The organism is Cupriavidus sp., from assembly GCF_057315035.1.
The window spans coordinates 1-103,024 of record NZ_DBHKYV010000029.1 but is presented as its reverse complement, the minus strand read 5'-3'; the positions used below and the strand labels follow the sequence as shown (position 1 = coordinate 103,024).

The window sequence follows — 103,024 nt, the reverse complement described above, 5'->3', positions numbered from 1 at the left end:
CGAGGATGGTCAGGGTGCTCATGGCAGTCTCCTAGGGGGATATCGGTAGTCAGTGATGCGAGAAGGCGTGGTAGCGTAATAGCGTGGCTTAGTGAGCGCCGTACACGTTGTTTTCAGCGTGCTGGTTCGTCGTCACGTTATTTGTCATGTGGTCCTGGAACGCCGAGCCATTGCCGAAGTAGTTCTGCACTTGCTGCATTTGCTGGTTCGACTGGTTGATCGTCGTGACCTTGTCGAACGACAGCTTGAACGGCGCGTAGACCGAGGTGTGCGGGGCAAACACAGCCAGGCCGCCGCGTACGGCTTGCAGCGTCTTGGCGTCGAGGGTTTCGGTCGAGGACAGGTCCTTGATGGTCAGCGTGGTCATGATGTGCTCCTGGAGAGGAAGGTATGCTTGGTGGGTGACGAGCATCGGGTTGGTGTCGCGCTCGGTACTGATATCGCAGCAAGCGTGCCAGCGCGCGCCAGATCTTCGAATAAAAATCGCAAAGCCTTGCTGCATGGGGGTTTGCGGGTGATATGAGGGGCTGCGCCAACGCTGGGGAATGGGCCTGCAGGGGCCGGAGTGATGGGGCGCGGCCAACAGAAAGGTGTCGGGTGTCGGCGCAATGGCAACGGTGTGGGCGTGCCGGGCATCAGTGCGGCATTGCGGATGGCCGGAGTGCGCACTAGTATCCATCGAAGGCAATGTGCCGTGACGCAACGGTTCCGCCCCCGTCAACCCCGGTCGGCAACTGGTCGCCGGTAACCAATCGTCGGGATGCATCGGATGTCCAGCCTGGCCGAACTCATACGGAACTTTCAGCGCGGCAGCCTGACGCGCGACGAATTCCTTGCATCGGTGGATCTGGCCCTCAAGGACGACCACACCGATTCCACCCAGTTTGCACGCGTGCTCACCGAGGAACACACGCGCTTTCCGCTGCCCGCCACGGTGTATGCCGAGGTGATGCATCGCATCGATACGCTGGTGGCAACTCAGTTCGATCCTGTTGCGGATTCACGGCCGGATACAGCCGGCGAGGAGACGCGTATCGCCCCCGACTTGCCGGCGGGCCGTGGCACGCCTTCGGCCGGTGCTACCGGTGGTGTGATGGGTGGCTACACCGGTAGCCATACAGCAGGCACCACCGGAGGCAATATCGGAGGCAACACGGGGAGCCATACTGGCGGGAGCACCGGTAGCAACACGGGAAGCAATACGGGAAGCAATACCGGTGGCAGTACGGGGAGCCAGAGCGGGCTCTTCACCGGAGGCTTCGTGCCTTCGGGGCCTGCCAAGGGCGTAGGCGATACGCTGAACGGGCGGTTCGTGCTCGAAGAGTGCCTTGGCGTGGGTGGCATGGGCACTGTCTACAAGGCGCTCGACCTGCGCAAGCTCGAAGCATCGGACCGCAAGCCCTATATCGCCATCAAGGTGCTGAACATGCAGTTCAGCGGCCATCCGAAATCGCTGATCGCGCTCCAGCGCGAGGCGCGCAAGGCGCAGCAGCTGGCGCACCGCAATATCGTCACGGTGTACGACTTCGATCGCGATGGGCCCACGGTATTCCTGACCATGGAATACCTGCAGGGCAAATCGCTCAACCTGGTCCTGCGCGCACCTGATTTCAACGGCTTGCCTTACATAAAGGCGATGCCGATCATCGTCGGCATGGGCAGTGCTTTGTCGTACGCACATGAGCGCGGCTTCGTGCATTGCGATTTCAAGCCGGCCAATGTGTTCCTGACCGACCGTGGCGAGGTCAAGGTCATTGATTTCGGCATCGCGCGCGGCTTTCAGCAACCGACTGATGAAACGGACCAGACCGTGTTCGATCCGGGTTCATTGGGCGGCATGACGCCTGCCTACGCCAGCCCGGAAATGTTCGAGCACCGTGAACCCGATCCGCGCGACGACATCTACGCGCTGGCATGCGTCAGCTACGAATTGCTTACCGGCAAGCATCCGTTCAACCGCGTGTCCGCCACGGAAGCGCGTGCCAAGAACCTGAAGCCGGAACCACCAAAGGCATTGTCGCGCGGACAATGGAAGGCGCTACGCCAGGCGCTGTCGCTGGATCGCGCCACACGCACACCCACGGTCATGCGTTTCCTGGCCGGACTCGGCGCAGAACCCCAACGCGTGGGCGCGCATGTGCCGATGGTGGTTGGTGGCGTGATTGCCGGTGTGGCGATTGCCACCGGGGTCGGTTTCTATTTGTGGCGCGACAGTATCGGTTCCAATGAGAGCCAGGCACCGCCCACGCCAGTGACGCAGGCTCCCGCGCCGGAACCGCCCAAGCCGGTGGAAACGGCCGTACCACTCAAGCCGGAAGCGGTGGCCCAGGTACTGGCGGCAACGCCATGCTCGTTACTGCGCGCCAGTGTCGACGGGAATCTGTTGCAGGTCGATGGGTTTGTCTCGGAAGCGGCGCTCGGCACGCTACGCGACAAGCTTGGCAAGCTGCCGGGGGTCAAGTCGCTGAAGCTGGAAGCGCAGCCGCTGACCAGCGACAAGTGCGATGTGGTGCGCATGATCGCGCCTTACTGGTCGGGTAACCGCAAGGCCGAAGACAAGGGCGGGGCGGTGCTACGCACGCGTGGCGATACGCACCTGACCGAAGGCATGCCGCTGGTGCTCGATATCAATACGCCCGACCATGACTCATACGTCTATGTCGACTACTTCGTGGTCGATGGCAAGGTCGCGCATCTGGTGCCCAGCGCCCGCGTGCAGGGTCATCAGGCTCCACCCAGCTATAGCGCGACGATTGGCGACAGCGGCGACTGGGTAGTCTCGAAGCCGTTCGGCACCGAGCTCGTGGTGCTGCTGACGACCCCAGCGCCGTTGTTTGCGTCGCGTCGTGCCGAGTTCGAGACACGGCAGGAATATCTGCGCGCGCTGGAAAAGCCGCTTGCGCAGATGGCCAGCAAGTATGGGCGCGACAAGATCAGCGCCGATCTCGTGCAGATCTCGACGCGCGCCAAGTAAAAGTGATTACTTGGCTTCGCGCACTACGCGGAAACCGTTTTGCGATTGCCGCACGCTGGAGCTGTACTTGAAGCGCGTGGACGACACCATGTAGCTTGCACCCTCACGCCAGGAGCCACCGCGGATCACGCGCGCGGTGCAGGCGGATTCTTCCCATGCGCGGCTATCAACGGGTGCCCCCTTGTACGAGCTGTGCCAGCAATCCGCAACCCATTCCCAGACGCTGCCGTTCATGTCGTGCAGCCCATACGGGTTTGCCGCAAACGAGCCGACGTTGGCCGGTGCGGCATCGTTCCACGGATCGCCACAGTCCTTGCAGTTGGCATTGCCCTTGCTCATCCTGTCACCCCACCAGAATGCCGAGCTGGTGCCGCCGCGCGCCGCGTATTCCCATTCGGCCTCGGTCGGCAGGCGGTAGGTCTTGCCGGTGGTTTTCGACAGCCATGCCACATACTGCTGCGCGTCATCCCAGCTGATATCGCGCACCGGCGCGGTCTTGGCTTCGGGTGGATTGGTGGCGATACGCGGGCAGGCGTTGGCATCGACACACGCATTCCATTGCTCGACCGTAATCTCGTACTTGCCGATTGCAAAGCCATTGGCGATGGTCACGTGATGCGGTGGCCGCTCGGCCGGATCGCTGGTACTGCTGCCCATGGTGAAGCCGCCCGGGTTCAGGCTGACCATCACCGGACATTGCGGGCAATCGCGGATTTCGCCGCCCTTGGCCTCTGAAGGCCGGCTCGCACTCGCGGGTGCGCCCTCCTTGCCTTCCTTGCCTTCGGAGCCATACGTGACCGTACCCTGGGAAATCGCGCCGCCCGCGCGGGACCGTGGCGGACTGCTGCCACTGGTGGCAGGCGCGGTGGCGGTCGGCGGTGCGGGGCGCGCTGCCGGTGGTGGCGGTGCGGGCTTGGTCTCTGCCTTCGGTTCGGGTTTGGGCGCCTGCGTAGCGGCGGGAGCAGACGGGGGCGCAGAGGCGGCCGCGGCAGGACCCGCGGCGCGGATGCGTTCGAGCCGCGTCTTGGCCAGCGCCGCGAAGCGTCCGTTCGGATACTGCTTCAGGTAGGCCTCGTAGTCGGCCGCATAGTTGCTGTTCTTGATCGAATCCCAGAACGACAGCTCGTATTGTTCGTCGCTGTTCTTGGGCAGGATACCCGCGACTGCCGGCTTCACGAGCAAACTGCCAGCGGGCGTCAGCCTGATGGCGTCGACCTGCAGCACGCCGATTCCAAGCAGCGACACGACAAATGCTTTCCGCCACATATTCAGCCCCCTTTGGCTCGGCGCGGTGCGCGGTGTGGAGTTACCGTGACGTGGTACCGGCCGTTTCAAGATAGCACAGCGTTTGTGGCGTGAAAGTTCGCTTTTTTAAGCCGGCCGACCTACGCTTGAGGTCACATCGCCGAGCGCATCAAGAACATCCATCAAGAATCCGCTCCCGCGCGGGGTTACCGTGTGCAGCGGACAGTTCTCCGGGAGGAGCCGCAATGTCCAGACGATCCCTGCTCCGCGCGCTCGCGGCCGCATCCCTGGCCAGTTGGTCCACATTCGCAATTCCCTTGACAGCAGCCCCGAAGGGCGCCGAGGTCTATATCATCTGGCCCGGCGATGGCGCCGTCATCGAAGGCGGCAAGCTATGGGTGCGCATGGGCCTGAAAGGCATGGGCGTATGTCCCAAGGGAATCGAGCGGCCAAACTGCGGGCATCACCATCTGCTGATCGATGTCGACCTGCCGCCGCTGGACAAGGAAATCCCGAACGACCGCAATCACCTGCACTTTGGCGCGGGTGAAACCGATGCGCGCATCGAACTGCCACCGGGCAAGCACACGCTGCAACTGCTGCTGGGTGACAGCAAGCATGTACCGTTCGATCCGCCGATTTACTCGAAGAAGATCACGATCACCGTGCGCTAGCGCACACAGGCGTGAGCGGGGGGAGCCATGACCAAGTGCAATCCGAAGCTTCTTGTGGCGGTGATGCTGGTGTCTGCCGCAGGCCTGGCGTACGGGGCCGACGCCTCGGCGCCGGCAGCCCATGCCGACCATGCATCGGCGCCAGCCGCCAGCGCAGCCAGCGGACCCACGCCAGCGCCAAAGAACGCCTATCTGTATATCGGGTACCCCAACAACAACCAGACGCTGCCTGCCGGCAAACCGGTCAAGGTCTGGTTCGGGTTGCGCAACATGGGTGTGGCACCGAAGGACGTCAAGTATCCGAACACGGGTCACCACCATCTGCTGATCGATGTCGACCTGCCACCGATGGACAAGGAAATTCCGAACGATCGCAATCACCTGCATTTTGGCGCGGGCGAAACCGAGACCACGCTCGAACTCGCGCCGGGCAAGCATACGTTGCAGTTACTGATGGGCGACGAAAAGCATATCCCCACCAATCCACCGGTCTACTCGAAAAAGATCACCATCTATGTGAAATGACCCCGGAGCGAAGTCGGCGGGGCGGTCCGCCTGTCTCCGGTAAGGCGCACAGCAATGTGCGCCGCTTTTTTTTGCGCGAGACCATCTGCGTTTTCCCCTCTCCCGCCCGGCGGGAGAGGGGCCGGGGGAGAGGGCGGGGGCGTGAAACACCAACCCCGCATCAACTGTCACTACGCCCCCAACAACCAACACCCACCTGTGGCAAAACACCCAACACCAGCCCACCTGCCAGGCCTCGTCGCTGCATCCGACGATCTCCCGCAAAGCCTTACCCATCAACGTTTTCCAACTATTTTCGATTTTTTTCGAGGTGCTGGCACGCTTGCTGCGATATCAGTACCGAGCGCGACACCAACCCGATGCTCAACATCCAACCAAGCCTTACCTTCCTTTCCAGGAGAACACCATGACCACGCTGACCATCAAGGACCTGTCCTCGACCGAAACCCTCGACGCCAAGAAGCTGCAAGCCGTACGCGGCGGCCTGGCTGTGTTTGCCCCGCACACCTCGATCTACACGCCGGTGAGCCTGTCGTTCGACTCGCACAAGACAATCACGCAATCGAACCAGCAACTGCAGGGCGTGACCAGCTACTTCGCCAACGGCTCGGCCTTCCAGGAGCACATGTCCAATAACGTCCGGACCAACCAGGACGCTCACAACAACGTCTACTGATCCGTACGGTTCAGGGCGGCAACGGCGTCGCCAACGCATCACAACATCTATCGACGCCAACTGCCGCACGGGGAGCTTGCGCCGGGGACACCTCCGCCCCGGCGCTTTTTTTGCGCCTCGACACACGAAGGGGGTTGGCGCTGTGCCACGCGCCGCACCACAATACAAATCGAACGCCAGGACGCACTGCCACGGTCCGCTGGCGCTTCAAGCAGGATGCCATCGTGACTGATTTTGCCTTTGCTCCGCGTCGCATTTCTCCGCTGCTTGGGGTAGCCGTGTGCGTGGCACTGCTAGCCGGCTGCGCCGATTTCCGTCCGCCCGAATATCATCGCCCCGAAACGCCGGCCAAGGCCGCGTGGACCGGCAGTGACGCGGTCAACGTCAATCCCGCCGAAACCATCCTGCCGAACTGGTGGCAAGGCTTTGGCGATCCCTACCTCGATCAGCTGGTGGCCAAGGCGCTGTCGGGCAACTACGACATCAAGGTGCTGGCCGCGCGCATCCGGGTGGCCAATGCGCAGATTGCCGAAGCGCGCGCCGGCGCGCTGCCGGTATTCGACGTAGGCGCGGGACTCGACATCTCCAAGACCACCGGGCAGCCCGTCTCGCGCACCTACAACCTGGGTGGCACGGTGAACTGGGATATCGATATCTGGGGCAAGGTGGAAAAGGGCGTGCAGGCGCAAAGCGCCGAATTCCGCGCCACCGAGGCCGACTGGCGCGCCGGGTACCTGTCGCTGGTGTCCGATGTCTCGATCACCTACTTCACGATCCTGCAATTCGATGAGCAGATTGCGCAGCAGCGCCATACGCTGGGTCGCAACAACGACATCCTGACGACCTACAAGGCCATGCTGGCCAACGGCTTGTTGCCGCAGATCCGCGTGATGCAGCAGCAGGCGGAAATCAACCGGTTGACCAAGGACCTGATCGAACTGCGCCGCTCGCGCGCCGTGGCCGAGAATGCGCTGGGCACGCTCGTAGGCGTGCCGGCGGGTGACCTCAAGGTGCCGCCGGGCCGGCTTCAGGAGCGCGTCAAGCTGCCGGTGGTACCGGGAGGCTTGCCGTCGCAGTTGCTGGCGCGGCGTCCCGATATCGTCGCCGCCGAGTATCGCGTGCTGGCCGCATACAACCTCGTGGGCCAGGCGCGCCTGGCGCAACTGCCCAGCGTGAGCCTGACTGCACGCGGTGGCACGGCAAGCTTCGCGCTGTCCGACCTGATGAAGTCGTTCACGTTCGGCTTCATGCCCAGCATCAACCTGCCGATGCTTGACCCCAACGTGCGGGCGCGCGTCAAGACCACCGAGGCCAACGTCGGCGTGGTCGAGAACGAGTATGGCCGCACCGTGATGACGGCGTTCGAGGAGGTGGAGAGTGCGCTGGTCAATGTCGATGCACACAAGAAGCAGCGAATCGAGCTGCAGCAGCAGGTGAACCAGTTGCGCGTGGTCGGCGCGCAGATCGAGGCACAGGCGCGCGAAGGCATTGCGTCGCAACTCGATGTCTTTGAATCGGAGCGTTCGCTGCTGACGGCGGAACAGTCGTTGTTGGCCGTGCACCAACAAATCCTGGCCGATACCGTCACGCTGTACAAGGCACTGGGCGGTGGCTGGCCCGACGTCGATGTCCGCAACGCGCCCGTCGACGACCGCGCTAACGCCAACACCAACGTCGCGAAACCGACGGCCAACGGCGCGCCCAAGGCGGCGCGTTAGTCGCAACGGCGCACAAAGCGTTGCAACCGTGAAACCTGTGCCGCGCTTGCATTTGCGCAACGCTGCGGCGCAGCGCATTGACTCCCCTCAAGCGTGGCCTACTATGTTCTTACCCGTGACCTGCCGCCCCTGTGCCGACGCATGCCAATGCATGCTCCGTGCCGCTTCGCGGTTGCGTGCCACAGGCCCCACTGTTGGCTCTGGTGAAACATGACGCGCGACGATGCCCCCTTCATGGATGTGCCGGTGATGGCGCCGCGCGCGGGTCAGGCGTTCGACGTCCTGCTGATGCCGGTGTCGCGCCCCGACCTGGGCGAGATCCGCATCGACGAAGACCTGTTTGCGATCGGTCGCGGCGAGGCACCGTTTGCCGCCTATCCAACTGAAGCGGTATCGGTGCTGTCGCGGCGTCATGCGCGCATCTTTTCCGAGGATGGCGCGGTCTACGTGGCCGACCTCGGCAGCAAGAACGGCACGCATGTCAATGGCGATGCCGTAGCCCAGCAGCCGGCCTTGCTGCGCGATGGCGACGAGGTCAGCTTTGGCGCGGGGCTGGCGTATCGCGTCAGGCTCTATCCGCGCCCGGTGGAGCCAGAGCCGCCCAAGGTGGCGGTCACGCTGACGCCGATGCGCGAGGACCTGGGTCTGCAACCGGTGATCATCACGGGCTTCCCGTTCATGATCAACAAGACCGACGATACGTTCGCGCGCTACCGCAATGACTATCCGCATCAGGTCAACTACCTGTCGCGCCGCCATGCCCACGTGTACCTGAAGCAGGGCGTGCCATGGATCGAGGATCTGGGCAGCACCAATGGCACGTTCGTCAATGGCGTGCGCCTGCGCGAGCAGTCGATCCGTCTCGAACCCGATGATGTGATTGCTTTCGGTGGCAGCCACTTCGTCTATCGCGTGGGAATCGAACGCGAAGCGGACGCCGATGCCACGGCCACGCGCACCTCGTTCATGGAAGTCTCGGCCGAACCAAAGGCCAACGGCGCGGCCTCCGTGCCCTCCGCGCCCGTCGATGTCGATCCGGACAAGACCACCTTCGTGGGCGCGGCCGATTCATTCCTTGATATCTTCTGCGTGGACTACCGCGCGGCGCAGGAAGACGAAGTCAACCCCGAGGCGTTGCCCGATGCCGCCGGCGATGCCGCGCACGCAAGCGCGCCGCGCGGCAAGCTGACGATGATGCTGGTCGAGGCGATGCGCAGCTTCGGCATCCGCGACCGTCATCAACTGGAACGCGCCGCGCGCGTGGCGATCCTGGTCATCGCCGTACTGGTGATTGGCGGCGGCTACCTCTGGTGGCGCGGCGCACCGGATCGCTCACTGCAACTGCTGCTTGACGAGGGCAAGTATGTACGTGCGGCCGAGGTGGCCGACAAGGTACTGTCGCGTCATCCCGACGAATCGCGCTATCAGGTAATGGGCGCCGAGGCGCTGATGCGCGGCTATGTGCCGCAATGGTCCGCGCGCCTGCAAGCCAATGATTTCAACGGCGCCGACGCGGTACTCGGCGAAATGCGCGCGCGCAGCGAACACAATGCCGATGGCCGTGCATTGATTGACCAGCTGGCCTGGGTGGGCGACCTCGAACGCTTTGTGGTCGGGCGAGGCGGCATCGATGCGCCGATCCGCATGTACGCCGACGAAACAAAAACTCGTGACCTGGTGCGGCGCTGGGAGGACGACACGGCATCGCACCAGCGGCTGCTGGGCCGTATTGCCAACGACGTGCCGTCATTCCGCGACACCTACGCGCGTGCGCTGAGCGATCTGCGCCGGCTGCAGAACGACGATTCGGTATTCCTGGCCGCAATCGACCGGCTCAATGCCGCAATCGCCACGGAGCTCGGTCGTGACCAGCCCGAGGCGCTGCAATCGATGCTGGCTGAGTACAAGGACAAATATCCGCGCCTGGCCGGACTCGATCGCGTGGAGGGCGACCTCAAGCAATATACGGCGCTGGTGCAGTCGCTGCGTGACCGTGCGGTGGGACCGCTGGTGGCGCTGATGCAGCAGGCAAACCTTGCAACGCCGCCGTTCCAGGCGCAATACCAGAAGCTCAAGGCGGGCCGGCTGCCCGCCGACGATGTACAGAAGCAGGTCGCGTTGGCCAATGCGGCATGGGTGCAGGGCGACAGCGCCGCGGCAATTGGTGCATTGAAAGTCATCACCAGCGGGCCATGGGCCGCCGATGTGGCGAAGGACGCTACGCACAAGGAGCAGGTGGCCACCCAATACGCCGCGGTGAAGTCGGCGCGCGGCTCGCCGGGGTACGAGGATCAGTTGCTGGCGTTTTATGCCTCGCTCGATCCGCAGGCCGATGCGTTCTATGCCAAGGCCGTGGATGCGGACGTCAACAATATCCGCGATGTGGCGCTGCGCCGTGCCAATACGCTGCTGAACCGGGCTGCCACGGGCTGGCGCCAGTATCGCAACAATGGGCTGATTGCCGGAGAGCAGCGACTTGAAGCCGGGATCTCGGCGAAATTCCGCGCGCAGGCCAAATTGCTGGCCGATGCCCAGGACGATGCGCGACAAGGTCTGCGCATCTACGCCCAGCTGAAGATCGAGGATACGGACCAGTGGAACAAGATCCGCGACGATATCCAGGCCGAGATCGACGCGCAGCGGCGCTCGCTCAATGACCTGCGTATGGTGCTCGATCCGACCGTGCTCAAGACCAAGCTGGCACTGGTGGGTGAAGGCAGCAAGCAGGGTGCGGACGGCTCCACGGCGGCCACGGGAGGCACACCATGAAGGACGACAGTCGGGGTAACCATTTACGTCCGTTGACCGAAGCGCTGGAAGATCACAGCGCCGAAGGCATTTCCCTGCTCAGTGCCGAGCCACGCAAGCTGACCCTGCTGACCATCATCACCACGGCCGGCCTGGTGTTGTGCGCGCTGATCTGGTCGTTCTTCGGGCATGCCGATGTCATCGTCACCGCGCAAGGTACCCTGGCGCCGGAATCGGAGGTGCGACGCTTCTACGCGCCCGTCGATGGCGAACTCGTCGATCTCTATGTGGCCGAAGGCCAGCCGGTATCGAAGGACGACGTGGTGGCGCGGCTGAATGCGCGCGGCGCGATCGAGGCTGCGGCCAATGCGCTGCAGGCGCAGCTCAAGCTTGACGACGCCGAGCGGGAGTGGAAGCAGTTTCCGGAGCGCAAGGCCTTGCTGGAGCGCAAGGCGCTGGCCTTGAAGCAGCAGATCGAACTGGCGACGCGCCAGCACGAGAACCGCATGGCCGAAGGCACCACGCGGCTGGCAGAGCAACAGCGTGCGCAACTGGCGGAGGCGCGCAGCAATCTTGAGAATTCGCGGCGCGCGCGAGACTTTGCGCGGCAGGAGCAGGACCGCTATGCGCGCCTGTTCGCGCTACCGGCCGGTGGCGGTGTTTCGCAGTCACAGGTCGAAGGCAAGCGTGCGATAACGCAGGATGCCGAGAATACGCTGCGCGTGGCGCAGTCGCGCCTGGCCGAGCTCGATGCGCGGCTGGCGCGCGAATATACGCAGGCCAGCGCGCTGCTCGAGGGCAGCGGGCAGGAACTGGCAAGCCTGCGCGTCCAGTACGACGCTGCTACGCGCGAGATCACCAGCACCGAGGACAAACTCCGGCTGCAGGTGCAAACCGCACGCCTGGTGGCCGATGCGGCCGCGCGCATCAAGTTCGAGAATATCGACAAGGACAACTTCCTGTTGATCCTGGCGCCGGTGGCGGGCGTGATCACCGACGTCACGTCGACGCAGCGCGGGGACAAGGTGCAGGCCAATACGCCGCTTGGCGGGATTGCACCCAAGGATGCGCGGCCGATGCTGCGCATCGAGATTGCGGAGCGCGACCGCGCGTTCCTGCGCGAGGGGCTGCCCGTCAAGCTCAAGTTCAGCGCGTTTCCGTACCAGCGCTACGGCCTGGTCGCCGGCACGCTCGAATACATCTCGCCCGCCACCAAGCCATCGGGGCCGGACAAGCAACCGGTCTACGAGGGGCGTGTGCGGCTGGCGCAGGACTATTACAGCGTGGCCAGCAACAAGTATCCGCTGCGCTATGGCATGACCGCCACGGCCGAGATCGTGGTCAGGGAACGACGCCTGATCGACCTGGGACTCGATCCGTTCAGGCAGGTCGCCGGTTAGGCAGAAGAATCAGGCAGGGATCAGGAAACGTAGTCAACAGGAGAGGGCGATGACAGCCATCGTGCGCATCGACGAGGAAGTGATCGACGTCGACGAATTCGTCAGGGTGTTGAAGCTGACGGGCCAGTTCGAAGGGCTGGTGGAACAGTTGGTCCGCGACAAGCTGACCGCTCATGCGGCGCGTCGCCAGGGTCTCAAGCTGTCGCCGGACGAGGTGCAGGAGCGTGCCGACCAGTTCCGGCGCGTGCATGGACTGCATCGCGCGGCCGATATGAACCACTATCTCGACGGGCTCAATATTACGCTCGACGAGTTCGAGGCCTTTATCACCGACAGCCTGTACCAGGAAAAGATGATGGAGCGCGTGGGCACCGACGATGCGGTGGAAGCGTACTTCCAGCTTAACTCGCCAAAGTTCGACAGCATCGAGGTCAGCCATATCGTGGTGGATACCGAGGGCAAGGCCAAGGAACTGGTGTCATACCTGCAGGATGATCCCGACAGCTTTGCCGAGATGGCGCGCGAGCATTCCATCGCGGATACGCGCGAGCAGGGCGGCGATATCGGCAAGGTGTTGCGCGGCTCGCTCAAGGGCGATATCGAGGCCCGCGTCTTCAATGCGGAACCCGGCGACCTGCTTGGGCCGTTTCCGGCGCCCGACCGCTCGTTTTTCGAGGTCTTCCTGGTGCGCGCCAAGCATCCGGCGCGGCTCGATCCCGATGTGAGCGTGGAAATACGCCGGCTGTTGCGTGAGGAATGGTTGATGGCGAGGGCCCAGGAACATGTCATCGAAGCCCGCTAGCGAGCCCGTCGCCACTGCATCGGCGCCGCAGTCGCTGGCCGATTTTCTTGCGACCGTCGAGATCCTGTCGCCGTTGACGCGCGACGAGATCGAGCAGTTGGCTGCCAGTGCGCGAACCCTGAACTTTGGCTTTGGCGATACGGTATGCAACGCCGGTGAACCCGCCGATGGCATCTTCATCGTGCGCAGTGGGTCGGTGCGCGTGTTCAACGAGGAACACGGCAAGGAAATCAGTATGGGGGTGCGCAAGACCGGCGAGGTCTTTGCCGATATCGCGTTGCTGCGCGAATACCGGCATGAATCGTCGGTGCGTGCATCGGGCAAGACCGAGCTGATTACGATTCCGCGTACCGTGACCGAACCGGTGGTCGGTGGCAACCCGGCCGCGCTCGCGTTTATCACGAGCTATGTGGCGATCAGTTCGGCCGGGGGCTTCGTGGCGCGCCTTTTCGATCTGCGCGGCAAGCTCGACAAGCTGGAACTCGAGGACGCAGTGCGCAGCGTGGGGGTCAAGCGCGTGGCCGCCGGCAAGAGCATCCTGCAACAGGACGGCCGCGAGGACCGCCGCCTGTATGTGGTACGGCAGGGCACGGTACGCATTGTCCGCGAGGAAGAGGGCGATACCTTCCAGCTTGCCACGCTTGGACAGGGCGATATCTTCGGCGAACGTGCCTGCGTGATGCGCCAGGAGCAGATTGCATCGGCGATTGCGGAAACCGATACGCGGCTGCTGGTGATCCCCGAAAAGACCGTGCAGCTGATACTTGAACGCAATGCCAGGTTGCGCGAGGTGCTGGAGGAGCGGATTCGCGTGGTGGACCGCGAACTGCACCGGCAGAAGAAGCTCGCCGAGCGCCGCAAGCGGCCGGTGCTGCTGGACCTGCAATCGAAGCCGGAACTTGGGGAACGGCTGATCCGCCGCTTTGCGCTGGTGGAGCAAGCCGAGGAGATGGATTGCGGTGCGGCGTGCCTGGCCATGATCTGTCGCCACTATGGCATTCCGATGACGCTGGGTAAGCTGCGCGAACTGGCCAATGTCACCACGGCTGGCGCCACGCTCGACAGCCTCGCGCGCGCTGGGGAATCGCTCGGCTTTACCACACGCGGCGTGCAATGTACGCGCGATGCGCTGCTCGGCTTCGAGCTGCCGTTCATCATCCACTGGGAGGGCTATCACTACGTGGTGGTCTATGGTGTGTCGTCCCGCTACGTCTGGGTAGCGGATCCGGCCATCGGCTTCCGCAAGATGAGCACCGAGGAATTTGAGCGCGGCTGGAGCGGCACCTGCCTGCTGTTCTCGGCGGGTGCGCAGATGACCGAACTGGCCGTGTCGCGCTCGCCGTGGCTGCGCTTTATCAGTTATCTGGCACCGTACCGCAAGATCCTGGCGCACCTGTTCCTGGCTACCTTCGTGATCCAGATGCTGGGCGTGGTGCCGCCCCTGATCATTCAGAACATTCTTGATGGGGTGGTCGTACACCAGAACGTTGGGCTGTTGCACCTGCTGATCCTGGGGCTGGTGATCTCGAATGTGTTCACGCAACTGATGGTGACGATCCGGGCGTATCTGGCCAACTTCATGGTGCGCAATATGGATTTCGCGATGATGTCGCACTTCTTCAAGCACACCTTGTCACTGCCGCTGTCGTTCTTTGCCAAGCGCAAGACCGGGGACATCTTTGCGCGCTTCCAGGAAAACCAGACGATTCGCGCCTTCCTGACTGAATCCACGGTAACCACGGCACTGAACCTGCTGATGGTCTTCATCTATTTCAGCATCATGTTCCTGTACAACGTGAAGCTGACCCTGCTGCTGATTGCCTTTGTGATACCGATTGCGGCGCTGACGGTCATCGTGACGCCCAAGGTCAAGACCTACGCGCGCGAGGTCTTTACGGCATCGACCGACGCCAAGGCATACCTGATGGAAACGCTCGGCGGCGCCGAGACCGTCAAGGGCATGGGCATCGAGCGGCCGGTGCGGCTACGCTGGGAACGCAAGTACGCGAAGGCGCTGGACAAGCAGTATCAGGCGCAATCGTTCCATATCCTCGTCGGACTGGTCAGTCAGGTGCTGAACGCGGCGACGACGATCACGATCCTGTGGGTGGGCGCAACGCTGGTGCTCGAACGTGAGCTGACCATCGGGCAACTGATCGCGTTCAATGCCTTCATGGGCAGCGTGCTGGCGCCACTGATGGGGCTGGTGGCGTTGTGGGGGCAACTCAATGACGCAGGCGTGGCCATGGAGCGGCTTGGCGACGTACTGGACCTGGAGCCCGAGCAAACACCGCATGACGTGCTGTCACGCGTGATGCTGCCGGACCTGCAGGGCGAGATCGAGTTCAACGGGGTGTACTTCCGCTACGGTGGCGAAGATACCCCCTATGTACTGGAGAACATCAGCTTCAGCATGCGTCCGGGCGAGATGGTGGCCATTGTCGGCCGCAGCGGATCTGGCAAGACCACGCTGGCCAAGCTACTGGTGGGTTTCTACAAGCCCACCGACGGATCGATGAAGGTGGATGGCTACGACCTGAACGTGATCGACACCGAGTTCTTCCGCGCGCAGGTCGGCTATGTGATGCAGACCAATCTGTTGTTCTCGGGCACCGTGGCCGAGAACATTGCCTGCGGCGACGACAGCCCCGATCGGCGCCGTATCGAGGAAGTGGCCAAGATGGCCGACGCGCATGCGTTTATTTCAAAGCTGCCGCTTGGCTATGAGCAGGTGGTGGGCGAACGCGGCATCGGCCTGTCGGGTGGGCAGATCCAGCGGCTGTGTATTGCGCGTGCGCTTTACCATGATCCACGGCTGCTGGTGTTCGACGAGGCCACGTCGGCCCTCGACACGCAGTCAGAGAGCAATATCCTGGCCAATATGCAGGAGATCCTGCGGGGCCGCACGGCCGTGATCATCGCACATCGGCTCAGCACGATCATGCAGGCCGACAAGATCCTGGTGCTTTATGAAGGCGGAATCGTGGAACAGGGGCGGCATGAGGAATTGCTCGAACGCCGCGGCATGTATTACCAGTTGGTACACAAGCAGCTGAGCGCCGCATGAAGCTATATAACCCGAATCCCAACCCTGCACCCGCTACATCCGCGGTATCGTTTGCGGGCCTGATCGAGAAGATCGAGATCCTGCGTTCGACGCTGCGCTGGTCGTCGCGGCTGGAACGGCCCGATATCGAGAAGCTGCTCAAGCAGGCCACCACGCTGCGCGACGAGGTGATGGGCCTGTCGCACAAGGAGCGCTTTGTCGCGGCAGCGTCCGCCACGGGTGAGTCGGCCGAGGCGGTGGTCGAACCGGTCGAGATGTCGGCGCGTGAGCGTCGCCAGGCGCTGATGGAGCGGAGTTTTGTCTTCGAAGGTACGTTTGGCGACAATCCCAAGCTGCTCGAAGCACTGGAAATTGCGGAAAAGGCTGCACCGACCGACCTGCCGGTGCTGGTCGACGGCGAAAGCGGTACTGGCAAGGAGTTGATGGCCAAGGTGATTCACGCCAATGGCGCGCGCACCGACAAGCCGTTTATTTCCGTCAACTGTGGCGCGATTCCGGACAGCCTGCTGGAATCGGAACTGTTCGGGCACAAGAAGGGCGCGTTCACTGGCGCGGCCAATGATCGCCGTGGCAAGTTTGAAAGCGCACACACGGGCACCATCTTCCTGGACGAGATTGGCGAACTGCCGCTGACGGGGCAGGTCAAGCTGCTGCGTGTGCTGGAAGCGCATGAGATTCAACGCGTGGGGTCCGACGAGGTCATTGCCGTCGATACGCGCATCGTCGCCGCGACCAACAAGGATCTGCGCCGCATGAGCCAGGAGGGCACCTTTCGCGAAGACCTGTTCTACCGGCTCAGCGTCATTCACGTCACGCTGCCCGCGCTGCGCGAGCGGCGCGATGAGATTCCGTTGCTGGTAGCCTACTTTGGCGACGAAGCCGCAGGTCAGCTGAAACGGCGACCCGTCAAGCTGACCCCGCGCTTGCGCGATTTCCTGCTGCATTACGAATACCCGGGCAATATCCGCGAACTGCGCAACCTGATGTACCGCCTGTCGTGTCTGGCTGGCGATACAGCCGATTTCATGCATCTGCCACAGGATGTTCGCCCGAAGCCGGCAGGCCTTCAGGCCGTGGCCGCCAACGGTGGCAGGGCGACTGTGACCGACCTCAGTACCGCCACGTCACTGAGCGAAGCCAAGCGCGCTGCCAGCGACGAAGCCGAACGCGCATTCCTGGAGCGTGGGCTGCAGGAAGTGGGCGGCACCGTCGCCGAACTCGCGCGACGCTTCGACATGAACCGCTCCCATGTGCAGATGCTGCTCAAGAAGCATGGTATCCATTCAAAGGACTTCAGGAACAATCGGCAGGCCGAAGGCAAGTAGCGCTGCAACCTCCGCGAGGTGTGGCCTGGCCTGGTACAAGTCAGCAGATCTCGTCTCCTCGTTGACCGTCCTCGGTTCATCGAACTTTTACGAACGCGGGGCCTGACTTGATCTCGACGTCGATCCGCTCCTGGCTGTTTCTCCGGATATCGAACACGCCGCGGAACGACCTTCCGGGAGGGTAGGCGCCACCCTGTGCAGGTGAGTCCATGACGTACCTGCGCGCCTTCACGAGTGCGTCAGTACGATCGATGAGTTGCTGCTCGGTCATGCGGGCTTCCAGGGCATAGAGCATGGCCACACCGTTCGAGGCGGAGGGAGGCTCGTCTTGCGGTCCCCATCTTTCAGAGTCGCCAATCGCGGGATTCGGATATCCGGGGCCCAGGGCATGCATTTGACCGGCATGCACCTTCTGCTGCTTGCCCAGGCAGGCGTCGATCAGCCGCTGTGTCCAGATGGAAAACCATTGCCACGGTTTCCTGGCGGCGCTATGGGTGGAAACGTCATCCCACGTGAGTGGCGGCCTGATGCCTGGCATTGACGTTGGCGCCCCCAATGGGGCCGCAGACGACGCTGCCGGCGAGACATTCGCGTGTGCCGATCCGAACAGCCAGCCGAGAAACCTGATGAACCAGCCAAACCACCGCTTGAATGGATTGGCGGTGACGTTGTTCGGGGCGGGATCGACACTGCCACCGTTTGGTTTGGCACCGGCGTTGCTGTCGTTGCTACCGCCGCTGCCTGCGCTGCCTGCGCTGCCTGCGCTGCCGCCGCCGCTGGCGGCAGTAACGCTGCCGTCGGAAGTCCCTGCTTCGGGAGATGCCTGGGCGATGGTGGAAGTTTCGCTGCCGGCCGACGCGTTGGCATCTGCAGGTGTGTCGGGAGCGGGTTCGGCAGGGGTGGCGGCGCCGCCAGCGGAAGCGGCGATGCCCGTTGAAGCAGCGGCACTCTGCGAATCATCGGAAGCCGCCGCCGGAGCGTCGGACTGATCCACAACATCGGGCACCGGATCACGCAGGCTCTTGCCGTTCTCGATCACGTCGAGCAGCCGGTGCACCGAGTCATACTTGAACTCAACCACCTTGCCATGAGGGGTGACCAGGCCAATGCGCTGACCGACGGCATCATAGGTATAAGTGGTTACGTTGCGACCATAGTGGTATTCGATCGGGCGGCCGCGCCCGTCATAGATGTACTTGATCCGGACGCCGTCAGGATTGATGCCCTCCAGCAAACGGCCCGAGCCATCATATGCGATGCCACGAGACGTACGGCCGGTGGAATCGGTCGCACTGGCCAGATTCCCTTGCGCGTCGTAGGTAAAGGTCGCCTGGCTGGTGATCCGGTCGTCTTCGCGCTCGACCAGGCTGGCCATCTGCCAGTTGGCGTCATAAGTCCATGCAATGCTCGATACGGGCCCAGTGCGCTCGGCGTCGAAGCCACGCATGCCACTGCTATCGGTGGTGGCTTGCCACGAATGTTTGGAGGGACGGCCCAACTCGTCGAATTCAGCAGTATCGATACGATTCGGCATGGCGATCCTTGCTGGAACGTTCAGGGTCGGATGCCATTCGGTCGTGAAAATCTGCTGGGCAGGGCTGCCCGCCTGTTCAACGCGCCGCGTTACCCTGCCGCGCTCGTCGTAAGCGTATTGCGTCGCGACGTCCTTGAAATTGACGGTGCCAACCAGGTTGCCCGAGGGGTCGTAATAGGTTGATTTGGTTGCGCCACCTGGTGTCGAGTGGCCAGAGATGCCAGCCGGCCGCATGGTATTGCCAATCATTTCCTGGCGATAGTGCGAATCTCGGCGCTTTCTGCGGTACACCGTGGTGTTGTTGGCGTCGACGTATCGGTGGGCGGTGAAGTCCACCCCGTCTGCGAGCTCGGTGTTGGTGACGCGGCCGCGACCGTCATAACTGTAGGTGGAAAAGCGGACGCCGGCTTCGTCGGTGATGCCGGTCAGGTACCTTGCGAACCGACCGATACTGGGCATGGCGTCGTAGTGATACTTGCGGCGCGTGGCGTCGGCATGTGTCACTTCGCTCAACATCTGACGTTCGCCGTACTTGTACCAGCTAGTGCGCTGCGACGGATCGGTAATCGAGTTGATGCGGCCTTCCGAATCATAGGTAAAGACGTAGGCCTGGTCGAACCGGTTTGCCACGCGCAGCAGCATGCCGGGCTTGCCTGCCACGGCGGCGGGGGTGCTGGCGTCGCTGTATGTCAAGGTAGTCAGTTGGCCGTTGCGCTCGGCCACGCGAAGCAATCTGCCGCGTGCATCGTAGGTTTCCACCGCGTCGTCGACGGCACGGCGATATTGCCAGCCGTACTCGCCATTGCCGAGCGCGAACGGAGCCACGGTATCGCGGCTGCTGGCCGCTTGCCAGCCATCGCCTTGCTTGTTGAACGTGACATGGGTGGCGTCGCCACGCAAGGCGGTGAGCGTGGTGCCGGTTTCCCCGGGTAGTTCGAGCTGGCGGTTCCACTGATGCATCCAGTTGCGGCCGAATGTGTCGGCAGCGTCAAACGGTACATGGGAGCGATATGTCCTCTCCAGGGCAGGAACGTGCGTGGTCGCCGGGATATCGGGTTCCGTGATCGTCATGGTGCCGGTGCCGGCAGTCACGCCATTGCCAACGGGGCAGCTCTGATCCTCGATCCGGCTGACTTGCTGGTCGCGCGACCAGAAGAACGGCCCACCACATTGCTCTTTCCACGGTAAGTGATCATTCGGGGTGTTTCCATGCGGTGCACAGAGCCATGCACGGGTAAGCACGCTGGTGCGCGTGTACGAGCCGTCGGGACGGAGATCGAGACATAGCCCCGACTCCTCGTCGTATGACCACGAGCCACGGAACACGCTGTTCAGGCGCTCGCAGGCAAGTTCGCGAGTCGGGTAGGGCGGCTCGTTCGGGTCGGGGGTGTCTACAAAGTAATACTCGGTTGGTGGATAAGCGGACAACGATGGCGCCGCGGTGGCGACGACCAGAAGCAGGAGCAGTTGCCGCAGAAGGCGGCTCCGATTGGCTGGCATGCGCATTTCAGATCATCTCGTTGTAAGGCATGCCGGCCATTCTGGACAGGCCAGGAACCGATGCAAACGGGGATAAATCTGAAAATCGGCACGAAAATTCCGTGTTTTCAGCGGATTCTTCGCCTCGGAGAAATCGTCAGACCTCGGGATTCAGCAGTGTCATGTCGGAGCCCTCGCCTAGATCGTCGGCACGTACCACCACCACCGACACGTTGTCGCGTCCGCCATTGTCCAGCGCCTGGCGGAGCAGGGTGTCGGCCAGTCGCGCAGGATCGTTACCCGTGGCAAGCACGGCGGCGATCTGGTCGTCCTGAACCTCGTTGCTCAGGCCATCGCTGCAGAGCAGGAAGATGTCGCCATCGCCAATCTCGAGCGTCAACCGCTCCAGGTCGATTGAGGCGGCGGCACCGACCGCGCGCGTAATGGTGTTGTGGGCGGGGTGGTGCCTGGCTTCCTCGGCCGTAATCAGTCCGCGCGCCTTGAGCCGTTCCACCTGGCTGTGATCGCGCGAGAGCTGCTTCAGATGGCCGTCGCGGAACAGGTAGAGCCGGCTGTCACCGGCCCACAGGCAACTGCATTGGCGTTCGCATGCGAGCAGCATGACAACCGTGCTGCCGATCACGCGCACCTGCATGCGCACGGCTTCCTCGATCAGCAACTGGTTCACGGTCTGGATCGCGATCCGCGCGCTTTCCACGGCGTGTTCGAGACTGTCCGGCGCGGGTAGCCCCGACAGTGCCTGGACGATCGCGCGGCTGGCGAAGTCGCCCACCGCGTGACCGCCCATGCCATCGGCCACTGCCCAGATGCCGCGCTCGGAAAGGTCGAGGCAGGCGTCTTCATTGCGCTCGCGCACCCGGCCGACGTCTGTACAGGCGGCCGAGGCCCAGCGGAATTGCGATACGCAGGTCACGGTATGCTCCGGCGCGGACCGTTGCCGCTCCGCGCGAATGGCGCCCCCGGGGCAGCCGGATGTTTGGGGTAACCGCGAAAGCCCTGCCGCTGCGTGCCGCAGGACTTAGATCAACCGGCCCTTGTTGCGGGCATCCATGCTGGCGTCGACCGTAACGTTCGAATTCGGCGCGTTGTTATGGACGTCGATGTTCTGGAACTGGTTGTTCATCTGATCAGCATAGAAGCTGTAGTTGATCTCGTAAAAGTTCACGACGGGCAACGTGCTTGGGCGCGATGCAACATAGGGCTGGATCCAGCCGAAAACCCAGGGCGCACCGCCGCCCCGGATGGCGGACATGGCCCGGAAATCAAGTTCGTGGTGGGTGTTGAGGTCGCGGATGATAAGCGTTGCCATGATCGTCTCCTGAAGCTAGGCAGCTGATTGTTGCGTGCCTGTATTGAGCAAACGGTGTGCCATGGGCCAAGGGTGATGCCGACGGCGGTTCTCATCCGGATTGCGTCGTAACGGCCTCATTCGCGGTTGGGGCCAGACCAACACCGGCCACCAACACTGGTGGGCGGCCACCGTCAGTCAAGTCATCGTTCAGTAGTCGACCAGTAGTAGGGGAGTACTGGCTACTACCTTGCGCCGGTCCGGCTGCTGGTACGCCGATGACTGTCAATTTCCAACACATTGCGCAGGTTTTCGTTGGTTACTGACCAACGACCCCGGTACTCCAAATTCGGTTGATCTCCCGCAAACCATTGTCGCGCCGTGGATCAGTGCCGCTGGCACGCTTGATGCGGTTGGTTGGGCAACAACGCAACACTGGCTGCCCGCCACAGACACCAAACCGAGACCTGCCATGAACACCCAAGACCAACAACAAGCCGACTGCCTGGAAGACACCTATCTGCCCGGTGCCCATCTCGTGACGGAACGCAATGGCTACGTTCACCATGGTATCTACGCTGGCCACGGCCGCGTCATCCACTATGCCGGCTTTTGCCACACTCTGCATGCCGCGCCGGTCGAGGAAACCTCCATCGAACAGTTTGCCCACGGCCATGGCGTGGCCGTCAAGTACGAACCCTGCGCACGCTACCTCGGCGCCGAAGCCGTGGCCCGCGCCCGCAGCCGCCTGGGCGAAAGCCAGTATCACCTGCTGACCAACAACTGCGAGCACTTCTGCACGTGGTGCCTGCTGGGGCGGGGGCGCAGCGAACAGGTGGAAACCTGCCTGCGCAATCCCGGCGCCGCCGTGGCCACCGTGCTGCAACTGGTACGCGCGCTGCTGGTGTCAGGCCGTCACGCCGGCCGCCACAGCGGCCTGCGCGCAGCCTGATTGATCCATTCCCCAACCAAACTACCCAGGGAGCCTGCCATGTCCGGACTGATCGATTGGGAAAGCTGCACCAGCCGCAGCGTCCGCGCCTGCCACCGCCGTTGCGCGCAGGGCACCGCCAGCACCCGCATTCGCCACCGCGAGCGCCGCAGAAGCGAGCATCGTGCTCCGGCACTGGCCGAGTTTGCTATACTGCGCCCCGTCTTCCGACTCGCCCGCCCCAGCGCGGCGCGGGTGCCATGCAGACGGTCCGCTCGCCGTAGTTCAATGGATAGAACGAGCGCCTCCTAAGCGCTAGATACAGGTTCGATTCCTGTCGGCGGGACCATAACGAAGTCCGCAGCAGTTCTCCGAAGTTCTCTCTCCCGCTGTAAATTAAGGCCTCTTGGCCTTTCGACGTTCACCAAAGTTCGCGGGAAACCGTTGGCATCCGTCACTTTTTGGGGCATTCTTTGGGGCATTCTCTAATGCCCCGATTATCGGTGCCCCTACGCGATGCCCCGTACGGTCGAACCTCTCACCGACACCAAAATCCGCAACGCCAAGCCGCGCGAGCGTGCCTATAAGCTGTTCGACGGCGGTGGCCTCTATCTGGAGGTCATGACAGATGGGCGAAAGCTCTGGCGCTTCAAATACGTCCGCCCGTCCGGTGCCGAGAATCGGCTCGGCTTTGGTACCTACCCTGGCGTGACGCTGGCCCAGGCCCGCGCGCAGCGCGAGACGGCCAGGTCGCACGTTGCCGAGGGCAAGGATCCTGGCGCGGTCAAACAGGACCAGCGCCGCGCGGCCAAGATCGCCGCCGGCAATTCCTTCGAGGCGGTCGCCCGCGACTGGCATGCGACCCAGAAGGAAAGCTGGAACGAGGTCTATGCCGGCAAGGTTCTCGCCTCGCTCGAGAACGACGTCTTTCCCGTCCTGGGCAGCACTCCCATTTCCGACATCCGCGCGCCGGCCATCTTGGACCTGCTGAAGGCGATCGAGGCCCGCGGCGTCCGCGATACCACGAAGCGCGTACTGCAGCGCATGCGGGCAGTGTTCCAGTACGGCATCGTCTATGGCCTGTGCGATCGCAACCCGGCCACCGACATCGACAGCGAGGTCGTGCTGAAGCAGGCGCCCGTCCAGCACCAGGCCCGCGTGCCCCTGGCCGACCTGCCGCAGCTGCTGCGCGACATCGATGGCTATGAGGGCGACAAGGTAACGCGCCTGGCTCTGCAGCTCATGACGCTGACGTTCGTGCGTACCACGGAAATGATCAAGGCCCAGTGGGATGAGATCGACGAGGAAAAGGCCGAGTGGCTGGTGCCGGCCGAGCGGATGAAGATGCGCGACCCGCACGTGGTGCCGCTATCCACGCAGGCGCTGGCGGTGCTGAAGGAACTGCGCGAGATCACCGGTCACCGCACGTATGTGTTCTACAGCCCGCGCGGCAAGACTGGCCACATCAGCAACAACACGATGCTGTATGCCCTGTACCGCCTGGGATACCACTCACGGATGACTGGCCACGGCTTCCGAGGCCTGGCGTCGACTGCGCTGAACGAACTGGGCTTCCGATCGGACGTCATCGAGCGCCAGTTGGCCCACGTCGAGCGCAACAAGGTGCGCGCCGCCTATAATCACGCGCAATACCTCACGGAGCGCCGCCAGATGATGCAAGCATGGGCGGATCGTTTGGATTCTTTGGCCTTTAAATAATTGGTGGCATGAATGTCTAGTATTACTGCTGCTTTTAGTCTTCCGTTGGAGATGTTCGCAGGCGCTGCGGCACCTATTGCAGCTGCTTTTTTAGGAGTTGTCATTGCGACTATTAAGGGATGGATTGAATCGAAGGCGACGAGAGAGCGGATTGAACGTGTTGAAGAAAAAGCGATTGCCAATCCAGAAAAGCCACAGTTGGCATGGGATCTTGCGAGAACTAAGCTCGAAAGTTATCTGGACAGAAATCTAGCGCAGGTTAGATCAATATTTTGGCTAACATTAATCGTTATGTTGGCAGGATTTTTATTCATTCTATATGGCTTGAATTTGGCTATTGGACGACCTGAATCGCTACCCGTGGCGGTAGTGGGAGCGGCTTCCGGCGTGATCATCAGCTTTATCGGCGGTTCGTTCTTGTTGATCTATCGATCGATACTGTCACAATCCAAGGAATATGTGACTGTCCTTGAGCGAATTAATGCGGTGGGTATGGCAGTCCAAGTAATAGCGAATATTCCTGATGACAACGCGCAGTTGAAGCACGAGACGACCGCACTTTTGGCGAAGCAACTGCTTGGCCTCTATGGCGTCGGGGAAGCTACCGAGTCTCTGAAGAAAACTGCGAGACCGCGCAAGTCGCGCGTCATCCCTTAAAGGCGCATGCTTCCGAGAGGTTTTCAGTGGGGAGAAAGCGTGGCGGGAAAACCTACCGATCCTTAAGCGCGTAGTCTGTAGCCGCTCTGCCAGTTTCGTGTGCGAAGAGTATGCGGTGATTCCACGCCGCCGCTGCGCTCTCCTCGCTCTTGTGCGTCAGCGCAATCTGATGGCCACAGCACGCGACGTCCGTGCAGCTTACTGCCGACCAGCCTTGCGAGGTCTTCATCTGGCCAGGCAGCCCGCAGAACGGGCAGGGCAGTAGAATTATTGGCATTGAATAATTGCTCATAAACGTCGTGCTACGAGAGGTCGCGCAATAATTAAGCGCTAAAAAATGTCATTCAAGAACATAGAAGAGGTCCAGGCCCTTGTTGACAATTTAGGTTTCGGGAAAGTCGCGATGATGCGCACTGAAGGTCAGTTTGATGCCACAAACCAAGCAATGATTGCGGAATGGGAGCGTCGGGCGGCTTCAATGTTCGTGGCGGAGCGAAGCCAGCGAGTGGTGTTGCAGGCTTCAACTCGTTCTGATTCCGGACGTGGGGCATGCTGGGGGGCCATTTTGTCGATCTCAATTTCCGTAGTTGCCCTGGTAGTTGCCATCGTTGCGCTATTCAAATCCGGTTTTTAGAGCACGTCCGGCGAGGGCGGGTTCAACTGAATTATTGGTTTTGAATAATTCGGTCTAAACGCGCCCGAACTCGACCACCCAGACCCACGGATTGGCCGCCCAGGCGCCGGCGCCGTTGATGCTGTCCCAAAGCGTCCGGTACGAATCCACAGGATCGAGGCACATCTGGCAGCTGGGATTGCTGTAGTCCGTCCATCCCTCCAGTTCCGACGCGATGCCCTCCGCAATCGCATCTGCCTCGCTACAGTCGTTGAGCCGCTCGATGCGCACGCCGGCAATTTCCAACTCAATGCGGCAGGCCCAGCGCGGCATGTGGATGCTTGGCTTCCACGTGATGGAGTCTGCCGGCGGGATGTTCTCGAAGCCGGCCGGCACGCAGGCAGGATAGTCAGCGCGGTAGACGGTCGGGCCTGGATCGAGTGGCGCAGGCTGTGCCCATGTCTCGCGCACCCACAGGCGATCGCCAGTCTGGCCGTATGGGCAATGGATAGTGATGTCCTGTAGCCGAGGTAGTAGCAGCCCGTCGAGCGGTTTGCTCAGCCATTCGCCTGTGAGGTTCCCTTGCTTGTTGATTTCCGGCTGCGGCTTCACAATGCGCCGCGTCTGCGTCTTCCGGACGTCGAGGATGGCGCGCACCATGGCGCCGCTGAAGAGGATAGGGCGTTCTTTCATTGGTGAGCCTCAAGGTTTTCGCCCATCGTGCCGATACGACCGGGATGGACGAACTTCGAAAACAACTTACGGAAATCCTCGGCGAACACGCGGATCCCGAGACCATGGTCAAGCTCATGGGCATGACCCTTGAACTTCAGGGGAAAGTCGGGGCCATCAACGCGATCCGGAAAGCGAATGGCCAATTGTCCCTCCAGGAAGAGATCGAGCGGGAAATGTACGACCTCCGCCAAATGGTGGCTGAAGGCATCCTTCCTCCCGAAGAAATCGAGGGGTTGTTCGATGAGGATGGAAAGCTGCTTTAGGCGATGCACCATGTCGCAGCAGTCGCCCTGGTAGCAGTGGTTGGTCAGCATGCTAGGATGCCCTCCAAAAATATGGGGGACGTCTATGGACTCTTTTCACCGTGGCGACTGGCTTGCGCTCGCACAGTCCGTTGCCTCGTTGGTTGCGATCATTGGTGCCTTCGGCGTCGTCTTTGTGCAGCATCATCTGGACAAGACGCGGGAGAAGGCAGCAGAGAATGCTAGGCGCGAAAAGGCACTGACCTTGTCGGTGTGGACGGTGCAACAGCTTTATGACATCACAGCAGCGCTGCAAAAATCCTGCGAGCAGACTTTCGTGAACAGCTTCGGCGAATACGCGATGGAGCAATTCCGCGACCTTCGAGCAGCGATATCTATGTTGCCCATGTCGGAACTCGAAGAGCGACACGCTATAGCTTTGCTGGTCGCTCGGAACACCACCAACAAGGTGATCGCGGTCATTCATATCGCTCGTACTCAATTGCCGCCGAACGAGGCCGAAGACTATCTCTCCCAGCAGTTGTCGAACCTCGCACACCTTATTCGTAAAGAACTCAGAATCTTGAAGGACGTCGCAGCCGAAAGCGGGAAACCTGTGTAGCCCGCAGCAGAAGCCGAAGCTGTTGTACTCGCGGCGGATCATGCACGCACCTCGCCGGCGGCCGCACGGTCGAATCGCTCAATCTCCGCAAGGATGAGGGCGCCGACCTTGACCAGGTTATGCCGCGGAGCGCTGGGCTTCCATCCTTCCGGGGCCCACGGCCAGGTCAACGGGAGGCTGCCGCGCGTGGGCAGGAGGCCGTGGAGGGCATAGGTTGCGGCAGCCAAGGACAGCGCGCCGTCGGTGGCCTTGTCGTCATGTTTGGGTGTCCAGCCTTCCGCGCTGATCTGGCGGTGGCGCTCGGCGAGAACGTCGCGCGATGCTTCTGTCTCATGAATCGCGGTGTGGCGGGCGCAGTAAGCCAGTGCGGCATCCCATGCATCGCGCATTAGACGCTGCTCGAAGTCGTCAATGTCACCAGCTTGGCGCAGCACGCCTTGAAACACGCGTTCAGCTGCCGCCTTGTCGGTTTGGCTGTTCGTGGTGTCAGTCATCACAGCTCCCTGCTCTTAAATTTCTGTTCCATTTCGGCCATCCACTTCGCCTGGCGCCGCGCCGCATACACGCTCGCGGCGGTGTAGACGATCACGGCGACGACGCTGATGGCCAGTGCGAATTCGGATGACATCAGTGCTTCCCGCGCGTGGCTTCGATCTGATCGTCGACCCACTGTTGCACCTCTTCCTCGACCCAGCCGCTGGCGCGGCCGAGCTTGATAGGTGAGGGAAACGTTTGGTCCTTGATGCGGCCGTAGATGGCCGTCTTGCCCAGGCCGACGCGCTCGCAGACCTCGGGCAGCCGGATGATCCGGCGTTGAGGCTGGGTGTTCATTCCCGTTCTCCCTTGAGGGCTTTGACCAGGTACGGATCAACGTCCGGCTGGCGAAGCAGCCACGACTTGTAGTCCGGCGGCACCTCTGCAATGCGCATGCCCTTGTGCTTGCCGAAGGTCATGACGGTCGGGACGCGCGCGGCTTCGCTGGCTTCCCACACGTCTTCCCACGTCCAGGAATCAGTGAGGCCAAGCTTGTTCAGCACGTAGTCGAGGACAATGCGGCAGTTCAGCACATCGTTCTTGGCAGAATGGGCCCGCTGCAGCAGCTGGCGCGCACGATCGCGTTCGAACAGATAAAGCATCGCCGACTGGGTATGCGAGTCGATCTCGGGAAACAGGTGTCGGCACAGCGCCAGCGTGCAGATCCGCTTTACCGGCGGCTCGCCGATGACTTTCCAGTCATAGTCGACGTTGTGGCCGATCAGGTATTCCACATCGGCCGGAAGCTCGAATAGCGACGACGGCGGGCAGTCGACCAGTTCCTCGTCGAGGATGTGGTGGGTCGCCAGCGCGCCCAGCTCGATCCCCTTTCCGGGGTTGTACCGCTGCTCGAATTCCTCGGCGGTGGCCAAGGTGAACGGATCCCGCAGGCGCAGCCATGCGGCTTCGATGACGATGGGCTCGTTCGTGCCGGTGGTCTCGGTGTCGAAAATGATGGCATTCATGCGAAGTGCTTCCCGTGGAGTTCGTCGAGTTTTTCGACCTGGTCGCCGGTGAGCCTGGTTACCTCGCCGGCATGCATGCGCGAGGCCAGCGAACGGACGAATCCCTGTTCCCATTCGGTCAGGTCTTTCGTCCCCAGCAGGCCTTCCAGGCGCTGGATCATTTTGGTGGTGCTGACCATCACGCGGCCTCCCTTACGGTGCCGACCTCGTGGTCTTCGATCCAGAACGCCGTGATGCCGTCAGGTAGGCCAGCGGGCGGCGACTTGAGGCTCATGAACACCAGGGCAGTGTCGATCGCGCCATCAACGGCCAGATCGTCCAGCCACCAGAACAGGCGATCGCGCTCGGCGCCGATCAGCACGTCAGCGCGGTCCAGCACCAGCAGGCGAAGCCCAGTCAGATGGGTGATGGCTTCAGCGATCATTGCGTCGGCGCGCCACTTCTCGGACTCGGACAGCAGGGCATACGCACGGCCGGTTCCCGCTGTGATGGTCATGTCCGCCTCGATGCCTACGCGGAACCATTCGGTCATGTTGGCCGTGGCGGCGAGCCGGTCGTTGATTGGGTCCAGCGCTTCGGCCAGCAGCTCCGCGGGAATGCCACTCGGGCCAAGCGCGTCGGCCAGCGCGTCCCACGCCACCACGTCGGCGTGGTGCTGCGACGCCAGCTTCGTTTGCTCTGCCGCTTGTGCGACAGCCCTTTGGCCCGCGCGCACATCTTCCAGCTGCTTGCCAGTAGCAGCGATTGCTTCCTGCAGCTTGGTCAGCGCAGCCTCGATCGTCTTGCGCAGCTCGGCGTCATCGTCGCCGGCATCGGCGGCGGCATCCTTGCGTAGCAGGTCGAGCTGCGTCGCGGCGGCCTTCGCCGCGGCACGCTCGGCGGTGCGGCTCTTCAGCGCGTTCTCCAGCACCGTCAGGCTGCGTTCGTATTCGGGCAGGCGGCCAGCCGCCTCAGGGTCGGCTTGCGTCGGTTCGCGCAGGGCTAGCTGGCCAGCAAGGTACTGCAGCAGCACGCCGCACTCGGGGCAGGTGCAAGGCATGCCCGCTGCCTTGCCGCCGGCCGCCGCACGCAGGACTTCGACCTTGGGCAGGAATTCGTCGCGCTCGGCCTGCGCGCGGTCGACCGATTCCTGGGCCTTGGCGAGCCCGACTGCCTTGTCGGTCAGCTCGCGGATCTTCGTGTCGCGGGCGGCGCGCTGGCGCGCGGCGGCGTCCATCTCGCCGAGCTGGCGCTGCATGTCGCCGGCCTCGGTCGACGCCTCGGCGATGTCGGCCTGCAGCTCGGAGATCGTTGCATTGACGTCTTCCGGGGCTGGCGCGCCTGCAGGCACGTCGGCCTTCCAGTCGCCGGCCTTCACAGAACCGTACGTCAAGCCAGTGATGGCGCGCCACGCGCCCTTGGCAGCGGTGGCCTTGGTCTGGGCTTCCTTCGCCGCGGCGTCGAAACCGGCGCGCACCAGCGGCAGCACCGCCTCGATCTTCTTGGGGTTGCAGCCGCGTGCCACCAAGCGCTCGCGCACCAGGTCGGTACCGAGCTTGAGGCCCATCAGGTCAAACAGGAACGCGCGGCGCTCTTTCACCTCGAGGCGGGCGAAGCGCTGTGCGTCCAGCACGTACGGCAAGCGCGGATCGGTCTGCAGGCCGGCGGTCAGCTTGCCCGATGGCAGGGCGATACTGTTGGCCTGCGGGCCAGCGGATACGACGACCGTACCTGTTTCTGCGCCATCGTGCAGCAGCTGGCCGTATTCCTTCTTCAGGCTCACGCGCACGCTTTCGCCAGTCAGGGCCAGGCGGACGGCTTCCTGCAGGCTGGACTTTCCAGCGCCGTTCGGGCCGCAGATCAGCGACACCGGCGTGGCTGGGATGATGTCGGCCGCCCGAAGGCCGAGGAAGTTGCGGGCGTGGATGGCGGTGATCTGCATGGCTGCTTACCCTTCCTGTTCTTCAGTGCTCTTCAGGACCTTGCGCTGACCTGCTGCGTCAGCCGCGCTGATGACGCCCTTGGCTTCCAGGCGCTCAACCAGGCGGGCAGCGCGGTTGTAGCCGATACCGAACTGGCGCTGGATCTGGCTGATGGACACGCGCTGCTTCGCGATGACGAAGGTCTCGACGTCGGCGTACAGCGGATCCTCTTCCGGGTGCTCGTCGTGCCAATCCTTCCAGCCCTTCACCCACTCGATGCACAGCGGGCCGGCCACGACCGGGCAATCGCTTTCCGCCTTGCCTTCGGACGCGGCCTTGTAGCCTTCCTCGTAGGAGGCATCCAGCTCTTCCTTCAGTGGCTGGTGCTCGATCGCGGGGACTTCCTTGAATTCGGCATCGACTACGTTGTCGTCGGTAGGCGCACCGGCGTCAGGCATGCCGTCGCCATCGCCGTCGGTGTATTCGCGGCCCATCTCGAACGAGCGCTGGTCGGACTCTCCGCTCACCTCGTCCATGCCACTCGTGTACTGGCTGTCGCCACCGCTCAGCACGAGCAGCACGGCTTGACCCTGCGCCTCTGCCAATTCGTGCAGGGCAGACACCGACTTGCCGATCTTGATCAGCGCCTGGGCGCCGTCCTTGATGGTGATCTTGTCCAGATCGCCCTGGACCACAGTGCGGCCGTTGGCGGCGATCAGGTGCACGGCCATCTTCACCGACGCGTCGACGCGGTTGCGCAGGCGGTCGATGATGTCGTTTTGCTTCTTCTCGGACAGCTTCACCCACGTGTCCGGCATCATCTTCATTTCCAACACGAGGGCGGACAGCAGGTCCTTGCCGAGGGTGGTGGCGGTCATGTTCATCGTGGCTTTCATTTCGGGCGATTGGCTCATTTCGGTGTCCTGGTGTGCGTGTCTGCGTTCGGGCCGCGCCTCAGCATTCGGCGGCGCGGCACTGTTCTTCCTCCCGCGCTACAGCCGTCCGCGCGGGCAGTCCTCTCTCACAGGTGTTTCAGTCGGCGTTGATGGGTGCGCGCTGGCGGCGTGCGGTCTGCTGGGCAGGCGCGGCGTTCTCGGCTGGCTGCGTCAGATCGCGCATGCGTTGCGAGGCGAGCTGGTGCAACGTGGCCTGGTCCTTGTCGTCAGGCACTTGCTTGATCAGGCTTCTGGCGAAGTCGAGGTCTTCAGCGTTTTCCGCCTGCTGCAGCTCGTGCTTCACGTCCTTGAACGTGAGCGTCGGGCCATCGACAGTTGTCGGGGCACTTTGGTCGCCACCTGAAGGCGCTACGTTGTCTTGCTGAACTTCAACGGTAGCTTCGGCAGCCGCTGGGGTGGCTTTTGGTTCGACAACATCGGCAGCCGGTGCGCGGTCGCGCAGTTCGTCGATCGTGGTTCGACTAACCGTGTAGGAACCGTCGTCGTGAATGTCGATGACGTCGCGCTCTTCCTCAGAGGTGCGGCCCATGCCCATGACGATGTCCGGCGCATGGATGTTTCCGAAGAAGCTGCCGGCGCGGTACTGGAACATCAGCGCGCGCAGCTCGGTCTGCCATTTGGAGCCGGCCTTGCCATACCAGCCTTCTTCGACGGCCATCTTCATCGTGACCGGCGCGGACTCGATGACCGGCATGCCCAGGGACTTGTACAGATCCAGCAGACGATTCGGGTATTTGCGCAGCAGGTCTGGCGTCAGCTGCGGTTCTTGCACGCCCTTCGGCAGCGCCCATGCGATGCATTCGATGTCGTCGACTTCGACCGTACGCTCGGCGAAGATCGGCTTCCGGGCTTCCTTGTCCCAGCCGGTCTTTTCCTTGTACTTGGCCTCGATGCGGCCGCGGTTGACTGCCTGGAAGCGCAGGGGAGTGAACCGCCCCGACGCGTTGATCGCGGCGATCACGAACTTGCCGGACCAACGCAACTTGCCTTCGATCATGTCCGCGTTCTGCATCACCGCGGTGATCGACATGCGCACGGCGCGCGCGACCTCGATGGCCACCAGGCAATTGCCGATGGCGTTCGGATTCTCGATCCAGTTCTCCTCGTTGCCGGCCTTCTTCAGGTTGTACGAGCGGAACTGGGCCGGTACGGCGTCGCTGCTGGCGTACGCTTTCGCGATGCGGTTGGCGAGCGTGAAGCCGCGCTCTGTGAACATGTCGACGGCCTGGTCGGGCATCATAGACACGGCGGCGCCGGCGGTCTTGATGGCCTGCAGTTGTTGAGCGGGTGCGTTCATGGTGGGCTCTCAGTCGTGGAATTGGCAGCTGCCGTAGCGCGGGCAGTACTTGTCCGAGCACAGCAAGGACTTGGGGTTGGGGTAGAAGCGGCCGGACTTGAACATGTCGGCAGCGAACTCGATGAGGCCCGGCATGGACTCGGTGCCGAGCATCACGCGCTTTGCGTTCCTGACAGGCGCAGTGGCGATTTCGAGAGTGCCCTTTGTCTTCAGGCCGATGATCTCGGCGCTGTCCTCGACAGGCTGGCCCGTCGAGTGCTCGTACAGCAGTTCGTAGGTGCCGATCTGCGGGCCGTGGCCCTTGGTGACGGCCGCGCCCTTCTGAACTGCAGCGGAACCGCTCTTGAGGTCGGCAATACCGACGCCGATGGCCGTACGGCGAATCCGGGCGCGATCCATGGTTCCGGTGAGGCGCACCACGGTGCCGCCGCCGCAGTCGATATCGAGAGGCTTCGTTTCCATCTCGACGGCGACGAAGTCGTAGCGCGGCGACACTTCCAGGCAGTACTGCGTCAGCAGTGACAGGCCGATGCGCTCGGCATCCTTGACGGTGAGGTCGTCGCTGGCTGGGTTGTACTCGTTCTCCGGATCGTGGAGCTTGTCGACGAAGACGGCGCCGGCATCGTCAGCGCTCACGCCCGAGCCATCGAGGCGGCTCTGGTCGAATGCCGCAGTCCCGGCGTGAATGGCCGTGCCCAGCGCGGCGCGCAAGCCGACAACGTTACGCATGCCGAGTAGGTGAATGCCTTCCCAGCGGTATGCGCAGTCAAAAAGGGCGCCCCAGCTGGACGCGCGAACGGTGATGGTGCTCATTGCAATGACTCCAGGATGATGTCCAGCGCCACGCAGATGGCGTCGACGGGATTTGCGGCGATCACAGTGAGGGACAGGCCCGCGCCGTGGACGAAATACGACTTGCCCGGCACGATCGGTGCGGCGCTCATGTGGAACTCCGGGATGCGGTTGGTCGCTGGCTCGGCTCTGCGCTGGCCAACTGGTAGACGAAGAACACGGCGGCCATGGCGAGCGTGGTGCCGACCCAGAGGGCCAGTAGCTCGGCCACAGCGCGGCGGGCAGACGGGCGGCGCGTCATTGCCACACCCGGCTGATGAGGGTGGCGGTCAGCACCACCAGCGGCGGTGCAATGCAGATGAGCAGCGCGGTCAGGAAGAAATCGCGGTTCACGATTGCACTCCCGTGGTCTTGCCTATGACGGCCTCGCGCTCGTGGAAACGGGTCATGCCGTCACCGTCGACGCCATCGCGGGCATTAGCCGTGCCCCAGTCGAACTTTTGGTCGAGGGTCATCAGATTCAGCGCGTTCTTGATGATCTGGTGCGCGTGGCGCAGCTCGCGCAGCAGTTCGGCGTTCTTGTTCTCCGCTGCAGCTTGTCGAATGCACGCCTGTTGGGTGGTCATGGACATGGCGCGCCCCCTCAGTCCAGACCGAAGCAACGAACCATCACCACGTACTCGTCGCCTTCCCAATAGCGGTAGGCGATGGCCGGCGAGCGGTAGATGTCGAGCGAATTCTTCTTGTCGAGTGCGGCCTCGTAGACCGAATCCTCGTTGGCGCCGCGGAACTCGAAATGGTCGCGGTTGTGGATCCGGGTCACCGTCTCGCGCACCAGGGTGCGGACTGCGACCACCTGACCGCCGGAAGCGCGTTGGTGCGCTTCGTGGGCGTGTCGGTATGCAGCGGCGGTGGGAAGGGCGGTTGGCATCTCTGTCTCCAGCGAACCGCTGTGAACGTCAGCGGCGTGAAGACATATTACTTAATCGGTAATAGCAAGGCAAACCAAAAAGGTAACAGTTGCGATTGAATGTTTTTACCGAAGTGGTAATAGCAATAGATAAAATAAAAGCCCGCGAAGGAGCGGGCCTTTTATGAGGGGCAATCGCTGAACTATTCCGGTAGCGGATTTATAGCGCGGAAGATCAAAACTGGCGTCACGGCATAGGCCGTGGAGGAGCGACCCATTAGGTCGCGCATTTGCCCAATGATCTCGGCGGCGGCGGCCATCAATTGGGACTGCTGGGGCGGTGGCGTGGTCGCGTGCTCGACTTGTTCATCGGGCAGCGCATCCACGGCCGCCAGGACGTGCCAGGTTTCCCGAACGAAAGATCCGTGGGCAAGTGCTAGTGCAGAACTACTAATTAAAAGATGTTCCTGCTTGAGGCACGCCCAAACTTGGTTCCCGTCGATGTCCACCAGTGTCATCTGTGGGTACGGGGGCATCACACGAAGAAGGTCGCCTATGTTCTTCAGTTGGGACCGTACCTCGACGATCTGATGCTTATTCTTGTGGGTGACCTTTTCCTGGCTAGTGAGATGGGTGATTGCAGGATCCCAAATGTCCTGCATGAACTTGATGTCGATTAGTTGTGGTGCTCCAGATACCAGAACTAATGATCCAACTTGGGCCGCCCGGAGATCGCGTTGGATATAGCCTTGCTCCTGCAAAACATCCAGCACATCAACAGGAAGGGCCCAACTGTTGTCAAAGGTCTGCTCGTGAGACCGTGATGCGTTTTCATTGCTACTCATCTTGCCTTGGGCACCGCCTTTCACGCCACTTTTGGCGAAGACAGCGCTGACTTGACCAGTAACATCCGCACTACCTCCGATCTCTAAGCCGCTGTTCGCGCCCGATACGGAAGTTTTCTTACTGGAATGCGGAATGCCATCAGGAAAAGTCTGGGCAAGCCAAGATTTCAGACGCTCGTGGTCTGTATAGAGGAAGTCAAAGATGGAACCGTTTTTTTGTGGCTCTTCCACCATTTTTCATATCCCTTTCGATTTGCTCTTTCTGTTTTTGCAGGGATTGGTGCGACTGGACCACAGCTTCCTCAAGATTCCGGAAAGCACGACGCACACCCTCAAGAGACGCGTCGTCCTTGAGCAAGGTGTCCACGAAGGTATTCGGCTTTCGGTTCATGAAGGTCATTGTAGCAGCCGCTTCCAATGCGCATAAAAATCAATCTGGGTGCCAGGCAGATCGCTTCACAATGCCGGCCACGAAGTGCAGCCGCTCGATCTGATCCTGCGAAATTCGCACCATACCGTGCCGCTCATTCACGGACGAAAGATGCACGATGCCGTCGCGGACATAGGCCAGCTCCTTGACCATAACGCGGCCGTCCTGCGATTTGACCAGGACTTCGTCACCGTTTTGGATCTGGGCGTTGGGCTCGACCACCACGAACTCGTTGTGCTTCACGCGGGGCCGCATCGATTCGCCGTTGCACCGCAGCGCGTAGGCGTCCGGATCCTTGGTGGGGAAGAAAACGTAGCCGTCGCCGTGCCCCACGGGGTATTCGACGTCCACGAAGTGACCGTTGTCGCCCAACTGCGCCATGCCTCTCACTGGAATCTTGCGAAACGAATTCTGGGGAATAGGGAAGACGTCGAAAGCCAGGCTGGGCTCGTCCAGCTCAGGCTCAACCGAGCCAGCCAGCTTTGGCTCACCGTGGCCGTTGATCAACCACTTCGGACTGTAGCCATACGCTTCCTGCAGCTTGACTGCGTGGTGGAGGCCAATCTTTGGAGCTTCTGGCTCGAGCCAGGCCCGGACCACCGGCGGCTCTACTGCCAGCAGTTGCGCCAGCTCCCGCACATCCAGGTGTTGTTCCGCCATCACCATGGCAATGCGGTCGGACGGCCGGGCGCCGGATTCTGCGCCGCGAGGCAGAGCAGGAATGGCATCAGCGATGTGGCTTGCCGCAAGACGGATTTCGTCAGCGAGGCGTGGGCTGAACGAATCCACCGTGACGCCCAGCCCTTTGGCAAAGGCACTGGCTGCCTTGATGTTCAGCGCGCGGCGAGCGTTCAGGTATTGCCAGACCATGCCTTGAGTACCGACCTCAAACCGGCGGCCAAACTCTTCCTGGGAAAACTGGGCCTTCGAATCGAAGAGTTCTTTCAGGCGGCTTGCATCCTCGATCTGCCACTTTTCAAGTGTCCCTAGCGTGGCCGCAGTACTGGCCGGCGCCACTGATACCGGCATCGGCGGGGCCAAGGGGGCGGTGTCGGAATCCATCCAATAGGTTGGGTAACCAAAGGTTTCCTCGATCTTTCGAGCTGTCTTGTCTCCAATGTCCTTCCCGCCGCTCAGGTAGCGGTTCACAAGGGATGCCGTCGAATAGCCGAGCGCGTCCGCGGCGCGAGACTGATTTCCCTCGCACTTCTCCTGTATCGCAATTGCCAGCTTTTCGCGGCGGATTTCCTTGACTGACTTCATGCGCGTGATTGAACCCTGATTGACCAGAAAGGTAAATAAGCTGTTTTGGTAACAGCTTGCCTTGAGCTATGACCAAAAAGGTCATAGAATCGGCGCATGAACTCGACTCCTTGCGCCAAAGACTTCAAGTCGTTCTACCGATCCCTTCCGGTCGAGCGACGTGAAGCGTTCGCTGTGGCGGCGAACACGACCACCGTCTACATCGAGACGCATCTCGTCTACGCGAGAAAGATTCCGCGCCGGGCGAGCATGGACGCCTTATGGAATGCCTGCGTGGATTTCGGGGCGACGTTCACGCGAGAGGATCTGCTTGCGTTTTTCTTCGCCGGGCAGAGGGCCGACAAGGCCAAAGCCGAGTAATTGCTGCGCGGTGCGTCCGCGCTTTGTTGAACGGGCCCATGGCGGTCCGACCGGGGGTATGACCATGCTGCGTCGCGCGCAGTCGCTTTCTGTTGTTCCGCGCTGGGGCTTTGGCCCGCGTGGATCTCGACGCCGTGCCGCTCGGCACCAGGTAGTAGCACCCGTTTCCCATTTCATTCTGGCCGGCCGCCGTGGCGCCCGGCTTCGTTGTTTCGTTGGGGTCAATCCTATGGAATCGATCGAGCACATTGGAGCATCGCATGCCTAGCTTGGAATCGATGGTTTTGAATCGCGTTGCTCCGCTCACCCAGAAAAAGGTGGCCGAGCGCATCGGCGTCGATGCGACGAACTTCTCACGCTTTCTGAATAACAGCGGGCACCGCCTCAGCTTCGCCGAGTTCTGCACGTTGTTTGAAGTACTCGAGCTGGATGTGGTCGCGCCCGGCGACGACAGCATGGTCTGCCTACCACGCGACGAATACCAGGCGCTGCGCACGCTGGCCCGGAAGGGATTAGAGGTGGCGTGATGGCCAGAGTGAAGGAAAAGCGGGCCGACGTCTGGATGCCACTCTACATCTCAGACTACCTGGCCGACACGTCGCACCTGAGTGCGGCAGAACATGGGGCCTATCTGCTGATGCTAATGCACGCCTGGGTCAATCAGGGTCGTCTGCCGGTAGACGATGAACGTTTGCGACGCATTGCGCGGATGGATAGCAAAGACTGGCGCGACTCGGGTGCTGAGCTGCGCGGCTTTTTCTACGAGCAGGACAGCGCGCTGCGCCATCACCGCGTAGACGCAGAACTTGAGCGAGCCAACGCTAACATCAGCCAACGATCGAAGGCCGGGAAGGCATCGGCCGAGGCACGGCGCATCAAACGAGACTCCGAACAAAACGGCAACGGATGTTCAACGGACGTTGGAACGAATGTTGAACGGATGAACCAACGGGGCGCCGAACGAGACGGCAAACCTTCACCTCCACCTTCACCTAACACCATACCTACTTCAAGCGGCGTAGGTACTTCACACGGGGTAGGGGCTGTGGATAACCCCGCGCCGCCGCCGCTTTCCGCTGACGCGATCGGCGAACAGCTGGTGCTGCTCGAAGCCGAGCGGGGCAAGACGCTCAGCCTGTCCTCGCGTGCGCGCGAGGCGTTGCTCCGGATTGCCGAACGTTGCATCGACGTGCCGGTGTTGCTCCGGGCTCATGCCCTCGCGTGCGCGCGAAGGGTTGCCGACGGGGACACGTCGCCGGTTAACCCGGGCTTCCTCGGGATGTTCATCGACGATGCCTTGGCCGACCGGCAGGGCGGGGCACCCCCGGGGGCCGACTGGGATGCCACGCCGGAAGGCGTCCAGGCGAAGGCCGACGCGCTGGGCGTCGAGCGCGATCCCGACGAGCACGCGATCGTGTTCCGGATGCGTGTCATCGCCGCATCCGGCGACCATGGGCTGATCGAGCGTGAGGTGAGCAAAGCCGAGCGGATGAACCCGGGCGAGTTCGAGCGCGTGTACCGGATCATGTACGGCGTTTTGCCGGGGCAGGTGGTCGCATGACGACGAAATCGCTGTTCGACGAATCCCGCCCGCTGCGCCGGGTCATTTTCTCGGTTCCTGGCCAGCCAGTGCCCAAGGGCCGCCCGATCATCGGCATGGGCTTCCACGGTCGTCCGACTGCTCGCACACCGGCAAAGACGCTGGTCTTCGAGAATCTGGTCAAGCTCGCTGCGCAGCAGGCGATGGCAGGCCAGCCACCCATCGAGGGGCCCGTCGAGCTGTGGCTCGACATCAACCTGCAGATCCCGGTCAGCTGGTCCAAGAAGCGCCAGCGCGACGCCGCGGCAGGTCTCGTGGCCGCAACGAAGAAGCCCGACGCCGACAACGTGCTGAAGGCCGTCAAGGACGGCATGAACGGCATTGTCTGGCTCGACGACGCACAGGCAGTGGAATACCGCATCAGCAAGCGCTACAGCACGTCGCCATGCGTGCAGGTCAGCGTGGAACAGTTGCCGCTACAGGCGGCGTGAGGAATGAATGTGACCGGGGAAACGATGATGGAAGAACGCCTTTTCGACAGCTCGCACGCGGCGCTGGTGTTCGCGTTCAACTACTCGGGCCAGCAGTACCAGGCATCGGCCATGAACAAGGCCATGACGCCGGCCATCGGCTCGGGGAAGGGGCTCGTCGGTGTCGACGGCGCCGCGCAGGCCGGCATGATCCGCAGCGAGCTCGGCATGCTGCCCGAGCTGCACCAGGCGGTGCTAACAGCGCGCACCGCGCCGCGCGACATCCCGTGCGACTGCGGCCGCCCGTGCTGCGCCGCGCGCAAGCCGAACCCGGAATGGAATGCCGCCATCGTCTGGCTGACCGACCGGGCCATGCAGCAGCTGTCTGGCTCGTTCTCGCACTACCGCGTACGGCGGTCGATCCTGGAGAAGATCTTCGGCGTTCGTGTGGACCTGCAGCAGATCGCAGAGGACTGCGGCGCGCACCGCAACACGGTCAGCGCCCAGAACGCCAAGCTGAAGCTATGGATCGAAGGGGATCGGAAGAAGGGCCTGATGGCCGCGCCTGGGGTTGAGTCCGTGGCCTGGCTGGCTATCGACGGCCGGCTCATGGCGGCAGGCATGGTGGCCCTCGAAGAGCAGGCTGAAGCGTAGGCTGTTTTACGAGATTTTCTTGACATTGTGCATTTCGTGCACAAAAATGCCCCTCATTCGATACACCTACGAATTACGTCCAGAGCCCGCGCAAGCGGGCTTTTTGCGTTTTTGGCGAAAGATTTGTTAGGCAGTTTTCGAATCGGTAGCATGGGCGCTTCATCAATGACTGGAGCGCAAATTGAGCTCGTTCGAAACACTGCTGGCAAAGCATTCCGTAGGTTCGACTTTTGGCGTCAATCCCGAGGCGCTGCAGCTCTCTGCTGAAGCCTTTGATGCACAGGCTAAGGCCTGGGAAGCCGGAAAAGACCCGCGCGTCAAAGTGTTCCGGGTCCATCGTGAGTCATCCACTGGATCTCGGCACATCGACATCGTCATGCTCAAACGCGTCGAGTAAGACGCGGCAATCGTTGTCTCCTCCACCGCCTCCGTGGTGGTTTGCCCGGCCACCCGTTCCGGGCTTTTTCTTTCCCGTCCCGCCGAATTTTTACCGCGTATGAAAAAGGCCGAACAGCTCACAATCCGCTACCGCGCGGCTGCCGAGCTGGTCCGCTATGACCGCAATGCACGGACGCACAGCGCAGGCCAGATCGAGCAGATCAAGGCTTCGCTGCGCAAGTTCGGCTGGACTAACCCTGCGCTGGTCGCTGGCGACGAGCTGCTGGCAGGCCACGGCCGACTGGAGGCGGCCACGCAGATGTGGGCGTCCGGCGAGACCATTGCCAACTGCCCTGTGCCTGGCGAAGTGCCCACAGTCGATCTGTCGCACCTGTCGGCGGACGAACGGCGCGCATACATCCTTGCGGACAACAAGCTGGCCGAGAACGCCGGCTGGGATGTCGACCTGTTGACGGCCGAGCTGGTGGACTTGCGCGATGCTGAGTTTGACCTGACGGTAATCGGCTTCACGCCTGACGAACTTGGCGATCTGCTTGACGCGCCGGCACCGGCGCCGGGCACCGCGCGCAGGTCGCTGGCCGAACAGTTCATGGTGCCGCCCTTCAGCACGCTCAATGCGCGCGACGCGACGTGGCAGGAACGGAAGGCGGCATGGCTGGGCTTGGGCATCCAGTCCGAGCTGGGGCGCGAGGCGCCGGCCTACGCGTCTGCGTCGGACCACCAGAAGGCCGAGCACGGCGCAGCGCCGCAACACCGCACCAGCATCTTTGACCCGGTGCTGTGCGAGCTGGCCTATCGGTGGTTCTGCCCGGCCGACGGCCTGGTACTGGACCCGTTTGCCGGCGGCAGCGTGCGCGGTATTGTCGCGGCGCGCCTCGGGCGCCCGTACGTGGGCATGGAACTGCGTGCCGAGCAGGTCGAGGCGAACCGTGGTCAGCTGCACCTGGTGCAGACGGAAGACCCGGCGCCGGCATGGCATGTGGGCGACAGCCGGCAGATCGCGAGGCGCCTGGCCGATGTCGAGCCCGACTTCCTGTTCTCGTGCCCGCCATACGCGGACCTTGAACGGTATTCGGATGATCCGGCGGATCTATCCACGATGGACTATTCGGCCTTCATGGAGGCCTACCGCGAGGTGATTGTCGGCGCCGTCAGCCTGCTGAAGCGCGACCGGTTCGCCTGCTTCGTGGTTGGCGACGTACGCGAGAAGCGCGGCACCGGGCCGTATCGCAACTTCGTGTCAGATACGATCGATGCATTCATCGATGCCGGCATGCGGCTGTACAACGAGGCCATCCTGCTGACCGCGCTGGGCAGCGCCCCGATCCGCGCGGGCAAGCAGTTCGCGGCGAGCCGGAAGCTGGGCAAGGTGCATCAGAACGTGCTGGTGTTCGTGAAGGGCGATTGGAAGCGCGCCGTGGCGGCGTGCGGTGATGTGGTGCTGGCGGACGATCTGTTCCCCGAACCTGACGAGTGATACCCATGGCGGGACGCAAACCATTTACGCCCACCGAGGCAGACCGGAAGCTGGTCAGCTCGCTGGCAGGGTTCGGCGCCCCGCACGAGTACATCGCCAGTCAGGTGGTTAATCCGCAGACGGACAAGCCGCTGACGGCGAAGACCCTGCGCGTTCATTTCCGTGTCGAACTGGATACTGGCAAGGACAAGGCGAATGCGTTAGTAGCTCAGGCGCTGTTCAAGCACGCCATGGGCACGGGCAAGGGGGCCGTGCCTGCATGCATCTTCTGGCTGAAAACTCAGGCCGGATGGAAGGAGCCGGCCACAGGGATTGAGCTGACAGGCAAGGACGGCGGGCCGGTCGAGCAACGAACCACCGTCGTCGATGAAAAACAGGTCGCAGCCGCTGTCGCGAAACTCGAAGACGAGTATTGACCCGTCCGTCGAGCGCGCCGTCCTGAAGGCGAAGTGCGAGCGCGATCACCTGTTTTTCAGCCGGTACTTCTTCAAGCATCGGCAGGGCATCAAGTTCCGTGTCAACTGGCACCACGTGCTGATCGCCGACACGGTGCAGCGTGTCATCGATGGCGACCTGAAGAACGTCGTCATCAACGTGCCGCCGGGCTCGTCGAAAACCGAGCTGGTGGCGATCAACCTGATCGCACGGGGCCTCGCAGTGAACCCGCGTGCGCGGTTCCTGCACATCTCGTACTCGGATGACCTGGCGCTGCTGAACAGCGAGACGGCGCGCGAGATCGTCCAGTCGGACGAGTTCCAGGCGCTGTGGCCGCTGTCCATCGCGCCGGACGCCAAGTCGAAGAAGCGCTGGAACGTCATTGCCGACGGCAAGAAGGCCGGCGGTGTGTACGCGGTGTCGTTGGGTGGCCAGATCACCGGCTTCCGTGCAGGGCACATGGCCGAGGGGTGGCAGGGCGCCATCATCATCGATGACCCGCTGAAGGTCGAGGACGCTTACAGCAAGCCGAACCGCGACAAGGCGAACCGCAAGCTGCTGTCCACGGTGAAGAGCCGAAAGGCCAACCCGGACACGCCGATCATCGTGATCATGCAGCGGCTGGCCGAGGAAGACCCAACGGGCTTCATCAAGGCCGGCAAGGTGCCGGGCGACTGGGAGTTCATCGAGATCCCGGCGCTGATCACTGACGAGTATGTGGAGGCCCTGCCCGAGCGCATCCGCGCGATGGTGGAGCTGGGCGAGAAGGACGAAGACGGTCGGTTCAGTTACTGGCCGTACAAGGAACCTTTGGCGGAACAGCTGGCGCTGGAGAAGGCCGACCGCTACGTCCACAGTGGGCAGTACATGCAGCGCCCGAGCCCGCTGGGCGGCGGCATCATCCGCAGCGCCAACTTCGGCCGGTACACGGTGGCGCCCGAGCTGCACAAGCGGATCATCTATGCCGACACGGCACAGAAGACCGCCGAGCGGAACGATTACAGCGTGCTGCAATGTTGGGGTCATGGGAAGAACGGCCGCATCTACCTGCTGGACCAGATTCGAGGGAAGTGGCCGGCGCCTGAGCTGCGGCAGAAGGCCATCGACTTCTGGAACAAGCACCTGCCGTACGAATTTCACTTCGGCGCGCCACTCGTGAAGATGCGCGTCGAAGACAAAGCCAGCGGCACCGGCCTGATTCAGGACATCCAGGCATCCGGAAGCATCCCGGTCGAGGGGATTGAACGTGATCGCGACAAGCTGACGCGGGTGATGGACGTGGTCAGCTACATCGATAGCGGCCTTGTGAACATACCTGCGGAAGCGCCATGGGTGAGCGATTTCACGCAGGAATGCGACGCCTTCACGCCTGACGACACGCACGCACACGATGACCAGATCGACCCGATGGTGGATGCGATCAATGACATGCTGGCCGGCGGCCGGTCGATGGACATCTGGACCAAACTCGGACAGCAATGAACCGTAATCAACGCAAAGCGCAACATCGGGCGCACAAGGCCAATGTGGCCGCGTCCGCGAACGCCAAGCGCTGGATCAGCGGCGACAGCTTCCAGAACTTCGAGGCGCGCGTCGGCCTGGGCACGAACAACCAGGCATCGCAGTACAGCTACGGCTTCGACTTCATCAGCCGGAATCGCATCCAGATGGAAGCGATGTACCGGTCGTCGTGGGTGGTTGGCCAGGCTGTCGACGTGGTGGCCGAGGACATGACCCGCGCCGGCATTGAGATCGGTTCAGATCTTTCGCCTGACGACAAGGACAAGCTGAACGCAGCGATCGAGGACATGGCGCTGTGGGACCGCGTCTGCGACACGATCAAGTGGGCGCGGTTGTACGGCGGTGCGATGGCAGTCATGCTGATCGACGGCCAGAACCCGTCCACGCCGCTGCGCCCGGAGTCGGTGAGCCAGGATCAGTTCAAGGGCCTGCTGGTGCTGGACCGCTGGATGGTGCAGCCAACGCTGGAAGATCTGGTCACTGAGATGGGCCCAGATATGGGCATGCCGAAGTACTACGACGTGGTGGCAGACAGCATGGCGCTCTCGCGCCAGCGCATCCACTACAGCCGGGTGCTACGGATTGACGGCGTCGACCTGCCGTACTGGCAGAAGATCGCCGAAAACCTGTGGGGTCAGTCGGTCATCGAGCGGCTGATTGATCGGCTCGTCGCATTCGACAGCACGACCATCGGCGCCGCGCAGCTCGTCTACAAGGCGCATTTGCGCACGCTGAAGGTAGAAAAGCTGCGCGAGATCATCGCCATGGGCGGCCCGGCGCTTGAGGCGCTGATCAAGAACGTTGACATGATCCGGCGGTTTCAGTCGAACGAGGGGATGACGCTTGTCGATGCTGCCGACGATATGCAGACCGACACATACCAGTTCTCTGGGCTGGACAGCGTCCTGATGCAGTTCGGCCAGCAGTTGTCCGGTGCGCTGCAAATTCCCCTGGTGCGTCTGTTCGGGCAGTCGCCGGCGGGCCTGAACTCGTCGGGCGAGTCGGATCTGCGCACGTACTACGACAACGTCAATCAGCAGCAGGAGAGGCGTCTGCGCCGGCCTGTGACACGGCTGATGGACGTTCTTGGGCGATCCGTGCTCGGCAGAGCGCTTCCCGAGGGCTTCGCCTACAGCTTCAGATCGCTGTGGCAGCTCTCCGATACCGAGAAGGCGACCAACGCCAAGACGACAACGGACGCCGTGGTGGCGGCCTATGACGCCGACCTGATCGACAAGCCGACGGCGATGAAGGAACTGCGCCAGTCGAGCCACGTTACCGGGGTGTACACCAGCATCACGGACGAGGATATCGAGGCAGCTGAGAACGAGCCGCCGCCGGTGCCGGAAATGGAACTGCCTGATGTTGATGACCCGAACAACGGACCGGAAGCGCCGCCGCAATCCGGTAAGGACCAGCGGACCGGAAAGGGTGTATCGGACGCAGCTCCGACAGGTCGCGCACCAGGTGGGCGTGTTGGTAAATGGCTTTCCGCATGGCGATCCCGGCGTTCTGCCGACGATTGAACAGTTGCTGCAGCGGTACGCCGAGGCGCTGACGCCGTGGGCCGAGCGCGCCGCGGCCGAGATGCTGACCGAGGTGAACCGGCGGGATGAAGCTGCTTGGATGCAGCAGGCTGCCGATTTGTCCCGGGCGCTGCGTCAGGAGATTCGAACGGCACCGACTGGCGCCACCATCCAGGCCCTGATGGCCGAGCAGGTCACGCTGATCAAGTCGATCCCACTGGATGCCGCCAAGCGCGTACACAAGCTGACCATCGAGGGCATCGAGGACAGCACCAGGGCGTCAGAGATCTCGAAGGCCATTCAGGAATCGGGCGACGTGTCCAAGAGCCGCGCCGACCTGATTGCCCGAACAGAGGTTGCGCGCACGGCGTCGACGTTGACCGAGGCGCGCGCGCTGCACGTCGGCTCGCCCGGGTACTTCTGGCGGACGTCTGGCGACGGCGACGTGCGCGAGTCGCACCGTGAAATGGAAGGCAAGTTCGTGGCGTGGGATGACCCGCCCACGCTCGACGGGATGAAAGGCCATGCCGGCCAGTTTCCGAACTGCCGCTGCTACCCAGAGCCAGTCCTATCCGACGACTGATTCTCATGACTTCTCACGAATTTTGAGAACTTCCCATGTCCTCGAACCTCTTTATCTCCCTCGCGCTGATCGCTTTTCCAACCATTGCTGCCGGCCTTGTCATGGCCGCCTGCGAGATATTGCTGGACCGTTGACATGCGTTTCTACACCGTACAAAAGCTCGGCCCTAAGAGATCGCTGACGCCCGAGGGCTTCCTGCTGTGCGAAGAAGTGCCCGTCGCGCGGACCGGCGAGATGCTCTACGGCGCCGGCGAGGTGCCGGTCGAGCCTGGCCCGGACGGAATCATCCGGATCAGCCGGACGCCCGAAGAGGTGTTCCGCGACGCCACTATGGCCAGCTGCATGGGCAAAGACGTGACGCTGCACCACCCCGACGACTTCGTGCAGCCGTCCAACTACGCCACGCTCACCCAGGGCGTGATGCTGAACCCGCGCCGCGGCACCGGCCTGGCCGATGACCTGCTGGTCGCCGACCTACTGATCAAGCACCCGCTGGCCATCAAGGCGGTGCAGGAGGAGGCCATCGAGGAGGTCAGCCTCGGCTATGAGGCCGACTACGAACAGGTATCACCCGGCCGCGGGGTACAGCGGAACATCGTTGTCAACCACGTAGCCCTGGAGAAGCAAGGCCGTTGCGGCCCGCGCTGCGCCATCGGCGATAAGGAACCCGAAGAGATGAAGACCACCGACAGCAAGACGAAGGTCAAGCGCACCTGGCTCGATCGCGTGCGCACCGCCTTCAAGGCGCAGGATGCAGAGGCGCTCGAAGAGGCCCTCGAAGAGTCCACCACCACGGACGCCGACGAGGACGACGAAGACGAGGGCAAGAAGGGCGGCAAGACCGGTGATGCGCAGACCCTGCTGCTCACCAAGCTCCTGAAGCGCATGGAAGCCCAGGACGCTGCCATCGCCGCGCTCGGCAAGCGGCGCGTCAAGGACTCGGACGGCAAAAAGGAGACCGAGGACGAAGACGACGAAGCCGAAGACGACGCCAAGGGCAAGAAGACCGGTGACGAAGGCGACCTCACCGAGCCTGTCACCGCCGGCAAGCTGAACCAGGCCGAGATCGACATGTACACCGGCGACGCTGCGGTCAGCATCCCGTCGCGCGCTGAGATCCTCGCGCCTGGTACCAAGTTGCCGACGTTCGACGCCAAGACCACCACCAAGGACCGTGCTGCAGCTCTCTGCAAGTGCCAGCGCAAGGCCCTCGACACTGCCTACCAGACCGAGGCCGGCAAGACTGCGATCGCCCCGTTCATCGGCGGCATGGCGGCGGACTTCGAGAAGATGCCGGTGGGCCTGGTGCACGCCGCCTTCATGGGCGCAAGCGAGCTGATGAAGCTCCAGAATAACGGCCGCGCGCACGACGCCGCGGCGAAGACCAAAGATTTCGGCAAGCCGCGCACGGTCGCCGACATCAATGCCGCCAACCGCAAGTACTGGGCCGATCGGTCCGCCTCGTAAGGAGTCCCTCACATGGGCAACGCAATCCTGTATCGCATGGCCTCGGGTATTCCTGGGGACATCTCGCGCCAGTCGCAGGCGACCGTCGAATCGATCGCGCTGAACTCGGCATCGCCTTTTGCAGGCTACGGCCTGTTCGGCAAGATCGTGAGCGGTAAGTTCGTACCGCTCGGTGCTGGTGATGCCGCGACGGCGGCATATGGCCTGCTGGTCCGTCCGTATCCCACCACCGGCGGCGCCGCTTCGGACCCGCTCGGCACGTCGACTCCGCCTACCAGCGGCATCGGCGACGTCATGCGCCGCGGCTACATGACCGTCAAGAACAATGCCGGTACGCCGGCGCTGAACGGCCAGGTGTATGTCCGCGTGGCTGCTGCCGCTGCCGGCAAGCCCATCGGCGGCATCGAGGCTGCGGCAGACAGCACCAATACGATCGCCATCGCTGGCGCCATCTTCACGAACGCCGGCGATGCCAATGGCAACGTCGAGATCGCCTACAACATCTAAGGGGTCACCCAGAATGAGCAAAATCATCCTTCCGCGCATGGCTGCGGCGGCTGCGATCGCCATGGTCAATGCCCCGGCCGTCATCCGCGCCCGCACGCGCGACAACATGCTGACGTTCGACAGCCGCACGATCGACAGCACTGGGGCATTCCTGATCGGTGAGCTGGAACGCCTGGACCAGACGTTGCACGGTCCGCTCGCGTCGGTCACTTGGTCCCGTGACATCGACCTGCGTGAAGACGTGTCGATCGCCGACGAGACCTCGTCGTTCACCAACTCCAGCTTCGCTGCGGCTGGCGGCGCTTCGCCCAACGGCAAGTCGTGGATTGGCAAGGACGCATCGGCCATCCAGGGCATCGCGCTGGACATCGGCAAAACGGCCAGCCCGCTGACGCTCTGGGGTATGCAGATCGGCTGGACCATCCCCGAGCTGGAGAGCGCCCAGAAACTTGGGCGCCCGGTGGACCAGCAGAAGTACACTGGCATGCAGTTGAAGCACAACATGGACGTCGACGAACAGGTCTACGTTGGCGACACTGTGCTGGGCGTCACCGGCCTCGTGAACAGCTCAGTGGTCACCAACTTGTCGAACGCCGTGACGGGCAACTGGGCCACGGCCACGGCGGACCAGATTCTGGACGACGTGAACGAACTGTTGACGAGCGTGTGGACGGCTTCTGCCTTCGCATATTGCCCGTCTGAGCTGCGCCTGCCGCCTGCAAAGTTCAGCAAGATCGTGCAGATGAAGGTCAGCTCGGCGGGCAACATCAGCGTGCTGGAGTATCTGAAGCAAAACTCGATCTCCAACTCGATCAACGGCCGGCCGCTGAACATCCAGCCGCTGAAGTGGCTGTACCAGCGCGGCACGGCCAACGCGGATCGCATGATGGCGTACACCAAGGAACAGGACAAAGTCCGCTTCCCCCTGGTGCCGCTTCAGCGCACGCCGCTCGAGTATCGCGACATCCGCCAGCTCACCACGTACTTCGGCCGCCTCGGTGTGGTCGAAGTGGTGTACCCCGAGCTGATCGGCTACCGCGACGGGATCTAAGGGAGGAAAGCATGCCAAAGATCTACGTCAAGAAGGCCTTCACGCTGCACCACAAGGACGAGAAGCACGAGTTCCCGGTAGGCAACCACACGGTGCCGACCGATGTGGCCGAGCACTGGTACACGAAGGCCCATACCGGCGAAGAGCCGGCGGCCAGCCCCGAAACGGACGCTGAGCTGGAAAAGGAGCGCGCGGCCTTGAAGTCTGCGGGCGAGTTCCTGGAAGTGAAGGCCAAAGAGCTGAAGGAGCTTCAGGACGCAATGGACGTGCGCGCAGGCACGCTCGCCGACCGCGAGAAGGCGGCCGACCAACGTGAAGCCGAGCTGAATACTCGCGCCGAAGCGCTGGACGAGCGTGAAGCTGCGCTGGCCCAGCGCGAGCAGGCGTTGGCCATTGCCGAAAAGGCTGTGGCTGACGCTGCTGCGAAGACCGGCAAGAAGTAACGGGGTATGATGCCTCGCGAGGGGCATCAGCCAACCACTTATGACGCCAGAACAGTTCAGATCCGACTTTCCGGAGTTCGCTGACGAGACGAAGTACTCGGACGCGTCCATTGCATTTCAGCTGACCATTGCGACGTCATTGGTGAACCCCTGCCGATGGGGAGTACTGACCGATCAGGGTATTGAGCTCTGCGCGGCGCACTTCCTCGTTCTTGCTCGACGGGACGAGGCAACTGCCGATGTCGGTGGCACACCGGGCCAGGTCACTGGCCCGCTTTCTTCCAAGGCAGTCGACAAGGTCAGCGCTAGCTACGACACGGGCGCGGCGACCATTGACGACGCCGGTATGTGGAACCTGACAACCTACGGTGTTCGGTTCCTCACTCTCGCCAGAATGATGGGCGCAGGCGGCATGCAACTGTAGCCGCGCTAGCCCATCGGGAGCATCCCCATGGGTTTCATCAAGACGGACCGCCTGAAGGACGTCCTGCAGTCGATCAATGGCCTGGTCGACAAGCAGGTGCTAGTCGGCATTCCCGACAGCACCGCCGGGCGCAAGGACGAGGGCGCCCCACTCAGTAACGCGGAAATCGGGTACATCCAGGAGAACGGGGCGCCGGAGATCAATCTCCCGGCGCGGCCGTTCCTTGCCCCTGGCGTGGCCGCCGCCCAGCCGAAGACCTTGCCTCAGTTGCAGAAGGGCGTGGAAGCCGCTCTTGACGGCGACATCGATGGCGCGCAGCGGCGTATGGCCATGGCCGGTCAGGTTGCGCAGTCATCTGTCCGCGCTCGCATCAACAGCGGCATTGGCCCCGCACTGAGTGAGGCGACGCTACGCAAGCGCGCGCGGCGCGGCCGGAAAGGTGCGAAGGAAGAACTGGCGGCACGTGCCGCTGGCCAGCAGCCCAGCACCGAACTGGCCAAGCCGCTGATCGACACCGGCCAGCTACGCAACGCGGTCACCTACGTGATTCGCAAACGGAAATAACCCATGGCACAACTCGACGTCGTCGACGTGCTGCTCGATCCGGATTTCATGGACACCGGCCTGGTGTGCAAGCGGATGGCGCAGACGGTCGACGCGCACGGCCGCGCGCAGAACACGGCTACAGCCACGCAGTTCGCCGCGATGGTCACCAGCGACAAGGGCGACATCCTGCAGCGCGGATCCGACGGCAGCCTGATCACCGGCTCGATCACGCTGCACACGCCGTTCCGGCTTGCGGATGGCAGTCCCGGCCAGGATGCCGACGAAGTGATCTGGCAGGGCCGGATCTATACCGTGGTCAGCGTCAACGACTACAGCCATTTCGGGCGCGGTTTTGTGGCCGCCACCTGCGATCTGAAACCGCTTTCGGGGTAATCCATGGCAAACACCAGCGCCACAGGCGGCTACCTTGCGCCGACGGCGCCGGTACCGCCCGATGACGATGAACTGGACAACCTGCTGCAGGAGCTGGTGGCCGGCGTAACGGGTCTGCCTGGCGCCATGGTGCGGCCGCGCTGGCAGCCGACCGTGCCGAAACAGCCGGAGCCGTCAGAGAACTGGTGTGCGATGGGCATCACGGTGCAGGCGAATGACGCCAGCCCGGCGATCCAGCATGATGGGGATGGCGACGGCAGCGATGAATACATCCGGCATCAGCAGATCGACATGCTGTGCTCGTTCTACGGTCCGGCGGCGAAGGGGTACGCCCAGCGCCTGGCCGACAGCATGTCCATCCCCCAGAACAGCGAGCAGCTGGCCGCGAATGGCATGAAGTTCGCGCGCGCGAGCGACATCCAGCCCGCGCCGGCGCTCATCAACCAGCAGTGGAATCGGCGGTATGACCTGACGCTGACCCTGCGCCGCAAGATCACCCGGACCTATCCGGTCCTCAACCTGTTGTCCGCCGAAGTGCAAAGCACCACCGACTCGGTGCCGCTGGTGGCCGCGACGACCAACATTCACCAGTAGAGGGATGACCATGTCCAACGGACTGCCGGTATCGCGGCTGATCAATGTCACCATCAACATGTCGCCGCTGGCGGCCCAGGGCGCCAACCTGAACACGGCTCTGATCCTGGGCGCATCGGCGGTGATCGACACCAACGAGCGCATGCGCTCGTACGGCACCATTGATGCCGTGGGCAGTGACTACGGTAACGCCGCGCCGGAATACCTGGCCGCGCTGCTGTACTTCCAGCAGACGCCGCAGCCTTCGGAGCTGAAGATCGGCCGCTGGGCAAAGACGGCCACCGCCGGGTCGCTGCGCGGCGCAGCTCTGTCGACCGCCCAGAAAGACATCGCAGTGTGGAAGGCGGTCGTAGCCGGTTCGTTCAAGATCACGGTCGACGCAACGGTGAAGACCCTGTCCGCCCTGGATTTCTCGGGCGTGACAAACCTGAACGGCGTTGCCACGATCATCCAGACCGCGCTGGCCGGTGCCGGCTTCGTGTGGAACGGCACCCAATTCGTGGCCACATCGCCGACCACTGGTACCAGTTCGAAGATCAGCTTCGCCACGCCGACCGGGTCGGGCACCGACATCTCGGCCATGCTCGGCATGACCAGCGGACTGGCATCGGTGCCAGTCGACGGCATTGTTGCCGAAGCCCCGGACGCGTGCGTGAACATCTTCCTGGACCGCTTCGCGAACAAGTTCCTTGGTATCCAGTTCGCCGACACGGGGCTGACCAATGACCAGCACGTGGCCGTGGCCGACCTGATCGAGGCAGATCAGCGTCACCTCTACGGCGCCACCACGCAGGAGCCGCAGGCACTGGATGGCACGGCCACGACCGATCTGCTATCGCGCTTCAAGGCGAAGAGCTACAAGTACTCGTTTGCGCAGTACTCGAGCAACAGCCCGTATGCCGCGGCGTCGTTGTTTGGCCGTCTGCTGACGACCAATTTCAACGCCAACAACACGACGATCACGCTGATGTACAAGCAGGAGCCGGGCATCGTGCCCGAAACCCTGTCGAGCACTCAGGCCAACGTGCTGCAAGACAAGCGCGGCAACGTGTTCGTCGAATACGACAACGACACCGCCATCGTGCAGTACGGCGTGACGCCAAGCGGCATCTTCATCGACTCGGTCTACAACTCGATCTGGTTCCGAAATCGCATCCAGACAGATGTGTACAACCTGCTGTACCAGAGCCCGACCAAAATCCCGCAGACCGATGGCGGCAATGCACTGATTGCCACTGCCATCGAGGGTGCCTGTGCGGCCGCTGTGAACAACGGCTATCTGGCACCGGGTGTCTGGAACTCAGGCGGCTTCGGTGCGCTGAAGCAGGGCGACACGTTGGCAAAGGGCTACTACGTCTACGCGCCGCCGATCGCTCTGCAGTCACAGGCCGACCGCGAGGCGCGGAAGTCGGTGTCGTTCCAAGTCGCGGCGAAGGAAGCCGGTGCAATCCACAGCGTTGACATCCTGGTCAACGTGAACCGCTGATAGGGGAAACCATGTCCGGAACGTATTCGTTCATCGATGTACAGGCCTCCATCGTCGGGCCCGGCGGGGCTTTCCAGCTGGGTTACGGCGAGGCTACGGCCGAAGAAGGCATCACGGTCGCCATGGCCAACGACAAGAACGCCATGACCATTGGCTCGGATGGCAACGGCCAGCACAGCCTGCGCGCCGACAATTCGGGCCAGATCACCGTCCGCTACCTGAAGACGGCGCCCGTAAATGCCACGCTCATGGCGTTGTACAACGCCCAACGTATCGATAGCCGACTGTGGGGCAAGAACATCATCACGGTGTCCCAATCGGTAGCCGGCGACCTCGTCGCGGCGACACAGTGCGCCTTCAAGAAGGTGCCTGACCTGACCTATGCCACCGAAGGCGGCACGGTCGAGTGGGTGTTCGATTGCGTGCGCATCGACGAAATGCTGGGGACTTACTGACCATGGGCCGTGAAATCCAACTCTTCGGCAATGCCTACTCGATCGGGCGCCTGACTGCAAAGCAGCAGTTCCACGTGTCGCGCCGCATCGCGCCGATCATTCCGCCGCTGATCCCGGTGTTTGTGAAGCTGGCGAAGACGAGCGGCGGAGCTGCCGGCGCGATGGGGGCGCTGACGCAAGATCTTGATGGCTTTGGCCAGGTGCTGCAACCGTTTGCCGACGCACTGGCGGCCATGAACGATGCCGATGCCGACTATGTCATGGACAACTGTCTGACCGCCGTTCAGCGGCAGCAGCCCACCGGCTGGGCGCGCGTGGTATCGACAGAGCAGAAGACGCTCATGTTCCAGGATATGGACATGGCCGTGATCCTGCCGCTGGTGCTTCAGGTCATCGTGGCCAACCTCGGCCCTTTTATTCAAGGGCTGCTTACAAGCCAAGCGAGCAGCCCGGAACCGGCGGCACAGGCTGGCTGAGGCACCTTCCGAATGGCGAGGAATTCCTGCTCGCGCCGGTAAAGGCTCAGATGTGCAAGTACGAATCTCTGCTCGACGGCACGCTTGGCCTCGAAGACATCGCGCTGATGAATGACTTCCTCATGATGGAAGCCGACAACCAGGCGGAAGCGCGCCGCATTGCGGAACGAAACAATGGCCCAAAGCACCGTCATCCGTGAATTCCTCGTCGCCCTGGGCTTCAAGGTCGATGAGAAGGGCCTGAAGAAGTTCACCGACGGGGTCGAGCAGGCCACCAAGGGCGTCAAGCAGCTGGTGACGACTATCTCGGCATCGGCGCTGGCCGTGAGCGTTGGCGTGTCCGCGCTGGCGTCGAAGCTGGAGAACCTGTATTTCGTCTCGAAGCGTACAGGTGCGTCGGCCACTAGCCTGAAGGCGTTCGACTTCGCGGCGCGGAATCTGGGCGTTTCGACTGAGACCGCTTTCGGCGCCGTCGAGAGCTTGGCGAAGTTCTTGCGCAACAACCCGGCCGGTGAGGGATACCTTGCTTCGATCGGCGTAGAGACGCGCAATGCCAATGGCGAGCTGCGCGACACAGTCGACATTCTTGCCGACATCGGAACCGAGCTCGGCAAGCGCCCGACGTGGTTGGCCAGCCAGTATGGGAATGTTCTCGGCATTGACGAGAACCTGCTGCTGGCCATGCGCGACGGCGATTTCGCCAAGTTCATGCAGCAGTACCGGGAGATGTCCCGGACCAACGGGCTGGACAAGGCCGCCGAGGACGCGCACGCGTTCATGATCGCCCTGCGCGGGCTGGGCACGACCTTTGAGAACTTTGCCATCAAGGTGGAAGGCGCTTTACTGCGCAAGGTCGGTCCGCAGCTCGAGCGGTTCCAGAAATGGTTTGAGGATCATTCAGACGAGATTGCCCGCCGAGTGGCAGAAATCGCCAGCGCTATCCTGGCGGCAGTGGCCGCGCTTGGGCCACCCCTGTCTTGGCTTTCCGACAAGTTCATCGAACTGGATAAGGCCACCGATGGTTGGTCAACGAAGATTCTGCTGCTAGTTGGCGCGTTCGGCGCGCTGGGCGGCTTCAAGATCGTCGGCGGGATCTGGAAGATGGCGGCGGCGGTGCGCGCGCTTGGCGCTGCCAATGCCGCAGCCGCAGCGGCGGGTGGCGCCTCTGCGGCTGGTGGGGCTGCAGGCGCCGGGGCTGCTGCCGGGGCGGGCGCTGGTTGGCTGGCCCGCTTTCTGCCGTGGGCAGCCCGGATTGGCGGCGCGGCTGCGCTCATGTTCCACAGCGGAGGCCTGAACAATGGCGAGGACGCCGAACTGGCGCGCCGGCGTGCGGCGGCCGGGCAGCCTAGTGGCTCGGGCAACGCCGGCGGCGATGCCGTGTCGTTCTTCCAGCGCATGGGCTGGACGCATGACCAGGCTGTGGGGATCGTGGCCAACCTGCAGCGCGAAAGCGGCACCGGGCTGAACCACCAAGCCGTCGGCGACGGCGGCCGCGCCTATGGAGTAGCTCAGTGGCATCCAGACCGCCAGGCGAACTTCAAGGCATGGTCTGGAAAGGACATCCGGGATTCGTCGCTGATGGAGCAGCTGCAGTTTGTGAACCACGAACTGACGCAGGGTGCAGAGCAGCGCGCCGGCCAGTTGCTGCGCGCTGCGCAGAACGCTCAGCAGGCAGGCGAGATCGTGTCACGCTACTACGAGCGGCCAGCACAGGCGGATATCGAGGCTGCCCGCCGTGGCGCCGCTGCCGTTGATCTTCAGCAGCAGACCAACATCAACCTCTACGGTGTATCTGACCCGACTGCAGCTGGCCGCGCGATCGCAGACGAGCAACGCCAGGTGAACGATGACATGGTGCGCAACATGCAGGGGGCGTTCTCGTGAGTTTCCTTGACTTCATCACTCTGGTGCCGAAGACCATCGGCCCGGTGAGCGTCGGCTGCTCAATCGAGGAAGACCATCAGGACGAGATTCAGATCACCGAGCACCCCGTAGAGAAGGGCGCCCAGATCAACGATCACGCGTTCAAGCTGCAACCGGAAGTGACGCTTCAATGCGGCTGGTCGAATTCCGACCTGGCTGCGCTGGTGGGCACGCTGGAATCGATCTTTGTGGGTGGCAGCCTGCCGTCGGCTGATTACATCAGCACGGTGTATTCACGACTATTGGCGCTGCAGGAGACGCGCCAACCGTTCGATGTGGTGACTTCGCTGCGCATCTACCGCGACATGCTGTTCAAATCGCTGCGGGTGCACAAGGATCAGAAGACCGGCCAAGCCCTGAGCGTCACGGCCACCCTGAAGCAGATTCGGATCGTCCAGACGCAGGCGACGACACTGCCGCCGAAGGAAAGCCAGGCCGATCCGAAATCAACAGCGGAAACACTGATCTCTGGCGTCAAGGCCGCGCTTCCGGCCGTGCCGGTACCAGGCGGTGCTGTGCCACCCGTCGTATGGGACTTCTAAGTGAACATCTACGAGATTCCGCTCACGCCTGACCCGCAGCGCTTCACGGTCACGCTCAGTGGCGTGGACTACCGGCTGACGGTTCAATATCGGAATGCTGGTGGCGCCGGTTGGGTGCTCGACATTGCCGACACCAACGGGCAGCCGTTCGTGTCAGGCATCCCGCTGGTAACTGGTGTCAATCTGCTGGGGCAGTACCGGTACCTGGGCTTCGGGGGCGGGATCTGGGTGCAAGGTGCCGAAGACCCAGACGACGGCCCAACGTTCGAGGATCTGGGAATCGGTTCGCATGTTTTCTGGGTGACGGAATAATGGGCGTCCAGCAATTTGGCCGGAAGGTTTCGGTGCTCGTTGGCCAGGACAGCGGTCCCGCTTTGGAGCTGTCAGAGCTCCGGGTGGTATTCCGGGTGCAGCGTGGTGATCTGCAAACGCCGAACTCGGCCCGGATCCGGGTCTACAACGTATCGGAGTCCACGAGGCAACGCATCGAGAAGGAATTCAGCCGGGTAGTGCTGCAGGGCGGCTATCAAGGTAACTTCGGCATCATCTTCGATGGCACCATCAAGCAAGTCAGGCGCGGGCGCGAAAGCCAGACAGATACCTATCTGGACATCACCGCTGCGGACGGCGATTCGGCATACAACTTCGCTGTCGTGAACACCACGCTTGCCGCCGGCTCGACCGCGCTGGACCATGTGCAGGCGTGCACACGTGCGATGTCGCAGTACGGCGTGACGCTGGGTTATACGCCGTTTGGCAATCCGGCATCCTCAAAGCCCACGGCCGACGATATTGCCGCCCAGCAGGCCAAGGTGGACGCCGCGCGTAAGGCGCTCGACGCGAAACAGAATCAGCAGTTGGCCTTGCTGGCGCAGGTCAAAGATCTCCGGGTTCAGTCTGAACAGCTCAGCCAAGCCGGCGACGAGGCAGGCGCTATTGCTTTGCTGAGACAGGCGCAAGGTCTGCTGGGACAAGTGGACGATCTAGATAAGGAAGTCAATGCGCTGTATCTACCAGCATGGCAGCGCGAGACCGCGAAACTGAAGGCCATGCAGGCAGCCGCGGCGGCGCCCGATCCCCCCGTTGCGTCTCAACAAGGCCTGCCGCGCGGCAAAGTCATGTTCGGCATGGCGCGTGACTTCATGCGTTGGACGGCTCGCACGCAGCAGGTGGTGTGGAGCATCCAGGACGGCAAGGCCATCATGGTGCCTGAGACGTCCTACATGCCTGGCGAGATTCCGGTGATCACTGCCGAAACGGGCATGGTGGGGTTGCCCGAGCAGACCCAGAACGGCATCACGATCAAGATGCTGCTGAACCCCAGCGTGAAGATCGGTCGGCTGATCAAGATCGACAACGCGAGCGTGCAGCGCTACGAGTACAGCCTGAACGTCGGGCAGCAGGCCCAGAACGAGCGGATCCAGCAGCAGGCGAAGCTGCAGGACGACGGGTACTACTACGTGACGATCGCGGAACACTCCGGCGACACGCGGGGGAATGAGTACTACACGGAAGTGATATGCCTGGCGGCCGACGCCACGGTACTGCCGGACAATTTTAAGGACAAGGGTGCCGTGCCGCCTGATAACGTCATCAAGCGGTTCGGCTAGCGCCCGTATGTAGGTAGCGCCTTGATGGTCATCGTGCTGCGGTCTGCCTCGACATCGGCCAGCGGCATGACGTTCAGCGACATGGACTTCGTCGGCATCTTGGGCACCACGATGATGGCATTGCCATCGATGTCCTTACCCCAGCACCCGATGTCCCAGACGCCGCGGAAGGATGCATAGGCACGCATGTCCTTGGCGTGGGCAAGTGGCAGTTCGCACTTCTTCTGCAGGTAGAGGATGGTGGGGAAGGGGTTGTTGACCGTCTGGCCCACCTGCATCCCGGCGAACGGATACACAAAGGCTTCGTCGGCAACAGCGCCCGTCGAAACGGCTAGCGCAGCAATTAGAACCAGCTTCTTCATAGCGACACCCATGGACAGACGAGAGAGGGTAGGCGATCCCGAGACTGCGCTCCGGGAGGCATTGGATGGGATGCGCGCGGGCCTTTGGACGGCTCTTCCTGGAATCATCGATTCCTTCGATCCGGACGCCATGACCTGTCAGGTCCAGCCTGGAATCAAGATGCTGGTCCGGCAGTTGGACGGGACCACAGTATCGATTCCGTTGCCGCTACTGGTGGACTGCCCCGTGCAATTCCCATCAGGTGGCAATTGTAGTTTGACCTTCCCGGTTGCTCCAGGAGACGAATGCCTGGTCGTATTTGCCTCGCGGTGTATCGATGGTTGGTGGCAGTCAGGAGGTGTCCAAGAACAGGCCGAGCTGCGGATGCACGACTTGTCGGATGGGTTCGTGCTGCTGGGCTTCCGGTCACAGCCGCGCGTGCTGGCGAACGTGAGCACCAGCGCGGCGCAGCTGCGTACGGACGATGGACAGGCCTTCGTCGAGGTGAATGCCGCCACGCACGCGATCAACATCCAAACCTCGGCGCCGGTCAACGTCACCTCTTCCTCGTCGGCGCGCGTTACAGCCCCGAGCATCCTGCTCGGTGCGACCGGCCAGTCGTTGCTGTCGTTTGTGACCTCTGCATTCCAGGCGCTGTTCAACGGGCATACGCACCCGGAAACAGGCAGCACGACTGGCGTACCAAACCAGCAGATGGGCGCCGGCCACCTGACCAACACTGTAAAAGGCGGATGACATGCGGTACCGAAAGCTATCTGCCACTGGTGACTTCGTCTTCGGTGGGCAGCAGGCCGATTTTTACAAGGACCTGCCCGAGGCAGTTGGTCAGGCCGTGCTCACGCGCCTGCGCTTGCTGCGCGGGGAATGGTTCCTCGACAAGACAGCCGGCACGCCATGGAGCACCGAAGTGCTGGGCAAGTACACGAACGGCACCTACGACGCGGCGATTCGCCAGCGGATCCTGGGCACGCAGGGCGTGAAGGAGATCGTCGCTTACTCGAGCGCGGTAGACACCGAGAAGCGACACCTAAGCGTGTCCGTCACGATCAACACCATCTACGGCACCACCACAGTTGAGGCGACTCTGTAATGGCCATCACCACGACCGCACCGACGATCGATGCCAGCGGTATCACGGCGCCGACCTATGCCGACGTGCTCGACTACTTAAAGGGGAAGTTTCGGGCGATCTATGGCCCGGACACATATCTGGAAGAAGACAGTCAGGACGGGCAACTGCTGGCGGTATATGCCGATTCCATCAACGACGCCAACGCGGTGGCCGTGGCGGTATATCGATCCTTCAGTCCTGCCACGGCACAGGAGGATGCCCTTTCCAGCAACGTCAAGATCAATGGGATTTCGCGTAAGGCAGCATCCTTTTCGACGGCGGACTTGCTGATCATCGGCCAGGCCGGCACCACCATCACCAACGGCGTCGCCACAGACACGAACAAGAACAAGTGGACATTGCCGGCGAGCGTGACTATTCCGCCATCTGGGCAGATCACGGTTACTGCCGCGTGCGCTTCGATTGGGGCCATTGCGGCGGGAGCCGGGACCATCGCCCAGATTGGCACGCCGACGCGCGGCTGGCAGTCCGTGATGAACCCGGCTGACGCGGCCGAAGGTGCGCCTATCGAGAAGGACGCGGCGCTGCGACAGCGGCAGACCGTTTCAACGGCCCTCCCGTCGTTGACAGTGCTGGACGGCATTATTGGGGCTGTGTCCAACATTGCTGACGTGACGCGCTTGCGCGCCTACGAGAACGACACGAACGCAACCGATGCGAACGGGATCCCAGCGCATTCGATCTCACTGGTGGTCGAGGGAGGCGACGCCACTGCGATTGCCCAGGCCATCGCCGCCAAGAAGACGCCCGGATCTGGCACGTACGGCACGACAGCAATTGTGGTGCTCGACGTCTATGGGCGACCGATCACGATCCGGTTCTACCGGCCGACGACGGCGACCATTACAGTTGCCGTGACTGTAAAGGCGTTGACCAGTTACACCACAGCGGTGGGCGATGCTATCAAACAGGCCGTCTCTGACTATATCAACGCCGTGTCCATCGGTGGTGGCGAGTCGGGAAGCGTCGAGTGGGCTGACGCGATCACGGCGGCCAACAGCGTAGGTGGCGGTACCGCGTTCAAACTGACGGCGCTAGCGCTGACAGGCCCGGGCGGCGCGGGCGTGCCTGATGTGGTTCTGGCATTCAATCAGGTTGCCGCATGCACGCCGGCGGCCGTGACCCTGACGGTGACGTGACATGGTGGACATCACCAAGTACACCGGCCGAATCACCAGTGAGCACAACCAGCAGCCGGACTTCATGGCCGTTGTCGAGACGCTGGCCCAGCCAATGGTCGACCTGCAGAACCTGATGCTGGGCATGCCGGGGCAGTTCGACCTGGACACGGCCGTGGATGCGCAGCTCGACGATGTTGGTCTGTGGGTGGGCATCTCGCGCAACGTGCCGGTACCGTTGACGGGCGTCTATTTCTCGTTCGATACCGCGGGGCTCGGCTTCGACCAGGGCAGCTGGAAGGGCCCATTCGATCCGGACACAGGTCTGACCCGCCTCGATAACGAGACCTACCGCCTGGTGCTGCGCGCCAAGATCGGCGCGAACCACTGGGATGGAACGCTGGGATCGTCCAAGGCGATCTTGGATTCGATCTTTGGCGGTGGCACGTTCGTCTTCATCCAGGACAACCAGGACATGACCATGACGATCGGCATTGCCGGCGTCATACCGTCCGCCGTCTTTCTTTCGCTGCTCAGCAATGGACTGATCCCGCTGAAGCCGGAAGGGGTCGGCATCAACCTCGTCATCGTTACCTCAGGTGATGGGACGCCGATCTTCGGATTTGACATGGAAAACGATCTCGTGGCCGGCTTCGACGCCGGTGCGTGGGGCACACCTTTGTAAGGACTATCAATGGCAACGAACGATTTTCTGGTATTTGGCGGTGGCGCTGGCGCCAACGTCATTGCGCAGGTCACGTATTCCGGCCTGGCCGCACGTATGGCAGGATTTTCTGCCGGTGTCGCGCAGTCAGCGCAGCTCAATAAGGTGTGGCGGCAGTCGAGCATCATGTCTGCCGTGCTGGCACAGTTTGTGTCCGATTTGACAGGCCAGGACGTGCTGGACGATGGCACTACCGCCACGATTCTTGCGAATCTGAAGGCTGGGGTGCGGGCGCAGTCTATCGGCGTAGTCGGTACCATGCGCAACGGAAAGATGAGCGTTGCTGCCGCTTCTGCCTCGGCGACGTTCAGCGCGGATGAAGTGGTGGTGGAGTCTGCTTTGGGCGGGCTAGCCTACCGGGTTCCAAGCTTCAGCAAGACTATCAACCTGGCGACCACTGGTGCAGGCGGCATGGACACCGGGGCTGCGCCGACCAATGGTTTTGTGGCGCTGTACGCGATCTATAACCCGACGACAAGCGCAAGTGCGCTGCTGGCAACGAATGCAACAAGTGCTGTACAGCCGGAAGTGTATGGTGGCGCGAACATGCCTGCCGGATACACGGCTTCCGCTCTTGTTTCGGTATGGCCCACGAACGCGAGCGGGCAGCTTAAGGTAGGGCAGCAGTATGACCGAAGGATTGACGTCTCGACCTCGTCGGTGATTACGACGACCACAGCAGGTACTACGGATGTGTCTATCGCCGCCATAGCGCCTCGTAACGCAAAGTTCGTCAAGGGCTACATGGCCATCACTGCGACGGGGTCGGGGAACGCATTCATTGTTTTGATACCAACATCAACGCTTTCCGTTGGCCAGGTGCAGCAGAACGTGTCGCCCGGAACGGGAGGGGGGATCTTCTACCAAAGCTTCTCCGGATTGATGGTAGTGACCCCTCAGCAGATTCGCTACACTTTCTCCGGTTCGGCCGGCACTGTCACCTTCGACGTCGGTATTGGCGGTTTCGAATTCTGAGGCAACAAATGGTCAAAGTGCATGTTCAATTCGCTGACGCTGACGAGTCGCAGGTAGTAGCGTACTTTGCGGGCCCACAAGATCAGGACGATTTCCCACATCAAGGCGTCATTGAGGTAACGGATGCACGGTGGCGTGCATTCTACGAGGCAGCGGTTCCTGACGGGGTTCACGGGGTGTCATCACTGCCGTTTCCAACTGGGTCATAGCGCGGTGACTAGTCGAGTGCTGGGACATTTGGCCAAGTCCGTAGTGCTTTGGGATATTATTGATGCCCTTGGCAATTTTGCCTTCTGAATTGGTGCCGTCGTGTCGACAACGCTTCAATGTCCGTCGTGTAGTGCTCAGTCGCTATCTTCTCTGGAAACCGAGGGCGCGATGTCATGCAAAGCGTGCGGGACACAGTTCCCATGCGCCGATGGCATTCTTTGCTTCGTCCCAGAGGGCGTTTTTACCAAGCTGGATGATCTGGACTACGACGAACACTATTCAGTGTCTGATGAGACGTCGCTACAAGTTTTCGCGGATGTAAAGGAGACGTTGGGGCGGCGCCTGAAGGGGAGCTACGACGTCCTTGTGGAAATTGGAGCCGGTACAGGTGGATTCACCAAGGGTCTGCTCAAGAATATCAGTATCAACGAGGCGATCGTTACCGACATATCGCCCAAGATGCTCTCCATTTGCAAAGCGCGGGTAGAGAACGGTGAGCATTTGGCCAAGAAGGTCACGTATGCCACATACAGTTCTGCCGAGAGGATTTTCCCTCCTGAGAGCGTGGACTGCATCATCGGAAATTTCGTACTTCATCACATTCTCGACTATGAGGGATTCTTTAAGGACTGCTTTGCTACCTTGAAGCACCGCGGAACTCTCATCTTTGCAGAGCCAGGGTTCAAGTATCATCAGGCGCTTGTTCTTTCGATGTCTGATGTGCTTGAGACGTTGGTGCGTGGTGGTGATAACAACGCTGACGAGGATTTGATCCGTCTAGGAAACTGGATTCACGAACTGCACTTCAACTTAAAGTATGTTGGTGATGCAGAAGTGTTGGCAGACCGCGAGGACAAACATCTGTTCTTGCGTGAAGATGTCGAGCGTGCAGCGAAGACGGCAAATTTCCAGTTGGTTGAGGTCGTGCCATATGGCGATCGTCGCGTCACACGTTGCCTGGAGAGCTATTTGCCTCAGTTGGGACTTTCCAGTCCTTTCCTGGAGAAGGTGACCAGTCTTTTCGAAGATTGCTACCCAAAGCACTTTGGAGCGCTTGATAGGGACGATGCTGTCCCGGCGTATATTTTCTTCTTTCGGAAGCAAAGCGGCCTGCTTTCAACGATTTTCAAATATGCCTGAACATTCGATTGATACATCGCCTCGCTTCCATGTCGACCTGTCCATCGATACGGTCGATGGTCGTGCACGCTTTAATGTGTCGGGATGGGTGTGTTGCCGCGTGGATGTCCACAAGCTTTACCTTCGATCCGAAGATATCGAAGTCGGTGCCCCGATAGGATTTCCTCGCCCAGATGTGCACAAAGCCATCAATGCTGACGGCAGCTTCCCATTCTTCAATTCCTACTTCTGTGGTGTGAACTCTGAATTTCATCTAACTGATGAGCAACTGGCGCGCCTTCGCGATGGAGGGATGAAGGCAGTATTTGCAGACAGAGAAGGATTGAGCTTGAGGACGATCGAGTTCCGGTTCGATGATGGAGCTTCCGTGGCGCTTTCTGGGTAAGCCTCAGCACCGCTTCAACTACATTTTCTGCAGCCCGCCTTGAGCGGGCTTTTTCATTTCTGGAGGTTTCATGGACAAGCAGCTCTTCCGCGTTGCCACGGGACTGACGCAGACGATGGCCGATCGCTGGTGGCCGCACGTCGGCGCGGCCTGGAGCGAGTTCAACATCGTGACCGCAGCGCGGCAAGCCGCATGGATTGGGCAGGTCGGCCACGAGTCCGGCGGCTTCATCTACACCCGCGAGCTTTGGGGCCCAACGCCGGCACAGCTGCGCTACGAGCGCGACTTCAATGCTTCTTGGCCACCGCCGGATAAGAACGCCAGAAACCAGAAGGCTTTCGAACTGGGAAACAACCAGGCCGGCGACGGCAAACGTTTCGCGGGTCATGGCTTGATTCAGATCACGGGCCGGGCGAACCACCGCGCATGCGGGCTGGCACTGGGCGTGGATCTCGAAGCGATGCCGGCGATGCTGGAGACGGATGCCCTAGCGGCGCGCTCGGCTGCGTGGTTCTGGGACAGCCGCAACCTGAATGCGCTGGCTGACTCTGGCGACTTCGTGACGCTGACCCGGCGTATCAACGGCGGCATCAATGGTCTCGATGACCGGAAAGAACGATGGGACCGTGCCCGCCGGGCGCTGGGCCTCCAATGACAGCCGCATACACGGCGACCGGGGAAACGATGGACCTGAATGATTTGAACGTGCCGGGGGGCACTGGCGGCGCACTGGGTTTCATCGTCGCCGCGGTGAGCGGGGCAATCTGGTTCATCCGGAAAGCGTGGCGCAATGACAAGGTCGACGGCGCTGAGACACAGGCCCAGATCGACATCATTGCCAGGCTGTCCGAGCAGGTTGACAAGGCCAATGCACGCGCAGACCTGGCCGAGCAGCGTGCCGACACCGCTTACAAGGAACGCAATGACGCCTACCGCGAGATTGGCGAGCTAAAGGGCACGATCGCGGCTTTGACGGCGGAAGTGCGGCTGCTGAAGGAGAGGCTTGATGGCAAGGATTCGTGAATGGATGGCGCGCCACCGTGCAACGTTTGTCCGCACGGCGCACATGCTGGAGGCGGTCACGCTGATGGCATTGATGGTCGGTGGTGGAATGGGTGCAGGCTATGCGCTTTGCCAGTGGCAGTCGCGCGAGATGCTGGCGCAGCAGCGAGACGACCACCAGGCCGAGATTGCCCGATTGCAGGGGGCATATAGCCAAACGCTCGAAGCGCTGACGCCGAAGGTCGCGGCAGCGGCCAATGCATCAGCACAGGCGGCGGAGGCTTCCGTGGAGGCGGCCAAGTCCGTGAAGCGCGCAGCTCGCGCGCCGGCCGTGCCAGCTCCAGTCGCCCGCACGATGTCCGAAGCGGATCGAGAGCAGGTGAACCGTGATATCGAGGCAGCGAACCGGAAGGTGAGGGAGGCCCGAAAGTGAGATCTATCCTGCTTTGCCTGGCGCTGGCCGGCTGCACCGTGGCAGCGCCACCGCCCGCCCAGCCGCGCCGCGACTGTCCAATCCTGCCAACCTTGAAACCCGGCGACGATGCGAGGCAGCACATCCGCATCATTGCCGACATCTACGCGCGCTGCGCCGCTACCCCATGAGCCTATTCGATCCACGTGTCTGGTTGGCCGTGATCCTCGGCCTGGCGCTAGCCTACGGTGGCGGCCGGTGGCAGCAGTCCACCCACGACAATGCGGCCTACGCTGCCGAGCGCACGAAGGCTGCGCTGTCCGCCGCCGTCGACCAGGTAAAGGTTGTCGACCGTGCGCGCGCCGAGGAACAACGCCGCACCGCGGCACAAACGGAGATTGCAAATGTTGCGAAACAGGATGCGGATACGGCACGCGCTGATGCCCGCGCTGCTGGTAACGCTGCTGACCGGCTGCGGCAGCGTGTCGACCAGCTACTTGCCGCCGCCCGAACCACCAAAGATACCGGCGTTGCCGGCGGTGGCCAGGGCAAGCCAAGTGGTGACCCCCTCGATGTGCTCGTCGACGTGCTCGGCCGGTCTGACAGAACTTCGGGCATCTTGGCTGACTACGCCGACCAGCTCAAAGTAGTCGGGCTGGCCTGCGAGCGATCCTACGATGCGCTGATACCCCGTGTGCGGTAACTGGAAGGAATTCTTGGGGTTTTCTTGTGGCTACAATGCTGCGTTCAAGATGGAGGAAAGGCCATGAGAGTGTCGGAGATTGTCGCGGCTGCGTTCGCCCTAGCGGATGAGCGTGATCGTGGACTGCAAAGAAGGTGGATCGATATTTCTTTCAAGATTGGCCCCCGCGTGCCGGGATCTCTTCTGACCTTATCAGTTCAGCGAGTGGGTCGGTTGGACTCGCTGCTGCGAACCATGGAGGCGGAATTTTGTGGCCTAAAGGAAATCGATGATGACGCTGCCAGCGAAGAGCGCTCGCTGTTGTCCGAGGCATGGGTTGGATCTCTCTACGAGATTGTCCGGGCGATGGAGGAGCGGAAAGTGCATCCAGCCGGGGAAGAGTTCTCGCAGATCCACCACGACCTACGGTTGATCCGCATTCCTATAGAGAAATATCAACTGGCACAGGACTCGAAACTTCGGGGGCCGATCGAATTCGTGCGAGAGATGCCCCGCCCGGGGGATGTCCCTCACATCTACGATCGTAAAGACATCAATCGTGCTCACATAATGCCTATGCAGATTTCGTCGAGAGGCGCCATGGCTTGGCTTGCCACTGACCTGAAGGCGGCCGAATCGCGGTGGATTGAGCGCCAAGATCTCAGTGATCGTTTTATGAACCTGTGGGACGTGCCTTCAGCGTAGGTGAGCATCCTCGTCGACGTCCTCAACGCCTATCGACACAGGCAGGCTTGCCTCCTGTAAAGCAACGGCCCAAACTGCCTCGGCCAGCCGCCGCCATCCATAGCTGCTCGCAGCTCGCTGGACAGCTTCTGACTTCCAGACACGCTCGAACGCCTCGGGATCGAAGTCCGCATCCTTGAACAGCCTGGTCTGGCTGGGCATGCTGGCCAGCAAAATCTCCAGCTCGTAGCGCACGTCCTCCAGGTAATCGCCAGCCGGCTCACCCAGACCATTCTCCCAGCCGTGGAACCCGTTGGACTCGGTGCCAGCGTGCAGCCGACCCATCGCTTCGAGAAGGCGCACCGCAACCTGTCGGACGGTCGGGGCGTTGGCTGTGGGTGAGGGCGCCTGGCATCCGGCGGCAGATTTGGTGTTGCCCATGGCGTGTGATTTTATGCTGTACATATATACAGTATTGCGACGTCGCAACATGCGCGAGAATGGGCCCGCGTCACCGCCCTGTGCCCGCCCTCTTCAGCTAAGTTAATGAAGTGCCAGCGATTCTCTTTAGGGGCACGGGAAGGGGCATCAAGAATCTTCACAATATTGTCTTCGGCGAAAATAAAGGTATTCGACCGATTTTAGGATTCCTGTCGGCGGGACCAAAATCAAGTCTTCGGTAGCAGCTTCCGCCACCACGGCCCATACCCAGGGTCATATGGGGCCTTCCAGCCATCGTGAATACGGTCAATGGCGTCCTGCTGGCAAACGCCTGCGTCGATCAGGCGGTGCATCTCGGTGTTGGCCGCTTTGCTCTGAAATACTCGGGAAGTAATGGGATCTACATCCGGGCACGGTGGCGGGCCCGTGTTGACCGGGATGAGGTCGCAGAACCACGCCCTACCGTCGCATACGCGACTCTGGTCTCCTCTGGTCGAGAAGGATAAAAATCCGACGGCCAGGAAGCCAATCACAATCAAAGCCGCGCGTCTGCTCGCGAATTTCCAGAAACAGATAACTGCTGCCAGCATGGCGATAGCGCCCATTCCGTAGTTCTCCTTACCTAGGCCTCGGGCGCCAGTTACCGCAGCAACGACTTCCGAAGATCAATGTGTTGCGTCAATGCTGCTGCGGCACTTCTGTCTTGCGGCCGCCCGGGACTGGCAAGACGTGGTATCCGTTGCACTTGAGTTCCTGGACCGAGTGGGGCACGAACGGGATGGGCTTTCGCTCGACCAAGAGCATGGGAGAGAGTTGGTCGAGGGTGGACGCAATGGAAGCGCACAACATGGAACAGTCTGCGCGCGGCGGCAGTGGTCCGCTATCGGAAGGCGTCCGACATATCTGGCGCCAAAGGCAAAAAAAAGCCGCAGCGCATGGAGCGGCGCGGCGGCGAACGATTTAGGCTTGGGTGCTGTTTCCAGCGGAGGCAATACTCTTTGATTCTTGCTAGGACTGAAAGCACCCTTGCGAGGTAAGTGCCCGTCCTACAGGGTGAACCCCTGGCGAGGCCTTCCGCTGAGATTTCGGTTTGTCAAAGGCTTGTGTTTGTCGGCAGGACCAAAATCAAGTCCACGAGATCAGTTCAGGAAGAGCTTGGCGAAGGCGATGGATGCCGCGATCAATCCGGCCGTATAGACCGCCGGCAGCCAGCGATGTTCTCGATGCAGCTTTGAGGCTTCAACGTTCAGCTTTAAGGCTTCAGCATTCCGCCTTGAGGCTGCAAGATTCAGCTTGATGGACTCGGCTATCAGTTCGCTGATTTCAACTTTGGTCTCTAAGGTGTTCAAAGCCTTCTCCTTTGATGATCAATGGAGGTTAGCGCTGTCGGGCCGACGCAAGCAATGCGTCCAGTCAAGCACCTGCCCATCCCCACCCCGATTTCCCTCAGCCACACCCCACAACCCGCTATCATGTCGGCTGCACGCCGCAACCGCCGTGCGAACGTCTGTTTTCCCTGCCGATACATGCCCCTAGTCCGGACGCTTTCCCGCTGCCTGCCAGCGCTGGCCATGCTTGTCTCCGCTCCGCTTCTGGCGGTGCAGCCGGCGTCCGATCCGGCTTTGGCTGATACGTCGGGTTGCGCGGCACTGGTCGATATCGTGCAGGAAAGCCTGCGTGGCGAGATTGATGTGGCGTGTCCGAAGGATGGCAAGGAAGCCTGCGAGAGCAAGAACGACCAGATTCGCTCGTTGCTGGACATCATCGACCAGCGCCGCAAGCGCAAGGACGACGAGTGCGAGACGCTGGTGCAGGTCAACCGGCTGCTGCGCACGCTGCCGCCCAAGACCTGAAGCGGGACGGCGCAGGCCTGGGTGGCCTGCTCAGTGGTTTGTCACTCAGTGGCTCATCTTCGAGAACAACTGGATTACGGCGACGCCCGCGATGATTAGCGCAATGCCGATCCATGCCGCCACGTCCGGCACCTGCCGGTAGAGCACCGACGCGATCAGCGTCACCAGCACGATCCCCGCACCGCACCAGATTGCATAGGCCACGCCCACCGGCACGGTCTTCATGACCTGCATCAGCAGCCAGAACGCGGCCACATAGCCGGTGACTACCAGGACGCTGGGCCACAGGCGCGTGAAATTCTCGGCGGCCTTGAGGCTGCTGGTGGCGATGACTTCGGCAACGATGGCCAGGGCAAGGAGCAGGTATCCGTTCATCAGGCTGCTGAATTTGGCTGTCAAAAGAGATGGTTAAGGCGCTTCTGCCCAATATTATGCAAGACCTCCCCCAAATGGGGCTGCAGAATGCGGCCTGGAATGCCGAAAACCGAGATGCCACGCGGGTTTCCGGCGGTTTGCTTACCCTCCCTTGCGGTGGTTGTGCCAAAGCCAATACCGGTCTTGAATGCAGGTAAGAACATAAAGACATAGCCGTCCCGGGATTGTGAACGAGGTGGCCATAAAAAAGTCGCGGTGAAGTGAATCCATCGGTCTGACCATGCCGGCATCAAAAATTGCGCCGGTGGCGGGCGGCTGGGTGACGGGCTTAGGGGAGCTGTATGAAAAACGATCTGGGCGTGGCTACCGTGTGGCCCGTCGTGCGGATGCCTGATGTCGAAGAGCCATCGGAGCACCGCGACGAATCCGGGGAAGGTGTGTGGCAGAACACGATTGCCGCCGCCGATCACGCGCTGGAAGAAGCGTCGCGCATTCAGCGCGGTGTCCAGCAGAATCTGAAGCTGATGCAGGAAGTGCGGGGGCTGCGTGAGGAGTTACGCCGCGCCCATACCGAAATCGACCGTTACCGCGGCATGCATGCGCGCGTAGTGGTGAGCATGCGCCAGCTTGAGGAAGATCACAGCGCAGAGATGGCGCGGTTGCAGGCAGACAATGAAATGCTGCTGGTGCGGCATCGGGTCTACAAGCTGCTGGCCGAGCATTACGCCACGGCGGCGCTCCGGTTCGATCCGGCGGTATTTGCCGAGCACCGTGACCGTGTGCTCGAGCACGTGCTGTTCCAGCGCCGCAAGGGCGTGCCGGTGACGCAGATTGCTGCAGCGGAGATCGCCTTCCTGCTGTTCTGAGCCGCAAGCCTAGTTGGACCTGGGCTCGCGCGGCTTGAGGATCAGCAGCGCGAGCATCCCGCCCACTACGCCCCAGAACGCCGAGCCCACGCCGGCCAGCGTCATGCCCGACGCGGTAATCATGAACGTCAGCAAGGCCGACTCGCGTTCCGCTGGCGTGTGCATGGCGACGGTCAGGCCATTGGCAATCGAACCCAGCAGCGCGAACGCGGCCACGGCCACCACCAGTGCCTTTGGAAACGCGGCGAACAACGCGGCGATGCTGGCCGCCATGACTCCCATGACCAGATAGCCGATGCCGCAGACCACGGCGGCCATGTAGCGGCGGCGCGGATCGGCGTCGGCCTGCGGGCCGGTACAGATTGCCGCGGTAATTGCCGCGAGGTTGATGCCGTGCGAACCGAACGGCGCCAGGATTGCCGAGGCCACGCCCGTTACCGCGATCAGCGGACTGGCTTGCACGTGGTAGCCGTCGGCGCGCAGTACCGCCAGGCCGGGAATGTTCTGCGATGCCAGCGCCACGATAAACAGCGGTACGGCAATGCTGACGAACGCCGATAGCGAGAATGCCGGGGTGGTCCATACCGGCATTGCCACCGCGAAGTGGAATTGTTCGAAATGCAGTTGGCCGAGCGCGCCGGCCAGCGCCACGCCAAGTGCCAGCACGCCGGGCACCGCATAGCGCGGCCACCAGCGGCGACCCAGCAGGTAAGCGGCGAACATCACCAGCAGCAACAGGGTCTGGTGCTGGGCCTGCACGAAGACATCGACGCTGATGCGGAACAGGATGCCGGCCAGCAGTGCCGACGCGATACTGGCTGGCAGCGTTTTCATGAGCTTGTCGAACCAGCCAGTCAGGCCCGCCGCGGTCATCAGCAGGGCGGCCATCAGGAATGCGCCGATGGCTTCGGGGTAGGGCACGCCGGGCAGGCTCGCAATCAGCAGCGCCGCACCGGGCGTAGACCAGGCCACGACGATCGGCACGCGCAGGAATAGCGACAACCCCAGCGTGGTGACGCCCATGCCAATCGACAATGCCCAGATCCATGACGAAATCTGGGCATCGGTCAGGTGCGCGGCTTGTCCGGCCTGGATCATTAGCACCAGCGAACTGGTGTAGCCGGTCAGCATGGCGATCAGCCCGGCCACCGTGGTCGATACGGACAGGTCGGACAGTTTGGGAGAAGCGGCGGCAGTCATGATGGTCGTGCGAAGAGAGGCCGGTATCTTCGCACGGGAACGGCCGCGGAGCAGGAATTCAGTCCGCGACCTTGTCGCTCGGGAACTTGAACGAATCGCGCAGCAGATAGCTCATCGGGATGTCGAGCGTGATGCCGTTGGGCGGAATCGGCTGCAGGAACCACTTGCGGTACAGCTTCTGGGTTTCCTGGTCGTAGATCGACGTGATCATGGCCTTGTCGACGAGTTTCTTGAACTCGGCGTCGTGCTTCGACAGCATGATCGCGTACGGTTCGATGGTCAGCAAATCGCCGGTGACGGTCAGTGCCGCCGGGTTTTTCGCATTGGCGCGCAGGCCGAACAGCAGCACGTCGTCCATCACGAATGCATCGGCGCGGCCCGATTCCACCATCGCGAATGCCTCGGCATGATCCTTGGCTTCCACGACCTTCCAGCCCATTGCCCCGGATTCATCCATCTTGCGGATCATTTCGAGCGGCGTGGTCTTGGTAGTCGAAACCACGGTCTTGCCCTTCAGGTCGCCCCATTTGCGGATGCCAGAGTCAGACTTCACCAGCATGCGGCTGCCGGCGATGTAGTGCGGAATCGTGAAGGCAACCTGGTCACGGCGTTCGCGGTTGTTGGTCGTGGAACCGCATTCCAGGTCGGCCTTGCCCTCGACGATGGCGGGAATGCGCGAGGCGGGCGTCACCGGTACCCAGTCCACCCGCAATTGCGGCAGCTTGAGCTGCGTGCGCAGGGCCTCGGCCACGCGCAGGCACAGGTCGACGGCGTAACCCATCGGCTTGCCGTCGGCCACGAACGAGAACGGCACCGAGCTTTCGCGATGGGCAATACGGATCGCGCCAGTCTGCTGGATGCGCAGCACCACCGAGTTTGGCGTGGCGGCCTGCGCTACCGGGATAGCCGGCGCACAGAGCAGGGTGGCAAGGGATAAAACGACAAGCGCCAGGCCTCGGAGCGAGGCACGGCGCGGCAGGCCCGAATTGGTCATGAATGACACCCGTCAAAAATAGTCAGGAAATAACCCTGGCGGCGCGTTGGCCGCCGCTGGCCGGATAGGTCCGGCTCTGTCACTGCTGGTTGCTGCGGTACCGCTGTCGTTGTGCGTTCGGAGAAATCCAATGGCGCGCTGATTGTTCCACGGCCGGCGGGCGGGGCACAACTGCAACTACTAGTGGCGGCGTTCAACGTTCCCGGCGCGCAACGCTTCGAAGCGCGGCGGGTTGACGGGGACTTTCCCTTACGGATTTGTCCGACTTCAGGTGTAGGTCGCCGATGGCTATGCTTCAGTCGTGCCTTGCGAGCAGGGCACCGAGGAGAGACTCTTGGGGCCCGTTCCAACCGAACGGGCCTTTTCTTTTTCTCGCTGCCCGCCGCTGGCGCGGGTGCTCGTCCCGGGTGTTCGTCCTGGACGTCCGTCCCAGTCGTCTACAATTCGGGCCTGCCTGCGCGCCGGCTCCCGGCGCCGCTTACCTGTCTTCGCACCATGGCCCTGTTCTCCATTTCCAATGCCCAACTGGCCTTTGGCCACGTGGCATTGCTCGACCACACCGATTTTTCGCTCGAAGCTGGCGAGCGCGTTGGCCTGATTGGCCGTAATGGCTCGGGCAAATCGTCGCTGCTGCGCATCGTGGCCGGCATGTCCGCGCCCGACGACGGCCTGATTGCGCGCCAGAGCGGCGTGACGTCGGCCTATGTGGCGCAAGAGCCACAGTTCGCGCCCGGCCTGACGGTTTTCGATGCCGTGAGCCAGGGCATGGGCGAAGCGCACGACCTGCTGCTGCGCTACGACGCCGCGCTGGCCCGGCTCGACACCCACCACGACGAAGCCACGCTGGCGGAACTACACCGCGTGCAGGCCGAGCTCGATGCTGCCGATGCGTGGCAACTGCGTACCCGCGTGGAAACCACGCTGGCCCGGCTGGGCCTGGACCCGCACGGGCGTGTGGACGCACTGTCGGGTGGGCTGCAGAAGCGCGTGGCGCTGGCGCAGGGGTTGGTGGCCGAGCCCGACATCCTGTTGCTCGACGAACCGACCAACCACCTCGATGTGGAAGCGATCCGCTGGCTCGAAGACCTGTTGCTCGGTTTTCGCGGCAGCGTATTGCTGATTACCCACGACCGGGCTTTCCTGGACCGCGTGGCAACGCGCATCGTGGAACTCGACCGCGGCCGGCTGGTGTCCTTCCCGGGCAACTTCGCCGCATACCAGACCCGCAAGGCCGAGCTGCTGGCCAATGAAGCGGTGGAGCAGGCCAAATTCGACAAGCTGCTGGCCCAGGAGGAAGTCTGGATCCGCAAGGGCGTGGAAGCGCGCCGTACACGCAGCGTGGCACGTGTGCAGCGATTGGTGACGATGCGCACCGAACGTGCCGCGCGGCGCGAGGTACAGGGCAACGTGAGGCTCGAAGTGTCGCAGGCCGACCGTTCGGGCAAGATCGTGGCCGAGTTGATCGATGTGTCGAAGGCCTATGGCGACAAGGTTGTGGTGCGCGATTTCACCGCGACCATCATGCGCGGCGACAAAGTGGGCCTGATCGGTCCGAACGGCGTGGGCAAGACCACGCTGTTGCGACTGATCCTGGGCGAACTGCCGCCCGATAGCGGCACGGTCCGCAATGGCAGCAACCTGCAGGTCGCCTATTTCGACCAGATGCGCACCGCGCTCGATCTGGAAAAATCGCTGGCCGATACCATCAGCCCGGGTAGTGACTGGGTGGAGGTCAACGGGCAGCGCAAGCACGTGATGAGTTACCTGGGCGATTTCCTGTTTGCCCCGGAACGGGCACGCTCGCCGGTCAAGTCGCTGTCAGGGGGCGAGCGCAACCGCCTGCTGCTGGCACGCCTGTTCGCGCGGCCGGCCAATGTGCTGGTGCTCGACGAACCGACCAACGACCTTGATATCGACACGCTCGAACTGCTGGAAGAATTGCTGCAGGACTATGGCGGCACCGTGTTCCTGGTCTCGCACGACCGGGCATTCCTGGACAACGTGGTGACGTCGACGATTGCCTCCGAAGGCGCTGGCCAATGGCGTGAGTCCGTGGGCGGCTATTCCGACTGGGAGGAACAGTCGGCGCGTGCGCTGACGCTGCAGGCCGCCAAAGCGGAACAGAAAGCAGCCGAGGCACCGAAGCAGAACACGCGCGATGCACGCGGCGCCAACCGGACGGTCAAGCTTTCGTACAAGGAGCAGCGCGAGCTAGACGGCCTGCCCGAACGCATGTCCGCGCTGGAATCGGAGCAGAAGACCATCAGCGCGCAACTGGAAGACGGTCAGCTCTACGCCACCGATCCCGCCCGGGCTGCTGAACTGGCCGCGCGTCACGACGAGATCGAGATGGAACTGCTGGAAGCGCTGGAGCGCTGGGAAGTACTGGAGAAGAAAACCAAGGGCGAAGGCGTTTGATATTCCCACTCGGTTTTTTCTCCCCTCGCCCGCATGGCGGGAGAGGGGCCGGGGGAGAGGGTCAGCGGTTCAAACTGGGACAAGTCGCAATTTGAACCTCGATGCCCTCTCCCCCAACCCCTCTCCCGCGCGCGGGAGAGGGGAGCTGGTTTGGCGGTGGTGCAAATTCATCCGCACCATGCCAGCACCATATTGGTCAGGTCGACCATGAACGCCGGGCGCAGGTAGGCCAGGAAGCCCAGCGTCAGTACCACCGCCAGGGCCAGGTAGCCGCATCCCTTTGCCCAGTTCATGTCACACCGGCACTGGCTGCGGACGCACCAGCGCCTGCTCGCGGATCGGCAGGTTGACCAGTGCGGCCAGCACACCCAGCACGATCGCGATCATCCACACCGTGTTGTAGCTGCCGGTCTTGTCAAACAGGTAGCCGCCCAGCCATGCGCCAAGGAAGCTGCCGATCTGGTGCGAGAAAAACACCACGCCTGACAGCATCGACAGGTACTTCACGCCAAATACCTGCGCGATGATGCCGTTGGTCAGCGGTACCGTAGAGAGCCACAGGAAGCCCATCAGTGCGGCAAATATCCACGTGCTCCACGCGGTCAGCGGCAGCAGCAGATAGCCGGCGATCACGATCGAGCGCGTGATGTAGATCGACGACAGCAGATAGCGCTTTGGCATGCGCTGGCCCATCGCGCCCGCCGTATAGGTGCCGAAGACATTGAACAGGCCGATCAGTGCCAGGGCCACCGTGGCGATCTTGACGTCGACCAGGCCGCGATCCTTGAGGTATGGCGCCAGATGCACGCCGATGAATACCACCTGGAAGCCGCACACAAAATAGCCGAGCGTCAGCAACTGGAAATTGCGGTTGCCGAACGCTTCGCGCGTGGCCTCGCCAATGGTCTGGTGGTGGCCGCCGGTGCTGGCCGCCATCTTCGGTTCGCGCAGCGTCAAAGCCATCGGCAGCATGAAGCACGCAAGGAAGGCCAGCACGAACAGCGCGTTCTGCCAGCCCACCGTGGAAATCAGCGTCTGTTCCACCGGAATCATCAGGAACTGGCCGAACGAACCGGCTGCCGCCGCGATGCCCATGGCCCAGACACGTTTCTCGGCGCTGGCCACGCGGCCGATCACGCCATAGACCACGCTGTAGGTAGTGCCCGACTGCGCGATGCCGATCAGCACCCCCGCACCCGTGGCGAAGGCCGTGCCGCTGGTGGCCAGTGCCATCACGATCAGGCCGGCCACATAGAGCGCAATACCCACCAGCATGATGCGCAGGGCGCCGAACTTGTCGGCCAGCGCGCCGGTAATCGGCTGGCTGGCGCCCCACATCAGGTTCTGCAGCGCCAGCGCGAACGCAAAGGTCTCGCGGTTCCAGCCGTGGGTTTGCGTGATGGGCATGTTGAACAGGCCGAAGCCATGCCGGATGCCCATGGAGAGGGTGACGAGCAGGCCGCCACATACCAGTACGGTGGTGAGGGAAAGTTTGCGATCGGTCATGTCGGGTTTTGCATTGTCTGTATTGTTCTTGTTGTGCGCGATGGTGCTGGCCGCCGAGTTTACTCCGGGCATGGTTTTCGTGCCGAACTCTGCATTGCGGGGGCCTTCCAAAAAGGATTGCGGTCTCGCCCATCCATTACAATGCAGCGCAACCCGGCCGTGGACGGCCGGGATACCTACTATCCGTATCGACTCCATGGCGAGCAAAACCAGTCAGTACAGCGAATCTTCCATCCGGGTCCTGAAGGGCCTGGAGCCGGTCAAGCAACGGCCCGGCATGTACACCCGTACCGACAACCCCCTGCATATCGTGCAGGAGGTGATCGATAACGCGTCAGACGAAGCGCTGGGTGGCCACGGCACAGAGATCCTGGTCACGCTGCATCGTGACGGCAGCATCAGCGTGGAAGACGACGGCCGCGGCATTCCGGTGGGTATCCACCCCGAGGAAGGCGTGCCCGTGGTGGAAATCGTCTTCACGCGTCTGCATGCGGGCGGCAAGTTCGACAAGGGCAAGGGCGGCGCCTATGCATTCTCGGGCGGCCTGCACGGTGTGGGCGTGTCCGTGACCAATGCACTGTCCACCCGCCTTGACGTCACCGTCTGGCGCGATGGCGCCATGTCGACGCTGACGTTCGAGCATGGCGGCGAGGTGACCCGTCCGCTCGAAAGCCGCAAGCTCGAACGCGGCGAAAAGAAGGGCGGCACGCGCGTGCAGGTCTGGCCCGACGCCAAGTATTTCGATTCGGGTGCCATCCCGATGGCGGAACTGCAGCGCCTGCTGCGCTCCAAGGCTGTGCTGCTGCCTGGCGTGAAGGTCACGCTGGTGATCGAGAAGAGCGGCGAACAGACCGTCTGGCAATACGAACAGGGCCTGAAGGGCTACCTGGTCGAGGCGCTGGCGCAGGGTAGCGGTGCCGAACTGGTGATCCCGATGTTCGAGGGCGAGCACTTTGCCGATCCGGACAAGAATGCCGGTGAAGAAGGTTTTGCCGACGGCGAAGGCGCGTCATGGGTGGTGGCGTGGACCGAAGATGGTGCCCCGGTGCGCGAGTCCTATGTGAACCTGATTCCCACGCCGGCCGGCGGCACGCACGAGTCCGGCCTGCGCGAAGGCCTGTTCCTGGCGGTCAAGAGCTTTATCGAGATGCACTCGCTGCAGCCCAAGGGCGTGAAGCTGATGAGCGAAGACGTCTTTGCGCGTGCTTCGTTCGTGCTGTCCGCCAAGGTGCTGGACCCGCAATTCCAGGGCCAGATCAAGGAACGCCTGAACAGCCGCGACGCCGTGCGCCTGGTGTCCACATTCAGCCGCCCGGCACTGGAGCTCTGGCTCAACCACCATGTCGATTACGGCAAGAAGCTGGCCGAACTGGTGATCCGCCAAGCCCAGGCCCGCACGCGCGCCGCGCAGAAGGTGGAAAAGAAGAAGGGCTCCGGCGTGGCCGTGCTGCCCGGCAAGCTCACCGACTGCGAATCGACCGACGTCACGCGCAACGAGATCTTCCTGGTCGAAGGCGACTCGGCCGGCGGTTCGGCCAAGATGGGCCGCGACAAGGAATTCCAGGCCATCCTGCCGCTGCGCGGCAAGGTGCTCAACACCTGGGAGACCGAGCGCGACCGCCTGTTCGCCAACAATGAAGTGCACGATATCGCGGTGGCGATCGGCGTGGACCCGCATGGCCCCGACGACGAGCCCGACCTGTCGAACCTGCGTTACGGCAAGATCTGTATCCTGTCCGATGCCGACGTCGACGGCGCGCATATCCAGGTACTGCTGCTGACGTTGTTCTTCCGCCATTTTCCGAAGCTGATCGAGAACGGCAACGTCTGCGTGGCGCGCCCGCCGTTGTTCCGTGTGGATGCGCCTGCACGCGGCAAGAAGCCAGCGCAGAAGCTCTATGCGCTGGACGAAGGCGAACTCGAAGCCATCCAGGACAAGTTGCTCAAGGATGGCGTCAAGGACGGCGCATGGCAGATCTCGCGCTTCAAGGGCCTGGGTGAAATGAACGCCGAGCAGCTCTGGGAGACGACCATGAATCCCGATACGCGCCGGCTGCTGCCGGTGGCGCTGGGCGAATTCGACCAGTTGCAGACCGTCACCATGATGAACATGCTGATGGGCAAGGGCGAAGCGTCGCAACGCCGCAGCTGGCTTGAAGAGAAGGGCAACGAGGTGGTCGCCGACATCTGACGGCCGATACAAGGAGTAACGATGCAGGAACGGACAGGGCAAACGCGATGGGCAGCACGGGCGACGCGCCTGGCATGCGCGCTCGCCGTGCTCGGTTCGTGCTGCATCGCGGCTCCCGCGCATGCCGAATTGTGGGGTTACGTCGATAGCGACGGTGTGGCGCATTTTGCCGATGCGAAGCTCGATGGCCGCTACCAGCTGTTCATGAAGGACGGCGGGCAGTTCGATTCGGGCGACCTGGGGCATCGCGGTGTGATCACGCTGTCGGACAAGGCCAATCCGGATCGCGCCAAACTGTTCCGCTACATGCTCAACCACCCGAATATCCGGCTGGTCGAACCGATCATCGAAAAAGCTGCGGAGGCCCAGAACGTGGACCCCGCGCTGGTGAAAGCGGTCATGGCAGTGGAAAGCGGCTTCAATGCCTCGGCGGTCTCGCCCAAGGGGGCCATTGGCCTGATGCAGGTGATACCGGACACGGGCGCGCGCTTCGGCATCGCGGCCGACAAGCGTCGCACGGTCGAGCAGAAGCTGGCTGACCCGAAACTGAACATCTCGGCTGGCGTACGTTACCTGCGCTTCCTGATGGAGCTGTTCCCGAACAACCTGGAACTGGTGCTGGCCGCGTACAACGCCGGAGAAGGGGCGGTGCAGCGCTACAACAACCAGATTCCGCCGTTCCCCGAGACCCGCCAGTATGTCAGCACCGTGCTTGAGTTCTACCGCCTGTACCAGCCTGCCGGTCCCTCCGGGGCCCGCGTGTTGCGCACGGGCGTGGCGGCCGAGCGGGTGCGGATGGTGATCGGTGGCCGCCGCCCGATGCCGTAAAGGTGTTGCTGGCCGGCACTTACGGCAGCATCGTCATCCACTTCCTTTAGAATCCCACGCTGACTGCAACAGCCAGCGGGCGGAACGTCCTGGGTTTTCCCGGTTCCGGTCGCTGAAACCTTGCCAACCATGGATCAAGCAGATACTACGTTTCAGCCCGAAGAGCCGGCCGATTCGCTGACCCTCGCACGGTACGCCGAGCGCGCCTACCTCGACTACGCGGTCAGCGTGGTCAAGGGCCGCGCCCTGCCCGAAGTGGCCGATGGCCAGAAGCCCGTGCAGCGCCGCATTCTCTTTGCAATGCAGGCGATGGGGCTGCGCGCCGATGCCAAGCCAGTGAAGTCGGCCCGCGTGGTCGGCGAGGTGCTCGGTAAATTCCACCCGCACGGCGACCAGTCGGCCTACGACGCGCTGGTGCGTCTGGCGCAGGACTTCTCGCTGCGCTACCCGCTGATCGACGGCCAGGGCAACTTCGGCTCGCGCGATGGCGACGGCGCGGCGGCAATGCGCTACACCGAAGCGCGCCTGACGCCGATCTCACGGCTGTTGCTCGATGAGATCGACATGGGCACGGTCGACTTCCTGCCCAACTACGACGGGTCGGAAGAAGAACCAAAGCTGCTGCCCGCGCGACTGCCGTTCGTGCTGCTCAATGGCGCGTCCGGCATTGCCGTGGGCATGGCCACGGAAATCCCGCCGCACAACCTGCGCGAGGTGGCCGGCGCCGCGGTGGCGATGATCCGCAACCCGAACATCTCGCTGGCCGAGTTGCTGGCGATCATGCCCGGTCCCGACTATCCGGGCGGTGGCCAGATCATCTCGCCGGCCTCGGAAATCGCCCAGATCTACGAAGGCGGCCGCGGCAGCCTGAAGGTGCGCGCGCGCTGGACCATCGAGGAAATGGCGCGTGGCCAGTGGCAACTGGTGGTGACCGAACTGCCGCCGAACACCTCGGCGCAGAAGGTGCTCGAGGAAATCGAGGAAATCACCAATCCGAAGATCCGCACTGGCAAGAAGGCGCTGACGCCGGAGCAGACCCAACTCAAGACGACCGTGCTGGCCGTGCTGGACGCAGTGCGCGACGAGTCGGGCAAGGATGCGCCGGTGCGGCTGGTATTCGAGCCCAAGAGCAAGAACACCGAGCAGCAGGAATTCATCCAGACGTTGCTGGCCCATACCAGCCTGGAATCGGGCGCGCCGATCAACCTGGTGATGATCGGCACCGATGGCCGGCCGCGGCAGAAGGGCCTGCAGGAAATCCTGCGCGAATGGATCGAATTCCGCTTTGCCACGGTGACCCGGCGCACGCGCTTCCAGCTGAACAAGGTGGAAGACCGCATCCATATCCTCGAAGGACGGATGCTGGTACTGCTGAACATCGACCAGGTGATCCGCATCATCCGCGAAAGCGACGAGCCCAAGCCCGCGCTGATCGAGGCGTTCCGCCTGTCCGACCGTCAGGCCGAGGACATCCTGGAAATCCGGCTGCGCCAGCTGGCGCGTCTGGAAGCCATCAAGATCGAGCAGGAACTGGCCAAGCTGCGCGACGAGCAGGCCGAACTCGATGTACTGCTGAAATCCGAGACCATGATGCGTCGCAAGATCATCAAGGAGATTGAACAGGATGCCAAGCAGTACAGCCCCGAGGACAAGGATCCGCGCCGCACGCTGATCCAGGAAGCCAGCCGTGCCGCTGCCGAGGTAAAGGTGATCGACGAACCGGTCACGGTGATCGTTTCGGGCAAGGGCTGGGTGCGCACGCGCCAGGGCCACGGCCACGATCCGTCGCAGTTCACGTTCAAGGCTGGCGACAACCTCTACGGCACGTTTGAATGCCGGACCGTCGATACGCTGCTGGCATTCGGCAGCAATGGCCGGGCCTATTCGGTGGCCGTTGCCGGCTTGCCGGGCGGCCGCGGCGACGGGGTCCCGGTGACCACGCTGATCGACCTTGCCGCGGGTTCGCAGATTGCCCACACGTTCGCGGGTGGTGCGGAACAACGGATGCTGGTCGCCACGGCCGGCGGCAATGGCTTTGTTACCAAGGTCGGCGACATGATCAGCCGCCAGAAGGCTGGCAAGGCCTTCATCACGCTCGACGAAGGCGACAGTATCCTGCCGCCCACGCCGATCGGCGACGAGGCCACCCACGTGGCGTGCTTCTCGGCCAATGGACGCCTGTTGCTGGTGGGCCTGGACGAGGTCAAGGTGCTGTCGGCCGGTGGCCGTGGCGTGATCCTGATGGAACTGGAGCCGAAGGAAACGCTGGAGCAGGCAGTGGCCGTTGGGGCGCCGGGGCTGATGATTTCCGGTACCGGCATGCGCGGTGGCAAGGTGCCGCCGCAGAAACTGGCTGGCAAGACGCTGCTGCCTTACGTGGGCAAGCGCGCCCGCAAGGGCAAGGCAATCGAGCCGCGGCTGAAGGAAGTGAAGCTGGAACCGGTGAAGGCGCCCGAGTAATTGCTCTCGGTTTTCTCCCCTCTCCCGCGAGCGGGAGAGGGGCGGGGGAGAGGGCCAGCGCATCAAGACGCGACAGTCGCAATTTGAAGCGCCATGCCCTCACCCCCAACCCCTCTCCCGCACTGCGGGAGAGGGGAGCCTGAAAGCCAACGCAACATCGCGTTATCGCCAAACGCGACCCCCTCTTGCCAATTCGTGATGGCCCCGCATGCACGTGGGCGTCGGATTCTGCCGTACCATGTCGGCAGCCCGCACCATCACGATCATGTCCTCCACGCCCCTGCTCGTCGAGCCAGAACTCGCACCGCCTCCCACGCCTCGTACGCTGTTTTTCGAGTTTGCCCGCATGGGCCTGTCGGGCTTTGGCGGCGTGTTGCCATTTGTCCGGCGCTCGGTGGTCGAACGTAACCGCTGGCTCAATGACCGCGATTTCGTTGAGATCCTGAGCATGGGCCAGGTGTTGCCCGGCCCCAACGTGATCAACCTGGCGCTGATGCTGGGCCTGCGTTTTGCCGGGTTGCGCGGTGCGCTGGCCGCGTTCAGCGGCCTCGTATTCGTGCCGATGGTGGCGGTGCTGTGTGCGATGGGCGTGTATCTACGTTTCCAGGATGTACCGCAGGTGCGGCAGATGCTGGCCGGCATGACAGCCGTGGCGGCAGGGCTGGTGCTTTCCACCGGCGTGAAGCTTGCGCAGAGCCAGCCGCGTTCGGTGCGCGCGGTCATGGTGGGGGTGGCGGCCTTCGTCGCGATCGGGTGGTTGCGCTGGCCATTGTTGCCGGTGATGGCGGTGCTGGTGCCGGTTGCGCTGGTGCTCGAATATCGCGCCATGCGCAAGGGGGCATGATGGCGCCTCCGGAAATCCTGCGCGATCTGCTCGGTCATTTCAGCATGCTGTCGCTGCTGGCCGTGGGGGGCGGCGGTACGGTCATTCCCGATATGCACCGCTACCTGGTGGAGTCGAGGAGCTGGATGACCGATGAACAGTTCGCCGCGCTGTACGCGATCTCGCAAGCATCGCCGGGCCCCAACATCCTGTTTGTCGCGCTGTTTGGCTGGCAGGTGGCTGGCGCCGCAGGGGCATTCGCGTCGATGGTTGGCATCTGCGGGCCCTCGAGCGTGATTGCGCTCGGATTCGAATACTTTGCGGGAAGATCACCGCATGCGGTGTGGCCGGGCCTGATCCGGCGCGGCTTGTCGGCGTTGACGATCGGCTTGCTGATGTCGACCGGCTGGGTGCTGGCCAGCAGTGTCGACCACAAATGGACTGCGGTGGTGGTGACGCTGGTGACAGTGGGTTTGATGCTGAAAACCCGTGTGCACCCGCTGGTGCTGGTGGGTCTGGGGGCCGGAGCAGGGTTGCTGGGGCTGGTTTAGCTTTTGGATCTGGCTCCCGGAGGGAGCCAGATCAACAAACTACTTCAACGGCAACACAAGGATCCCGGTCGCTGCGGGCCTGGCGCGCATGGCTGCCAGCCAGCGTTCGAGGTTCGGCCGCGGCGTATGGGTCATCGGCATGCCCATCCAGCGGTGCGCGGCGCAGGCCAGCGAGATATCGGCCATGGTGAACCGGTCACCGCCAATGAACTCGCGGTTGGTCAGTGCATCGTCCAGCATCTTGGCCAGCGGCTCGGTGCGTTCGCATGATTTGGCGATCACCGCCTCGTCACGCTGTTCGGCCGCTACGCGTACCAGTTGCAGGAAGGCCTGCACCATGGCCGGACTGAAGGTGGTGGTCTGCCAGTCCATCCAGCGGTCCGCCGAGGCGCGTGCCTTGACGTCCGACGGCCATAGCGTGTCCTCACCGTAGCGCGCGCACAGGTAGCGCACGATCGCATTCGATTCCCACAGTACGAACGGTTCACCAGCTACGTCGGTGTCGCGGAAATCCTCGATCACCGGGATCATGCGGTTCGGGTTCAGCCGTATATAGGCTTCCGAATCGAGTTCACCCTTCTGGTTGCCGATATCGATACGCTCGTGGTCCAGGTGCAGCTCGCGCGCGCACCAGACCACCTTCTGCACGTTGATCGACGACAACCTGCCCCAGATGCGCAGCATGGAATGCGGTTCCCCTGGTGTTGTCATGGCGTGCCTTGGTTTCAGGCCGCGCGAACTTGCGGCGCTGCCTTGGCGATGGCCTCGCGGAACACTTCGCCCAGGATCGTCACGCCCTGTTCGATACGCTCCTGCGGCACGGTCACGAATGCCAGGCGCAGCGTGTTCATGCGCGGGTTGCCGGCGAAGAACGGCGCGCCCGGCACGTAGGCCACATTGCGGCGCACGGCTTCTTCCAGGATCGTCATGCTGTTCAGGCCTTCGGGCAGTTCCACCCAGATGAACATGCCGCCTTCCGGGGTGTTCCACGTCACGCCCTCGGGCATATGACGCTTCAGTGCATCGAGCATGTAGTTGCACTGCTTGCCGTACAGGTCGCGAATGGTCGGGATGTGCGTTTCGAGGAAGCCATCCTTGACCGTTTCATAGGCGATGCGCTGCGTGAATGTAGGCGTGTGCAGGTCAGATGCCTGCTTGGCCTGGCACAGCTTGAAATGCAGGTCGGGCGGAGCGATCACGAAGCCCAGGCGCATGCCCGGAGCCAGGATCTTCGAGAACGAGCCCATGTAGATCACGCCGTCCGGGTTCATCGACAGCAGCGTCGGCAACTGGCTGCCGGCGTAGCTCAGTTCGCCATACGGATCGTCTTCCACCAGCAGGATGCCCAGTTCCTGCGCGCGCTTGACCAGAGCCTGGCGGCGCTCCAGCGGCAGGCGGCGGCCGGTGGGGTTCTGGAAATTCGGCAGGGCGTACAGGAAGCGCGCACCGGCGGTCAGTTCGGGGGTGAGCGACTCGGGAATCAGGCCCTTGTCGTCGGTCGGGATCGACACGAACTCGGGTTCGAACAGCGAGAACGCCTGCAGCGCACCGAGGTAGCTCGGCGTTTCCACCAGCACCGGGCTGCCCGGATCGATCATGACCTTGGCAATCAGGTCCAGCGCCTGTTGCGAGCCGGTGGTGATCATCACGCGTTCCACGCCGACGTTGTAGCGCTTCGCCACGAACTCGCGCAGCGGCAGATAGCCTTCGGTGGCCGCATATTGCAGTGCACCTTGCGGGTTATCGGCGAATACGCGGGCCACCGCCGCTTCCATGGCCGCTACCGGGAACGATGCCGGCGAGGGCAGTCCGCCGGCGAACGAAATGACTTCCGGGCGCTCGGTGACTTTCAGGATTTCGCGGATGGCCGAGCTGGTCAGTTGCTGTGCCCGGCGGGAGATGGCCCATTTCATGATGTGTCTCGTGGTGGGGTAAGTCGTTGCCGGACCATTCGTATTGGCCCGGCGTTGTTGTACAGGCAGTGATCAGGCGATCTCGACGATCATTTCAATTTCCACGCAGGCACCCAGCGGGATTTGCGCCACGCCGAACGCGCTGCGGGCGTGCTTGCCTTTTTCGCCAAACACTTCGGCGAGGAATTCTGAGCAGCCGTTGGTCACCAGGTGCTGCTCGGTAAATTCCAGCGTGGAGTTCACCAGGCTCATCACCTTGACGATGCGCGTGACGCGGTTCAGGTCACCGATATGGCCGTGCAGCGTGGCCAGCAGGTCGATGGCGATGCTGCGCGCGGCCTGCTGGCCGGTTGCGGTGTCGATATCCTTGCCGAGCTTGCCAGCCCATGGCTTGCCATCCTTGCGGGCGATATGGCCCGACAGGAATACGGTGTTACCGGTGGTCGCGGCCATCACATAGGCAGCGGCCGGGGCGCCGGCGGTGGGCAGTTCCACGCCCAGGCGGGCAAGGGTGTCGTAGACGGACATGCGTGACTCCTGTCAGTGAATGCGTCCTGGAAGAATTGGGGGCGTTTCCCCAGCCGTACTGGCTGGTGTCGTGGCGGGTGCGGTGTTGCGCACGGCGGCGCGCCGGCCGAGTGCCACCACGGCAATCACCGCGGCCGCAAAGGCGACGGTGGCGGCATCGAGTGGCTCGGCCAGGATCAGGGCGCCGCCCGCCAGCGTGAGGAACGGCTGCAGCAATTGTATCTGGCCTACGCGGGCTACGCCTCCTTTTGCAAGACCGGCGTACCAGAACAGGAAACCGATGAACATCGAGAACACCGACACATAGGCCATGCCCAGCCACGCGCGCGGCGATGCGGCGACGATGCCGGCGGCATCGGTGACTCCCAGCCACGCCACGATGGGCAGCAGCACCGGCAGCGATACGACCAGCGCCCAGCTGATGGTTTCCAGCCCGCCCAGCTCGCGCGACAGCTTGCCGCCTTCGGCATAGCCAAGTGCGCCAAGTACCACGGCCAGGAACAGGTACCAGTCGGCGTGTTGCAGCCCGCCCGCGCCTTGCCACAATGCAAAGCCCACCACCAGCATGCTGCCAGCCATGGCCGAGAGCCAGAAGCCGGCCGAGGGCCGCTCGTTGCCGAACCAAGCCGCGAATACGGCGGTGGCCAACGGCAGCAGCCCGATTACGATCGCGCCGTGACCGGCCGGCACCTCACACATGGCCAGCGACGAAAACAGCGGAAAGCCGACCACCACGCCCAACGCCGTGACGGCCAGCCGTAGCCATTGGCGCCCGTGGGGCCGCTTCGCCTCGGCCATTGCGCCGCGCGCGAACAACAGGATCAGTGCCAACGCTGCTGCGATCACGGCGCGCGCCAGCGCCACGAACGTGGCATCGAGCTCGGCCACGGCCATGCGAGTGAACGGCAGCGTCTGGCTGAAAATCGCCACGCCGACAAAGCCCAGCAGCATGCCGCCGGATTGGGGATGGGGAAGATGTGCAGTGCGGGTCATGGCGTCAATGCGATTGTGCGACGTGTCCGGCTTGTCCGGCGAAGGCGATCCACACGGCCGTCAGCGCCAGTGCCAGCCCCATTGCGCCGTTGAACCAGCGCACGCGGTTGCCGTGCATCAGCCATTGGCGCAGCGAGGCGCCGAGAATCCCGTAGGCCCCGTTGCTGAAGAAGCCGAACGTGGCGAACAGTATGCTGACCAGCGCCACGCGTTGCGCGGGAGAGGGTGCGCCGGCCATATAGGACGCCGCCACCGCCAGGGCCAGCATCCATGCCTTGATGTTGGCGTATTGCATGGCGATCGATTGCCATACGTTCATGGGCCTGAGTACGGTCTTTTCCGCCAGTGAGGTGCTGCGCGTGATGCGCCACGCAAGCCAGAGCAGGTACAGCACGCCGATCACGCGGATGCCCACCGCCAGCACCGGGCTGGCCAGGATCAGCGCGCCCACGCCCGAGGCGCATAGCGCGATGATGCTGGCAAAGCCGAACGACACCCCGATGCAATGCGGCAGCGTCGCACGCAGGCCGAAGTTGGCGCCGGTGACGGCGGCAATCGTGGTATTCGGGCCCGGCGTGAAGGCGCCCACCGCGAGCAGCGTGATCAATGCCAGAAACTGGGCCATCGAGAGGCCCGTGAGCCAGGGTTCCATGGCCATCATGCGAAGTTGACGACCACGCGACGATTGGTGCGGCTCTTTTTCTCGATCTTGGTCACCACCATCGCGCCGATTTCGCCGGTATTGGCCACGTGCGTGCCACCGCAAGGCTGCCGGTCGACACCGGGGATCTCGATAATCCGGATCGTCGACGTGCCGGCCGGCGGCGCCGCGCCGATCGTGCGCACCAGGTCGGGCTGCGCGGCCAGTTCCTCGGGCGAGATGCGATCGATATTGACCGGGGTCCGGGCGTTGATCAGCGCGTTGAGCTGTTCGGTCAGCTCGGCCTTGTCGAGCGTGGATTCGGGCAGGTCGAAGTCGATGCGTGCGGAATCGGGCGAGATACTGCAGCCTGTCACCGGCACCGGGATCAGCGAGCCGAGCAGATGCAGGCAGGTATGCAGCCGCATAAGGCGGTGACGACGCGACCAGTCGATCTTCACTTCCACGCGGTCGCCGGGCTGTAGCGCGGGAGTGTCGGGAGTGTCTGGGCTATCGGGCGCCGGCACATGCAGGATGCGCGTGCGATCTTCGGCATAGACCGTATCGGCCAGCATCACGGCGCGGCCGTCCGCGGTAGTGAGCGTACCGGTATCACCGGCCTGGCCACCACTGCGCGCATAGCAGACGGTCTGGTCGAGTTCGATGCCCGCTTCGCTTACTGCCACCACGGTGGCGTGGCAGTGATCGAGATAAGCGTCGTCGTCGAAGCGCTTGTAGGTGGTGGCGGGCATCGTGGGGGCTCCTTGGGGTCTTGGATGTCGTTCAGCGCAGGGTCTTGATGCCCGTTGGCGTTTCGATCTCGGCCGTCAGTTGTGGCGGCCCGTCGGTTTGCGTGATCTCGATCAGGTGTGCGGCACCAATCCACGCCAGGCCCTGCCGTAGCAGTTCCGCATGCGGGTGTTGGCCTTGCAGGCGACGCAGCGCCAGATCCTGGCGGGGCAGGCTGAGGCCAGGATGGTTGGCCACATCCCACTGGATCAGCGTGGGAAACAGGCCATCGCCGGCGCTGGCCGCTTCGCCTTGCCATGCCGGCAGGCTGCCGTCGTCCGGTACGGTTAGCCGCCAGTGAAGTGTGCCGCGCGTCATCGGAATGGCTGGGGCGATCCGGTCCGGATACTGGGTCTGCCAGCGCGTCAGGTCGGCGGGCCGCTCCACGCGTGCGGCCCAGTGGGCCAGGAATGGACCGTCGCGCAGGCGCTGCCGCATCAGGTTGCTGTCGAGCCCGAACCAGCGCGGGCGTTCCGGCGCCGCAGCGGCGGGATCGATCGCGATCACTTCCAGATACATCCCGCCGAACAGGCCCAGCACACGGTTGTGGGTGCCCATGCGCGGATGTGCACCACCGTCCTGCGGGGTAATACCGAGGGCATTGGCTACGTATTGGACGCCCGAGTCGAGGTCGGGCGCGGCAATCACGAGATGGTCGACAGCAAGTTTCATGGTTGGTTGATGGTAGTCAAGCTTGACGGTACAGTACCGATACAGTTGCACAGATCGTCTTCAGTACAGTTGCGGGAGCACCACATGGAAGGCAAGCAGAAGGATAGCCGAGGCGGTAACGATAGTGCTTTGGGCGGCACACGTCCGCTGCGTCTGGTAATGCCTTCAGCGGGGCACGAGCAGTTGCCGGACCCGATACCGTCGGCCCAGATGACGCTGGTCGAGCAGTTGACCGAATGGGCGCGGCTTCGCATCGATGACCGGGTCTTCCGTGCCGGCATGCGCATGCCGTCGATCCGCCAGCTGGCCTCGGAGAAAGGCATCTCGCGCTTTACGGTGGTGGAAGCCTACGAGCGGCTGGTGGCACTCGGTTACCTGGAATCGCGCCGCGGGTCGGGCTTTTATGTGCGCGACCGTGTGCCGCATCCATCGGTCGTGGCGCCGTCGGTATCGCCCTCGATCCGCAATGTCGATGTCACGTGGCTGCTGCGCAGCATGTTTCATTCAGCCGAGAGCCACAAGGCGCCTGGCTGGGGTTTCCTGCCCAATGAATGGCTCGATGGCGAGCTGGTGTCCGGCGCGATGCGCAGCCTGGGGCGCCAGCCCGGCGGCCACTTCCTGTCCAGCGGCACGCCGCTCGGGTTTCTGCCATTGCGGCAGCAGTTGCGGACGCGCCTCGAAGAACTGGAAATCGGCGTGACGCCGGACCAGATCGTGATGACATCGGGCATTACCCAGGCATTCGACCTGATCGCGCGGCAGTTCCTGCATCCGGGCGATACCGTGGTGGTGGGCGACCCGGCGTGGTTCGTGATGTTCGCGCGCTTTGCCACCCAGGGCGCCAATGTGGTGGGCGTGCCCTATACCGCCGACGGCCCGGACCTGGAAGCGCTGGAGCGCATTGCGCAGGCGCACCGTCCCAAGCTGCTGGTGGTCAACTCGGTGCTGCACAACCCTACGGGTACGTCGCTGTCTGCGGCGCGGGCGTTCCGGCTGCTGCAACTGGCCGAACAGTATGGTTTTACGATCGTCGAGGACGATATCTACTGCGATCTTTGCCCGCCCGGCCACACGGCGACGCGCCTGGCCAGCCTGGATCAGCTCAAGCGGGTGATCTACCTTGGCAGTTTCTCCAAGACGCTGGCTGCCAACCTGCGCGTGGGCTTTATCGCCGCCAGCCCGGACCTGGCCGTCACATTGACAGACAGCAAGCTGGTGACCGGCATGGCCACGCCGGAAATCAACGAGCGCGTGGTGTACAAGGTGCTGACCGAAGGCCACTATCGCAAGCACACGGAGCGCATGCGGGTGCGGCTGGACCGCGCCCGCGACGACACCCGCGAACTGCTGGAACGGCTCGGCATCCGCATCTTCCCGGGGCAGTTGGCTGGCATGTACCTGTGGGCCGATACCGGCGTGGATACCAATGTCATCGCTACGGCTGGCCATGAGGAGGGCTACCTGTTTGCCCCCGGGAGCCTGTTCTCGCCGTCGCAGATGCCCTCGACGTGGACCCGCTTCAACGTGGCCAGCAGCAGCGATCCGGGCATGCTGCGCTTCCTGGCTGGCCAGATGGACCGCCTCTCGGGTTTGCCTACGGCCGCGGGGACTTGAAAAGTCCGCGATCCATCCCTATTTCCTGCGCCATCGATCCCGCTTCGGACAGACGGAGCAGGGCACCTTTGCGCATAGTTTCGATTCAAGAGGAGAACCATGACCGCACCGCACGAGACGATGAGCTTCCAGGCGGAAGTGAAGCAACTGCTGCATCTGATGATTCACTCGCTGTACAGCAACAAGGAAATCTTCCTGCGCGAGCTGGTATCGAATGCATCGGATGCTACGGACAAGCTGCGTTTCGAGGCCATTGCCAATCCGGCCCTGCTCGAGAACGACGCCGACCTGGCGATCAGGATCGAAGCAGATCCGGCTGCCCGCACGCTGAAGATCACCGACAACGGTATCGGCATGAGCCGTGACGAGGCGATCCGCAACCTGGGCACCATTGCCCGTTCGGGTACCAAGGAATTCTTCCAGCAACTGTCCGGCGACCAGCAGAAGGATGCGGCGCTGATTGGCCAGTTTGGCGTGGGTTTCTACTCGGCATTTATCGTCGCCGACAAGGTCACCGTGGAAACGCGCCGCGCTGGCCTGCCCGCAAGCGAAGCCGTGCGCTGGGAAAGCGCTGGCGACGGCGAATTCACGGTCGACGCCATCGACCGCGCCGAGCGCGGCAGCACGATTACGTTGCACCTGCGCGAAGGCGAAGACGACTTCCTGTCGTCGTACCGTCTGCAGAACATCATCCGCAAATATTCGGACCATATCTCGCTGCCGATCCGCATGCCCAAGGAAGAATGGGATGCCGAGGCGCAAACGCAGAAGCAGACTGGCGAGTGGGAAAGCGTGAATCAGGCCAGCGCCCTGTGGACGCGCAACAAGTCGGATATCACGGACGACCAGTACCAGGCGTTCTACCAACACATCGCACACGACCACGAAGCGCCGCTGGCCTGGACCCACAACCGCGTGGAAGGCCGTAGCGAATATACGCAACTGCTGTATATCCCGGCACGCGCGCCGTTCGACCTGTGGGACCGCAACCACAAGGGTGGCCTGAAGCTGTACGTCAAGCGCGTCTTCATCATGGACGAAGCGGATCAGTTGCTTCCGTCGTACCTGCGCTGGGTCAAGGGTGTGGTCGATTCGGCCGATCTGCCGCTGAACGTGTCGCGCGAGTTGCTGCAGGAAAGTCGCGATGTGAAGGCGATCCGCGAAGGCTGCAGCAAGCGGGTGCTGTCGATGCTGGAAACGCTGGCCGATAGCGAAGACGAAGCAGAGCGCGCCAAGTACAAGACGTTCTGGGAACAGTTCGGTCAGGTGCTCAAGGAAGGCATGGGCGAAGACCATGCCAACGGCGAACGCATCGCCAAGCTGCTGCGCTTTGCCACCACGCAGAACGACACGGCCGAGCAGTCGGTGTCGCTGGCTGACTACGTGGGCCGCATGAAGGAAGGGCAGGACAAGATCTACTACGTCACGGCCGATGCGTGGGCCCCGGCCAAGTCGAGCCCGCATCTCGAAGTCTTCCGCAAGAAGGGCATCGAGGTGGTGCTGCTGACCGATCGCGTGGACGAATGGATGTTGTCGTACCTGCGCGAATTCGACGGCAAGGAACTGGTATCCGTTTCGCGCGGCGACCTCGACCTCGGTGCGCTGGCCGACGAAGCCGAGAAGGCCGAGCAGGAAAAGGCGTCCACCGAATGGAAGGACGTGGTGGAACGTGCCAAGGCAGTGCTCGAAGGCAAGGCCAAGGATGTGCGCGTGACGCTGCGCCTGACCGACTCGGCATCGTGCCTGGTGTCCGACGATGGCGACATGAGCGGCTACCTGCAACGCCTGCTGAAGCAGGCCGGCCAGAAGGCACCGGACGCGCAACCGATCCTGGAACTGAACCCCGAGCATGCGCTGGTGAAGAAGCTGCGCGACCTCCCCGAAGGCGACGCATTCGGCGACCGCGTGCGCGTGCTTTTCGACCAGGCCCTGCTGGCGGAAGGTGGCATGCTCGACGATCCGGCCGCCTATGTGCAGCGAGTGAACCGACTGCTGGCCTGATCAGCATCTGCCGGTTTGCTCCCCTCTCCCGCACGCGGGAGAGGGGCTGGGGGAGAGGGCCAGCCTCTCCATCACCCACCCCACCAAACATGTTCCCCGATGACCACCAAACGCTGTTTCCCTCCGGTCGTCGACAACCACACCCGCGTCCTCCTACTCGGCAGCCTGCCGGGCGAAGTGTCATTGGCGCAATCGCAGTATTACGCGCACAAGCAGAATCGGTTCTGGCATTTGATAAGCGATGTGCTTGGCGAGAACCTGGTGCCGCTTGATTACGACGCGCGCCTGGCAACACTTCGCAAACATCGCATAGGCCTATGGGACGTGGTAGCCGAAGCGCGCCGCGATGGCAGCCTCGACAGCAATATCCGCGATCATCAGGGCAATGACCTGGTTGCGCTGATCGGCACCTTGCCCAATCTCGCGGCGATTGCATTCAATGGCGGCACTGCGGCAAAGATCGGTACGAAGGTACTTGGCGATCATGGCGACCAGCATGCAATCCTGCGGCTGCCGTCGAGCAGCCCGGCGTACACGCTGGCCTATGCGGACAAGCTGGTTGCGTGGCAGGCCTTGCGGGAATGGCTTGCCAAGGCTGGCTGACTGGTGGCGCTTGGCTGAAGGTAGCCCGCGCTACCTGACTGCCGCCGCCTCTCGAGACTTCATGTTCAGCACAGTCGCGCCTGCTGCGGCTAGCACGCATACGACTGCCAACGAGGTCGCCGAGCCGTCATACGTCAAGCTGGCGATCAATGCGGCGCCTCCCCCTGCCAGTGCCTGCAGTCCGATGATCGTGCCTGCGATGGCGACCCTGCTTTCCTCCGGCACATTCATCGCCCAGGCGTTGGCAGCAGGCACGACCAGACAGTAGCCAAGTTGGGCCGCAATCAATGCCGTCGTGAACATGGCGAACGACGGTGGCGCCAGCCATGTCAGCAGCGTCAACGTACATGCGGACACACCCTGGAGAAATACGCCGGCCTGTACGCAGCGATGTTCTCCAATACGCGCCACGAGGGAACCCGCGCCAAGATACCCAAGGACTCCAATGGAGGCGAAGCCGGACAGCATGGCGCCAACGGCGACGACAGACATGTCGAATCGGTCCACCAGCAGGAAGGGGGTTGCCACAAGTAGTGCGCTATAGCTCGATTGTGTGGCGCACAGGAGCAATACTGGAGCGAGGCAGCGCTTGTGCAGCAAGATGTGGAAAACTCGGACGACCGGTTCGTTGTGGCGACTCGGTTTGAGAGCATTGTGCGCGGCTACGGGTGCCGGTACGGCCCACGCAACCATCAATGGTATGAGGAGCAGCGCGAGGCAGAAAGCCGCGAAGGTTGGCCGCCAACCCCACGCCATCGCCGTCACGCCTCCCACGAGCGGGGCGATGATGCATGCAGCTTCGAGTCCGGCCTGACCGTACGCGAAAACTTTGCTGTAGTTTCGTTCACCGGAGAGATCGCGCAGTAGTGCACGGCTTGCGACGGAACCCCAGGCATTCACCGCGAATATGGCTGGCAGGATGGCGGCGTAAGTGAGTCCTGATGTCACGACGGTGGTCAGCAAGCCCAGCGCGCAGACCAAAATGGCGCTCAGTGCCACCATCTCCCGCCGGCCCACGCGATCGACGACCCAGTGCCCGCACAGGGAGAACAGGGCTCCCAAGATCATTGAAACCGAGAAGACGGCCTGGAGCGACGGCTGACTGAGCTCGAGATCGTGGCTGATCAGCGGCAACAGCGGTGTCAGTACCTCGAACAACACCGTCACCAGCATGATGCGCAGGCTTAGGCAGAGGCACGCCAGGATCAGGTCTGCATTGCGGCGTGACGTGACGTCAGTCACGCGGCAACGGCCATCACGACTGGCGCACCATTGCAATGACGTTCCTGCGCGCGGCGGCACGCGCTACCGGCACACCAGGCTTCGATCAGTTGCCGATGCTGGGGATACCGTTTGCAAAAGTAATCGGAGAACTCCTCCCATCGATCATCCTTCAACATGCCGTGAAGCTTGTTGAGATCCTCGACGGGAAATGTCAGATCCATATGCATGCGAAAGGCGGACGTGAGGTCGGGTGTTGCGTGATCGCACAGCACTTCGGCATTAAGGCGATGTAGGCCCATAGCGGTTGGCTCCTGTGGTGTTGGCGTGAAGAGGCAAAGGGGATTGCGGCTGTCCGACCGGGAAAGGAAGTCGGTCGGCCGGCGCGGCGGTCGCGCCGTAGTGCAGCACGCGGACTGCCTGATCAGGCTAGGAGACCTGGCAAAGATCGCAATCGCGCTTCAATGAAAGTGGTTGCTGTCCAAGTCTCCAGGCTCTCAACCAATTGCGAGAATGGTTGCCTAAGGCGGCGCCGCGTTTATAGTGAATGGTACCGACGGTTACTCAACATGACGCGATGGATATCAATACTGACGCGATCGACGATATGGTGCTGGCCCTGCTATATCTGACGCTGCATGACCACGACAGGGCATGGAAGAGCCACGATTGGGATGTGTTGGATAGACTTCATGCGAAAGGTCTGATCGACAATCCCGCGAACAAGGCAAAATCCGTTTCGTTCACTGACAAAGGCTTGCGCGAATCGGAGCGACTCTTCACGCGCCACTTCGCTGCCTCCGGTGGCGACAGCCCATCAGATGTTTAGCGAGTGAGAGTTTTCGGCGCCGGCAGAGCCGGCACCTCCATGGCATCAATCAAACTTCGGCTGCGTCGCGGCGTAGCTTGGCCTGGCACGCATGACGGCATGACCGCGCCGGATGTTGGGCCGCGTTTCCAGTAGCGCCTGGCTTTCCGGGAACATCCCCAGGTACTCGACGATTGGCGCGAAGAACAGGTCTGCCATCGACAGGCTATTGCCCACCAGGAAATCCCTGCCGTCGTATGCCTGCTCCAGTGCATCGAGTTGCCGTGCGATCTCGGGCAGGGCGGTATCGATGGTTTTGCGGTCGGGTTGCCCGTCCGCTCCCTTCGGAAAGACATACTGCAGCACGTAGCGTCGCACCATGGCATCGTAGCCGTGGCAGTTGATCAGGCTGATCCACTGCTCGCAGCGCGCGCGGGCGATCGGGCCGGTTTGCGGCAGCAGGTTCGGGCCACCAAATACTTCATTGACGTAGCTCAGGATGGCGCGTGTTTCGTAGAACTCGATGGGCCCGTCCGAGAATGCCGGAATGCGGCCAAACGGGTTGTGCGCCAGCAACTCATCATCGCGCGGTGTCAGCGGCTTGAGCGTGTAGCGGATGCCCTTTTCCTCCAGTGCCATGCGCACTGTGCGTACGTAGGTACTACGCGCATCGCCATAGACCGTAAGCGTGCCGGCGCTGCCTTCGGGGTCGACATAGTCGCTGAGATTGTTGAACACCGATTGCCAGCCGCCGACATGCGAATCGCGCGTGGCGATATCGGGAAAGCCGCTGTGGCGCATATGCAGGTGCGTGCCGCCATCCTTGTCGGTCAGCGTGACTTCGATCAGCGTGCGCATGCCGGGCGGCAGTTCGGCGCCGCCTTCCCATTGCCACGTGTAGGCCAGGAAGTCAGCACGGTCGACCTTCTGGTACTCGCCACCGACAATATGCTGTTCGCCATCGCGGGCACCAACCACGATGCGGTACGTGCCGCCAACCCGTGCATCGGCGCGGACTTCGAGCACCCGCATGCCACGCGGGCAGTGCCAGACCGCCAGCGCGGCCTGATCCGTGAAGGCATCGAAGACCCGCTCGCGCGGCGCGCGGATCTGGCGGGTCATTTCAAGATGAAAGGTTGCGGCTTCACTCATGGCTTGATCCCCTTGTCTCCAATGCCATCGGTATCGGATTGCGTCTGCTCGACGAAGGCCACGAGCCTGTCGAGGTTGTCGTCCCAGTGCCGCCGGTAGGCCTCGAGCCAGCCGTGTGCATCGCGCAGGGCGCCGGGCCGCAAATGGCAGATGCGCCAGCGCGCATTGACTTCGCGTTCGATCAGCCCGGCATCGGCCAGCACGCGCAGGTGCCTGGAAATGGCGGGTGCCGAAATGTCGAACGGCTTGGCCAGTTCGCTGACAGGCGCTTCTCCTTCAGACAATCGCGCAAGGATCGCGCGGCGCGTAGGGTCGGCAAGTGCGGCGAAAACGGATGAGAGCGGGTCGGTAACATCGGGCATGTGATCATTTAACTCATCGGTTAAATGAAGATCAAGGCGTGTTACAAGTCCGTTGGGGATGGCCGGAACGCGTTCGGGAAGTCCGGCGTCGGCGTTTGACGCCCGGCCGGATGAGCCAATCGGCTCATTCGGCCGGGAGAGGGCGTCTCAGAAGAAAAATTACGTGCTCAGGCCGTCGTGTTGACGATGTTGCCGGTGCTGGTGCCGTTGGCTTCCTGATACGCTTCGGACAGCTTGGCCATGGCTTGGGCCAGGGCAGCCTGCGTGGAGGTCACGCCCGCTTGCAGTGCGCCGACGGTGCTGGCCTTGGTCTGGTCGTCGGTCTTGGCGTTCTGCGCGGCTTGCAGTTGCGCCATCTGCACGGCCAACTGCTTCTGCAGCGCCTCGATCTGCTGCTTCAGGGTCTTGATGACCGCCGATTCGCTGTCGTCGCTGCTTTCGGAGGCGCCGGCTCCACCGGCCCCGCCTGCCTTGCCGGCACCGCCAGGGCCGGCGGTACGACCGCTGGCGCTGGCCGATGCCGTGGAGGACGCGTCGGTGGTGCCGGAGGCGGCCGTCTGGCCGTCTGTGGATTGCGTCGTTGTGTCGTCCGTGGCTTGCGTGAAGCGGCGGGTACTGCTGACCGTCGCGTCACTGGCCACGCTGACCTGTGGGGAAACACTGCTGATGGATGTCATTGTCGGAGTCCGATCGAAGAGAGAGCCCACATCGTTCTTCGGCTGAAAGGGCGGAAAACTTTAGCGCTGCAACAGTGGTCTTACCGGCTTCTGTCACAATCGCGGCTGGCCGGCTTTTGGCCGCATTCTCACTGGATCGATCTCTTATGTTGTCCTCCCTCGGTATCGGCGGTATCGGCGGCATTGGCCTGCACGTCATCGTGGCGATCTTCTTTGCCGTACACGCGGTGCGCACGCACCAGAACATGTACTGGCTGTTGCTGTTGTTCATCTTCCCGGGGCTGGGCAGCATCGTCTATTTCTTTGCGATCTACCTGCCTGGATTGCGTCAGTCGCGCGGTGCCCGGGCGGCCACGCGGGCCATCAAGCAGATCGTGGATCCGCATCGTGCCGTGCGCGAAGCGCGCGAGGCCTTTGACCGTGCTCCCACGGTGGACCATCGCATGCGTCTGGGTGCCGCGTTGCTTGACGTGGGCAACGCAGCCGAGGCATTGGAGCACTATCAGGCCGCGGCCAATGGTCCGTTTGCATCGGATCCGGCCTTGCTCGAGGGGTTGGCCCGCGCACAGCTTGCCACGGAGCGGCATGCCGACGCGCAGGCTACGCTGGAGCGGCTGTTTGCCGCGCATCCGCAGGCCCGCGACCAGTCGGAACCGTCGCTGTTATATGCTCGCACCCTGTCTGCGCTTGGCGCGCCCGGCACGCGCGATGCCTTTGAGCGCGCGCTGACCAATGCCAGCGATGTCGCGGCGCGCTGCCTGTTCGCAGAATGGCTGGCCCGGCAGTCCGATGCGGCCGACCGCGAACGGGCAAAATCGCTGTACTCGGAAATCGTTCACGACGCGCGCCATTGGCCGCGTCATGCCCGCGAACACAATCGTGAATGGCTGCAGCGCGCACAAGCGGCGCTGGGTCAATGATCCGCGCCCTGGGCGCACTTTTATTTTCTATGACGCTTCTGAAACGCAAATCGATCGAGGCAGTGGCCTCGCGCCGTCCGGCACGTGGCGATCGCAAATCCTCGCGCAAGAATTTTTCGAATGATGCGGACCATGCCGATGAAAAGCGCATGACGCCGCGTTTTGCACCGGTGACGTTCTCCGAAATGGATGGCGTGCGCTATCTGCATTTCGGTACCGAATGGGTGCAGGGCGCGATGCGCCTGCGCAAGCCCGACGCCATCGAACTCGAATATGCGCAGCAGATGATGGCGTGGCTGCTGTTCCTGTCGCCTTCGGCGGATGATTTCCACGTGACGCAACTTGGCCTGGGCGCCGCGGCCTTGACCAAGTTCTCGTATCGGCATTTTGCAAAGGCGAAGGTCACGGCCGTGGAACTGAATCCGGCGGTGATCGTGGCGGGCCGCAGCATGTTTGGCTTGCGCGAGGACGATGCGCGACTGACCGTGCACGAGCAGGATGCGTGGGACTTCGTGATGGATGGTGCCAACACCGCGTCGATCGATGCATTGCAGGTGGACCTGTACGACGCCACCGCGCGTGGTCCGGTGCTGGATACCACGGCCTTCTATCGCGCATGCCGCCGTGTACTGAAAGCGCCGGGCGTGATGACGATCAATCTGTTTGGCGATCACGACAGCTTTCCGAAGAATATCGAGCGCATCTGCGACGCGTTCGACAACCGTGTGCTGGTGTTTCCGGAAGTGCACGACGGCAACGTGATCGCACTGGCGTTCAACGGCCCGGCAATCGATGTGTCGTGGGAAACGCTGGAGGCGCGGGCCGAGGTGGTGGAATCGGCCACGAAACTGCCGGCGCGCGATTGGGTGAAGAAACTGCGCGCGGCGAATGCACGTCAGGAAGAGCGGCTGGCGATTTGATTGCTTGGGTTGGTTTTCTCCCCTCTCCCGCACGCGGGAGAGGGGCGGGGGAGAGGGCCAGCGCATCAAGACGCGACATCGGCAACTTGAGCCTCACTACTCCTTGTGGAAGAACTGCGCCAGCGACCACTCGTCGGTGCGTGCCTCGTACTTCAGGCCCTTGCGCATGGCCCACATTGCCAGCTGGCTATGCGAAGGAATGATCGCGTGGTCATCGAGGGCGAATTTCGCGGCTGCGCGGGCGTTCTCTTCTCGCGCTTTCTCGCTCGAGACCGTGGTCAGTGATTTCTCGATCAACTGGTCCAGTTTCGGATTGCCGTATTTGCCCCAGTTCCAGGTGCCATAGCCGGTCTTCGGATTGGGTGTGCCCGTGATCGAGCGAAGCGCCACGTCGGCGGCAGCCGAGCCCCAGCCGAGCATCTCGAACGAAAAATCGCCTTGCCGCGCGCGCGTGAAGTACGCGGCCACCGGTAGTGTTTCCACCTTGGTCTGGATGCCGATGCGCGTCAGCATGCCGGCCGTGGCCTGGGCCACCTGCGCATCGTTCAGGTAGCGGTTGTTGGTGGCATGCAGCGTGAGCGCGAAGCCGTCGGGGTAGCCGGCCGCAGCCAGCAGCTTCTTGGCACCTTCCACATCGTAGGCCTCGGGCTTGGTGCCCGGATGGCCAAAGATCTGCGGCGAGACGATCGACGATGCCGGCACGGCCAGCCCTTCCATGATGCGGCTGACAATGGCGTCGCGATTGAGTGCCTTGCTGATCGCGGCGCGTACGCGGGCATCCTTGAACGGGTTCTTGCCCAATGGCTTGCCGGCCTTGTCGGTGACAAACGGCGGCGTGTCGCGCGACTGGTCCATCTGCCAGAAGATCGTGCGCCATGACACGGTCTGCTCGATCTTGAACTTGGGGTTCTGCTTGAGCTTGGCCACATCGGCGGCCGGAATGCTCTCGATCACGTCGACATCGCCGGCCAGCAGCGCGGCCGTGCGCGCGCCGTTGTCGGTCAGGATGCGGAAGATCGCGCGATCGAACTCGGGCTTCGGGCCCCAGTAGTCGGGGTTCTTCGCCATCACGATTTCCTGGCCCCGCGCGAACCGCACGAATTTGTACGGGCCGGTGCCGATCATGGCCTTGCCTGAATCGAAGTCGGCCTGGCTCAGGTCGGCGGCGATCTTCTTTGGCATGATCGGCACGCTGTTCAGGTCGTTGGCCAGGTTGGCGTAGTTCGGCACGCTCATGGTCAGGCGCACGGTCAGTGGGTCGGGCGTGTCGATGCGCGCGATCGGCTTGGTATAGCTCGTGAAGGAACCGGGTGCGTTGGTCAGCTTCTCGGGGCGCTCCAGCGATGCCTTGACGTCCTCGCTCGTGAACGGCGAGCCGTCATGCCATTTCACGTTCGGGCGCAGCTTGATTTCCCAGGTAATCGCGTTGACCGGCTTCCACGACAGTGCCAGGCCGGGGATGTAGCGGGCGTTCTTGTCCATGAACACCAGCGATTCAAAGACATGAAGCGCGATGGCGTTGTTCGGACCGGCGTTGTTCCAGTGCGGGTCCATCGACGTGACATCGGCGGCCAGGCCGATACGCAGGTCTTCGGCGTGTGCGGCATGGACGGGCAGCAGCACAAGGGCGCTGGTGCCCAGGGCGATCGACAGGGAAGCTTGCAGCAGTGTGCGGCGAATCATCGGTAGGCTCCTCGTACGGTCCGGTTCATGATCATGGGCGCTATTGTGCCTACAAATGAACACCGTTGCTGCTTCGGTACAATCGCGACCATGTTTGCCAATTCCCGCACCATTTCGTCGGCGCAGACCGATATTCACGAACATCTGGCCGAGCGCGTGCAGCGCCATCTGGCGGAGCCGTTTCGCAAGCCTATCGGTACGCCAAGCCAACGCTCGTTCGACGACGCCATCGATGCATGGCAACGTGCCGGCGGACGGCCATTGATCATCGACGCAGGGTGCGGCGTGGGTGAGAGCACGCTGCGGCTGGCCATGGCATACCCCGATCATTTCGTGATCGGCGTGGATCAGTCTGAAAAACGATTAACCGCTGGCAAGGACTGGTGGGAAGGCGAGATGCCCGGCAATTTTCATTGGGCGCGCGCCGATCTGGTAGATGTGTGGCGGCTGTTGCAGCAAGACAAGGTGCCTGTGGCGCGCCACTACGTGCTGTACCCGAATCCATGGCCCAAGATTGGCCATCTGGGGCGGCGTTGGCAAGGCCATGCGGTATTTCCCGCGCTGGCTGCATGTGGTGACTATCTTGAGTGCCGCAGTAACTGGAAGATCTATATCGACGAGTTTGCCGCGGCATTGTCGATGGTGGGGCGGTCGGCCCGCGTGGAAGCGTGGCAACCTGAAACGGCACTGACGCCGTTCGAGCGCAAGTATGGCGCCTCAGGGCATGGATTGTGGCGGTGTGTGTCTTGCTCCCCTCTCCCGCATGGCGGGAGAGGGGCCGGGGGAGAGGGCTAGCGGTTCAAGCTGGGACTGATCGCAATTTGAACCGCGATTCCCTCACCCCCAACCCCTCTCCCGCGTGCGGGAGAGGGGAGCCTGCCAGGATTTTTAGTGGAACAACGGCTGCTGCGTTGGGGCATCTTCGGGCAGTTCGGCGTGGACGATTTCGCCGGAACGGTCCGCGTAGAGCGGCGTGCCGCAATCCTCGCAGTACTCGGGATCGAACAGTGCGGCATGGCGGAAGATGTCCTCGACGCCGGCATTGCGCAGTTCCTCGCAGATCTGCTCGACCGGGTTGCCTTTCTCCTCGGCGTCGATCTCGCCCGATTCGCGGCCATAGACTGGCCAGACGATGCCGTAGATCACTTCTTTCTCGCCGCGCATCGTAAAGCCGACGCGGTATTCCTCCACCACTTCCTCGCCAAAGCCCGCTACCACGGCAGCCAGTTGGCCGGCGGGGATGTCGAGCGTGCCGCACAGGTAGTTCACGGCTGCGCGCACGGTCAGCGGACGGATGCTCTTGTCCGATTCGCGGCATGACAGGAAGAATGCGTCGGGCAGCAGCAGTTCGAACTCGCAGCCCGGCAGCAGTACGGCGATGGTCGGCTGCACCTGGTTGCGCCATTGTTCCAGGCACACCGAGCGTTCGGCGTGGTGTTCCTTGGCATCTTCCTGCCAGCGGAACAGGGCGCCTTCATGCGGCGCCACCACCACGGCCAGCAGGTAGCGCGGATCGGCCAGGATCGGAGCGGTCTCGGGCAGGTCGCGCAGGTCGACCTTGGGCACCGTACCCGCCATCGCGGCCGCTGCCAGCTTGTGCGTCAGCGCAAAGGTGTCGCTGTGGCTGCGCGGCAGCTGGTCGATGCTGTAGAGGTATGGCGACAGCGCAACCTTGGTGCCGGTAGCCAGCACATGCGCCTGCATGTGCACGGCCAGCGTCTGGGCCAGTTCGGGTTTCAGCGCGCCCGACGGGATCGCGTAGCGGGTGTGGGCCAGGATCGGGGCGGCAATCAGCAGCACGTCATGGTTGACGCCGTCGATCTCGATCGCGGCCGATTCTGCCAGGGTTTCGGCCTGCTCGGCCAGCACGTCGGAGGCGTCGGCATTGTGCTTGAACAGGTGTTCGAGCGCAGCGTCGAGGGCGGTCTGGCTGCCGTTTTTCAGCAGGCGATGGAGCCGCTGCGACAGCCGCCGCTCCCAGTAGCCGTCCTCAATGCGGCTGCCCGAGGCATCCAGGGCCAGCGCATCGGCCACCAACCGCTCGGCATCAGGCGAGAGTCGGGAAGAAGACTTGGGGCGAAAACCTGCCATATATTGAAGACGTCCGTTTTTTCGTAAAACGGTATTCTACTCGTTGCGTTGACAGGTGCAGTTCTCGCGAACCCTTGATGCGAAATATCCGGTATCCGGCTACTTCTGCGCCGCCGGTGCGTGGCTTTCCGTGCTGTGCGATTCACCGGCCATCGATACGTCGCCGCCGCCCTTGGTCAGCAGGTACAGGCAGGCGCCCGCGATCACGACGAATGCGATCAGGATCTTGATCATGTGATGTCTCCAATATTATGTAGCGCTGGTTGCGTGCAGACGAGTCTGGCAGCGCAGGCTTGCGCAAAACTTACGTGGAGGGGTGGGGATTACCCGGAAC

General features: G+C 62.5%; 115 protein-coding genes, 1 tRNA gene and 1 pseudogene. 72 read left to right on the top strand and 45 right to left on the bottom strand.

What is annotated here, in order from left to right; translation table 11 throughout:
• Positions 1-88: 88 nt before the first annotated feature.
• On the bottom strand, positions 89-367 hold the full coding sequence (locus tag ACO550_RS27755; protein WP_315596143.1) for a hypothetical protein: 279 nt from the start codon (positions 365-367) through the stop codon (positions 89-91).
• 402 nt (positions 368-769) lie between these two features.
• Here ACO550_RS27755 and ACO550_RS27750 point away from each other — a divergent pair, with 402 nt between their 5' ends.
• On the top strand, positions 770-2,974 hold the full coding sequence (locus tag ACO550_RS27750; protein WP_315596142.1) for a serine/threonine protein kinase: 2,205 nt from the start codon (positions 770-772) through the stop codon (positions 2,972-2,974).
• A gap of 6 nt (positions 2,975-2,980) precedes the next feature.
• Here the strand turns inward: ACO550_RS27750 and ACO550_RS27745 are convergent, their stop codons facing one another.
• Complete coding sequence (locus tag ACO550_RS27745) at positions 2,981-4,240, bottom strand: formylglycine-generating enzyme family protein (protein WP_485995032.1); 1,260 nt, start codon at positions 4,238-4,240, stop codon at positions 2,981-2,983.
• Between the two features lie 224 nt (positions 4,241-4,464).
• Between ACO550_RS27745 and ACO550_RS27740 the strand changes: the two genes are divergently transcribed.
• The 9 genes from ACO550_RS27740 to ACO550_RS27700 all read left to right on the top strand — a co-directional run bounded on the left by ACO550_RS27740 (position 4,465) and on the right by ACO550_RS27700 (position 17,154).
• Positions 4,465-4,893 carry a DUF4399 domain-containing protein gene (locus ACO550_RS27740; RefSeq protein WP_315596141.1) on the top strand — a complete coding sequence of 143 codons (429 nt, stop codon included), beginning with the start codon at positions 4,465-4,467 and terminating at the stop codon, positions 4,891-4,893.
• Between the two features lie 63 nt (positions 4,894-4,956).
• On the top strand, positions 4,957-5,418 hold the full coding sequence (locus tag ACO550_RS27735) for a DUF4399 domain-containing protein (protein ID WP_485995033.1): 462 nt from the start codon (positions 4,957-4,959) through the stop codon (positions 5,416-5,418).
• 406 nt (positions 5,419-5,824) lie between these two features.
• Positions 5,825-6,094: a hypothetical protein gene (locus ACO550_RS27730; protein ID WP_315596139.1), complete on the top strand. Its 270-nt coding sequence runs from the start codon at positions 5,825-5,827 to the stop codon at positions 6,092-6,094.
• Between the two features lie 224 nt (positions 6,095-6,318).
• Entirely contained in the window at positions 6,319-7,812 is a 1,494-nt protein-coding gene (locus tag ACO550_RS27725; protein ID WP_315596138.1) for an efflux transporter outer membrane subunit, read from the top strand.
• A gap of 210 nt (positions 7,813-8,022) precedes the next feature.
• Entirely contained in the window at positions 8,023-10,581 is a 2,559-nt protein-coding gene (locus ACO550_RS27720; RefSeq protein WP_315596137.1) for an FHA domain-containing protein, read from the top strand.
• Positions 10,578-11,960: a beta-barrel domain-containing protein gene (locus ACO550_RS27715; protein WP_315596136.1), complete on the top strand. Its 1,383-nt coding sequence runs from the start codon at positions 10,578-10,580 to the stop codon at positions 11,958-11,960. The genes ACO550_RS27720 and ACO550_RS27715 overlap by 4 nt, the downstream gene beginning before the upstream one ends.
• Positions 11,961-12,009: 49 nt before the next feature.
• Complete coding sequence (locus ACO550_RS27710; protein ID WP_315596135.1) at positions 12,010-12,762, top strand: peptidylprolyl isomerase; 753 nt, start codon at positions 12,010-12,012, stop codon at positions 12,760-12,762.
• Entirely contained in the window at positions 12,743-15,829 is a 3,087-nt protein-coding gene (locus ACO550_RS27705) for an ABC transporter transmembrane domain-containing protein (protein WP_315596134.1), read from the top strand. The genes ACO550_RS27710 and ACO550_RS27705 overlap by 20 nt, the downstream gene beginning before the upstream one ends.
• Entirely contained in the window at positions 15,826-17,154 is a 1,329-nt protein-coding gene (locus ACO550_RS27700) for a sigma-54 interaction domain-containing protein (RefSeq protein WP_315596133.1), read from the top strand. Before ACO550_RS27705 ends, ACO550_RS27700 begins: the two co-directional genes overlap by 4 nt.
• 76 nt (positions 17,155-17,230) lie before the next feature.
• Here ACO550_RS27700 and ACO550_RS27695 read toward each other — a convergent pair whose 3' ends face one another.
• From ACO550_RS27695 to ACO550_RS27685, 3 genes are all read right to left on the bottom strand, one after another.
• Positions 17,231-20,188, bottom strand: a complete 2,958-nt coding sequence (locus ACO550_RS27695) for a DUF6531 domain-containing protein (protein ID WP_315596132.1) — start codon at positions 20,186-20,188, stop codon at positions 17,231-17,233.
• A gap of 136 nt (positions 20,189-20,324) precedes the next feature.
• The gene (locus ACO550_RS27690; protein WP_315596131.1) at positions 20,325-21,101 is read right to left on the bottom strand and encodes a PP2C family protein-serine/threonine phosphatase; all 777 of its coding nucleotides are present in this window, start codon (positions 21,099-21,101) and stop codon (positions 20,325-20,327) included.
• A gap of 105 nt (positions 21,102-21,206) precedes the next feature.
• On the bottom strand, positions 21,207-21,497 hold the full coding sequence (locus ACO550_RS27685; protein WP_315596130.1) for a hypothetical protein: 291 nt from the start codon (positions 21,495-21,497) through the stop codon (positions 21,207-21,209).
• Between the two features lie 451 nt (positions 21,498-21,948).
• Here ACO550_RS27685 and ACO550_RS27680 point away from each other — a divergent pair, with 451 nt between their 5' ends.
• The 4 genes from ACO550_RS27680 (at position 21,949) to ACO550_RS27665 (ending at position 24,783) form a co-directional block, all read left to right on the top strand.
• The gene (locus ACO550_RS27680; protein WP_315596129.1) at positions 21,949-22,428 is read left to right on the top strand and encodes a lecithin retinol acyltransferase family protein; all 480 of its coding nucleotides are present in this window, start codon (positions 21,949-21,951) and stop codon (positions 22,426-22,428) included.
• 253 nt (positions 22,429-22,681) lie between these two features.
• Positions 22,682-22,756: transfer RNA gene (locus tag ACO550_RS27675), tRNA-Arg, on the top strand.
• Positions 22,757-22,923: 167 nt separating this feature from the next.
• A complete protein-coding gene (locus ACO550_RS27670; protein ID WP_315596128.1) occupies positions 22,924-24,126 on the top strand; it encodes a tyrosine-type recombinase/integrase in 1,203 nt (400 codons plus the stop codon).
• A 12-nt stretch (positions 24,127-24,138) separates the two neighbouring features.
• Positions 24,139-24,783 (top strand): TRADD-N-associated membrane domain-containing protein, encoded by a 645-nt coding sequence (locus ACO550_RS27665; protein WP_315596127.1) that lies wholly within the window; start codon positions 24,139-24,141, stop codon positions 24,781-24,783.
• A gap of 52 nt (positions 24,784-24,835) precedes the next feature.
• On the opposite strand, the gene ACO550_RS27660 is transcribed toward ACO550_RS27665, so the two are convergent.
• Positions 24,836-25,060 carry a Lar family restriction alleviation protein gene (locus tag ACO550_RS27660; protein WP_485995031.1) on the bottom strand — a complete coding sequence of 75 codons (225 nt, stop codon included), beginning with the start codon at positions 25,058-25,060 and terminating at the stop codon, positions 24,836-24,838.
• A gap of 60 nt (positions 25,061-25,120) precedes the next feature.
• Between ACO550_RS27660 and ACO550_RS27655 the strand changes: the two genes are divergently transcribed.
• On the top strand, positions 25,121-25,417 hold the full coding sequence (locus ACO550_RS27655; protein ID WP_315596126.1) for a hypothetical protein: 297 nt from the start codon (positions 25,121-25,123) through the stop codon (positions 25,415-25,417).
• Positions 25,418-25,471: 54 nt separating this feature from the next.
• Here ACO550_RS27655 and ACO550_RS27650 read toward each other — a convergent pair whose 3' ends face one another.
• Together ACO550_RS27650 and ACO550_RS27645 are read right to left on the bottom strand one after the other, a co-directional pair.
• Positions 25,472-26,089 carry a hypothetical protein gene (locus tag ACO550_RS27650; RefSeq protein ID WP_315596125.1) on the bottom strand — a complete coding sequence of 206 codons (618 nt, stop codon included), beginning with the start codon at positions 26,087-26,089 and terminating at the stop codon, positions 25,472-25,474.
• A complete protein-coding gene (locus tag ACO550_RS27645) occupies positions 26,086-26,445 on the bottom strand; it encodes a hypothetical protein (RefSeq protein ID WP_315596124.1) in 360 nt (119 codons plus the stop codon). Before ACO550_RS27645 ends, ACO550_RS27650 begins: the two co-directional genes overlap by 4 nt.
• Positions 26,446-26,479: 34 nt before the next feature.
• Between ACO550_RS27645 and ACO550_RS27640 the strand changes: the two genes are divergently transcribed.
• Entirely contained in the window at positions 26,480-26,995 is a 516-nt protein-coding gene (locus ACO550_RS27640; RefSeq protein ID WP_315596123.1) for a hypothetical protein, read from the top strand.
• Between the two features lie 38 nt (positions 26,996-27,033).
• Here ACO550_RS27640 and ACO550_RS27635 read toward each other — a convergent pair whose 3' ends face one another.
• The 14 genes from ACO550_RS27635 to ACO550_RS27570 form a co-directional block, all read right to left on the bottom strand.
• On the bottom strand, positions 27,034-27,489 hold the full coding sequence (locus ACO550_RS27635; RefSeq protein ID WP_315596122.1) for a hypothetical protein: 456 nt from the start codon (positions 27,487-27,489) through the stop codon (positions 27,034-27,036).
• Positions 27,489-27,623 (bottom strand): hypothetical protein, encoded by a 135-nt coding sequence (locus ACO550_RS27630; RefSeq protein ID WP_315596121.1) that lies wholly within the window; start codon positions 27,621-27,623, stop codon positions 27,489-27,491. The genes ACO550_RS27635 and ACO550_RS27630 overlap by 1 nt, the downstream gene beginning before the upstream one ends.
• Positions 27,623-27,826 carry a helix-turn-helix transcriptional regulator gene (locus ACO550_RS27625; protein ID WP_222156874.1) on the bottom strand — a complete coding sequence of 68 codons (204 nt, stop codon included), beginning with the start codon at positions 27,824-27,826 and terminating at the stop codon, positions 27,623-27,625. The genes ACO550_RS27630 and ACO550_RS27625 overlap by 1 nt, the downstream gene beginning before the upstream one ends.
• On the bottom strand, positions 27,823-28,494 hold the full coding sequence (locus ACO550_RS27620) for a 3'-5' exonuclease (protein WP_315596120.1): 672 nt from the start codon (positions 28,492-28,494) through the stop codon (positions 27,823-27,825). Before ACO550_RS27620 ends, ACO550_RS27625 begins: the two co-directional genes overlap by 4 nt.
• Positions 28,491-28,673 carry a hypothetical protein gene (locus ACO550_RS27615; protein WP_315596151.1) on the bottom strand — a complete coding sequence of 61 codons (183 nt, stop codon included), beginning with the start codon at positions 28,671-28,673 and terminating at the stop codon, positions 28,491-28,493. Before ACO550_RS27615 ends, ACO550_RS27620 begins: the two co-directional genes overlap by 4 nt.
• Positions 28,673-30,415, bottom strand: a complete 1,743-nt coding sequence (locus tag ACO550_RS27610; RefSeq protein WP_315596119.1) for an AAA family ATPase — start codon at positions 30,413-30,415, stop codon at positions 28,673-28,675. Before ACO550_RS27610 ends, ACO550_RS27615 begins: the two co-directional genes overlap by 1 nt.
• 6 nt (positions 30,416-30,421) lie before the next feature.
• Positions 30,422-31,279, bottom strand: coding sequence for a DNA translocase FtsK (locus tag ACO550_RS27605; protein ID WP_315596118.1), 858 nt, complete (start codon positions 31,277-31,279; stop codon positions 30,422-30,424).
• A gap of 148 nt (positions 31,280-31,427) precedes the next feature.
• A complete protein-coding gene (locus tag ACO550_RS27600) occupies positions 31,428-32,648 on the bottom strand; it encodes a hypothetical protein (protein WP_315596117.1) in 1,221 nt (406 codons plus the stop codon).
• 9 nt (positions 32,649-32,657) lie between these two features.
• Positions 32,658-33,461, bottom strand: coding sequence for a RecB family exonuclease (locus ACO550_RS27595; RefSeq protein WP_315596116.1), 804 nt, complete (start codon positions 33,459-33,461; stop codon positions 32,658-32,660).
• Positions 33,458-33,592 (bottom strand): hypothetical protein, encoded by a 135-nt coding sequence (locus ACO550_RS27590; RefSeq protein ID WP_315596115.1) that lies wholly within the window; start codon positions 33,590-33,592, stop codon positions 33,458-33,460. Before ACO550_RS27590 ends, ACO550_RS27595 begins: the two co-directional genes overlap by 4 nt.
• Before the next feature lie 237 nt (positions 33,593-33,829).
• A complete protein-coding gene (locus ACO550_RS27585; protein WP_315596114.1) occupies positions 33,830-34,072 on the bottom strand; it encodes a hypothetical protein in 243 nt (80 codons plus the stop codon).
• Positions 34,073-34,083: 11 nt separating this feature from the next.
• Positions 34,084-34,371, bottom strand: coding sequence for a hypothetical protein (locus tag ACO550_RS27580; RefSeq protein WP_315596113.1), 288 nt, complete (start codon positions 34,369-34,371; stop codon positions 34,084-34,086).
• 182 nt (positions 34,372-34,553) lie between these two features.
• On the bottom strand, positions 34,554-35,429 hold the full coding sequence (locus ACO550_RS27575) for a DUF6414 family protein (protein ID WP_315596112.1): 876 nt from the start codon (positions 35,427-35,429) through the stop codon (positions 34,554-34,556).
• Between the two features lie 196 nt (positions 35,430-35,625).
• Positions 35,626-36,888 carry a S24 family peptidase gene (locus ACO550_RS27570; protein ID WP_315596111.1) on the bottom strand — a complete coding sequence of 421 codons (1,263 nt, stop codon included), beginning with the start codon at positions 36,886-36,888 and terminating at the stop codon, positions 35,626-35,628.
• Between the two features lie 96 nt (positions 36,889-36,984).
• Between ACO550_RS27570 and ACO550_RS27565 the strand changes: the two genes are divergently transcribed.
• The 27 genes and pseudogenes from ACO550_RS27565 to ACO550_RS27435 all read left to right on the top strand — a co-directional run.
• Complete coding sequence (locus tag ACO550_RS27565; protein ID WP_315596110.1) at positions 36,985-37,248, top strand: hypothetical protein; 264 nt, start codon at positions 36,985-36,987, stop codon at positions 37,246-37,248.
• 260 nt (positions 37,249-37,508) lie between these two features.
• Positions 37,509-37,775, top strand: a complete 267-nt coding sequence (locus ACO550_RS27560) for a CII family transcriptional regulator (RefSeq protein WP_315596109.1) — start codon at positions 37,509-37,511, stop codon at positions 37,773-37,775.
• Entirely contained in the window at positions 37,775-38,809 is a 1,035-nt protein-coding gene (locus tag ACO550_RS27555; RefSeq protein ID WP_315596108.1) for a YdaU family protein, read from the top strand. The genes ACO550_RS27560 and ACO550_RS27555 overlap by 1 nt, the downstream gene beginning before the upstream one ends.
• A complete protein-coding gene (locus ACO550_RS27550; protein ID WP_315596107.1) occupies positions 38,806-39,279 on the top strand; it encodes a RusA family crossover junction endodeoxyribonuclease in 474 nt (157 codons plus the stop codon). The genes ACO550_RS27555 and ACO550_RS27550 overlap by 4 nt, the downstream gene beginning before the upstream one ends.
• Positions 39,280-39,306: 27 nt before the next feature.
• On the top strand, positions 39,307-39,912 hold the full coding sequence (locus ACO550_RS27545; RefSeq protein WP_315596150.1) for a DNA-binding protein: 606 nt from the start codon (positions 39,307-39,309) through the stop codon (positions 39,910-39,912).
• 181 nt (positions 39,913-40,093) lie between these two features.
• Positions 40,094-40,309 carry a hypothetical protein gene (locus ACO550_RS27540; protein WP_315596106.1) on the top strand — a complete coding sequence of 72 codons (216 nt, stop codon included), beginning with the start codon at positions 40,094-40,096 and terminating at the stop codon, positions 40,307-40,309.
• Between the two features lie 99 nt (positions 40,310-40,408).
• Positions 40,409-41,788: a ParB N-terminal domain-containing protein gene (locus ACO550_RS27535; protein ID WP_315596105.1), complete on the top strand. Its 1,380-nt coding sequence runs from the start codon at positions 40,409-40,411 to the stop codon at positions 41,786-41,788.
• 5 nt (positions 41,789-41,793) lie between these two features.
• Positions 41,794-42,204 (top strand): hypothetical protein, encoded by a 411-nt coding sequence (locus ACO550_RS27530; RefSeq protein WP_315596104.1) that lies wholly within the window; start codon positions 41,794-41,796, stop codon positions 42,202-42,204.
• Positions 42,155-43,705: a phage terminase large subunit gene (gene terL / locus ACO550_RS27525; protein WP_315596103.1), complete on the top strand. Its 1,551-nt coding sequence runs from the start codon at positions 42,155-42,157 to the stop codon at positions 43,703-43,705. Before ACO550_RS27530 ends, terL begins: the two co-directional genes overlap by 50 nt.
• Entirely contained in the window at positions 43,702-45,270 is a 1,569-nt protein-coding gene (locus tag ACO550_RS27520; protein WP_315596102.1) for an anti-CBASS protein Acb1 family protein, read from the top strand. The genes terL and ACO550_RS27520 overlap by 4 nt, the downstream gene beginning before the upstream one ends.
• Positions 45,221-45,853 carry a phage head morphogenesis protein gene (locus ACO550_RS27515; protein WP_315596149.1) on the top strand — a complete coding sequence of 211 codons (633 nt, stop codon included), beginning with the start codon at positions 45,221-45,223 and terminating at the stop codon, positions 45,851-45,853. Before ACO550_RS27520 ends, ACO550_RS27515 begins: the two co-directional genes overlap by 50 nt.
• A gap of 135 nt (positions 45,854-45,988) precedes the next feature.
• Positions 45,989-47,320: a DUF2213 domain-containing protein gene (locus tag ACO550_RS27510; RefSeq protein WP_315596101.1), complete on the top strand. Its 1,332-nt coding sequence runs from the start codon at positions 45,989-45,991 to the stop codon at positions 47,318-47,320.
• Between the two features lie 12 nt (positions 47,321-47,332).
• Complete coding sequence (locus tag ACO550_RS27505; protein ID WP_315596100.1) at positions 47,333-47,827, top strand: structural cement protein Gp24; 495 nt, start codon at positions 47,333-47,335, stop codon at positions 47,825-47,827.
• 13 nt (positions 47,828-47,840) lie between these two features.
• Positions 47,841-48,878 carry a DUF2184 domain-containing protein gene (locus ACO550_RS27500; RefSeq protein ID WP_315596099.1) on the top strand — a complete coding sequence of 346 codons (1,038 nt, stop codon included), beginning with the start codon at positions 47,841-47,843 and terminating at the stop codon, positions 48,876-48,878.
• Positions 48,879-48,889: 11 nt separating this feature from the next.
• Positions 48,890-49,321, top strand: coding sequence for an STY1053 family phage-associated protein (locus tag ACO550_RS27495; protein ID WP_315596098.1), 432 nt, complete (start codon positions 48,890-48,892; stop codon positions 49,319-49,321).
• Between the two features lie 40 nt (positions 49,322-49,361).
• Positions 49,362-49,745 carry a DUF4054 domain-containing protein gene (locus tag ACO550_RS27490; protein ID WP_315596097.1) on the top strand — a complete coding sequence of 128 codons (384 nt, stop codon included), beginning with the start codon at positions 49,362-49,364 and terminating at the stop codon, positions 49,743-49,745.
• Between the two features lie 27 nt (positions 49,746-49,772).
• Positions 49,773-50,309, top strand: coding sequence for a hypothetical protein (locus ACO550_RS27485; protein WP_315596096.1), 537 nt, complete (start codon positions 49,773-49,775; stop codon positions 50,307-50,309).
• A gap of 3 nt (positions 50,310-50,312) precedes the next feature.
• Positions 50,313-50,684, top strand: coding sequence for a hypothetical protein (locus ACO550_RS27480; RefSeq protein WP_315596095.1), 372 nt, complete (start codon positions 50,313-50,315; stop codon positions 50,682-50,684).
• A gap of 3 nt (positions 50,685-50,687) precedes the next feature.
• The gene (locus tag ACO550_RS27475; RefSeq protein ID WP_315596094.1) at positions 50,688-51,278 is read left to right on the top strand and encodes a phage neck terminator protein; all 591 of its coding nucleotides are present in this window, start codon (positions 50,688-50,690) and stop codon (positions 51,276-51,278) included.
• Between the two features lie 10 nt (positions 51,279-51,288).
• Positions 51,289-52,764 carry a DUF3383 domain-containing protein gene (locus ACO550_RS27470; protein ID WP_315596148.1) on the top strand — a complete coding sequence of 492 codons (1,476 nt, stop codon included), beginning with the start codon at positions 51,289-51,291 and terminating at the stop codon, positions 52,762-52,764.
• A gap of 11 nt (positions 52,765-52,775) precedes the next feature.
• A complete protein-coding gene (locus ACO550_RS27465; RefSeq protein WP_315596093.1) occupies positions 52,776-53,219 on the top strand; it encodes a tail tube family protein in 444 nt (147 codons plus the stop codon).
• A gap of 2 nt (positions 53,220-53,221) precedes the next feature.
• Positions 53,222-53,695 (top strand): phage tail assembly chaperone, encoded by a 474-nt coding sequence (locus ACO550_RS27460; protein ID WP_315596092.1) that lies wholly within the window; start codon positions 53,222-53,224, stop codon positions 53,693-53,695.
• A 50-nt stretch (positions 53,696-53,745) separates the two neighbouring features.
• The gene (locus ACO550_RS27455) at positions 53,746-53,895 is read left to right on the top strand and encodes a DUF6889 family protein (RefSeq protein WP_315596091.1); all 150 of its coding nucleotides are present in this window, start codon (positions 53,746-53,748) and stop codon (positions 53,893-53,895) included.
• Positions 53,870-55,579, top strand: coding sequence for a phage tail tip lysozyme (locus ACO550_RS27450; protein ID WP_315596090.1), 1,710 nt, complete (start codon positions 53,870-53,872; stop codon positions 55,577-55,579). Before ACO550_RS27455 ends, ACO550_RS27450 begins: the two co-directional genes overlap by 26 nt.
• A complete protein-coding gene (locus tag ACO550_RS27445; RefSeq protein WP_315596089.1) occupies positions 55,576-56,160 on the top strand; it encodes a phage baseplate protein in 585 nt (194 codons plus the stop codon). Before ACO550_RS27450 ends, ACO550_RS27445 begins: the two co-directional genes overlap by 4 nt.
• A complete protein-coding gene (locus ACO550_RS27440; RefSeq protein WP_315596088.1) occupies positions 56,161-56,472 on the top strand; it encodes a phage baseplate plug family protein in 312 nt (103 codons plus the stop codon).
• Positions 56,472-56,924, top strand: a pseudogene (locus tag ACO550_RS27435) (phage protein); the annotation flags it as partial. The gene ACO550_RS27440 and the pseudogene ACO550_RS27435, both read left to right, overlap by 1 nt.
• Before the next feature lie 842 nt (positions 56,925-57,766).
• Here the strand turns inward: ACO550_RS27435 and ACO550_RS27430 are convergent.
• Complete coding sequence (locus tag ACO550_RS27430) at positions 57,767-58,132, bottom strand: hypothetical protein (protein ID WP_315596086.1); 366 nt, start codon at positions 58,130-58,132, stop codon at positions 57,767-57,769.
• A 10-nt stretch (positions 58,133-58,142) separates the two neighbouring features.
• Between ACO550_RS27430 and ACO550_RS27425 the strand changes: the two genes are divergently transcribed.
• The 13 genes from ACO550_RS27425 to ACO550_RS27365 all read left to right on the top strand — a co-directional run bounded on the left by ACO550_RS27425 (position 58,143) and on the right by ACO550_RS27365 (position 66,618).
• Entirely contained in the window at positions 58,143-58,868 is a 726-nt protein-coding gene (locus ACO550_RS27425; protein ID WP_315596085.1) for a Gp138 family membrane-puncturing spike protein, read from the top strand.
• 1 nt (position 58,869) lies between these two features.
• Complete coding sequence (locus ACO550_RS27420) at positions 58,870-59,223, top strand: contractile injection system sheath initiator (RefSeq protein ID WP_315596084.1); 354 nt, start codon at positions 58,870-58,872, stop codon at positions 59,221-59,223.
• A complete protein-coding gene (locus tag ACO550_RS27415) occupies positions 59,223-60,404 on the top strand; it encodes a baseplate J/gp47 family protein (RefSeq protein ID WP_315596083.1) in 1,182 nt (393 codons plus the stop codon). The genes ACO550_RS27420 and ACO550_RS27415 overlap by 1 nt, the downstream gene beginning before the upstream one ends.
• A gap of 1 nt (position 60,405) precedes the next feature.
• A complete protein-coding gene (locus ACO550_RS27410) occupies positions 60,406-61,068 on the top strand; it encodes a baseplate wedge 1 family protein (protein WP_315596082.1) in 663 nt (220 codons plus the stop codon).
• A 9-nt stretch (positions 61,069-61,077) separates the two neighbouring features.
• Positions 61,078-62,082, top strand: a complete 1,005-nt coding sequence (locus ACO550_RS27405) for a hypothetical protein (RefSeq protein ID WP_315596081.1) — start codon at positions 61,078-61,080, stop codon at positions 62,080-62,082.
• 309 nt (positions 62,083-62,391) lie between these two features.
• Positions 62,392-63,432: a methyltransferase gene (locus tag ACO550_RS27400; RefSeq protein ID WP_315596080.1), complete on the top strand. Its 1,041-nt coding sequence runs from the start codon at positions 62,392-62,394 to the stop codon at positions 63,430-63,432.
• Complete coding sequence (locus ACO550_RS27395) at positions 63,425-63,817, top strand: hypothetical protein (RefSeq protein WP_315596079.1); 393 nt, start codon at positions 63,425-63,427, stop codon at positions 63,815-63,817. The genes ACO550_RS27400 and ACO550_RS27395 overlap by 8 nt, the downstream gene beginning before the upstream one ends.
• A 70-nt stretch (positions 63,818-63,887) precedes the next feature.
• A complete protein-coding gene (locus ACO550_RS27390) occupies positions 63,888-64,472 on the top strand; it encodes a glycoside hydrolase family 19 protein (RefSeq protein ID WP_315596078.1) in 585 nt (194 codons plus the stop codon).
• A 29-nt stretch (positions 64,473-64,501) separates the two neighbouring features.
• Positions 64,502-64,840 (top strand): hypothetical protein, encoded by a 339-nt coding sequence (locus ACO550_RS27385; RefSeq protein WP_315596077.1) that lies wholly within the window; start codon positions 64,502-64,504, stop codon positions 64,838-64,840.
• Positions 64,824-65,252, top strand: a complete 429-nt coding sequence (locus ACO550_RS27380; protein ID WP_315596076.1) for a hypothetical protein — start codon at positions 64,824-64,826, stop codon at positions 65,250-65,252. The genes ACO550_RS27385 and ACO550_RS27380 overlap by 17 nt, the downstream gene beginning before the upstream one ends.
• Positions 65,249-65,422: a hypothetical protein gene (locus tag ACO550_RS27375; protein WP_315596075.1), complete on the top strand. Its 174-nt coding sequence runs from the start codon at positions 65,249-65,251 to the stop codon at positions 65,420-65,422. Before ACO550_RS27380 ends, ACO550_RS27375 begins: the two co-directional genes overlap by 4 nt.
• Positions 65,419-65,934, top strand: coding sequence for a DUF2514 family protein (locus tag ACO550_RS27370; RefSeq protein ID WP_315596074.1), 516 nt, complete (start codon positions 65,419-65,421; stop codon positions 65,932-65,934). The genes ACO550_RS27375 and ACO550_RS27370 overlap by 4 nt, the downstream gene beginning before the upstream one ends.
• Positions 65,935-65,997: 63 nt before the next feature.
• On the top strand, positions 65,998-66,618 hold the full coding sequence (locus ACO550_RS27365) for a hypothetical protein (RefSeq protein WP_315596073.1): 621 nt from the start codon (positions 65,998-66,000) through the stop codon (positions 66,616-66,618).
• On the opposite strand, the gene ACO550_RS27360 is transcribed toward ACO550_RS27365, so the two are convergent.
• From ACO550_RS27360 to ACO550_RS27350, 3 genes are all read right to left on the bottom strand, one after another.
• Complete coding sequence (locus tag ACO550_RS27360; RefSeq protein WP_315596072.1) at positions 66,610-67,038, bottom strand: hypothetical protein; 429 nt, start codon at positions 67,036-67,038, stop codon at positions 66,610-66,612. The genes ACO550_RS27365 and ACO550_RS27360 overlap by 9 nt on opposite strands.
• A gap of 227 nt (positions 67,039-67,265) precedes the next feature.
• Positions 67,266-67,643 carry a hypothetical protein gene (locus tag ACO550_RS27355; RefSeq protein ID WP_315596071.1) on the bottom strand — a complete coding sequence of 126 codons (378 nt, stop codon included), beginning with the start codon at positions 67,641-67,643 and terminating at the stop codon, positions 67,266-67,268.
• Positions 67,644-68,177: 534 nt separating this feature from the next.
• On the bottom strand, positions 68,178-68,387 hold the full coding sequence (locus ACO550_RS27350) for a hypothetical protein (protein WP_315596070.1): 210 nt from the start codon (positions 68,385-68,387) through the stop codon (positions 68,178-68,180).
• A 177-nt stretch (positions 68,388-68,564) separates the two neighbouring features.
• On the opposite strand from ACO550_RS27350, the gene ACO550_RS27345 reads away from it, so the two are divergent.
• On the top strand, positions 68,565-68,891 hold the full coding sequence (locus ACO550_RS27345) for a hypothetical protein (RefSeq protein WP_485995030.1): 327 nt from the start codon (positions 68,565-68,567) through the stop codon (positions 68,889-68,891).
• Between the two features lie 45 nt (positions 68,892-68,936).
• On the opposite strand, the gene ACO550_RS27340 is transcribed toward ACO550_RS27345, so the two are convergent.
• Positions 68,937-69,266, bottom strand: coding sequence for a DMT family transporter (locus ACO550_RS27340; protein ID WP_315596068.1), 330 nt, complete (start codon positions 69,264-69,266; stop codon positions 68,937-68,939).
• Positions 69,267-69,652: 386 nt separating this feature from the next.
• Here ACO550_RS27340 and ACO550_RS27335 point away from each other — a divergent pair, with 386 nt between their 5' ends.
• The gene (locus ACO550_RS27335) at positions 69,653-70,132 is read left to right on the top strand and encodes a hypothetical protein (protein ID WP_315596147.1); all 480 of its coding nucleotides are present in this window, start codon (positions 69,653-69,655) and stop codon (positions 70,130-70,132) included.
• Between the two features lie 9 nt (positions 70,133-70,141).
• Here the strand turns inward: ACO550_RS27335 and ACO550_RS27330 are convergent, their stop codons facing one another.
• A complete protein-coding gene (locus tag ACO550_RS27330) occupies positions 70,142-71,332 on the bottom strand; it encodes a benzoate/H(+) symporter BenE family transporter (protein ID WP_315596067.1) in 1,191 nt (396 codons plus the stop codon).
• Positions 71,333-71,390: 58 nt separating this feature from the next.
• Positions 71,391-72,326, bottom strand: coding sequence for a transporter substrate-binding domain-containing protein (locus tag ACO550_RS27325; RefSeq protein ID WP_315596066.1), 936 nt, complete (start codon positions 72,324-72,326; stop codon positions 71,391-71,393).
• A gap of 495 nt (positions 72,327-72,821) precedes the next feature.
• On the opposite strand from ACO550_RS27325, the gene ACO550_RS27320 reads away from it, so the two are divergent.
• A complete protein-coding gene (locus ACO550_RS27320) occupies positions 72,822-74,744 on the top strand; it encodes an ATP-binding cassette domain-containing protein (protein WP_315596065.1) in 1,923 nt (640 codons plus the stop codon).
• Positions 74,745-74,911: 167 nt separating this feature from the next.
• On the opposite strand, the gene ACO550_RS27315 is transcribed toward ACO550_RS27320, so the two are convergent.
• Positions 74,912-75,037: a hypothetical protein gene (locus ACO550_RS27315; RefSeq protein WP_315596064.1), complete on the bottom strand. Its 126-nt coding sequence runs from the start codon at positions 75,035-75,037 to the stop codon at positions 74,912-74,914.
• A 1-nt stretch (position 75,038) separates the two neighbouring features.
• Positions 75,039-76,250, bottom strand: coding sequence for an MFS transporter (locus tag ACO550_RS27310; RefSeq protein ID WP_315596146.1), 1,212 nt, complete (start codon positions 76,248-76,250; stop codon positions 75,039-75,041).
• Positions 76,251-76,446: 196 nt separating this feature from the next.
• Between ACO550_RS27310 and ACO550_RS27305 the strand changes: the two genes are divergently transcribed.
• The 5 genes from ACO550_RS27305 to ACO550_RS27285 all read left to right on the top strand — a co-directional run bounded on the left by ACO550_RS27305 (position 76,447) and on the right by ACO550_RS27285 (position 83,103).
• A complete protein-coding gene (locus ACO550_RS27305; protein WP_315596063.1) occupies positions 76,447-78,441 on the top strand; it encodes an ATP-binding protein in 1,995 nt (664 codons plus the stop codon).
• Positions 78,442-78,462: 21 nt separating this feature from the next.
• Complete coding sequence (locus ACO550_RS27300) at positions 78,463-79,269, top strand: lytic transglycosylase domain-containing protein (RefSeq protein WP_315596062.1); 807 nt, start codon at positions 78,463-78,465, stop codon at positions 79,267-79,269.
• Positions 79,270-79,398: 129 nt separating this feature from the next.
• The gene (parC, locus tag ACO550_RS27295; RefSeq protein ID WP_315596061.1) at positions 79,399-81,729 is read left to right on the top strand and encodes a DNA topoisomerase IV subunit A; all 2,331 of its coding nucleotides are present in this window, start codon (positions 79,399-79,401) and stop codon (positions 81,727-81,729) included.
• Between the two features lie 265 nt (positions 81,730-81,994).
• Positions 81,995-82,573, top strand: a complete 579-nt coding sequence (locus ACO550_RS27290) for a chromate transporter (protein ID WP_315598501.1) — start codon at positions 81,995-81,997, stop codon at positions 82,571-82,573.
• Complete coding sequence (locus ACO550_RS27285; RefSeq protein ID WP_315598500.1) at positions 82,573-83,103, top strand: chromate transporter; 531 nt, start codon at positions 82,573-82,575, stop codon at positions 83,101-83,103. The genes ACO550_RS27290 and ACO550_RS27285 overlap by 1 nt, the downstream gene beginning before the upstream one ends.
• Before the next feature lie 39 nt (positions 83,104-83,142).
• Here ACO550_RS27285 and ACO550_RS27280 read toward each other — a convergent pair whose 3' ends face one another.
• The 7 genes from ACO550_RS27280 to ACO550_RS27250 all read right to left on the bottom strand — a co-directional run bounded on the left by ACO550_RS27280 (position 83,143) and on the right by ACO550_RS27250 (position 88,638).
• Complete coding sequence (locus tag ACO550_RS27280) at positions 83,143-83,787, bottom strand: glutathione S-transferase C-terminal domain-containing protein (protein ID WP_315598499.1); 645 nt, start codon at positions 83,785-83,787, stop codon at positions 83,143-83,145.
• A 41-nt stretch (positions 83,788-83,828) separates the two neighbouring features.
• Complete coding sequence (locus tag ACO550_RS27275) at positions 83,829-85,016, bottom strand: PLP-dependent aminotransferase family protein (RefSeq protein WP_315598498.1); 1,188 nt, start codon at positions 85,014-85,016, stop codon at positions 83,829-83,831.
• Positions 85,017-85,088: 72 nt separating this feature from the next.
• Entirely contained in the window at positions 85,089-85,544 is a 456-nt protein-coding gene (locus ACO550_RS27270; protein WP_315598497.1) for an Atu1372/SO_1960 family protein, read from the bottom strand.
• 12 nt (positions 85,545-85,556) lie between these two features.
• A complete protein-coding gene (locus ACO550_RS27265) occupies positions 85,557-86,537 on the bottom strand; it encodes a DMT family transporter (RefSeq protein ID WP_315598496.1) in 981 nt (326 codons plus the stop codon).
• Between the two features lie 4 nt (positions 86,538-86,541).
• Complete coding sequence (locus tag ACO550_RS27260; RefSeq protein ID WP_315598495.1) at positions 86,542-87,189, bottom strand: LysE family transporter; 648 nt, start codon at positions 87,187-87,189, stop codon at positions 86,542-86,544.
• Positions 87,190-87,194: 5 nt separating this feature from the next.
• A complete protein-coding gene (locus tag ACO550_RS27255) occupies positions 87,195-87,929 on the bottom strand; it encodes an alanyl-tRNA editing protein (protein ID WP_315598494.1) in 735 nt (244 codons plus the stop codon).
• Between the two features lie 31 nt (positions 87,930-87,960).
• Positions 87,961-88,638 carry a VOC family protein gene (locus ACO550_RS27250; RefSeq protein WP_315598493.1) on the bottom strand — a complete coding sequence of 226 codons (678 nt, stop codon included), beginning with the start codon at positions 88,636-88,638 and terminating at the stop codon, positions 87,961-87,963.
• Positions 88,639-88,722: 84 nt separating this feature from the next.
• Between ACO550_RS27250 and ACO550_RS27245 the strand changes: the two genes are divergently transcribed.
• From ACO550_RS27245 to ACO550_RS27235, 3 genes are all read left to right on the top strand, one after another.
• Positions 88,723-90,252: a PLP-dependent aminotransferase family protein gene (locus ACO550_RS27245; RefSeq protein WP_315598492.1), complete on the top strand. Its 1,530-nt coding sequence runs from the start codon at positions 88,723-88,725 to the stop codon at positions 90,250-90,252.
• A gap of 99 nt (positions 90,253-90,351) precedes the next feature.
• Positions 90,352-92,253, top strand: a complete 1,902-nt coding sequence (htpG, locus tag ACO550_RS27240; RefSeq protein ID WP_315598491.1) for a molecular chaperone HtpG — start codon at positions 90,352-90,354, stop codon at positions 92,251-92,253.
• Between the two features lie 99 nt (positions 92,254-92,352).
• Positions 92,353-92,856, top strand: a complete 504-nt coding sequence (locus tag ACO550_RS27235; RefSeq protein WP_315598490.1) for a DNA-deoxyinosine glycosylase — start codon at positions 92,353-92,355, stop codon at positions 92,854-92,856.
• Positions 92,857-92,886: 30 nt separating this feature from the next.
• On the opposite strand, the gene ACO550_RS27230 is transcribed toward ACO550_RS27235, so the two are convergent.
• Entirely contained in the window at positions 92,887-94,098 is a 1,212-nt protein-coding gene (locus ACO550_RS27230) for an MFS transporter (RefSeq protein WP_485995029.1), read from the bottom strand.
• A 35-nt stretch (positions 94,099-94,133) separates the two neighbouring features.
• On the opposite strand from ACO550_RS27230, the gene ACO550_RS27225 reads away from it, so the two are divergent.
• Both ACO550_RS27225 and ACO550_RS27220 read left to right on the top strand, forming a co-directional pair.
• Complete coding sequence (locus ACO550_RS27225) at positions 94,134-94,373, top strand: hypothetical protein (protein ID WP_315598488.1); 240 nt, start codon at positions 94,134-94,136, stop codon at positions 94,371-94,373.
• 281 nt (positions 94,374-94,654) lie between these two features.
• Entirely contained in the window at positions 94,655-94,906 is a 252-nt protein-coding gene (locus ACO550_RS27220; protein WP_315598487.1) for a DUF6429 family protein, read from the top strand.
• 45 nt (positions 94,907-94,951) lie between these two features.
• Here ACO550_RS27220 and ACO550_RS27215 read toward each other — a convergent pair whose 3' ends face one another.
• From ACO550_RS27215 to ACO550_RS27205, 3 genes are all read right to left on the bottom strand, one after another.
• Positions 94,952-96,037 (bottom strand): SRPBCC domain-containing protein, encoded by a 1,086-nt coding sequence (locus ACO550_RS27215; protein ID WP_315598486.1) that lies wholly within the window; start codon positions 96,035-96,037, stop codon positions 94,952-94,954.
• Positions 96,034-96,399 (bottom strand): metalloregulator ArsR/SmtB family transcription factor, encoded by a 366-nt coding sequence (locus tag ACO550_RS27210; protein WP_315598485.1) that lies wholly within the window; start codon positions 96,397-96,399, stop codon positions 96,034-96,036. Before ACO550_RS27210 ends, ACO550_RS27215 begins: the two co-directional genes overlap by 4 nt.
• 167 nt (positions 96,400-96,566) lie before the next feature.
• The gene (locus tag ACO550_RS27205; RefSeq protein WP_315598484.1) at positions 96,567-97,076 is read right to left on the bottom strand and encodes a hypothetical protein; all 510 of its coding nucleotides are present in this window, start codon (positions 97,074-97,076) and stop codon (positions 96,567-96,569) included.
• Between the two features lie 146 nt (positions 97,077-97,222).
• Between ACO550_RS27205 and ACO550_RS27200 the strand changes: the two genes are divergently transcribed.
• A complete protein-coding gene (locus ACO550_RS27200; RefSeq protein WP_315598483.1) occupies positions 97,223-97,996 on the top strand; it encodes a hypothetical protein in 774 nt (257 codons plus the stop codon).
• A gap of 29 nt (positions 97,997-98,025) precedes the next feature.
• Positions 98,026-98,916, top strand: coding sequence for a spermine/spermidine synthase domain-containing protein (locus tag ACO550_RS27195; protein ID WP_315598482.1), 891 nt, complete (start codon positions 98,026-98,028; stop codon positions 98,914-98,916).
• Between the two features lie 96 nt (positions 98,917-99,012).
• On the opposite strand, the gene ACO550_RS27190 is transcribed toward ACO550_RS27195, so the two are convergent.
• The gene (locus ACO550_RS27190; RefSeq protein ID WP_315598481.1) at positions 99,013-100,599 is read right to left on the bottom strand and encodes an ABC transporter substrate-binding protein; all 1,587 of its coding nucleotides are present in this window, start codon (positions 100,597-100,599) and stop codon (positions 99,013-99,015) included.
• Positions 100,600-100,689: 90 nt separating this feature from the next.
• Between ACO550_RS27190 and trmB the strand changes: the two genes are divergently transcribed.
• Positions 100,690-101,394: a tRNA (guanine(46)-N(7))-methyltransferase TrmB gene (gene trmB, locus ACO550_RS27185; RefSeq protein ID WP_315598480.1), complete on the top strand. Its 705-nt coding sequence runs from the start codon at positions 100,690-100,692 to the stop codon at positions 101,392-101,394.
• A gap of 93 nt (positions 101,395-101,487) precedes the next feature.
• Here the strand turns inward: trmB and ACO550_RS27180 are convergent, their stop codons facing one another.
• Positions 101,488-102,690: a DUF2863 family protein gene (locus tag ACO550_RS27180; RefSeq protein WP_315598479.1), complete on the bottom strand. Its 1,203-nt coding sequence runs from the start codon at positions 102,688-102,690 to the stop codon at positions 101,488-101,490.
• A gap of 99 nt (positions 102,691-102,789) precedes the next feature.
• Positions 102,790-102,924, bottom strand: a complete 135-nt coding sequence (locus tag ACO550_RS27175) for a hypothetical protein (protein ID WP_315598478.1) — start codon at positions 102,922-102,924, stop codon at positions 102,790-102,792.
• Between the last annotated feature and the right edge of the window lie 100 nt (positions 102,925-103,024).

Bases quoted from the DNA above. Each gene is read 5' to 3' on its own strand.
- ACO550_RS27420 (WP_315596084.1), top strand. From the start codon at position 58,870: ATGCGGTACCGAAAGCTATCTGCCACTGGTGACTTCGTCTTCGGTGGG.
- ACO550_RS27565 (WP_315596110.1), top strand. From the start codon at position 36,985: ATGAACTCGACTCCTTGCGCCAAAGACTTCAAGTCGTTCTACCGATCC.
- ACO550_RS27340 (WP_315596068.1), bottom strand. From the start codon at position 69,266: ATGAACGGATACCTGCTCCTTGCCCTGGCCATCGTTGCCGAAGTCATC.
- ACO550_RS27235 (WP_315598490.1), top strand. From the start codon at position 92,353: ATGACCACCAAACGCTGTTTCCCTCCGGTCGTCGACAACCACACCCGC.
- ACO550_RS27555 (WP_315596108.1), top strand. From the start codon at position 37,775: ATGGCCAGAGTGAAGGAAAAGCGGGCCGACGTCTGGATGCCACTCTAC.
- ACO550_RS27225 (WP_315598488.1), top strand. From the start codon at position 94,134: ATGACGTTCCTGCGCGCGGCGGCACGCGCTACCGGCACACCAGGCTTC.
- ACO550_RS27695 (WP_315596132.1), bottom strand. From the start codon at position 20,188: ATGCCAGCCAATCGGAGCCGCCTTCTGCGGCAACTGCTCCTGCTTCTG.
- ACO550_RS27615 (WP_315596151.1), bottom strand. From the start codon at position 28,673: ATGGTCAGCACCACCAAAATGATCCAGCGCCTGGAAGGCCTGCTGGGG.
- ACO550_RS27425 (WP_315596085.1), top strand. From the start codon at position 58,143: ATGGACAGACGAGAGAGGGTAGGCGATCCCGAGACTGCGCTCCGGGAG.
- ACO550_RS27620 (WP_315596120.1), bottom strand. From the start codon at position 28,494: ATGAATGCCATCATTTTCGACACCGAGACCACCGGCACGAACGAGCCC.
- ACO550_RS27200 (WP_315598483.1), top strand. From the start codon at position 97,223: ATGTTGTCCTCCCTCGGTATCGGCGGTATCGGCGGCATTGGCCTGCAC.
- ACO550_RS27570 (WP_315596111.1), bottom strand. From the start codon at position 36,888: ATGAAGTCAGTCAAGGAAATCCGCCGCGAAAAGCTGGCAATTGCGATA.
- ACO550_RS27265 (WP_315598496.1), bottom strand. From the start codon at position 86,537: ATGACCCGCACTGCACATCTTCCCCATCCCCAATCCGGCGGCATGCTG.
- ACO550_RS27580 (WP_315596113.1), bottom strand. From the start codon at position 34,371: ATGCCAACCGCCCTTCCCACCGCCGCTGCATACCGACACGCCCACGAA.
- ACO550_RS27215 (WP_315598486.1), bottom strand. From the start codon at position 96,037: ATGAGTGAAGCCGCAACCTTTCATCTTGAAATGACCCGCCAGATCCGC.
- ACO550_RS27520 (WP_315596102.1), top strand. From the start codon at position 43,702: ATGAACCGTAATCAACGCAAAGCGCAACATCGGGCGCACAAGGCCAAT.
- ACO550_RS27290 (WP_315598501.1), top strand. From the start codon at position 81,995: ATGTCCTCCACGCCCCTGCTCGTCGAGCCAGAACTCGCACCGCCTCCC.
- ACO550_RS27285 (WP_315598500.1), top strand. From the start codon at position 82,573: ATGGCGCCTCCGGAAATCCTGCGCGATCTGCTCGGTCATTTCAGCATG.
- ACO550_RS27475 (WP_315596094.1), top strand. From the start codon at position 50,688: ATGGCAAACACCAGCGCCACAGGCGGCTACCTTGCGCCGACGGCGCCG.
- ACO550_RS27605 (WP_315596118.1), bottom strand. From the start codon at position 31,279: ATGAACATGACCGCCACCACCCTCGGCAAGGACCTGCTGTCCGCCCTC.
- ACO550_RS27410 (WP_315596082.1), top strand. From the start codon at position 60,406: ATGGTGGACATCACCAAGTACACCGGCCGAATCACCAGTGAGCACAAC.
- ACO550_RS27360 (WP_315596072.1), bottom strand. From the start codon at position 67,038: ATGGGCAACACCAAATCTGCCGCCGGATGCCAGGCGCCCTCACCCACA.
- ACO550_RS27680 (WP_315596129.1), top strand. From the start codon at position 21,949: ATGAACACCCAAGACCAACAACAAGCCGACTGCCTGGAAGACACCTAT.
- ACO550_RS27415 (WP_315596083.1), top strand. From the start codon at position 59,223: ATGGCCATCACCACGACCGCACCGACGATCGATGCCAGCGGTATCACG.
- ACO550_RS27755 (WP_315596143.1), bottom strand. From the start codon at position 367: ATGACCACGCTGACCATCAAGGACCTGTCCTCGACCGAAACCCTCGAC.
- ACO550_RS27280 (WP_315598499.1), bottom strand. From the start codon at position 83,787: ATGCTGCGCATCTGGGGCAGGTTGTCGTCGATCAACGTGCAGAAGGTG.
- ACO550_RS27275 (WP_315598498.1), bottom strand. From the start codon at position 85,016: ATGAAATGGGCCATCTCCCGCCGGGCACAGCAACTGACCAGCTCGGCC.
- ACO550_RS27600 (WP_315596117.1), bottom strand. From the start codon at position 32,648: ATGAACGCACCCGCTCAACAACTGCAGGCCATCAAGACCGCCGGCGCC.
- ACO550_RS27175 (WP_315598478.1), bottom strand. From the start codon at position 102,924: ATGATCAAGATCCTGATCGCATTCGTCGTGATCGCGGGCGCCTGCCTG.
- ACO550_RS27455 (WP_315596091.1), top strand. From the start codon at position 53,746: ATGTGCAAGTACGAATCTCTGCTCGACGGCACGCTTGGCCTCGAAGAC.
- ACO550_RS27390 (WP_315596078.1), top strand. From the start codon at position 63,888: ATGGACAAGCAGCTCTTCCGCGTTGCCACGGGACTGACGCAGACGATG.
- ACO550_RS27395 (WP_315596079.1), top strand. From the start codon at position 63,425: ATGCCTGAACATTCGATTGATACATCGCCTCGCTTCCATGTCGACCTG.
- ACO550_RS27590 (WP_315596115.1), bottom strand. From the start codon at position 33,592: ATGAGCGCCGCACCGATCGTGCCGGGCAAGTCGTATTTCGTCCACGGC.
- ACO550_RS27300 (WP_315596062.1), top strand. From the start codon at position 78,463: ATGCAGGAACGGACAGGGCAAACGCGATGGGCAGCACGGGCGACGCGC.
- ACO550_RS27740 (WP_315596141.1), top strand. From the start codon at position 4,465: ATGTCCAGACGATCCCTGCTCCGCGCGCTCGCGGCCGCATCCCTGGCC.
- ACO550_RS27210 (WP_315598485.1), bottom strand. From the start codon at position 96,399: ATGCCCGATGTTACCGACCCGCTCTCATCCGTTTTCGCCGCACTTGCC.
- ACO550_RS27685 (WP_315596130.1), bottom strand. From the start codon at position 21,497: ATGGCAACGCTTATCATCCGCGACCTCAACACCCACCACGAACTTGAT.
- ACO550_RS27500 (WP_315596099.1), top strand. From the start codon at position 47,841: ATGAGCAAAATCATCCTTCCGCGCATGGCTGCGGCGGCTGCGATCGCC.
- ACO550_RS27335 (WP_315596147.1), top strand. From the start codon at position 69,653: ATGCCTGATGTCGAAGAGCCATCGGAGCACCGCGACGAATCCGGGGAA.
- ACO550_RS27660 (WP_485995031.1), bottom strand. From the start codon at position 25,060: ATGCCAATAATTCTACTGCCCTGCCCGTTCTGCGGGCTGCCTGGCCAG.
- ACO550_RS27245 (WP_315598492.1), top strand. From the start codon at position 88,723: ATGGAAGGCAAGCAGAAGGATAGCCGAGGCGGTAACGATAGTGCTTTG.
- ACO550_RS27480 (WP_315596095.1), top strand. From the start codon at position 50,313: ATGGCACAACTCGACGTCGTCGACGTGCTGCTCGATCCGGATTTCATG.
- ACO550_RS27505 (WP_315596100.1), top strand. From the start codon at position 47,333: ATGGGCAACGCAATCCTGTATCGCATGGCCTCGGGTATTCCTGGGGAC.
- ACO550_RS27310 (WP_315596146.1), bottom strand. From the start codon at position 76,250: ATGACCGATCGCAAACTTTCCCTCACCACCGTACTGGTATGTGGCGGC.
- ACO550_RS27730 (WP_315596139.1), top strand. From the start codon at position 5,825: ATGACCACGCTGACCATCAAGGACCTGTCCTCGACCGAAACCCTCGAC.
- ACO550_RS27735 (WP_485995033.1), top strand. From the start codon at position 4,957: ATGCTGGTGTCTGCCGCAGGCCTGGCGTACGGGGCCGACGCCTCGGCG.
- ACO550_RS27510 (WP_315596101.1), top strand. From the start codon at position 45,989: ATGCGTTTCTACACCGTACAAAAGCTCGGCCCTAAGAGATCGCTGACG.
- ACO550_RS27640 (WP_315596123.1), top strand. From the start codon at position 26,480: ATGGACTCTTTTCACCGTGGCGACTGGCTTGCGCTCGCACAGTCCGTT.
- ACO550_RS27305 (WP_315596063.1), top strand. From the start codon at position 76,447: ATGGCGAGCAAAACCAGTCAGTACAGCGAATCTTCCATCCGGGTCCTG.
- ACO550_RS27715 (WP_315596136.1), top strand. From the start codon at position 10,578: ATGAAGGACGACAGTCGGGGTAACCATTTACGTCCGTTGACCGAAGCG.
- ACO550_RS27750 (WP_315596142.1), top strand. From the start codon at position 770: ATGTCCAGCCTGGCCGAACTCATACGGAACTTTCAGCGCGGCAGCCTG.
- ACO550_RS27405 (WP_315596081.1), top strand. From the start codon at position 61,078: ATGGCAACGAACGATTTTCTGGTATTTGGCGGTGGCGCTGGCGCCAAC.
- ACO550_RS27610 (WP_315596119.1), bottom strand. From the start codon at position 30,415: ATGCAGATCACCGCCATCCACGCCCGCAACTTCCTCGGCCTTCGGGCG.
- ACO550_RS27190 (WP_315598481.1), bottom strand. From the start codon at position 100,599: ATGATTCGCCGCACACTGCTGCAAGCTTCCCTGTCGATCGCCCTGGGC.
- ACO550_RS27330 (WP_315596067.1), bottom strand. From the start codon at position 71,332: ATGACTGCCGCCGCTTCTCCCAAACTGTCCGACCTGTCCGTATCGACC.
- ACO550_RS27470 (WP_315596148.1), top strand. From the start codon at position 51,289: ATGTCCAACGGACTGCCGGTATCGCGGCTGATCAATGTCACCATCAAC.
- ACO550_RS27255 (WP_315598494.1), bottom strand. From the start codon at position 87,929: ATGCCCGCCACCACCTACAAGCGCTTCGACGACGACGCTTATCTCGAT.
- htpG (WP_315598491.1), top strand. From the start codon at position 90,352: ATGACCGCACCGCACGAGACGATGAGCTTCCAGGCGGAAGTGAAGCAA.
- ACO550_RS27625 (WP_222156874.1), bottom strand. From the start codon at position 27,826: ATGAACACCCAGCCTCAACGCCGGATCATCCGGCTGCCCGAGGTCTGC.
- ACO550_RS27630 (WP_315596121.1), bottom strand. From the start codon at position 27,623: ATGTCATCCGAATTCGCACTGGCCATCAGCGTCGTCGCCGTGATCGTC.
- terL (WP_315596103.1), top strand. From the start codon at position 42,155: ATGAAAAACAGGTCGCAGCCGCTGTCGCGAAACTCGAAGACGAGTATT.
- ACO550_RS27315 (WP_315596064.1), bottom strand. From the start codon at position 75,037: ATGAACTGGGCAAAGGGATGCGGCTACCTGGCCCTGGCGGTGGTACTG.
- ACO550_RS27345 (WP_485995030.1), top strand. From the start codon at position 68,565: ATGCCCCTAGTCCGGACGCTTTCCCGCTGCCTGCCAGCGCTGGCCATG.
- ACO550_RS27595 (WP_315596116.1), bottom strand. From the start codon at position 33,461: ATGAGCACCATCACCGTTCGCGCGTCCAGCTGGGGCGCCCTTTTTGAC.
- ACO550_RS27430 (WP_315596086.1), bottom strand. From the start codon at position 58,132: ATGAAGAAGCTGGTTCTAATTGCTGCGCTAGCCGTTTCGACGGGCGCT.
- ACO550_RS27380 (WP_315596076.1), top strand. From the start codon at position 64,824: ATGGCAAGGATTCGTGAATGGATGGCGCGCCACCGTGCAACGTTTGTC.
- ACO550_RS27195 (WP_315598482.1), top strand. From the start codon at position 98,026: ATGACGCTTCTGAAACGCAAATCGATCGAGGCAGTGGCCTCGCGCCGT.
- ACO550_RS27465 (WP_315596093.1), top strand. From the start codon at position 52,776: ATGTCCGGAACGTATTCGTTCATCGATGTACAGGCCTCCATCGTCGGG.
- ACO550_RS27385 (WP_315596077.1), top strand. From the start codon at position 64,502: ATGGACCTGAATGATTTGAACGTGCCGGGGGGCACTGGCGGCGCACTG.
- trmB (WP_315598480.1), top strand. From the start codon at position 100,690: ATGTTTGCCAATTCCCGCACCATTTCGTCGGCGCAGACCGATATTCAC.
- ACO550_RS27460 (WP_315596092.1), top strand. From the start codon at position 53,222: ATGGGCCGTGAAATCCAACTCTTCGGCAATGCCTACTCGATCGGGCGC.
- ACO550_RS27260 (WP_315598495.1), bottom strand. From the start codon at position 87,189: ATGGAACCCTGGCTCACGGGCCTCTCGATGGCCCAGTTTCTGGCATTG.
- ACO550_RS27485 (WP_315596096.1), top strand. From the start codon at position 49,773: ATGGGTTTCATCAAGACGGACCGCCTGAAGGACGTCCTGCAGTCGATC.
- ACO550_RS27650 (WP_315596125.1), bottom strand. From the start codon at position 26,089: ATGAAAGAACGCCCTATCCTCTTCAGCGGCGCCATGGTGCGCGCCATC.
- ACO550_RS27450 (WP_315596090.1), top strand. From the start codon at position 53,870: ATGGCCCAAAGCACCGTCATCCGTGAATTCCTCGTCGCCCTGGGCTTC.
- ACO550_RS27700 (WP_315596133.1), top strand. From the start codon at position 15,826: ATGAAGCTATATAACCCGAATCCCAACCCTGCACCCGCTACATCCGCG.
- ACO550_RS27655 (WP_315596126.1), top strand. From the start codon at position 25,121: ATGTCATTCAAGAACATAGAAGAGGTCCAGGCCCTTGTTGACAATTTA.
- ACO550_RS27495 (WP_315596098.1), top strand. From the start codon at position 48,890: ATGCCAAAGATCTACGTCAAGAAGGCCTTCACGCTGCACCACAAGGAC.
- ACO550_RS27325 (WP_315596066.1), bottom strand. From the start codon at position 72,326: ATGACCAATTCGGGCCTGCCGCGCCGTGCCTCGCTCCGAGGCCTGGCG.
- ACO550_RS27545 (WP_315596150.1), top strand. From the start codon at position 39,307: ATGGAAGAACGCCTTTTCGACAGCTCGCACGCGGCGCTGGTGTTCGCG.
- ACO550_RS27585 (WP_315596114.1), bottom strand. From the start codon at position 34,072: ATGTCCATGACCACCCAACAGGCGTGCATTCGACAAGCTGCAGCGGAG.
- ACO550_RS27180 (WP_315598479.1), bottom strand. From the start codon at position 102,690: ATGGCAGGTTTTCGCCCCAAGTCTTCTTCCCGACTCTCGCCTGATGCC.
- ACO550_RS27550 (WP_315596107.1), top strand. From the start codon at position 38,806: ATGACGACGAAATCGCTGTTCGACGAATCCCGCCCGCTGCGCCGGGTC.
- ACO550_RS27665 (WP_315596127.1), top strand. From the start codon at position 24,139: ATGTCTAGTATTACTGCTGCTTTTAGTCTTCCGTTGGAGATGTTCGCA.
- ACO550_RS27365 (WP_315596073.1), top strand. From the start codon at position 65,998: ATGAGAGTGTCGGAGATTGTCGCGGCTGCGTTCGCCCTAGCGGATGAG.
- ACO550_RS27270 (WP_315598497.1), bottom strand. From the start codon at position 85,544: ATGTCCGTCTACGACACCCTTGCCCGCCTGGGCGTGGAACTGCCCACC.
- ACO550_RS27535 (WP_315596105.1), top strand. From the start codon at position 40,409: ATGAAAAAGGCCGAACAGCTCACAATCCGCTACCGCGCGGCTGCCGAG.
- ACO550_RS27250 (WP_315598493.1), bottom strand. From the start codon at position 88,638: ATGAAACTTGCTGTCGACCATCTCGTGATTGCCGCGCCCGACCTCGAC.
- ACO550_RS27355 (WP_315596071.1), bottom strand. From the start codon at position 67,643: ATGGGCGCTATCGCCATGCTGGCAGCAGTTATCTGTTTCTGGAAATTC.
- ACO550_RS27560 (WP_315596109.1), top strand. From the start codon at position 37,509: ATGCCTAGCTTGGAATCGATGGTTTTGAATCGCGTTGCTCCGCTCACC.
- ACO550_RS27720 (WP_315596137.1), top strand. From the start codon at position 8,023: ATGACGCGCGACGATGCCCCCTTCATGGATGTGCCGGTGATGGCGCCG.
- ACO550_RS27530 (WP_315596104.1), top strand. From the start codon at position 41,794: ATGGCGGGACGCAAACCATTTACGCCCACCGAGGCAGACCGGAAGCTG.
- parC (WP_315596061.1), top strand. From the start codon at position 79,399: ATGGATCAAGCAGATACTACGTTTCAGCCCGAAGAGCCGGCCGATTCG.
- ACO550_RS27205 (WP_315598484.1), bottom strand. From the start codon at position 97,076: ATGACATCCATCAGCAGTGTTTCCCCACAGGTCAGCGTGGCCAGTGAC.
- ACO550_RS27645 (WP_315596124.1), bottom strand. From the start codon at position 26,445: ATGCTGACCAACCACTGCTACCAGGGCGACTGCTGCGACATGGTGCAT.
- ACO550_RS27705 (WP_315596134.1), top strand. From the start codon at position 12,743: ATGTCATCGAAGCCCGCTAGCGAGCCCGTCGCCACTGCATCGGCGCCG.
- ACO550_RS27745 (WP_485995032.1), bottom strand. From the start codon at position 4,240: ATGTGGCGGAAAGCATTTGTCGTGTCGCTGCTTGGAATCGGCGTGCTG.
- ACO550_RS27575 (WP_315596112.1), bottom strand. From the start codon at position 35,429: ATGGTGGAAGAGCCACAAAAAAACGGTTCCATCTTTGACTTCCTCTAT.
- ACO550_RS27670 (WP_315596128.1), top strand. From the start codon at position 22,924: ATGCCCCGTACGGTCGAACCTCTCACCGACACCAAAATCCGCAACGCC.
- ACO550_RS27220 (WP_315598487.1), top strand. From the start codon at position 94,655: ATGGATATCAATACTGACGCGATCGACGATATGGTGCTGGCCCTGCTA.
- ACO550_RS27370 (WP_315596074.1), top strand. From the start codon at position 65,419: ATGAGCCTATTCGATCCACGTGTCTGGTTGGCCGTGATCCTCGGCCTG.
- ACO550_RS27490 (WP_315596097.1), top strand. From the start codon at position 49,362: ATGACGCCAGAACAGTTCAGATCCGACTTTCCGGAGTTCGCTGACGAG.
- ACO550_RS27710 (WP_315596135.1), top strand. From the start codon at position 12,010: ATGACAGCCATCGTGCGCATCGACGAGGAAGTGATCGACGTCGACGAA.
- ACO550_RS27320 (WP_315596065.1), top strand. From the start codon at position 72,822: ATGGCCCTGTTCTCCATTTCCAATGCCCAACTGGCCTTTGGCCACGTG.
- ACO550_RS27635 (WP_315596122.1), bottom strand. From the start codon at position 27,489: ATGACTGACACCACGAACAGCCAAACCGACAAGGCGGCAGCTGAACGC.